Source organism: Natrinema versiforme JCM 10478, from assembly GCF_000337195.1.
GTDB lineage: Archaea > Halobacteriota > Halobacteria > Halobacteriales > Natrialbaceae > Natrinema > Natrinema versiforme.
The window spans coordinates 111,768-225,544 of sequence record NZ_AOID01000026.1 but is presented as its reverse complement, the minus strand read 5'-3'; the positions used below and the strand labels follow the sequence as shown (position 1 = coordinate 225,544).

Below are 113,777 nucleotides of genomic sequence, written 5' to 3'. Positions count from 1 at the left end.
CCGATCGGGAAGGCGTTCTCGGTGATGGACCAGATCATCGCCGAGACCGTCAAGGGGATCTCGGAGACGATCACCCAACCGTCCCTGATCAATCTGGACTACGCGGACATGTCCACGATCATGAATCAGGGCGGCGTCGCGGTGATGCTCGTCGGCGAGACCCAAGACAAGAACAAGACCGACGAGGTCGTCAAGGACGCAATGAACCACCCGCTGCTCGATGTTGACTATCGCGGCGCGAGCGGCGGACTCGTCCACATCACCGGCGGCCCCGACCTCACGCTCAAAGAGGCCGAGGGCATCGCCGACAACATCACCGAGCGCCTCGAGGCCTCGGCGAACGTCATCTGGGGCGCGCGGATCCAGGAGAGCTACAAGGGCAAGGTGCGGGTCATGGCGATCATGACCGGCGTCCAGAGCGCGCAGGTGCTCGGCCCGACGACCCAGAAGCAGGCCGACAAGTCCCGTCAGAGCATCGAGGGCGTGAGCGAGGCCGACTTCGACGCGAGCAAGAACGTCGAAACCGGCGGCTCCGGCTTCGGCGCACAGAGCGACGGCGGCCGCGAGGAAGTCGAACAACAGAACGGCGTCGACGTCATCCGGTAATCGACGATCGACCGACCGCGGCACGGACACACCACCGACACACCACCTTCGTGCCCGCTCGGTTTCGTCGGTCGCGGTTTCTCGCAGTTCAATTCTTCCGAGACCAATCACTCGTCACAGCGCGGTCCGTCTCGAGCGACCGCCAATCTACCGGCCTGACTGGGTGGCGTCGCTACGTCTGAGACAGTCGTTTACAGCCGTATACAACCGTGTGACGAGATGTGTGTCGGACACAGCGAACCCGAGAGAAAGGGTTTCATCGACCTATTCATTGAGGAGACAGTATATCGCTCGAACCCGTCTTGAAGCCCGTCGCGCTTCTCGTCGGCGCGTGTCTGCTGCTTCTGGGGTTCATCGCGATGGGACCGATCGGCTGGCTGGTGGTCGGAACGTTGCTCGCCGTCGGTGTCATACAGGTCCACCGCAAACGAGCGAGGGAGACCGACCGAACGCACACCGAGACTGGGTACTGTCCCGACTGCGGCGCGACGATCGAACTCGAGAGTGCCAGCGGTGACGGCGAGGGCGGAGACCGTGTGGTCCCATCGGTTCGGTACTGTCCGAACTGCGGCGAGTCGATCGACTCCGAGGGAGACACTGAGAACGCTGCCGACTCGAGCGCCCCTGGTCAGACCGGCACGACGAACTGTGCTGCCTGCGGTGCGCCGAACGAGCCGGACCGAACGACGTGCAAACACTGCGACGCGGCGCTCTCGTGACGGTCGTCAGGCCAGCGACTCGAGCAGCGAGCACTTCCGACAGACCTCTCGAGTGGTCGTCGAACCGCACTCGACGCACTCCTGCAGGTCGGCACCGTCGTCGCCGGCGTACTTTTCGGCCGCGATATCGGCCAGTTCCTCGTAGCCCGAGAGGATCGAGTGGCGAGTGCCGGGGTGGTTCTCCTCGAGGTCGTAGAGGAGCTGCTGGATCTCGCCGCGGTAGGCCTCGCTGGCGTGGGGACACTCGGTGATGTGTGCGGGGAGGTCGTTGATGTGGGCATATAGCGCGATCTCTTTTTCCGGAACGTCCCGCAGCGGCTTCGCGCGCGGGACGAACTCGTCCTGTTCCTCGCGGTCCGACAGCGAGCCGAGGCTGGCGTCGAAGTGTTTCGCCATCTGTTCGACATCGCCCTCGAGGATGTTCATGAGCGCGGTCTGGGCCTCGTCGTCTAAGTTGTGGCCCGTAAGCAGGAGATCGGCCTCGAGTTCGTCGGCATACTCCGAGAGCAGGTCCCGGCGGAAGACGCCACAGTACGCACAGGGAGCCATGTTTTCGGGGTCGTCCTCGACCACGTCGTCCATTCGAACGCCGAATTCGTCTTCGTAACTGACGAGTTCGTGGCGGATATCAAGGTCCTCGCTGAGTTCGACGCAGGCGTCGACCGATTTGTCGCGGTAGCCCTCGATCCCCTCGTGAATCGTCAGCCCGACGAGTTCGATGCGGGGGTCCTCGGCGAACGTGTCGTGGAGGACCTGCGTGAGGACGACGCTGTCCTTGCCGCCGGAGAGCCCGATCACCCACGTCTGGGGGTTCTCGGGGGTCGCGTCGTGGGGGACGAGATCGTCCCGTCGGACCCGACGGCGCACCCGCTTTTCGACCGACTCGCGGAAGTGGTCCTCACAAAGGTGTGCCCCGGAGTAGGCGGCGTGCATGACCGCCTCCTGATCGCAGCGGTTACAGTCCATTAGGGGTCCGTTGTCGGTCGCCGCCAATCACGGTTTCGTCTGGCGGAGACGACGGACCGATCTGACTCAGACCGGCACCGCCGAGCGCTCTTCGACGGCGTCGGACCCGTCCTCGAGTGCCTCGAGCAGGAGGTCGACGTACCGCTCGCGACTGCGGGAGGAGAACAGTTCGTGGCCGCCGTTGTAGAGGACGACGTGTTCGGCGGGGACCCGTTCGCCGATCGGGCGGAGGCCGACAACGGGATCGCGCAGCGAGCAGAAGACGACGGCGTCGTGGTCGATCGTCAGCAGTTCGTCCTGTGCGCGGCGGGTTTCCCGGACGAAGGCCGGCGAGACCCACGACGGGGTCGTCTCGATCTGATGGTCGGTCGCTCTTTCGCCCAGCGCCTCCCGATCGATGTCGATCGGCAGACACGGGAACGTCGTCGGGAGCTTCGACACTGCGGCTAACACCGGCTCCGGGAACCCCTCGCCGTACCCCCACCACGGACTCAGGTAGACGTGGTTGTCCGCGCCGTCGAGGGCCTGTGCCACGAGCGCGCCCGCGCTGTGGCCCAGCAGTTGGTAGCCCTCGAGGTCGCGGACGTACTCGGCGACCGGCTCAAGCCAGTCGGCTTTGAAATCGTCGATGTTCGTGGGGAGCTCGAAGGCATGGACCCGGTAGTCGGCCTCGGTCAACTGCCCGATGAGCCAGCTGACATTCTCGTGGGTCCAGCGGTTGCCCCAGCCCATGACGAAGACGAGTTCCGCGTCGCCGTCCTCGTTGAAGATCCGATGTCGCATAGGCTTGCGTTCACCGGGAACGGGTAAAAAACCTGATCTCTCGACAACCCGATCGAGACTCCGTCCGGGCCGGCACTGAGAAACGGCTTTGCGCGTCGACACCTAAGGACGATCCATGACTGGCTTTGACCGCAGTGACGCGGTCGATCGCCTCGAGCGATTCGTCGACACCGTCGAGGACGATCGGATGCCGGTGCCCGTCCGCGAAGTCTGGGCCCTCGGCGACATCGCGCTCGGCCTCGACCCCGTCGAGCGACTGGACATCTACGTGACCAAGGACGTGCTACTGCGCGACGACAGCGAGCCGGCGGCCGCGAGCACCGACGGAACCGAGTCGGATACACGGGACCCGAACGCCCGGTTCCGGGAGTCCCACGGCATCGAGGGCGTCGGGAAATCGGTGCGGGACGACTGGGCCCGCGAACACCCGGACTACCTTCGCGCCAACGCGAACGGCCACGCCGCGCCCGAGCAGTGTCTCGCCGCACACCTCCTCGGGGACGACGAACCGATCCACCTCGAGGTCTGTAACGCCTCCTTCGAGGATAACGTCACGCAGCGACTGCGCGGCGCGCAACTCCGCGAGGATTACACCCAGTTGCTCGATCCGCGCGGGGTCTGTCTGTGGGCCGACGGCACCAGAAGCGACGACGCGTTCCGGAAGCTCCGGGAGAGTGACCTAGCGCTGCCGACGCTGTCGGCCGCCCTCGAGATGCTCGGCATGGACGACGACGAGGCCGACGCGGCGGCTCGAGAACTCCACTCGTGGCGCGAGCGACAGGACGGCGTGACGGTTCGCGGCGACGTCGTCTGAGCGGTCGACCGGCTCACGGGTTCCCGGCGTCCTGTAGATCCGCGACTATCGCACGAACGCGCTCGAGGCGCTCCACGGTCGTCTCGCGGTCGATGTGGACGACGCCGCTCTGTCGGTCGTAGTCGACCAACCCCGCGTCGTCCAGTTTCGGCAGGTGGACGTGGCGCAGTTCCGTCTCGACGCGTTCCCGATCGGGGCCGGTCGAATCCGCCTCCGGCGCTCGTGTGACGACGTGGTCGACGAGGTCCTCGTGTGCGACGCGGTCGCCGTCCGTCCGCATCGCGTATCGACAGACGGACCGCCGACGCGGGTCGCTCAACGCGGCAAACCACAGATCTATTGACTGTCGCTCTCCGTCCCCGCCCCTGTCCGCGTGCCGATCGGTCATTACTACTCAATGCACGGATCGATCGGAAAGGTCCGGGGCGGAAGTATTCACGCCCTTTATCCGTCACTGGCCCGCCGTGCCTGTCGGAGCCGAAACCGAGAAATCACGCCGAAGCCAACCGGCGGTACTCGCCACTATGCTACTCGCTACGCTGCTGATCGAATATCCTATTCTCCGCGAAACGCTGTCTCGCGCACCAGACGTGACGGTCACGTGGGAGCAGTCCGATCTGACGGAAGACGGCGACCACCAACTGCTCGTCTGGGTCGACGGCGACGAGTTCGCGGCGTTCGACGCCGGCCTCGAGGTCGATCCGACCGTTACCGCTCCCGTCCGCGTGGTCGAGTTCGGCGACCGCCGCCTCTACCAACTCGAGTTGACGCCTGACGGGCACCGAGCGAGCGTGTACCCGCTCGTGGTCGAAGAGGGCGGCGTCTTACAGGAGGTGACCGCGACGAGCGAGGGGTGGCGCTTTCGCGTCGCCTTTCCCGACGACGAGGCCCTCGAGCGGTTTTACGCCTTCTTCACGGACCACGATCTGGAGGTCGAACTGCGGAAGCTGTACGAGAAAGGACGGAGCGTCGACGAGCCGGGGGCGCGTTCGGAGTTCGGCGTGACGGAGTACCAGCGCGAAGCGCTCGTCGCCGCCGTCGACGCCGGCTACCTCGACATTCCACGGTCGTGCTCGCTCGCGGAACTCGGCGACCGGCTCGAGATCTCGCCGAACGCGACCTCGGAACGGTTTCGCCGCGGCGTGAAAACACTCATCGAGAGCACGGTCTATCCCGCCGATCAGTCGCCGTAGACTGGCCGCGAGTGACTGCGGTACGGTCGGCTCGCCGCGTATCGCCGCTGGCTGACCGGCCGCGGTGACGCGGGCTCCGGTTACTCGTTCTCGGCGATGTCGACGGTCGAGATTGGCTGCGGAGTGTCTGGGACCAGCCACGCGGGGACGACTCGCGTGAGAATGACCATCCCGGTCAGTTCCACCAGCGTCTGCGTGACGACGACCGCCGGTGCCAGCTCGTAACCCGCCGGGAGCGCCAGCGCTAGCGGGAGCACGACCAGCGAGTTCCGCGTCACGGACGTAAAGACGAGCGCGCGGCTCTCGCCGGTATTCAGTCGGAGAAGGCCGGCCGCCACCCGACCCACTAAGGGCATGACGACCAGAAACGCGACGTAGACCGGGACGACCGCCGCGATCCGCCCGATCGAGTCCTGAACGCGAGGCAATTGCGAGGCGATCACGACCAGCAGGGTCGCGCCCATCATCGGGACGGGAAGCCACCCCATCGCCGCCTGCCACCGGCGTCCGGTCGCCGACCGCGTCGCTCCCTGTTCGGTGAGCCACGCGAGCGTCAGTGGCAGCGCGATGAGCAGGAGAAACGCCTCGAGGAACGGTTCCGGATCGACGGCGGCGGCGATCCGACTCCCCATGAACAGCCAGAGGTAGCCCGGGAGGAGAAGCAACTGGAGGACCAACAACGCCGGCGTCGCGGCGGTGAGCTGTTCGGCGTCGCCGTCGGCGAGGTCGGTAAACGGGATGACGTAGTCGATACAGGGCGTTAGCAACACCATGAACGCGCCGACGAGGAGAACGGGTTCCTGCGGGAGAACCCGAGTGAGCCCGTAAACGACGATCGGAACGACGAGGAAGTTCAGCCCGAGTGCGCCGGCCATGAACCGGCCGTTCGTAAACGCCGCGCGGAACCGACCGAAGGGAATCTCGAGGAAGGTCACGTACAGGAGCACCGCCAGAACGGGGGTGATGAGCCGCTCGAAGGCCGGCGCGGCCGCCGGCCGCGCCAGACCGATACCGACGGCGAGCAGGACCGAGACCGCGTAAACGGCGATCTGATGGCGCTGGACCCACTCTTTAGAAGGCATCATCGGACGTTGGTGCGAGACCCGTAAATGGGGCGCGGTCTCTCAGCACCACCAGCCGTGGGCGAGCGTCGAAACGGCGACCTCAGGCAATGTCGCGCCGGCGGAACCAGAGTTGGGCCGCGATCAGGAGGGCAACAGTCATGGCGACGAGGACGCCCGCACCGACGAGGTCGTAGCTCCCCTCGAGCAGGACCGCGTTCGGATCGTAGTACCGCATCGGGGCGATCGCGCCGACGGGTTCGGCGTCGGTGCCGGTCAGGAGCGACTCGGAGAGAAAGAGCGCGAACGTGACGCCGAGCGCGACCCGCTGGGCGATCGCCGCGCGGTCGAAAACGACGGACGCGAGCAAGCCGATTCCCGCACAGGCGAAGAGGTAGGGAATCGAGAGGAGGTGGACCGCGAGCACGTCCGTCGCGGCGAGGGGGTGGTCGATCAGTCGCGCGCCGACGTAGACGACGATCGGCGGCAGGACGTTCGCGCCGACGATCGGGACCGCCATCGCGGCGAATCGCTCGCCGACCAGCCGCCTCCGGGAGATCGGCATCGCCAGCAGCACGTCCATCCGTCGGCGGTCGACGTCGTCGGCGATCGTTCCCGCCGTAGCGTAGGCCAGATACAGCCCCAGCAGGATGATCCACCCGAACGTGTAGAGTTCGAACGAGAGGAACCCGCCCAGACTCGCCATCGTCTGGACACCCATCACCTGCAGAATCGGCTCGGGATAGGCCGCCAGCAGTTGCTCCAGATCGACCTCGGCCTCGAACGAGGGATAGACCCAGATGACCATCGCGGCTAGCAGTGAGAGCCCGATCGAGAGATAGAGACTGCCACGGACCCGATGCCGGCCATCGTACCGCGTCAGTTCAAACATCGTCGTCACCACCGTCGTCCGTCGCAGTGGCACCGGCGGCCACGCGGTCACCTCCGTCCGATCCATCGGCCGCGCCGTCGCCGCCGTAGAAGCGCATGAACACGTCCTCGAGCGGGGCTTCCTCGATCGAGAGATCGAGCAGTTGGTAGGACCGAAGCACCTCGAGCAGCGCGTTGACGTCGCCGGTGAACGTGAACACGTGCTCGGTCCCGCCGCTCGAGGCGCTCTCGGAATCGGTCTCGAGGTCGTGGACGCCGTCGATCTCGAGGGACTGCACCGGGATCGACTCCGCGGCGTGCAACCGGACGAGTTTGCCGCTCCTGTCCAGCAGGGATTCGACCGGTTCGACCGTGACCAGCCGTCCGTTCCGGATGATGCCGACGCGATCGCACAGCTTTCGCACCTCGCTCAGGATGTGCGAGGAGAAAAACACGGTCAGCCCGCGCTCCCGTTCGGCCCGGAGAAACTCCGTGAATCGCTGCTGGAGCAACGGATCCAGTCCGCTGGTGGGCTCGTCGAGGATCACCAGCTCGGGATCGTGCATGAACGTCGTCACGAGCCCCAATTTCTGGACGTTCCCCCGCGAATACGCCCGTATTTCGCGGTCCAGCGGCGGATCGAACAGCTCGAGCAGTTCGGCGCTTCGCTCGTCGCCCTTGATCGAGCCGTGCAGGTCGAGGATTTCCTGCCCGGTCGCCGTCTCGTCGAACGCCGGGCTGTCCGGAAGGTAGCCGATTCGGCGCTTGGCCTCGAGTAGTTGCTCCTCGTCGGTCACGTCGCGGCCCAGCAGCCGCGCCGAGCCGGCGGTCGGCGAGATGAACCCGAGCACTGTTCTGATCGTCGTCGTCTTGCCAGCGCCGTTCGGGCCGAGGTAGCCGAAGATCTCGCCGCGCTCGACGTCGAACGTGACGCCGTCGTTGGCGACTCCCTCCCCGTAGTCCTTCGTGAGCCCCTCGAGTTCGATCGCGGCCATACGTGCTATTGGAGACGTGACATCATTGCTGTGGGGGTCCGACGGGGTAGAGTGGGGTCCTGACAGCCCGTATGACCAAAATCATTTATTACAGGACGTGGCCCGGGGACGTATGAGCGAGATACTGGCACGAACCCTCGGCGGAAAGCCCGTCGTCGGAATCGACGGCACTGACTTCGGCACGCTCTCTACAGTCACGATGGACCCCGACTCCGGTGCGCTCCGTGACCTCGTCGTCGATGCTCGCGGACAGACTTCGGCAGCGGACGTCCCTCGAGGCGGCGACGATGGCCGGCTCCAGATCCCCGTCAGCCGCGTCGAGGCCGTAAACGATCAAATCGTCGTTCAGGCCGCCGAGTGAACGCGTGCGGCGGGCGAGCGTGGACCGTCACGCTTGCCCGACGGTCACGAAGAACGGAACCGCCTCCTCGCGGCGGTACTCCCCCGATTCCATCTGGTCGATGACGGTCCGCCCCATCTCCCGCCACGACCCGCGGAGGTCGTCGTACTCCGCCTCGGTCAACGCCCCCGAGAGCATCGTCTCGCGGTCGTCGGCCAACCCCGCCCCGGTTGCCTTGCGGCGGGCCGCGACCAGCGCCGGCTCGCCGTAGGGCGGCTCGACCGTCCGAACGTGGTCGTACCGGCGCGTGTCACACACTTCGAGTCCCGCTTCCTCGAACGCCTCGCGGGCGTCGGCCCCGAGTGACACGTCCGTCTGCACGCCGTCGAGGTAGGCCCGCCGCGCCCGCCGCTCGAGGTCGTCTTCAGTGTCGACGCTCGAATCGACCTCGACGGCGGCGTTGTCGGGTTCGACGGCCGCGACGAGATCGCTCGAGACACGTGCGAACTCGGCCAGCGCCGCTGCGGGCTCGGGCAGATTGATCAATAGAGCCTGACAGACGACGAGGTCGAACGCGTCGTCGGGGAACGGCAACTGAACGGCGTCGCCGGCGACGACCGGCACGTGCTCGCTCGCGGCCGCGAGCAGGTCGGCATCGGCGTCGCAGCCGATCACCTCGCCCGGCGACTCCGCCGCGAGGACGCGACTCAGCTCGCCGGTGCCACAGCCCACGTCGAGAGTCCGGTCGCGGGACTCGAGGGCGAGCGGCTCGAGGGCCACCCGGGAATCGGCCCACATTCCCTCTCGGGTCCGGCTCAGGTAGGATTCGGAGAACTCGCGCACGGGCCGTCCTACGGCGATGTCGAGTAAAAACGGGTCGGTTTCTCGAGCGCTCGAGACGGGTTACTCGTCCCGCAGTTCTCGGACCTTCTCGATGTTCCACGCGAAGCCGCGGCCGTCCTCGGTCGGCGTCTCGAGGGCGAAGGGCAGCTCACGCAGATCGGGGTGGTTCACGATCGCTTGCATGCCGTCCTCGCCGATGTAGCCCTCGCCGACGTGGGCGTGTTCGTCCTTGTGGGTACCCACGTCGTGTTTCGAGTCGTTGAGGTGGATGTACTCGAGGTACTCCAGTCCGACCTCGTCGTCGAACCGGCCGACGGTCTCGTCGACCGCCTCGGGCGTCGTGAGGTCGTTGCCCGCGACGAGCGTATGGGCGGTGTCGATACAGATGCCGATATCCGTCTCGGTGCGGTCGATGATCCCCGCGAGGTGTTCGAACTCGCCGCCGAGTTTCGTTCCGCTACCCGCGTCGGACTCGATGAGAATCGTCACGTCCTCGGGGACCTCGAGGTCATCGATGACGCTCGCGGCGTTGTCGAGGCCGCCCTCGACGCCCGCGCCGGTGTGGGCCCCGAGGTGGACGTTGACGTACGGAATCCCGAGTCGGTCGGCGGCGTCGAGTTCCGCCTGCATGCTCTCCATGGACTTCCGGCGGAGGTCGTCTTTCGGCGTACAGAGATTGACGAGATACGACGAGTGGATGACCCACGGACCCTCAAGCTCTTCGTCGGTCTCCTCTCGGAAGCCCGCGGCGGCCTCGTCGCCGATTTCGGGCTGTTGCCAGACCTGCGGCGAAGTGGTGAAGATCTGCCCGCAGTTGCCGCCGAAGGCGAGTTGGCGGTGGACCGCGTTGCGGAGATCGTCGTACGGCGGGGTTTCCTCGTCGGACGAGACGCGCGAACCGGAGATCGAAACGTGTGCACCGACCTTCATGGCCACTCGTCAGTACCGGTTCGTGATAGGTACTTCGGAGCGAATCGGCTGGAGAGGGTGGTTTTCGAGCGAGCACGAGACGGCGACCGATCGCAGAAAGTCACTGCGTCTCGGTTTCGATCACCTCCCGATTCCGAACCCACCCGTCGGCACCGAACTTTCGGTCGGCGAGGTCCCGTGCGGCCTCGAGTTCGTCGTCCTCCCACGTCGATTCCGCGGCGTCACACCAGTCCCGTAATGAATTCCCGATCGCCGCGACCGCGTCGTCCCGATCGATACCCGCCTCGTCGCGGATGCTCGTCACTCGGTCGGTGAAGGTCGATTCCTCGAGTTCAGTGTCGAACACGCCGACGTGTTTCCGGGGCTCGAGGGCGTAACTGATCGAGCCGTGCTGGATGACCACGTCGCGCTGGCGGTATTGGGCGTTCCCGCTGATCTTTTTCGCCTCGTCATCCGCGTCCACCGGTGCGACGATGTCGTGTGCCGGGTTGATATCCCGCAGATAGCACGAGGGCTGGTAGATGGCGTCCTGTTCGGCCGACGCGAAGGCGGCGTCGACGCCCATTCGGTCGAAGGCCTCGAGAATCGGCTCGCAGAACAGTTCGTAACAGTCCATCAGGTTCCCCGGGACCTCGCCGGCGGGAGCCACGATCGTATAGGAGATGTCGGCGAACCGGTCGTGATAGATGCCACCGCCGCCGGTCTGTCGGCGGGTGACGTCGATCCCCTCCCGCTCGCAGAACCCCCAGTCGACGGTCTCGGCGTCCTGTCGATACCCCAGCGAGAGCGTACTCGGCTCCCACGAGTAGGTTCGAACCGTTCGAATCCCGTTCTCGAGGGCCGTCCGCGCCGCGATCTCCTCGAGGGCCATCTGCGTCGCTCCGTCGCGGGGCTCGTCCCGGATCAGCCGCCAGTCCCGTTCGGCCAGTGCCGTCATACGAGACGCCACGCGGACGAGGTGGAAAGTGATTCCGACGATGGGGGACGTTTCGTATAGCACTATCAGATTTACGGACGACCAAATACCCACGAAACTCGACTCGAGCCGGCCCCACTACCATGTGCTGGTCGTGAATTCGGAATCCAGCCCGCCGAACGGCACCGACACTACCGGTGGCCGCTCGTCACGCCGTTTTTACGTACCCGCCGGCTACCCCCTCCTATGGTGCGAAACGTCGCCGGGTTGCTCCCGGAACTCGAGGACGAGGACTTCTATCTCCTCTCGGGGGTCGAACAGGGGATGCGGTTCTCCGAGTGGGTCCAGCGGGAGAAGCTCCCGAAGTTCGCCAATCTGACCGAGGAGGAAGTCGACTATCGGCTCGAGCGCTGTCTCAAGCGCGGGTTAGTCGAGAAGAAGACGATCCAGTACGAGGGCTATACGCTGCAGTTCGAGGGCTACGACGTCCTCGCGTTGCGGGCGCTCGTCGAACAGGATACGATCTCCGAGTTCGGCTCGCCGCTGGGCGTCGGCAAGGAAAGCGACGTCTACGAGGTCAAGTCGTACAAACCGCTCGCGCTGAAATATCACCGCGAGGGGTATACGAACTTCCGGAAGATCCACAAAGAGCGGGATTACACATCCGAGAACGATCACGTGTCGTGGATGTACACCGCCCGGAAGGCCGCCGAGCGCGAACACGATATCTTGGAGGAGCTCTACCCCGACGTGGCGGTCCCCCAGCCGATCGGCCAGAACCGCCACGCCATCGTCATGGAGAAGATGGACGGCGTCGAGCTGTCCCAAACCCGACTCGAGGACGAGCAGGTACTCGGCGTCCTCGAGTTGCTGCTGAATGAAATGTCGCGCGCGTACGCGAAGGGGTACGTCCACGCCGACATGAGCGAGTACAACGTTTTCGTCAACGAAGACGGTGTCAAAGTCTTCGACTGGCCCCAAGCCGTGCCGACGGACCACGAGAACGCAGCGGAGTTCCTGCGGCGCGATCTGACGAATATCGTGGGCTATTTCCGCCGAAAGTACCCCCAGCACGTGCCCGACGAACTCGCAAGCGACGATATTGCCGACGCCATCGAGGACGAATCCTTCGAATCGATCGAGACCCACCTGTAGGCCTCTTTGCGGATCGGAGACAACGGGTGACGTTCGAACGGCCTCGATTCTCTCTGTTTCTCGGTTTCCCGGCTCGAGTACCGCTTGTGATCGCTCGAGAGCGACGCGCTCGCGACTCGTTCGCTGATTCGGTCAACGCGCCGTCTGCGCCAACATAAATCAAATATCGCGATATCAAATCAGAGGGAGCGCTGCACGCTCGAGAACTGACTCACCGTGGCACAGCAACCGATCCGTCTCCCACGTCAGCGCTTCCAGCGCTTACTCCGTCCGGCAACGATGTCCACGCCCGGGCTGTAGTAGTAGATCGGGTCCGTGTCGGGTAGTCGAAATCCGTTCGCGGTAAGTAGCGTGTTCGTTTCGACGTCGGCGGTTGCCGGGTAGAGCGTCCACGGCTCGTGGTCGACCTCGGTGTATCGCAGCGAACCGTCGGGTGCCTCGGTGTAGAATCGATATCGCTCGAGGAGGAACCGAGCCAGCGGGTCGTCCGTCGCCGTGAACGGCTCCCCCGCAGGGCCGTACGTGGCGTCGTAGGCCGCGGGTCGCGCGCCGGGATGGCGTCGCCGACTCGAGAAGTCCACGCAGCCGTCCTCGGTTCGGGCGAGCGAAATCCGCGCGTAGTAGTACGGGAGGTGCTGGAAGCAACGCGCGCCGATCACGCTCGCTACTCCCGCCGCATCGAGGCTGAAGAAGTAGACCCCCGGCTCGCCGTCGCAGGTGACGTACGTCCGGAGGTTGAGTTCGGGCAGCGGGACGCCCAGCCGCGAGGGGAACCCTCGCGGGCGAAGCGCGACGTTGGTAAAGGGGACGACCGAGAGCCACCCGAAGCCGTCGTGTTCGTCGACGGCGAGTCGGTCGGGGAGGTGTGCATCGAGCAGGTCCGCATCGACCGGCCAGTTCTCGAACAGCAAGTTCCGCCACCCCATTTCCAGCGGGAGTACCATACGGCCCTATTGTTCACTCGGCTGATACCCGTTTCCGTTCCGCGGTTCGTGAACTGGTAAGACTCCTCGGTGGGGCTCGAGTGCTTTCACAGTGGTCAGTCACCGGATGACAGATTGGGCGGAAAGGACTGCGAGCGGACCGCGAGATCAGGGGTCGCTCGAGGCCGGAAACCTAGATCTCGCCCATGTTCTCCTGTTTTCGCATCAGGTAGAGGAAGTACGGGCCGCCGATGAGACCGGTGATGATTCCGACGGGGAGCTGGACGGGGTTCAGCGCGAGGCGCGCGCCCACGTCAGCGCCGACCAGCAACGCGGGGCCGACGAACAGACAGCCGACGAGGAGCCGCTTCGTGTCTCCGCCGACGATGTTCCGAACCATGTGGGGCACGATCAGCCCGACGAAGCTGACGAGGCCGGCGACGGCGATCGCGGCGGCCGTCGACAGGATCGCGATGCCGGCGACGAGAAACCGGACTCGCTCGACGGACATCCCAAGCGATCGGGCGGTCTTCTCCCCCAGCAGGAGGATATCGAGCTGTCGCGTGACGGCAAGCGCCAACACGAGCGCGAGGATCGTAAACGGAAGCGCGATGCGGACCTGTTCCCAGTCGGTTCCCAGCAGCGACCCCGACAGCCACGTCTGGGCCGCCATCGCGATCCCCAGATCGTCGATGAAGAAGAACAGGGCGCGCTGGACGGAGCCGAACACGGAGCCGACGATGACGCCGGCGAGGACGAGCCGGATCGGGCTGGTCCCGTTCTTCCACGCGATAGCGTAGACGAGGAGGAAAGCGAAGGCCCCACCGGCGGCCGCGAGCACCGGGAGCCACGACACCAGCCCCGAGAACATCGTCAGGGTCAGCAAGACGACGAGTCCAGCGCCGTCGCTGATGCCGAGGATGTAGGGACTGGCGAGTTCGTTTCGAGTGACAATCTGGAATATCGCACCCGAAATCGCGAGGTTCGCACCGACCAGGATCCCCACGAGGATCCGTGGCAGACGGATATTCCAGACGATGAGTTGCTGGGCCGTGAGCCAGTCCGGGATCTCACCGCCGAGGAGGAACGCCCGCCAGACTCCGACGTGAAAGATCACCTGCGGATCGAACACGGTCCGCCACGCCTCGCTCAGCGTCAGCGGGTACGCGCCGAAGCTCACCTGCAGGAGCGTCGCAGCGAGGAGCACGCCGAGGCTACCGAGGATCAACGAGACCAGTCTCGAATCGACCCACGAGACGGCCCAGTCGTCCGTCTCTGCCCCCTTCTCTCGAGTCGCCGAGGAGCCCGCCATCGCCCGGCTAGAACTCCCCGTTGATGAGATCCGCAAGCTCCTCTCGGTCGAAGAGCCGTTCGTCCTCGGGCACGTCGCTGACCGCGCCCGGCCACTCGCCGAACCGGTCCGGGAAGACCTGCTTTGCGAGCGCCTCCGTCGAATAGAGGTCGACGATCGGTCCCATGTACTGGCCGCCGGTTCGGACGACGTTCCCGTTCTGGACCGCGCTCAGCTTCTGTCCGTTCGTATCGTTCTCGAACGGTTCGACGACCGTCGAGACGAACTCCTCGTGGGTGAGCGACGTGAGGCCGCCGACAGCGCCGATGTAGTCGGGATCGACGTCGAGGAGTTCCTCGTAGCCGATCGGCCCGTCGGGGACGCGGCCCTCGAAGTCGTCTCGGAGCCCGAGTTCCCGGTAGGTTCTGGTGTTGTTCGCGGCCGCATTGATCTCGGCGATGCGGAACTCCCCGGAGTCGGGGTTGACCCCGCGCCAAATTGCGGCGACCGACGGCCGCTCGTCCTCGGGCGGCAGGTTCTGCTGAATGCCTTCGATGAAGTCGTCGTAAAAGGACTGCCACGCCTCGAACTGCGCTTGGCGCTGGAAAATCGCCGCGGCTTTCTCAAACGCGCCGTAGAGGTCGTAGGCCGGTTCCTCGCCGCCAGTGAGCGAATCCGACTGGAAGCGGATCGTCGTCCCGAGGAACGGTCCGGCGGCGTCCTCGATCTCCGCGATATCGTCGTCGCTCCAGTTGGCGTAGAACTTCAGTGCCTGCGGATCGATGAGGTGAACGTCGACGTCCGCGGTGTAGAAGTTCTCCTTGTCGTAGCCCTCCTCGGCGTCGCCCGCGAGCAGCGTGACCGCGTCCTGATCGAGGGAGACATCGGGCAGCAGGTCGTAGTACTTCAGCGGCGCGCGGTCGAAACTCGCGACCGCGTCGGGTTCGATTCCGAACGCCATCCCGATGTCGAGCCAGACGCTCGGAATGGCCGCATAGGTCTCCGGTATCGACTCGAACGTGTAGCTGCCGTTCGGTTCGACTGTCACGGTGTATGGATCGACGGCCGCGTTCTCGGACTCGTCTGCATCGGTAGTCGGATCCCCAGTACACCCTGCAACCGTCGCCGCGACGAGGCTCGCGCCGCTCGCGAGCACCGTCCGTCTCTGTGGCATGTTTTTAGGCATGCCTAAGAATACCTTAGTGATTTCCCGCGTTCGATGTTACACGCCGTGTTACGCGTAACGTAGTGTGTACCACGGGAACGAAAAGACGCGAGACGGACGCGTCCACTGGTGTAATTCGATCAGCGAAAGAACGACAACGGCGGCGAGAACGAGAAGCGAGACGACGAGACGGTGAGATGGCGTACAGCGGCCGGAGCGACGACACCGACGCGTCTCAGGCGTGGGAATCGACCGGTTCGACACCGGAGCGATACTGCTCGAGCGGCACTGCCGCGGTTCGTTTCTCGCGGAACAGGGCCTCGGCCCAGTCGACGACGGCGGGATGCGTGCTCTCGACGACGCGGAACCCGCCGTTCTCGTCGGTGACCGAGAGGAAGACTCGCTCGCCGTCGATGATGTCGACGTTACAGGGGAATCGCTCGTCGGCGCTGTAGTACACCGGCCGCGCGCTCTCGGCCTCGATCGCCCGCCACCGGTCGACGAGGTCCGGGTCCTCCACGTTGACCGCGGTCGCGTCCCTGTCGAAGACGACCTCGGCCTCGGCGGCGTCCCCGGCGCGGACCGACTCGGCGTGGGTGTACATCGGCAGACTCGCAAAGGAACTGACGGCCGCTCGGACGGTTGTGGCGCGGCCGACGGCGTTCGCGATGACCCGCATTCCGGACAGGGGATCGGCGCTGTCGGTCGCGACGGTATCGCAGTCGGCCAGACAGCGGAGTTCGAAGCCGAACCACTCGGTCGGGAGCGCGTCGAGCACCTCGGGACAGCGCTGTCCGACGGTGATCGTCTCGAGCAGTCGCTCGAAGTCGTCGTACACGGCTGCGCCCGTGTCCGTGATCGCGTACCGGTCGTCGGCGTGATCGCGTTCGATCCAGCCGCGGTCGGTCAGGTCGCCGAGGATCCGGCTGAGCGTGACACGCGTCACGTCGGTCCCCGATAGCAGAGTCTCACGTGTCCGCGGTCCGCTCGAGAGGAGTTCCAACACGCGAACTCTGTGCGCTGATCGCGCGAGAAACGCCGCTCCCTCGATGGCATCGGCCATCGGCTCGTCCCCCACCTGCTGTAGTGCTCCCGCACTTGCGTTCTCGCTCGTCATCGTCACTTGGTATCGGCCCTTGTTTAGGCTGGCCTAAAGTGTGTCGTTTGCTTCGGAGACGGTCAGGGCTCTCGAGGGATGGTCGCCTTGAACACGATCGTTCCCGTAGCCACAAACATGGTTGGGAATGCCACACATAGACTCGACGGCGTCGGCGTCTGGGGCGGTGGTATCACCGGTGGACTGATCGCCGGAATCGCCATGGGACTAGTCCTCCACCTCGGCGGCAACCAGATCGAGTTGTTGGGCGGACTCGCAGCGGAGCCCGGGACGGCGGTCGGCGTCGGCTGGGCGATCCACCTGCTGATCAGTATCGCGTTCGGACTGCTGTTCGCCGCCCTGGCCTCGCGGCGGGCGGTCCAGCAACTGGTGGGCGAGTTCAGCGACTACGTCGTCCTGGGGCTCGTCTTCGGTGCGGTCCTCGGGCTCTTCGCCGGCGGCGTCCTGTTCCCGCTGGCGATGGAGGGGGCCGGCGTGGCGGCGTTACCGCTGCCGTTCCTCCCGATCGCGGGACCCGCGGCGGAACTGGTCAGCGCGCTCTTGTTCGGTCTCGGCCACCTCGTCTACGGGCTGGTCCTGGGGTCCGTCTTCGCGACGATCAACGGAGTGACGCCCGGCAGCGTGCGCGATTTTGTCGCGGTGCGGTGACCAGCAGTCAGCCGCGGTCGAGCGACCCCATCGGGAACAGCTAGCACGGCGTCTCACGGAGTTCGAAGCCCTTATACTCGAGAGTTGGGAAGGGTGAGTAGACTCGCTGGTTCGCGGGCATCAGCGGGCACCTGTACGGCACCGCCGCCACAGGTCGGGATGTGATCCGCGGGGCTCGGCCCCGGTCGGGATTGAACCAGCAAACGCCCGCGGAGAATACAATGGCAGAAAGCTTCTATTCCCACATCAAGGACGCATGGAAGGACCCCGACGACGGCAAGCTCGGGGAACTGCAGTGGCAGCGAAAGCAGGAGTGGCGCGACCAGGGTGCGATCGTGCGGATCGATCGCCCGACGCGTCTCGACAAGGCACGCGAACTCGGCTACAAGGCCAAGCAGGGCATCGTCGTGACCCGGGTCTCGGTCCGGAAAGGGACCGCCCGGAAGCAGCGACACAAAGCCGGTCGGCGCTCGAAGCGCCAGGGTGTCAACCGCATCGGGCGGCGCAAGAACATCCAGCGCATCGGTGAGGAGCGCGTCTCCCGAAAGTACCCCAACATGCGGGTGCTCAACAGTTACTGGGTCGGAGAAGACGGCTCGCAGAAGTGGTTCGAAGCGATCCTCGTCGACCCGAACCACCCCGCGATCGAGAACGACGACGACCTCAACTGGATCTGCGACGACGACCACACGAACCGTGCGTTCCGTGGTCTCACCAACGCCGGCAAGGCAAACCGCGGTCTGAACAACCGCGGCAAGGGCGCGGAGAAGGTCCGACCGTCCAACAACGGCGGCCAGGGCCGCGCGAAGTAACGCGGGTCACCGCGACCGGATTTCACGCCGATTTTCTGCGGGCCGACTCGAGGCAGAGCGACTGCGCCGCGAGTTACCGAAGCGCCGCGGCCGACGTCGACCCGCCCCCGACGCGCTATCGCCGAGACGGGCACTAAGTGTGCGAGCGTGGTACCGTCCGTATGCCACGCTCCGAGGTCGCCACGTTCTCGGTCGATCGCGTCGAGATACTCGACGAAGACGGCCGCGTCGACGAGTCCCTCGAGCCCGATATCGACGACGAGCGGCTGCTCGAGTGGTATCGGACGATGAAGCGGTCGCGGCGACTCGACCGACGGATCATCGCGCTCCAGCGGCGGGGTGAACTGGGGACGTTCGCGCCCGCAACTGGACAGGAGGCCGCACAGGTCGGCAGCACCGCGGCCCTGAGCGAGACCGACTGGACGGTCCCCGCGTTCCGCGAGCATCCCTCGGCGCTGGCCCGCGGCGGTTCCGCACAGCCGATCATCGAGTACGCGATGGGCCTCGAGGAGGGCGGTGAGCCGCCCGCGGACGTGCCGATCATGCCGCCGTCGATCGCCGTCGGAACCCAGCCGCTCCACGCTGCGGGGATCGGCTGGGCGGAGTCGATGAACGACACCGAATCCGTCGCGCTTACCTACTTCGGGGACGGCGCGACCAGCGAGGGCGAGGTGTACGAGGCGATGAATCTGGCCGGCGTCTACGAGGCCCAGACGGTCTTTTTCTGCCAGAACAACCAGTACGCGATCTCGACGCCGCTCGAGAAACAGACCCGGGCGGCGACGCTCGCCCAGAAGGCCGTCGCCGCGGGCATCGAGCCGATTCAGGTCGACGGCAACGATATTCTCGGCGTCTACGCGGTCACGAAGGAGGCCAAAGAGCGCGCTCGCCGCGGCGTTCCGACGCTGATCGAGGCGACCACGTACCGGCGGGAGATGCACACCACCGCGGACGATCCCTCCGTCTACCGCACGACCGAGGAAGAAGAAGAGTGGGAGCCGCTGGACCCGATCTTGCGGTTCGAGCGCTACCTCCGCGAGCGCGGCGTGCTCGACGACGAGACGATCGACTCGATCGAGGCCGGGATCGAAACCGATCTCGAGGCGGCCCTCGAGCGCGCCCGGGAGACCGAGGCGAACGCCGACCCAGTCGACATGTTCGATACCGCGTACGCGGAGCGACCGCCCTATCTCGAGCGCCAGCGCGAGGCGTTCGTCGCGGACGAGGGGTATACGGTCGCACCCGCGACGGGGAGTCAGCGCAGCGACGGCGGGTCCTCGACGGCCGACGTGGATGCCGGCGACGCGGACGGGTCCGGCAGTGCCGACGACCTCACCGACGCGGACCTCGAGAGTGCCGACCGGCTGAACATGGTCGAGGCGATCCGGGAGACCCTGCACGCCGAACTCGAGCGGGACGACGATGTGCTCGTCTACGGGCAGGACGTCGGCGTCGACGGCGGCGTCTTCCGGGCGACACAGGGACTCCTCGACGCCTTCCCGGGACGGGTCCACGACGCGCCAGTCGCGGAGGCGGGCATCGTCGGCCTCGGCGTCGGACTCTCGGCGGCGGGGTATCGGCCGGTCGCCGAGATCCAGTTCGCCGGGTTCACCTTTCAGGCGTTCGACCAGATCCACCAGCACCTCTCGCGGATGCGCGCTCGATCGCGCGGCGAAATTACCTGCCCGATGGTGATCCGCGCCCCCTACGGGCTCGGTGTCTCGGCCCTCGAGCACCACTCCGAGAGCTACGAGGCGGGCTACGCCCACATTCCCGGGCTGAAAGTCGCAATTCCCTCGACCGCCCGAGATGCGGCCGGGCTGCTCCGATCGGCCGTGCGGAGCCCCGATCCGGTCCTCTTCCTCGAGCCGATGATGCTCTACCGGGCGGCCCGCCGACCGGTCCCCGAGGAGACGGTCGTCCCACTAGGCGAGGCGCGCGTGGTTGACTCGGGGACCGACGCCACCGTCGTCGCGTGGGGCGCGATGGTCCCCGAGGTCGAGGACGCGGTCGACGATCTCGCGGCCGATATCGAGGTGATCGACCTGCGGACGATCAGCCCGATGGACACCGAGACCGTCCTCGAGTCGGTCCGGAAGACCGGCCGGTGTGTCGTCGTCCACGAGGCCCCGCGAACGGGCGGGTTCGCCGGCGAAATCGCGGCTCGCATCTCGGACGAGGCGGTCTGGTACATCGAAGCACCCATCGAGCGGGTGACTGGGTACGACGTTCCCGTTCCCCTCCCGGCCCGCGAGGACGCCTATCGGCCGGACCGGAACCGGATTCGGGCGGCGATCGAGCGGGTGCTCGCCGCGTAGCTCCCGCCGGCTCGGAGTCGGAGGTGGACTTATTTCATCGGCCAGTGAAGTGGTGTGTATGGCACGACACGTTCTCGTCGCGGTCGACGACTCGAAACAGTCGACCGAGGCGCTCGAGTTCGCATGTACGGAGTATCCGGAGGCGACGATCACCGCGATCTACGCCCTCGATCCGGGCGAGTTCTACGCGGTCAGCGGCGTCGAGGGAACCGCGATGGCCAACTACGACGAGATACAGGGCCGCCACGAGGAGCGGGCCGAGGAGATCCTCGAGACGGCGCGCGAACAGGCGGCCGAACACGGCGTCGACCTCGAGACGGAACACGTCGTCGGCGGCGTCTCGCGGTCGATCGTCGATTATGCCGCCGAGAACGGCGTCGACCACATCGTCGTCGGCAGCCACGGGCGGACGGGCGCGAGCCGGATCCTGCTGGGCAGCGTCGCGGAGACGATCGCCCGCCGCTCGCCGGTTCCGGTGACGATCGTTCGGTAGACGGCCGGTCGCCGGCGGCGACGCAATCGCCGTGGCCCAGTTCGATTATACGCTCGCGTTTTTTGGAGACGGAAAAACAGAACAGCAGTCGCTGGGCGGTCGAGTGACGCGCCGCGGAAAAACGGAGCCGAAATCGATCAGACCGAGACGGTCCGGCCTTCCCGTTCGCTCTCGGGCGGGCGGACGTCGAGGTCGGCTTTCAGGGCCTCGATCGCCTCCTCGGGATCGGTCTCGGAGTCGAAGACCCGATCGAATCCCATCTCCCGGAACGTCTTCCGGGTCTGCTCGAAGTCGTCCTGTCCGACGGCGAGGTTGCCGCCGATATAGGTCGTGACCTCGAGGTCGGAGTCGGCGATCCGCTGGTGGAAGCCCTCGCAGTCCTGTTTGGCGTGTCCGTAGAGCGATGAGACGAGTACAGCCTCGGCGTCGTTGGCGGACGCGGCTTCGACGAACTCCTCCTGGGAGCTCTGGACCCCCAGGTTGACGACGTCGAATCCGGCTGCCTCCAGCGCCTGTTCGAGGATGGTGATCCCGACGACGTGTGCGTCGGACCCGATCACGCCGAGGATGACTGTCTCAGTCATGTGCGTACCACCACAAACCGCGGGGAGCACCATAAACCTAATGATTAATAATTTGGTAATGGTTCACACGGTTTCCGTCCTGCGAATATATGACGAATTTTGGCGTCTACGGCGGTCGATAAACACCTGTTTACTCTCGGTGAGAATCGTCAGTCGGACGTTTCGTCGGAGGAGATGGCTCGAGTCGAACGGGCAGCCGATCAGACGCTCGTGAGTGCGCCGACCGGTGCGTCGGTGTGGTCGCGGGCGCGTCGGATGCCGTCCTCGCCGGCCGCGATGAGGGCGAAGACCCCGGCGACGTCGGCCTCGGCGGTGTGAGCGATGTCGAGGAGGAGTTCCTGGGTCTCGCCCGAACGGATGAGGTCGTCGACGACGAGGACCGATTCGCCGGGATCGATCGCGGAGGCAGGCAGATAGTAGGTGAGTTCGATCCCCGACTGCAGGCGCTGGCGGGCCTCGATGAACTCCTCGACGGCGGTCTCCTTGCTCTTTTTCGCGTAGGCACAGCGGACGCCGTAGTAGCTCGCGAGCGCGGCCGCGAGCGTGATTCCGTCCGTCGCGGCGGTGAGGACGACGTCCGGCCGGTCGAAGTCGAACCCGTTCGCTACCACCGGCGCGGCCAGGTCGAGGAAGGGCTGGTCGAAGACCGTCGCGCTGTTGTCGACATAGCCCTCGTCGTCGACGCGGATCCGCGCCTCGAGTTCCTCGCTCAACGCCGCCCGGCCGAGGTCGTCGACGACCTCGCGGGCGCGCTCGGTTCCGGGCAGGACGTGCCCGTTGACATACCGGTTGAGATCGCCCGCCGGAAGCCCCGTCGTTTCGGCGAGTTCGTCGTAGGTCCGCGTCTCCTTTAACATCCGCAACACGTCGACGGCCCGTAGCTGGAGGGCCGCCTTCTCGGCTCTGTTCATACTAGTATGCACGATTCCGCAACTATGGGTATTACGATCGGATTCGAATCCGGAATCAGCACGAACGTGGCTCGCTCGAGCGAGCCAGCGGTACGCGCCTCGTTAGCCGGTGGGTGCGTCGCGCTCGCCGGTCGTCCCTTCCCGCCCGTAGCGACGGACCAATCGACGCATGACCCGCGCCTGTGCCTTCTGGAGGAGCGTCGCGGCCGTACTCGAGGCACAACCCAGCCGTTCGGCAACGGCCTCGACGCCCGCCTCGCGGGGGACCTCGTAGTAGCCGGCGGCGACGGCGGCTTCGACCGCCTCGAGTTGGCGGTCGGTCAGGTCGCCAGTCAGCGGCGCGTGCCGGCGGTCGTACTCCCCGATCGCGCGAACGGTAACGTCGATCTCGTCGGGGAGCCCCGCGAGCATCGCCCGCAGGTCGTCGCCGGCGCCGACGATCGTCATGTAGAACGCGGCCTCGGAATCGTAGATCACGGGCGGCACGATGACGAGATCGAGCGCGGCGAACGAGTCCCGCCAGCGGACGTCCTCCTCGCGGGTCTCCTGACAGATGTAGACGTAGAACGAGTCGTTGTCGATCGGCGTCAGGTCGTACCAGCGGACCGAATCGACGGCCTCGATGGCGTCGATGTACGCCTCCCGGTCGGCCTCGGCGTAGAACAGTTCGTACTCGCAGTCGCCGACGGGCCCGAGGATATTCCACGCACGCAGTTCCTCGTAGCGGACCGCATCTCCGTCGCGGATGAACCGCTGCATGGGATGGAGCATCCAGTCGGGCTGGCGGAGCCGGACATCGAGGTACTTCATCGGCGGTGAGTCGAAGACTAAGCCGATCGCATATAAATACCCTAGTGTGTCCGTGAGAAGCGACAGATCAATCGCCGGCTGAGAGAGACGTATGACGACGCTCGATCCGTTCCGTCCGCCGATGGTCGGTCCACGACACCTGCGACTGCTCGAGTCACCGTCGCAGACGGCGGTGATGCACCGATGACCGCTGTGCTGACGAGTGCCGTGTTCGCCGCGGGCGTCGGCCTCGCACTCGCGAACCTCACGGGAATCGTCGCCAGCGCGCTGGGCCTGCTCGAGTACTGGCCACCGGGCGAACGGGACTGGACCTACTACGCCCACTGGGGGATCTCGCACTCGCTCAACGCCGTCGTTCTCGCGCTCACCTATCTCAGTTGGAACGGCCTCGGCCTGCCGCGGGGCCCGTCGCTGGCTGCGGGTGCCGTGCTGTTCGTGGCCGGCTACGCCGTCGCCATCGCGGCCGGGCTGGACCTCGGCGTCGAGGAGACGAAGGGGCTCGCGGGCGACCTGCGAACCGGCGGCTGGTACCGCTACTCGCGGAATCCCCAGTACGTCGGCTACATCGTCGCGACGGTGGGGTTCGCGCTGGTGGCGAACTCCGCGCCCGTGGCCGTCGTCTGCGCGATCTACCTCGGCTGGTGGCTCTCGTTACCGTTCGCCGAGGAGCCGTGGTTGCGCGAGCGGTACGGCGAGGAGTACGAGCGCTACGTCGAACGGGTCCCGCGGTTCGTCGGGGTACGAACGATTCGTGCAATCGTCGCCGAACCAGAAAATCGGTCGGTCGCCGGCGACTGAGGGGCGACGTCAGTCCTGCAGGAAGTCCGGCTGGGTCCGCTGTTCCTCGATTTCGCTCTCGAGGTGCGCGCGGAACTCGTCGATTTCGACGTCGTACTCCTGATCTTCGAAGCGGTCCCGGACGGAGATGTTGCCGTCGTCCTCCTCGTTGTCGCCGACGATGATCTGGTACGGCACGCGGTCGTCGTGGGCCGCGCGGATCTTCCGCTCGAGGGTGGAGTCGCGACCGTCGACCTCGACACGGAAGTCGTCGAACTCGTTTGCTACGCGGTGGGCGTAGCCGAGGTTATCGTCGGAGATCGGCAGCACGCGGACCTGTTCGGGCGCGAGCCAGAGCGGGAACCGGCCCTCGTAGTGCTCGATGAGCATCATGAAGAACCGCTCGTAGCTGCCGTAGAGCGCGCGGTGGATCATGACCGGGCGGTGTTCCTCGTTGTCCTCGCCGACGTAGTTCAGGTCGAACCGCTCGGGCATGTTGAAGTCCAGCTGTACGGTGGGGCCGTCCCACGAGCGGCCGATGGCGTCCTCGAACGCGAAGTCGATCTTCGGGCCGTAGAACGCGCCGTCACCTTCCTCGACCTCGTAGTCGTGGGCGCGGTTCTCGAGGACGTTCTCGAGTTGCTCCTCGGCGCGGTCCCAGATCTCGTCGGAGCCGACCGACTTCTCGGGCCGGGTGGCAAGCGCCATCTCGTACTCGAGGTCGAACGTCTCGAGGACGTCGGTGATCATGTCCATGATCTCCTCGACCTCCTGTCGGATCTGGTCGGGCCGGATGAACAGGTGGCCGTCGTCGATCGTGAAGGCCCAGACTCGCGAGAGCCCGGAGAGTTCGCCGCGTTGCTCTTTGCGGTAGACCTTGCCGTTCTCGGCGTAGCGGATCGGGAGGTCCCGATAGCTCCACGAGTGGTCCTGGAAGATGGCGGCGTGGCCGGGACAGTTCATTGGCTTCAGGCCGAACTCGTCGTCGCCGACGTCGAAGATGAACATGTCGTCCTGATAGTTCTCGTAGTGGCCCGACCGGTGCCAGAGGTCCGTCTTGAAGACGTGGGGCGTCTCGACGTAGTCGTAGCCCGCGTCCTCGTTGAGGTCTTTGACGAAGTCCTCGAGTTCCGAGAGGACGGTCTTCCCGGAGGGGTGATACAGCGGCAGTCCGGGCCCGGTCACGTCCTGAATCGAGAAGAGGTCCATCTCGTTGCCGATCCGGCGGTGATCGCGCTTCTCGGCCTCCTGCTTGCGCTCTAAGAACGCCTCGAGGTCGCTCTCGTCTTCGAAGGCGGTCCCGTAGATCCGGGTCTGCATCGTGTTCTCCTCGTCGCCGCGCCAGTAGGCCCCCGCGATCTCGAGCAGTTCGATCGCGCCGATTTCGCCCGTCGAGTCGACGTGCGGGCCGGCACAGAGGTCCTCCCACTCGCCTTGCGTGTAGAACGTGACGGTGTCGTTGTCCTCGGCGAACTCCTCGAGCAGTTCGAGTTTGTACGGCTCATCGGCGAGGCGCTCCTCGGCCTCGTCGATCGAGACGACTTCGCGCTCGATGTCGTAGTCCGCCTCGATGATCGCCTCCATCTCGTCCTCGAGGTCGGCGAGGTCCTCCTCGTCGACGTCGAGGTCGTCGAAGTCGTAGTAGAAGCCCTCGTCCGTCGGCGGGCCGATCGCGAGTTTGACCGCGTCCTCGTCGAACAGCCGTTCGACCGCCTGTGCGAGACAGTGCGCCGCCGAGTGGCGCATGACCTCGAGGTACTCCTCGCTGCCGTCGGTGATGATCTCGAGTTCGGCACCGTCGTAGACCGGCTCCTCCTTGGCGACGAGGTCGCCGTCGAGTTTGCCGGCGACGGTGTCGCTTCCGAGGCCGGGCCCGATCTCGTAGGCGCAGTCCTCGACGGTGGCGTCGGCATCGACCGCGAGTTCCGAACCGTCGGGCAGTACGACCGCTATTCCGTCCTGTGAGTCTGATTCTGACATTGGTTGTGTAGGTGTGACGTGGGTGGTGCTGGAGACGCCGCTGATCGGTGTCTGCGACGAGACGGGGGTAGGTAGGTGTTAGAAGCGGGCAAACGCCCGTGTAAAGCGGAGTGGCGATCCCGACGTGGGTTTGCGATCCGCTTCATCGATTTCGGCGTTACCTACCGCCATAGGACCCGCTACCCGTGGGTGGCGAATAAAGATTGCGACTCGAACACCAGGAGATGTCACCGTCGGGCGGGTCTCGCGGGACCGACCGGTAGCGACGCCGTCAGCGACGGGCCGGCACACTGATCTTCGCCGGCGGGCCGAGGTCCCGACGACCGGCGATGAACTCGAGCAGGGGACGGAGTTCGTCGAACCGCGGGCCGGTGGTCACGAGGTCGTCCGCGGGCCGCCACTCGACGAAGCCGTAGTCGTCGAGTTCCGGGAGGTGAACGTGGCGTTGCCGGAGCAGCGCCTCGTCCGTCCCCGGGATCGGGTGGGAACCCGAGAGTCGCTCGGCGAGCAGGCCCTCGTTGGCGTCGGCGATCTCGCTGTCGGGCCGGGTCAGCGCCGGCACGCGTTTGCGGTCGCGGTCGAGCAACTCGACCAGCAACCGCCGTCGGTAGCCGTCCGCGAGCGCGTCGAACGCGTCGTCGACGGTCGTCTCACTGGTTTCGATCGGGTCGACGGTATTGCTCATGGGAGAACCCCTCTCCACCGAGATACGTCGCCGCTCTCCTTAAACCAGCGACATTTTCACGGCTCACTGCTGTTTTGAGGAAGCGAGTGACAGTGTCTCACTTGTTCTTGAGCAGGTCGCTCGCGGTCACCAGCGACTCCATCTCGATACCCACGTCCTCGACGTTCTCGCGGCCGCCCTCCTCGCGGTCGACGACGACCAGCGCGCGCTCGACGGTCGCGCCCGCCTCCCGGAGGGCCTCGACGGCCTCGACCAGACTCGTCCCCGTCGTCACGATGTCCTCGACGACGACGACCTCCTCGCCGTCCTCGAGTCGGCCCTCGATCAGGTTGCCGGTGCCGTACTCCTTGCGCTGTTTGCGCGCGATGACGTAGGGGACGCCGGCCGCGACGCTCGTCGCGGCGGCCAGTGGCACCCCACCCAGCGCGACGCCGCCGAGTTTGTCGTCGCCTGCGAGGCGGTCGGCGAAGGCCGCCGAGATGGCCTCGAGGCAGTCCGGATCGGTCTCGAAGAGGTACTTGTCGACGTAGTACTCGCTGGTGCCGCCGTGGGAGAGTTCGAACTCGCCGAACTGGACGGCGTCGGCGTCGCGGAGGGCGTCGATGAGTGCCTGATTCGTCATTGCTCGAGAGAGCGCACCGAACCGAAATAAGCGGTGTGGAACGGGACCGACGAAAACGGCGCGCTCAAATCATATCCGCGGGAGCGGATCCGCCTGCACCTGACAGCGACTCGGAGGGGATCGCCCGACTGCGGCGCGCCGGAAGCGTGCCGGTACGGGTACCTTTTTTGTCCGGACGACGAGTCTGTGTCACAATGACATCGAAGCGCGCGGCGGAGCCCCACCCCGACGTACAGGCGTTTCTCGAGCTCTACGACTCGCTCGACGCGCCGGCGTTCAGCGAAAGCACGCCCGAAGAGGCGCGGCGGAATCTCGAGGAGATGCGCGCGACCGACGATCCCGACATCGAACTCGCGAGCGTCGAGGACCACACCATCGACGGGCCACACGGCGACCTCGCGATCCGGCGCTACGACCCCGGCACCGAGGGCGCGGACCGGCCCGTGATCTTGTACGTCCACGGCGGCGGTTGGGTCATCGGGAGCGTCGACACCCACGACGGCGTCTGTCGGAAGTTGGCGGCCGAGTCGGGTTATCCCGTCGTCAGCGTCGACTACGGGCTCGCGCCGGAGCACCCCTTCCCGGAGGGACTCGAGGACTGTTATGCCGCCCTCGAGTGGGTCGCGGAGAGCGCCGACGAGCGACGCGCGTCTCCGGACGAGATCGTCGTGGCCGGCGACAGCGCGGGCGGCAGTCTCGCGGCGGGGCTGTCGCTGCTCGTTCGGGATCGGGGCGGTCCGGACATCGCGTATCAGTTGCTGATCTACCCTAGCGCCGGCGATGCGACCGTGACCGAGGCCTACGAACGGAACAAGGAGGGGTACTTCCTCACGGCGGACGACATGGCGTGGTTCCGCAGCCACTACTTCGAGAGCGAGATCGACATGGGCAACGTCTACGCCTTCCCCCTGCTCGCGGACGACCTCTCGGGGCTGCCGCCTGCGACGGTCATCACCGCCGGCTTCGACCCGCTGCGCGACGTCGGCGCGGACTACGCCGACCGGCTTGCGGACGCGGGCGTTCCCGTCGAGTACCACAACTACGATGACATGATCCACGGCTTCTTCAGCATGATTTCCGATCCCGTGAATCTGGATCGGGCCCACGAAGCCCACGACGCCGCCGTTTCGGATCTGCACGCGGCGCTCGAGTAGCGACGAGACAAGACGATATCACCACGCGCCGGTCCCCGCGAAGGTTCAGAACGGGAGCGGTCGGCTCGAGCGGCGGGCTACCACGGCTCGTTTTTCAGTCCGAGCTTGTATGCGATCATGTTCGTCGTCACGTGGAGGATCGGCGTGAGAACCACGACGACGAGGATGACCTCGAGCGTGAACCACTCGCGGAACCACTCGAAGTCGAGCAGGGCGACCAGCGGGAGCGAGACGACGACGAAGTCCAACTGATCGAGGCCGGGGAACATCGCGCCGCGCTGGCGGCCGGTGCGTCGCTTGAGGAAGGACGCGAGGATGTCGCCGAGCATTGCGCCGCCGGCGAGTCCGAGCGCGGCGAGCGGGGTGAACTCCGGAACGGCGAATCCGAGCGCGCTGCCGACGCCGTCGGCGAGGACCGTCAACACGGCCGCGAGTGCAAGGCCCGCCGTGATACCCATCGCCGTGCCGCGCCACGTCTTACCGTCGCCGAGAACGCGCTTCGCGCCCCACGTCCGCCCGCCGTCGATCGGCCGGCCGCCGCCGGCCAGCACCGCGGCGTTGTTCGGGACGTAGGCAGGCAACATCGCCCAGAACGCGATCACGATAGTCTCGAGTACTGCCATATTCGCCGGGACGAACCCGCGTGTCTTAACCGGCGGTGGTTCGGTCGAGCAGTTTCGCGGTACTCGAGTCGGATCGCCACTGACCGGGCAGAGGGACGCTGCCGGCCGTTCTCGAGGCTGATGGTACCATCATACACAGTATCTGTATCCAATATACACGAAAAGTTTTTAGCACTCCTGGTCGATGCTCGTCGTAGACACCCTGTTACCATGCCACGAGAGCATATCTTCGACGAGGCCGAGTACGAGCGGCGGGTCGCTCGGACGAAAGAGCGGTTGCGCGAGGAGGACCTCGACGCGATCGTCGTCGCCGATCCGGCGAACATGAACTACCTCACAGGGTACGACGGCTGGTCGTTCTACGTCCATCAGGCCGTGGTCGTCACGCCAGACCGGGACGAACCCGTCTGGATCGGCCGCGACATGGACGGCGGCGGCGCGCGGGCGACGACCCACCTCGGCGACGACAGCATTCGCGCCTACAGCGACGACCACGTCCACTCGCCCCACGACCTCCACCCGATGGACTACGTCGCGGGCGTCCTCGAGGAACTCGAGGTCGAAGACGGCCGGATCGGCCTCGAGATGGACGCCGCCTACTTCACCGCGAAGTCCTACACGCGCCTGCAGGAGAACCTTCCCGAGGCCGAGTTCGAGGACGCGACGCTGCTGGTCGGCTGGGTCCGGATCAAGAAGTCCGAGCAGGAACTCGAGTACATGCGCGAGGCCGCTCGGATCTCGGAGAACGCGATGCGGGCGGGCCTCGACGTCATCGAGGAAGGCGTTCCGGAGTACGAGGCCGCGGCCGCGATCTACGAGCAACTGATCACGGGCACCGAGGAGTACGGCGGCGACTACCCCTCGATCGTTCCGCTGATGCCCTCGGGCGACCACACCGGCACGCCGCATCTCACGTGGACCGACCGCGAGTTCGAGGACGGCGATCCGGTCATCATCGAACTCTCGGGCTGTCGCCATCGGTATCACTCCCCGCTCGCTCGCACGACGTTCGTCGGCGACCCGCCCGCGGAACTCCAGGAGACCGCCGATATCGTCGTCGAGGGGCTCGAGGCGGCGCTCGACGCCGCCGAACCCGGCGTTACCTGCGAGTCGGTCGAGGAAGCGTGGCGCGAGACCATCGCCCAGTACGGCCTCGAGAAGGAGGACCGAATCGGCTACTCGATGGGACTGGGCTACCCGCCGGACTGGGGCGAGCACACCGCGAGCATCCGGCCCGGCGACCAGACGGTCCTCGAGGAGGACATGACGTTCCACATGATTCCGGGCATCTGGACGGACGAGATCGGCATGGAGATCAGCGAGACGTTCCACGTCACCGGTAGCGGCGCGGAGACGCTGGCCGACTTCCCGCGGGAGCTGTTCACGACGTAACGCGGCCTACCCCGACCATGGTATGGCTCAGATACTAGCGTCTGGAACCCGACTATCACACGATGACCACACCACCATCCACAACGGAGAGCGAACCGGCGGACGAGCCCGACTCCGCGCTGGTCACCGCCCGCCGCCAGTTGGAACGAGCCGCGACCCACGTCGACGTCGACCCCGGCGTCGTCGAGCGCCTGAAACACCCGACGCGGGTCCAGCAGGTGTCGGTCCCCCTCGAGCGCGACGACGGTGCGGTCGAGGTCTTCACCGGCTATCGGGCCCAACACGACGACGTGCGCGGCCCCTACAAGGGCGGCCTGCGCTACCACCCCGAGGTCAGCGCCGAGGAATGTACCGGGCTCTCGATGTGGATGACCTGGAAGTGCGCCGTGATGGATTTGCCCTTCGGCGGCGGGAAAGGCGGCATCGCCGTCGATCCCAAGTCGCTGACCGACGACGAGACCGAGCGGCTCACCCGCCGGTTCGCCGAGGAACTGCGCGACGCGGTCGGGCCGAAAAAAGACGTTCCCGCACCGGACATGGGGACCGACGCCCAGACGATGGCGTGGTTCATGGACGCCTACTCGATGCAACAGGGCGAGACGATTCCCGGCGTCGTCACCGGGAAACCGCCGGTCATCGGCGGCTCCTACGGCCGCGAGGAAGCTCCCGGCCGGTCGACCGCCATCGTCACGCGGGAGGCCGTCAAGTACTACGACCGCGAACTCTCCGAGACGACCGTCGCCGTCCAAGGGTTCGGCAGCGTCGGCGCGAACGCCGCTCGCCTGCTCGAGGAGTGGGGCGCAACCGTCGTTGCTGTCTCGGACGTTAACGGCGCGATCTACGACTCCGAGGGAATCGATGTCGAGGAGATTCCCGCCCACGACGAGGAGCCCGAAGCGGTCACCCGCTTTGCGTCCGAGATCGCCGACGCGGACAGCGTCGAACAGCTCTCGAACGAGGACCTCCTCGAGTTAGACATCGACGTGCTCATTCCGGCCGCGGTCGGCAACGTCATCACGGCGGACAACGCCGACGCGATCGCGGCCGATATCGTCGTCGAAGGCGCGAACGGCCCGACCACCTTCGCCGCCGACACCATCCTCGAGGAGCGGGACGTGCAGGTGATTCCGGACATCCTCGCGAACGCGGGCGGGGTCACCGTCTCCTACTTCGAGTGGCTGCAGGACATCAACCGCCGTCAGTGGTCCCTCGAGCGGGTCAACGAGGAACTCGAGGAGCACATGCTCGAAGCGTGGGACGCCGTTCAAGCGCAGGTCGACGCCGAGGGGCTGACGTGGCGCGACGCCGCCTACGTGGTGGCGCTGTCCCGGATCGCGGAGGCCAAGGAGACGCGCGGGCTCTGGCCCTGATCGAACCCGACCGCCGGCGATTCGGACGGCGTCGACACGGCTGATCGTCGCTGGGGATTCGACTCGAGTCGACGTGGGCGATCGACGTCGATCGCGACCGGGAGAAGGGAAGGGCTCATGTCCCACCGGTCGCATGCTTCGAGTATGGCGTCGTGGAAGCGGGTGTTCGCGAGCGGGCTCATCCTCATCGGGCCGATACTCGTTACGCTGTACGTCGTCTACCGGGCCTACGCGATCGTGACCGGCGTCACGCCGACGCTCGTGCTCGACGAAACGGCGTTGAGCGGCCTGATCGCCCACGAACCGACCCGCATTCGCGTCGTCAGCGTCCTCCGGCTGATCGCCTCTCTGAGCTTCTTTTTCCTCGTGACCGTCGCGATTGGCGTCTTGACCCGAACGACGATCGGGGATCTCTTCGCGCGGAGCGTCGACGGGTTCGCGAACCGCGTCCCGGGGCTGCGCGTCGTCTACAACGCGTCGAAGGTCGCCGCCGAAACCACGCTCGGCGAGGAGCAGGCGCTGCAGGAACCGGTCAGGGTCGAAAGCTGGGACGGCGTCGAGATGACGGCGTTCAAGACCGGCCAGACGACCACCGACGGCCGGGTCGTGCTCTTCATTCCGACGGCACCGAACGTCACCTCCGGCTTCGTCGTCGAGGCCGAGGCGAGCCGCGTCACCGAAACCGATGATTCCGTCGAGGAAGCGCTCGCACGGATGCTAAGCGGCGGGTTCGGCGATACCAAACGCCCGGACGGAACGAGCCCGACCGTGCCCTTCGACACGTCTGACGACCGATCGGAAGAGACTGGGTGACAGTCCCGTCACAGGAGGAAAACAGGGCCGCTCGAGAGCCCCGCGTGGGACACATTACGGCCCGCCTGCCGCCTCACTCTCGAGTCGAGTCGGGCCGATAGACGGCGTTCTCGAGGTCGCCGCCGGTCTCGAGGGCGTCGACGTTGCCCGCGACGATGTCGGCCAGTCGGTCCCAGTGTTTCGGCGTGTGACCGCCGGTGTGGGGCGTTAGCAGACAGTTCTCGAGGTCCCACAGGGGATGGTCGGCGGGCAGGGGTTCGGGATCGGTAACGTCGAGGGCGGCCCCGCGGATGCCCTCGAACTGCAGCGCCGAGACGAGCGCGTCGGTGTCGATAATCCCGCCGCGGGCCGCGTTGACGACGACCGCGTTCGGCGGGAGCGTCGCCAGTTCCTCCTCGCCGACCAGCCCGCGAGTCAGATCGTTGAGCGGGCACGCGAGCACGACGTAGTCGCTCCGGGAGAAGGCCTCGTGGACATCGTCCTCGCCGAAGCCGAGCACCTCGTCGGTCGGGCCGCCCTTCTCAGGGGTGTACCGGATCCCGATCGTCTCGACCTCGAACCCCTCGAGTCGCTGGATGACCGCCTGTCCGATCGAGCCGAGGCCGACGACCGTGACGGTGCTGTCGGTGAACTCGAACGACTGGAAGTGTCGCCACTCGCCGTTTTCCTTGCGCCGCCAGCCCTCGTGGAGCCGGCGCGCGAAGACGAGCATGTTGGCGATCGTCTGCTCGGCGATGCCGGGCGCGTGGATGCCGCCCGCGTTCGTCACTGCGACCCCGTGGTCCGCGAGGGCGTCCATCGGCACGTGGTCGGTGCCGGCGAAGGTACACGCGAACAGCTCGAGCCGATCGGCCCGCTCGAGGAGGCTCTCGTCGATCGAGATCCCGGTCACGACCCGCGCCTGCGGGACCAGTTCGCGTTCTTCCTTCGGCGTCCGCGCGAGCGCGACGGTGTGGTCGGGCAGTCGCTCGCGGAGCCGTTCGGCGTACGATTCCATCGATAACCCCTCCGTCCCCTCTCTCAGAACGACGACGTCTGGATTCGTGCTCATGTCGGTGATGCGTTACCGGACGATTGTCAGCCGCTAACTTATCCTTTTGTGTATCCGTCGTAAACATAGATTGTGTATAATTAAGGCCCTGGGGCGCGACAGTGACTCGCATGACCGAGCCGATTCAGGACCGACTCGTGACGGTTCGTCGCAGCTTTCACCGCCACCCCGAGCCGGCGTGGCGCGAGTTCCTCACGACGGCCCAGCTCGTCGAGGAGATCCGGGCCATCGGCGTCGACGAACTCGCCGTCGGTCCGGACGCCTACGACCCCGCGGATCGGATGGCCGTCCCCGACGCGGACCTCGAGCCGTGGCTCGAGCGGGCCCGCGAGCGCGGCGCGGACGAGGAGGTACTCGAGCGGATGACCGGCGGCAATACGGGTGCCGTCGCGGTCCTCGAGCGCGGCGAGGGGCCGTCGATCGGGCTGCGCGTGGACATCGACGGGCTGTTCATCGAGGAATCGACCGACGCGGACCACGACCCCGCCGCCGAGGGATTTCGCTCCGAGATCGACGGCACGATGCACGCCTGCGGCCACGACGCCCACATGACGTGGGGGCTGGCCGTCCTCGAGGCCATCGCCGAGAGCGACTTCGCGGGTCGGTTCGTGGTCTTCTTCCAACCCGCCGAGGAGACCGGCGGCGGCGGGTGTCCGATGGCGAAAAGCGAGTTCGCGGACGGACTGGACTACCTGCTCGCGATCCACGTCGGTCTCGATCACCCGACCGGCGAGGTCGTAGCCGGGATCGAGAAGCCGCTCGCCATGTGTCACGTCGACGTGACCATCGAGGGAACCTCTGCGCACGCGGGCAAGGCCCCGAACGAGGGGGCAAACGCCATGCACGCGATGGGTGCCGGGATCGTCAACGCCTACGGCATCCCCCGGCACAGCGACGGGATGACCCGCGTCAACGTCGGGAAAGCCGAGGCCGGCACCGCGAGCAACGTCATCGCCGAGCGTGCCCACATGGAGGCCGAGGCCCGCGGCGAGACCACCGAGCTGATGGAGTACGTGAAGCGCCGCCTCGAGCGCACGATGCGATCGGCGGCGAAGATGCACGGCTGTCGGGCCGACGTCGACGTGGTCAGCGAGTCGCCCCGAGCCGACAGCGACCCCGAACTGCAGGCGCTGGTGGGCGAGGTCGCGGGCGAGGTCGACGGGATCGACCGCGTGCTGCCGGCCGCCGACTTCGGCGCGAGCGAGGACGCGACGTTCCTGATGGAGCGAGTCCAGAACGAGGGCGGGCTGGCGACCTACCTGATCGTCGGCACCGACCACCCGACGAGCCACCACACGCCCACCTTCGACGTGGACGAGCGCAGTCTCGAGCACGGCGTCGACGTACTGGTCGAGACGATCCGGGAACTCGAGGCGCGCCACCCAGTACCCCACGTCGCGGACTCCGATGGGGACACGGCAGAGGTTGCGGAGGGCGGGGAATGAGCGAGGCTCGCGTCACGCTCGCTGACATCGAGGCGGCACGAGAGCGCATCGCGGACGTCGTCCACCGCACGCCGCTCGACACCTCGCGGACGTTCGCCGACATGAGCGGCGCGGCTTCGGTCGGACTCAAACTCGAGAACGTCCAGCGGACGGGCTCGTTCAAGATCCGCGGCGCGTACAACGAGATGGCACAGCTTTCCGACGCCGAACGCGAGGCGGGGGTCATCTCCTCGAGTGCGGGCAACCACGCCCAAGGCGTGGCGCTGGCCGGCGACCTGCTCGACATCGAGACGACGATCGTGGTGCCGGAGGTAACCCCGGCCGCGAAGATCGAGGCCACCCGGGGCTACGGGGCCGAGGTGGTCGTCGAGGGCGACATCTACGAGCGCTCCTACGAGTACGCCCTCGAGCGGGCCGCCGAAACCGGCGAGACGTTCGTCCACCCCTTCGACGACGAGGCCATCGTGGCGGGACAGGGCACGATCGGGCTCGAACTGCTCGAGCAGTACCCCGAGATCGAGACCGTCCTCGTGGCGATCGGCGGCGGCGGGCTCATCTCGGGGATCGGCACGGTGTGCAAAGCCGCCGAGCGCGACGTTCGCGTGGTCGGCGTCCAGCCCGAGGGCGCGGCCCACGCGAAACCCTCGCTCGAGGCCGGCGAGATCAGGGAGTTCGCCGACGTCGACACCGTCGCGGAGGGGATCGCGGACACCCGGATGCTCGAGACGACCTTCGAAATCGCCCGCGAGGTTGTCGACGACGTGGTGAGCGTGAGCGATCGCGAGATCGCCGCCGCGGTGACCCTGCTCGCAGAACGCGCGAAGACGGTTGCCGAGGGGGCTGGGGCCGCGCCGCTGGCCGCGGCGCTGTCGGACGAGATCGACCTCGCGGGCGACCACGTCGGCGTCGTGATCTCCGGCGGCAACGTCAACCTCACCGACCACGCCGAACTCGCCCGAACCGGCCTCCACGAACTCGAGCGCTACGCCGACGCCAGACTCGCCGTCGAGGGCTGGCCGACGACGGTCGGCGACGTGGTCGAAACCGTCGAAGCCGAAGGGGCTGAACTCGACGTGCTCGAGCGCGCTCGTCGGGCCGCGGTCGATCACCCGAACCGAGTCCCCGTGACGATCGGGCTCGAGGGAAGCGGCCCCGAGCACCTCGCGGGCGTGCTCGAGGCACTGGATGCGCTCGAGGGGATTGCGGTCGTGGAACGGTCGCTCGAGTAACTGACGGCCGTATTCCGGTCGTCAGGCGAACGGAACCGGCCGGCGATCAAATGGATGTCAGCGAAGCGTTTTTTACATCACACAGACAATTTCGGGTGTGAATCGGACACGCATCTATTACGTCTCACAGATGATCGTCGGTTGCGGCCTGGCCCTGATCGCGGTTTCGAACATCGTCTCCGGTGATTCCGACGGATTCGTGCTCTCGATAAGTTCGGCGTTGATGATCGTCGGCGGTATCGGGATCCTTCTCGGGAACGGCTATCACGTTCTCAACGGGGACACCGACCGCATCGATATCGGTCCCGTGAGCTTCTGGCTCTCGATAGTCGGCGCGGTACTCATCCTGCTCGCAGGAGTCGTGTCGCTCGCGATCTGAGACGGGTCGGCCTTCGCTTTTCGGCTGGCCCGGTACCAGCCGTCAGCCCCGCGAGGGCGGAGCCGAAAGCCGATCGTTCGACGCCGGTCGTCAGGCGACTTTCGCGCTCGGGCCGACGGCCTCGATCGCCTCGAGGAAGATTCCGATCCCGAGTTCGATCTCGCGTTCGGTCGAGTCGAGCGGCGGGAGCAGCCGGATGGTCTGCTTCCCGCAGCCGAGGGTGAGCAGGCCGCGCTCGAGAGCCGCCTCGACGACGGCGCTCCGCCGTTCGGGGGTGTCGAATTCGACGGCGAGCATCAGTCCCTTCCCGCGGATATCCTCGACGTGGTCGGGCGCGTCGTCGCGCAGGAGTTCCTTTGCCTGCTCGCCGCGGCGGGTCGCGTTGTCGAGCAGGTCGTGTTCCTGAATCGCCTCGAGCGTGAACGCACCCATCATCGAACCGAGCAGATCGCCGCCGCCGAAGGTTGACCCCAGCCGGTTCTTCTCGCTGGGGAAGACTTCGGAGCGGGAGATGGTCGCGCCGACCCGCAGGGCCTTCGCGCTGGCGATGACATCGGGTTCGATCGGGTAGTGATCGGACGCCCAGACCTCGCCGGTGCGGCCGACCCCGGACTGGATCTCGTCGACGACCAGCGGGATGTCGTACTCGTCGGTGACGGCCGCGACCTCCCCCATGAACGTCTCGCTAGGGAACCGGTAGCCGCCGACGCCCTGAATCGGCTCGAGCGTGAGGAAGGCGATCTCGTCGGGGTTGACGTGGCCGCCCTCCGGCGAGAGCATGTTCCGGAGCTGCGAGCCGCCGCCCGCAAAGAAGCCGCAGTCGCAACTACCGGCGTCACAGCCCCGGTCGGCGCAGAACGGGACCGTCTCGATCCCGCTAATCTCGGGGTAGTGGCGCGTGTAGACCTCCTTGGATTTCGTCAGGGAGAGGGTTCCGAGGGTGCGGCCGTGGAAGCTGCCGCCGAAGGCGACGCCGTACTTCGACGGTGCGCGGTAGTCGTGGGTGATCTTCATCGCGTTCTCCATGGCCTCCGCGCCGGAGTTCGAGAGGAAGACGGTGTCCATCCCGTACTGACTCGAGACCTCGGTCAGTTTCTTCATCAGGTGACTCGAGCCGGGCACGTCGGACTCCTCGGGGGTGGGGCCGGCACCGAAGTACATGTCTTGGCCCGCAATCTTCATCGGTTCGACGAGGTCGAACTCGCGGACCTTGTCGAGGACCTTCGCGTTGTTGTAGCCGAGCGGTGCCGCGCCGATGTGACAGGTGAAATCGAGGAGAACGTTCCCGTCGACGTCGGTGACGAAGGGGCCGTCGGCCTCGCGGGTCACGTCCCAGACGAACTCGTGGGAGTACTCGCTGGGCGCGGAGTACTCTTGGTGGAAGTCGACCCACTGCTGGGCGTTCGGCCCCGGAAGCGCGTCCGCGTCGGGCTCCGCCGTGTCCCTATCCATACACAGTTTATGTGTACCTCGTACATTAAAACTTGTTATAGATTGGCGAGGGGGACGATCGGTCGTTCGCAGAACGCAGACAGCATGACGGCCGACGCGGCTCGTCGGCCGGGGTGGTGGCTTGGCTGGGAAATCGGTACAAGAACCCGTCTCAGTCGTCGTCCGATTCGACGGGGCCGCCGGGACCGGGCGATTCCGGTTCGGGTTCGGTTTTCGCACTCGAGCCGACGAGGACGGTTTCGTCCTGTAGTAGCACCCGGCCGTAGCTCGAGCTGAAGTCCGTGATCAGCGAGAGCATCGCCGCGAAACAGACGAAGGCGAAGGGTGCGCCGGTGATGATGACAGCGTTCTGGAGCGCGCTCGTGCCGCCTTCGCCGCCGATGATCATGAGGATCGCCGCGGTCATCCCGAGGACGACGCCCCAGAAGACCCGATTAATGGTCGAGGGACTCGCCTTCCCGCCGGTCGTCATCATGGAGACGGCGAGCGTCGACGAGTCCGCCGACGTGATGAAGAACGTCGTCACGAGGATCATAAAGGCGACCATGAACACGGTTCCGAAGGGGAAGGCTTCGAAGAGGATGAAGCCCGAGACCTCCGGCGTGCTGTTGGCGATCACGCTGCTGAAGTCGGCCGTTCCGTTGTGGTGGTATCGCAGCGCGGTGCCGCCGACGAACGTGAACCACGGGATGGTCGCGGCCGAAGTCGCGCCAATCCCGGTGAAGGCGACTTCGCGAACGGTCCGGCCCTTGGAGATCCGGGCGATGAACAGGCCGGCGAACGGGGACCACGAGAGCGCCCACGCCCAGTAGAAGACGGTCCAGGAGTTCATCCATCCCGTGCCGCCGTCGGAGCCGGCTCCGGTGTAGAGGCTCATGGACGTGAAGTCGGCGATCATGCCGCCCATCGCCTGCGAACCCAGCAGGAGCAAGAACAGCGTCGGTCCCAGAATGAACGTCGCGAGCATGAGCACGACGAACAGGATCATGTTGAAGTTCGACAGCCGGCGGATCCCCCTGTCGACGCCAAGCACCATCGAGATCGTAAACAGGAGCGTCATCGTGGTCACGACGATGAGGATGCCGACGTTCCCCAGAGCGATATCCCACTGGTAGTTGAGACCGGCGATGAACTGGCTCCCGATGAAGCCGAGCGACGTGGCCACGCCGCCGATCGTCGCGAAGACGGCGAGGATGTCGACGACCTTCGCGGCCGGACCGTCGAGGTTCTCCTTGCCGAGAATCGGCGTCAGGGCCGAGGAGACCCGCAGCGGGACGTCGTCGTAGTTGTACGCGAAGTAGCTGATCGCGAGCCCCATGATCGTGAACACGGCCAGTTGCGGCAGCGCCCAGTGGAACAAGGTCTGCTGGATCGCGATCGGGATCGCCTCGGCCGTTCCGCCCTCGACGCCGAACAGCGGCGACGGGGAATCGTAGTAGAACAGCGCCTCGGTCGGACCCCAGAAGACGACGCCCGCCGCGAAGCCGGCCGAGTACAACATCGCGAAGTACGACAGGAAACTGTACTCCGGATCCGAGTCCCCCATCTTGATCTTCCCCCACGGCCCGACGATCAGGAACAACAGGAAGAGGACGATCAGGAAGACGATCACCAGCAGCGCCCAGTTCAGGTACGTGACAACCCAGTCGTAGACGGTCCCGATTGTCTCAGTGACGAGCGTCTCGTTGATGAAGAACGCCGCGATCACGCCGACGGTCAGCAACGCACCGAACGCGAAGACGACCAGATCGAGTTCCTCGAGGAACTCGTCGACCATTCCCTTCTCGGCGTCGCTCATCCCGTCTCACCTCCGGAAAGCGCACGACAGCGGGCTGGTTGTGCGTGGCTCCACCTACCGTTCGCCATGCTGCGTGATGGCATACCGCTACCATTGACGGCGTATACAATAAGTGTTTCTCACCTCGCGAAAATATCCACAGTTTCCGTGTATCAGACGGATATGCAGAAGACAGCCGTATTTCCATCCGTTGTGTTCATTTGTTTCGGAGAACGGAGTAGTATCGAACACACTGTCAATAGTTGTGTTCGGATAGCGTTTTCAGTAACTAGTAGGATAAACGGTAACTGAGCAGCGGCGGCTCGAGCGGTACGGACAACGGACGATGAGAGCCACGCTCGGCAGCCGGCGTCGGCGGACCGAAAACGAAATTCGATAGCTGGCGTGTCCGGGCTATCGATTCGTCAGTTCTTGGAACGTCGCCTCGCGGGCCTCGGCGCTCTCGGTCACCCGTTCGGCGAACTCGTCGACGCGGTCTTTGATCTCCTCGCCGGTGTCTTCCGGCGAGAAGTCGTCGGACATCGTCAGCAATCGGACGAACGCGCGGAGTTCCTCGTCGGTGAGTTTGGCGAACTCCTCGTTTTCCAGTTTTTCGACGACCTCGTCGACATCGATCTGGCCGACCGGGTCGACGTTGAACTCGACGTTGACCATGCGGTAGTTCGAGCCGGCGAGTCGCTGTTCGGCCTTGCCGACGCCCTCCGAGAGCATCTCTTTGAACGGGGTGTGATACCCCATCGTGCCGAGGTGGAGGAAGGCGAGCATGTCGGTGATCCCCTGCGTGTAGGCGTCGCGGTCCTCGTCGTCGGGATCGAAGACCGTCTCCCGGTCGCGTTCCTCCATGTACTCGAAGAGAATGCTGAAATCGAGAATCGCGTTCCGGACCCGGCGTCGGATCCGGTTTCGCTTCTGTTTTTTCGAGTGGTCGGTGTAGTCCGTCTTCCGGCCGAGCAGGAAGTCACGGTCGGAGGGCGTAAGAATTCCGCGGGGTCGATCCGAGTCCGCCGCCGGTTGCAGTGACTCCGGCACGTCGTCCTGACTCATATCGGATACACGGATAGCTCGCGAATTAACGTTTCCCATCCGTCGAACGTGATCACAGACGAACAGTTCGACGAACCGGACCGTTCCGCTACGGTCGACGGCGGGAGAGTTCGACGGCCGTCTCGGTCAGCAGCCCCACGCCGATCTCGAGACTCGATTCGTCGATATCGAACGTCGGGGTGTGGTGACTCGTCGGATGATCGGTGCCGATGAGGACGTACGAGGCGAGGCCGCCGTCCGCTTGGACCCGCTCCATCAGGTAGGTCACGTCCTCGCTCACGCCGAACTCCTCGCTCGGAACGACGCGGTCGACCCCCTCGACCTCCCACGCGACGTTCCCCACGAGGTCCCGCAGGGCGGGATGGCTGTCGACCCGGGGCGATTCGCTGATCACCCGCGGCGTCACGTCGCAGTCGTGCATCTCGGCGGCGGCGTACAGCACTCGCTCGAGTTCCGTGCGCGTGTATTCCATCAGCGAGGTGGTCTCGCCGCGGACCTCTGCCTCGATGGAAACCTCCTCGGCGATGACGTTGCTCGCGGTGCCGCCCTCGATGCGGCCGACGTTGATGCGGGTCATCCCGTCGCTGTGCCGGGGGATGCCGTAGGCGTTCTGGATCGCGGTCGCCGCCGCCTGCATGGCGTTTGCCCCCTCGTTCGGGGCCTTGCCCGCGTGGGCGCTCGCGCCCTCGAACGTCGCGGTCAGGTGGGCCATCGCCAGCGGTTTCTCGATGCCGGCGACGATCTCGCCCGTGGGATGGTCCAGCCCGATGTGGAGCGCGAGGAGGTAGTCGACGGTGTCGAGGTAGCCGCTCTCGGCCATCGCCTTCCCGCCGCCGGAGATCTCCTCGGCGGGCTGGAAGAAGACCGTTACCGTCCCGTCGAAGTCGCTCTCCTTGATCCGCTCGAGCGTGCCGAGGGCCATCGCGACGTGGGCGTCGTGGCCGCAGGCGTGCATGTAGCCGTCGTGTTCGGAGCGAAAGCCCTCCGCGGCCGGCCGGTGGTCGCGCTCGTCGGACTCGCGCATCGAGATCGCGTCGAGGTCGACGCGCAGTCCGAGACAGGGGCCCTCCCCCTGCTCGAGCACCGCGATAACCCCAGTGTGGCCGTCGGCGGTGCGCTCGAGGATATCCGATCTGACTCCAGCCTCGCGGGCGCGCTCGAGCCACGGCTCGAGTTCCGACTCGGGCGGAACGGCCATGCGCTCGTCGGTCGCCAAGGCCTCGCGGCCGACGGCGATCTCGTCGACGCCGATCCGCTCGAGTTCCTCGACCACCCGGGCCGTCGTCCGGAACTCGCGCCAGCCGGGTTCGGGGTGGCGGTGGAACGCACGCCGGAGATCGCTCAGTCTGTTTCGCACGTCAGAGGACATTCTTGCCGGTTCTACGCGCGGGAGCTACTTAATCGTAGTCAATAATCGTACACCGATTACGCAGTATCGATAGCGATCGTCACGGATCGAGTCGGATTGGTCACAGTTTCCGTGCCCCAGACCGCAATCGTTGGACTCGCTGCGGCCGGCGGTGGTTCGGTTATAGTAGCTCTTGAAACGATTTACACACCGATCGCAACGCTGTCCAGCGATTGGGTGTGCATTGACTTTCAAGAGCTACTATAGCCCAGAGACGCCGTCGCGTCGAGTTCCACGCGGACGTCTTCGGGGAGCCGCGAGACTTCCACGCAGACTCGAGCCGGCGGGTCCGCGCCGAACCGCGCGCCGTAGGCCTCGTTGACCTGTTCGTAGTCCTCGAGATCGGTCAGGTAAACGGTGACTTTGACCACGTCCTCGAGGCCGTCGCCGCCGGCTTCCTCGACGACGGCGGCGATGTTGTCGAGTACCCGGTCGGTCTGGGCCTCGATGTCGCCCTCGACGACCGCGCCCGTTTCGGGATCGACGGGGCCGTAGCCGGAGACGTACAGCGTGTCACCGGCGCGGACGCCCTGCGAGTAGGGGTTGTCGGTGCTCGGTGCGTCGTCGGTTGCAATCGAGTCGATATCGGACATGGACTCTCGGCTCGAGTCTCAGGCGGCTCGTTTCGCTTCGGCGGTCACACTTTCGATCGCTTCGACGACGACGTCGAGCGCCGTCTCGGCCAGTTCGTGGGTCAACACCAGCGGCGGCAGGAACCGGAGCACGTTGCCGTGGCGGCCGGCCGTCCAGACGAGGACGCCGCGCTCGAAGCAGTACTGCTGGACGGCGTCGACGAGGTCGCCGTCGGGCTTGCCGTCGGCGTCGACGAACTCCGCACCGATGAAGAGACCCTTGCCGCGGATATCGGCCAGACGATCGTTGCCGTCGGCGGCTTCGCGGAGCCGCCCCTGGATGTACTCGCCGAGGTCGCGGGCGTGGGCGAGTAGGTCGTGGTCCTGAATGTACTCGATGGCGCGGGTGCCGGCTCGCATGCCGACGACGTGGCCGCGGTAGGTGCCGGCGTGGTCGCCCGGCCCCCACGTGTCGAGGTCCTCGTGATACATCGTGGCCGAGAGCGGGAAGCCGACGCCGCCCAGCGCCTTCGCGCTCGTCATCGCGTCGGGGGCGACCCCGTCCCAGTCGCTGGCCCACCACTGGCCGGTGCGGCCGAGGCCGCTCTGAATCTCGTCGAAGACGAGCGTCACGTCGTTGTCGTCGGCGATGTCTCGCAGTCCCTGCAGGAACCCTTTCGGCGGCGTGACGATGCCGCCTTCGCCCTGAATTGGTTCGACGATGATGCCGGCCGGGTTCGCCAGCCCACCGTAGGGATCTTCGACGATGGCCTGGACCTCCTCGAGCGCGTGATCGACCGCTTCCTCGGGGGTCTTGTCCTGTCGGAACGGGTGCGGATACGGCGCGTGGACGACATCGGAGAGCAGCGGCGTGTACTCCCCCTTGAACTTCTTGTTCGACGTGACGCTCATCGCGCCGGAGGTCGCGCCGTGGTAGCCGCCCCGGAACGCGATCAGGCCGTCGCCGCCCGTGTTGTACTTGGAGAGTTTGATCGACGCCTCGATGGCGTCGCTGCCGGTCGGGCCGCCGAAGACGACCTTGTTCTGGCCCTGCAGGCCGTCGGGGGCGATCTCGTCGAGTTTCTCGATCAACTCGAGGCGCGCTTCGGTCGGGAAGTCGACCGTGTGAACGAACTTGTCGGCCTGCTCGTGGACCGCCTCGAGCACGTAGGGGTTCGAGTGGCCGACATTGAGCACGCCGATGCCCGCAAAGAGGTCGATGTAGGTGTTGCCGTCGGCGTCCCGGACCGTCGCGCCCTTGCCCTCCTCGAAGGCGATCGGGATGTCGTCGGGGTAGGCGACCGCGCTGCTGTCGATCTCGCGCTGTTTCTCGAGCAGGGCCCGCGTGTTCGGGCCGGGCACGTCGTCGACGGTCGGTGCGTCCGCGAAGTGGAGTTCGTCTATCGGCGGTCCTGCCGTCATACGTATGGGAAGGCGGAACACTCATAAATAACTTGTCCACAGTAATCATGCAGGCTGTATACAGTTATTGGGTACAGAGTGCGCCGCGAACGACAGGCCGAACGAGGGCTCGCTCGCGGGACTGTACCCGTTGCCCGGGGTCCGGTTCCGATTCCGGATCCGAACGAGAAGGGGACCCATTCTCAGTGATCGTCAATAGCATGCCATGTGAATACGGATCCAGCAGTCTAATCAGGGAGTTTATCACCGTCACCGACACAAGTCGGACTCAATGAACGCCCGAAATAACGCGTGCGGTCCGCCACGACGGTCGCGGTCGAACGCGGCGAGCCGACGGGGTCCGAAAACCAGACGGCGCGGGACGGGCGGGTGGGGTGTATCCGTATGAGCGCCGACGAGGAACTCGCGAAGGACCTCGGACTCCTCTCGGCGATCGCGATCGGTATCGGGACCATGATCGGGGCCGGCATCTTCGTGCTGCCGGGCACCGCGGTTGCTCGAGCGGGGCCGCTCGCGGCGCTTACCTTCGTCATCGGCGGCGTCACCGCCCTGTTCACGGCGCTGTCGGCCTCCGAACTGGGGACGGCGATGCCGAAATCCGGTGGGGCATATTTCTACATTAACCGCGCGCTCGGCCCGCTGTTCGGGTCGATCAGCGGCTGGGCGAACTGGCTCGGGCTGGCCTTTGCCTCCGCGTTCTACATGTACGGCTTCGGCGAGTACGTCAACCAGCTCGTGGGCGCGCCGGCGATCGGGTTGGGACCCGTCACGATCTCGGCCGCCCAGACAATCGGCCTCGTCGGCGCGGCGCTCTTTATCGCGATCAACTACATGGGTGCCAAGGAGACCGGCGGCCTCCAGATCGGGATCGTGCTCACGCTGCTCGCGATCCTCGGCGTGTTCACCATCGTCGGGCTCTTGAACGCCGACCTCGAGTCGCTGCGACCGCTTGCACCCGAGGGGACGACCGGCGAGGTGCTGCCGGTCACTGCCATCGTCTTCGTCTCCTACCTCGGCTTCGTCCAGATCACCTCCGTCGCCGAGGAGATCAAGAACCCCGGCCGGAACCTCCCGCTGGCGGTCATCGGCTCGGTCGTCATCGTCACGGTCGTCTACGCCTTGTTCCTCCTCGTCCTGTTGGCGGCGGTGCCCAACGAGTTGGTAGCGAACAACGACACGGCGGTCGTCGAGGCCGCCGAGTTGCTCTTCGGCCAGTACAGCGTCTTCGGGTTCAGTCTCGGCGCGCTCGGCTGGGGACTGTTACTGCTCGGCGGGCTGCTGGCGACAGCCTCGAGCGCGAACGCGTCGATCCTTTCGTCGTCCCGGATCAACTTCGCGATGGGCCGGGAGAAGATTATCTCGCCGTCGGTCAACGAGATCCACCCCCGCTTTGGCACGCCGTACAAATCGATTCTGATCACCGGGGGGCTCATCGTCGCCTTCCTCCTCTTTGGCAACCTCGAGATCCTGTCGACGGCCGGCTCCGTGTTGCACCTGATCGTCTACGGCCTGTTGAATATCGCGCTGATCGTCATGCGAGAGGCCGAGCCCGCCGACTACGATCCCGATTTCGAGGTGCCGCTGTACCCGTTCGTCCCGATCATCGGGACGATCTCGTCGTTCGCGCTGATCGCGTACATCGAACCGCTCGTCATCGCGCTCTCGGCGGGACTCGTCGTCTTTGCGGCGATGTGGTACCTGCTGTACGCCCGCCAGCGCGTCGAGAGCGCCGGCGTGTTCGTCGGCTGGATCCTCGACCGCTCCGAAGAGATGCCCGACGCCGCGGTGGCTGCGGCCGATTCGGTCCGCCCCGACGCCGCCAGAGAACCCGCCGCGAGCGCGAACGGCGGCGACTTCCGCGTGATGGTCCCCCTCTCGAACCCCCGAACCGAGCGGGACCTCATCACGCTCGCCGGAGCCATCGCGAAACAACGCGGCGGCACGGTCCACGCCGTCCACATCGTGCAAGTGCCCGACCAGACGCCGCTCGGGCGGGCAGAGGAAAACGGCCGTCTCGACGCCGAGTCCCAGAAGCTGCTCGAGCAGGCCCGGACCGACGCCGAGACGTTCGGCGCGCCGGTCGAGACCCACACCGTCCTCTCGCATCGCTCGTTCGAGGAGATCTTCGACGCCGCCCGCTCGTTCGAGGCCGATCAGGTCGTCATGGGCTGGGGGCCGACCGCACACGGCCGCGCCGAGTCCCGCATCGACGAGCTGACCCACGACCTGCCCTGTGACTTCCTCGTGTTGAACGAGCGAGGGTTCGAGCCCGACCGCATCCTCGTCCCGACCGCGGGCGGCCCTGACTCGGAGCTCAGCGCCGAGATCGCCGGGTTGCTCCGCGACGAGTTCGACTCGCAGGTGACGCTGTTGCACGTCCTCACCGACGGCGAGTCCGCCGAGGAGGGCGAGCAGTTCCTCGAGGAGTGGGCAGCCGAGAACGACCTCGCCGACGCCGAACTCCGACTCGAGGACGGCGACGTCGAGCCGGCCATCGCCGAGGCCGCCACGGACGCGTCGCTGGTCGTCATCGGCGCGACCGGGGAAGGGCTGCTCTCGCGGGTCGTCCGCGGCTCGCTGGTCTTAGACGTGCTCGAGGACATCGAGTGTTCGGTGTTGCTTGCCGAACGGGCCCGCGAACGGAGCATGCGCGAACGGCTGCTGGGAACCGAAGAAGAGTAGCTCCCGCTGCGTTTTCGGGAGAGAGCCGGACCGCTCGAGAAACGGAGGAACAGCCTTACGCGTGGCGGTCATGTTCCCTGATATGATCCCGCCCATCGCGAACCGGTTCGTCGCGGGGGACTCTCCTGCCACAGCGCTCGAGCACGTCCGCGGGTTGAACGAGCGCGACGTAAAGGCCATCGTCAACCTGCTCGGAGAGCACTACGATGACCGCGAGCCTGTCGAATCTGACGCCGCCGAATACCGGCGGCTCGTGGACGACATCGCGGGCTCGAGGCTCGAGGCCTGCATCTCGGTGAAACCCTCGCAACTGGGACTGGACCTCGGCGAGGACGTGTTTCGGAGCGAACTGGCCGACATCGTCGACGCTGCGGCCGACCACGGCGTCTTCGTCTGGATCGATATGGAAGACCACACGACGACCGACGCGACCCTCGATGCGTTCGAGGAGATGGCCCGCGAACACGGAGGCGGCGTCGGTCTCTGCCTGCAGGCCAATCTCAGACGGACTCGAGCGGACGCGAAACGGCTCGCCGACGTTCCCGGCAAGGTCCGCTTCGTCAAGGGAGCCTACGATCCGCCGGCCGACGTGGCCTACACCGATGGGGCGCGGATCGATCAGGAGTATCGAGACCTGCTCGAGTACGCGTTCGACCACTACGAGGGCGGCATCGCGGTGGGGAGCCACGATCCGGCGATGATCGAGCGCGCGACGGCGCTCCACGAGCGATACGGGACCGACTTCGAGATTCAGATGCTCATGGGCGTGCGCGAGGAGACTCAATACGAGTTGGCCGAAGAGTACGAGGTCTGGCAGTACGTCCCCTACGGCGACCGCTGGATGTCCTACTTCTACCGGCGAGTCATGGAACGGCGGGAGAACCTCCGGTTCGCGCTTCGGGCCGTGTTGAGCAGTTGAGAACGCGGCCTCGAGTACGTCTCGAGACGGGCGAAATCCGCGGCGACGGAAGCGGGTCGGATCGCCCCCTCGGGCTCGGATCCAGTGCCCGCCGCGAGGGATCAAAGGATAGTATAAAGGCAGACGGCTCCATCGTGGTGGACATATGACGACGACGCTCGGAACGGCGAGCGCGTCTCCCGGCGAGATCGAGACGGGGCGTCTCGAGGTCGGTGAGACGCGAGATGGCAGCCCGTTCGGACTGCCAGTCGCCGTAGTGAACGGGGCAGATTCCGGCAAAACGCTTTACATGCAGGCGGCCAGTGACGGCGACGAACTCAACGGTGTCGGCGTCATCCAGCGCGTCGTGCCGCGACTCGATCCCGCGGAGATTTCGGGGACGATTCTCATCGTCGGGATCGTCAACTACCACGCGTTTCAGGTCGCCGAACACCGCAATCCGATCGACGACACGAAGATGAACAGGGCCTATCCGGGCAACGAGGGCGGCACCTCGACCGAGCGGATCGCAGCCGCGACGTTCGATGCCGCGACCCGGGCGGACCTGATCCTCGACCTCCACCAGGGATCGACCAGCCGGATGCTCGATGAGGTCCGGGTCCGCTGTGGCAAACGCCACCGGCACCACGACCAGTGTCTCGAGCTGGCGAAGGCCTTCGGTTGTGGCTACGTGCTCGACCAGAAGGGACCCGACGGCCAACTGGCCCGCGCGGCCCCCGACGACGGCATTCCGACCGTCGATCCCGAACTCGGCGGGGCCGTCGGCTGGGACGAGGAGAGCATCCGCAAGGGCGTCGAGGGCGTGTTCAACGTGCTCCGGTACTACAACTTCCTCGAGGGAGCCCAGCCCCTCGAGACCCAGACTCGTGCCAGAGGGTTCGAGCAGTACGGCGCTCCCGCCGGCGGACTCGTCACGCTCCGGAAAGAGCTCGGCGACCGCGTTCGACCGGGCGAGACGCTGTTCGAGGTGACGACACCATTTGGCGAACCGAAAGCCGAGGTGACCGCGGACAACGACGGCATTTTCTGGCGAGCGCGGCGGCTCCCGCAGGTCGCGACCGGCGAGTACATCTGTTCGGTCGGGACCGACATCGGAGAGTACTGAGATGGCTGCCGACCTCACCTGTCCCGACTGCGGGGCCGTCTACGAGGCCGGCCCGGACGAACCGTGGCGCTGTACCTGCGGGCACGCGTTGGAGTTCACCGAACGGCCGCATCCGCAGGGCGATCCGCTCCCGCTGCACAGCCTCGACACCAGCGAGGGGCTCTGGACGTTCTTCGAGTTCCTCCCGATCGAACAGCACGTCACCTTCCACGAGGGCTTTACGCCGATGGTCGACGCCCCCGACTGGGACGCCGAGTTCAAACTCGAGTACGTCTTCCCGACGGGGTCGTTCAAGGACCGCGGCGCGACGACGACCCTCTCGCGGGCCGTCGAACTCGGCGTCGAGAAAGTCGTCGAGGACTCCTCGGGCAACGCGGGCGCATCCATCGCGACCTACGCGGCTCGAGCGGGGCTGGACGCGGACATCTACGTCCCGGCGGACGTCAAACAGTCGAAGCTGATGGCGATCCAGCGGGCCGACGCCCGGCCGGTCCGCGTCGAGGGAACGCGAGAAGACGTGACCGCGGCCTGTCTCGAGGCCGTCGAAGGCGACGCGACTGGCGACGGGACGGCGGCCGACGGCGGCGCGCCGTCGCAAGCGGGCGAGGGCTGGTACGCCAGCCACGCGTGGAACCCCGCGTTCTACGCCGGGACGATGACGTTCGCCTTCGAGGTGGCCGCCCAACAGGGGTGGACCGTGCCCGATGCCGTCGTCCTCCCGATCGGCCACGGAACGCTCTTTTTGGGCGCGTATCGGGGCTTCTCGCTGCTGAACGAGGCTGGGATCGTCGACGGAATGCCCCGCCTCCTCGGGGCGCAGGCGGCCGGCTACGCCCCCATCGTCGCCGCGCTCGGCGGCGACACCACCGACGCCGAGGGCGAGCGCACCGACATCGCCGACGGCATCCAGATCACCGAACCCGCCCGCGGCACCGAGATTCTCGAGGCGATCGCAGAAACCGACGGCGACGCGATCGCGCTCGGCTCGGACCCGATCGAGACCGCGTTAGACCGACTCCACCGCGGCGGGTTCTACGTCGAGCCCACCTGTGCGGTCGCGCCGGCGGCCCTCGATCAGTACCGCGAGGACGGCGTCATCGCCGACGACGACGATGTCGTCGTCCCGCTGACCGGCAGCGGACTGAAAACCCTCTAACCATGGTCAGCCGACCACCGACGTTCTGTCCCGACTGTGGCACCCGCCTCGAGTCGACACCGATCGATGCCCGCGAGCGAATGCGCTGTCCGAACTGCGAGGCGGTCGTCTGGCACAACCCGGTCCCCTGTGCCGGCGTCGCGGTGGTCGACGCCAGCGGCCCCGAGCCCGCCGTGCTCTGTGTCGAACGCGGCGTCCCGCCGGGCGTCGGCGAGTGGACGATCCCCGGCGGCCACATCGAGACCGGTGAGGAGCCGGCGACGGCGGCCGCCCGCGAACTCCGAGAGGAGACCGGCGTCGCCGTCGATCCCGCCGACCTCGAGATCCTGAGCGCGTCGGCGATGCCGCCTCGAGAGGGCAAACACGTCGTGACGGTCCACTACGTGGCCGCCCGCGCCGACGCCGAGGGCGACCCGGTCGCGGGGAGCGACGCGACGGACACCCGTTTCTGGACGCCGCGCGAGTTCGACGCCTCCGAGGAGACGTTCCGGCCGATTCACGAGGAACGGTTCCGCGAGGCCGCCGCGCTGTTCGAGTAGGCCCCGCCGCCGACGGCTCCCGGACAACGGGACACGGCGGAATCAGGGAATTCATTAGCGGCCCGGCCCAGGTCCGGACAATGAGTATACCGTCGTTCGCCATCGGGATCGCCGGCGGCACGGGTGCCGGGAAGACGACGGTCGCACGCACGGTCGCGGAGACCGTCGGCGAGGCCGTCACGCGGATCCCGCTCGACAACTACTACGAGGACCTCTCGTATCTGGCCTTCGAGGAGCGCGAGCAGATCAACTACGACCACCCCGACGCCTTCGAGTGGGACCTGCTCCGGGAGCAACTCGACGCGCTGTTGACCGGCCAATCGATCGAGATGCCCCAGTACGACTTCGAACTGCACAACCGCACCGACGACCGCGTCACCGTCGAACCCTCGGAGATCATCGTCCTCGAGGGGATTCTCTCCCTCTATGACGAGGAAATCCGCGAGATGCTCGACCTGCGGGTGTACGTGATGACCGACGCGGACGTCCGCATCCTGCGCCGGATCGAACGCGACGTCATCGAGCGCGGTCGCGACCTCGAGGGCGTCATGGATCAGTACCTCGGGACGGTCAAACCGATGCACGAGCAGTTCGTCGCCCCGACAAAGAAACAGGCCGACGTGATCATTCCAGAGGGTGCAAATCGGATGGCACTCGATCTCCTGATCGAGAAGGTCCAGGCCGAATTGCCGGCCGACCCGGAGGGGTCCGACGGCTCGGACCGCGAACTGTCGTTCGACGGACAGGCGATCAACTGACCGCCGCAACCGAAACCCGACATTCCTTTACTCGAGCCCTGAATACGGGCGGGTATGTTCCTCTCCCTGCGCGCAGAGGTCGAGGACGCCCTCGAGGGGGCGCTCTCGGCGCGTGACTTCCCGACCGACGATCTCGGAATCGAAGAACCACCGGAGGGCGTCGAGAGCGTCCTCGCCTCGAGCGTCGCCTTCCGACTCGCCAGTGAGGCCGGCGCACCGCCGCCGCAAGTCGCCGGACAGCTCGCCGAGGAGCTCGACGCCGGCGAACTGACGTACGTGTCCGAGATTCGGACGCAGGGCCCCTATCTGAACTTCCTGCCGAGCGACGCGTACTTCGCCGAGACGCTGGGCGACGCGACCGACGAGGGCCACGGCCACCTGGCCGACCGCGACACCAGCGTCGTCGTCGAGCACACGAGCGCGAACCCGACGGGGCCAGTCCACGTCGGCCGCGCCCGGAACCCGATCATCGGCGACGCCGTCGCCACCCTGCTCGATTTCGCCGGCTACGACGTCGACCGCCACTACTACGTCAACGACGCCGGCCGGCAGATGGCCGTCTTCACGTGGGCCTACGAGACCTTCGACGAGGCGGACCTCGAGAGCGAACCCGAGCGCGACCGCAAGGAGTACGACCTCGTGCGCTACTACCGCAAGGGCAACGCCTACCTCGAGAACGCGCCGGAAGCCGAGGTCGAGGCCGCCGAAGCCGAGATCGAGTCGATCATGCAGGGGCTCGAGGCGGGCGACGACGAGGCCTACGAGCGGGTCAGCGAGGTCGTCGACCAGGTGCTGGGCGGGATGACGGAGTGTCTCGAGCGCCTGCCCGCCGAGTTCGACGAGTTCGTCAAGGAGACGCGGTTCATGCGCAACGGCGACACCGACGACCTCGTCGATCGGCTGCAAGAGCTCGACGAATCGATCTACGAGGAAGACGCGTGGCAACTCGAACTCGACGAGTACGGGATCGACAAGAACCTCGTCNGTTCATGCGCAACGGCGACACCGACGACCTCGTCGATCGGCTGCAAGAGCTCGACGAATCGATCTACGAGGAAGACGCGTGGCAACTCGAACTCGACGAGTACGGGATCGACAAGAACCTCGTCTTCCTCCGATCGGATGGGACCTCGCTCTATGCGACCCGTGACCTGGCCCACCACGAGTGGAAGTTCGACAACTACGACCGCGCGGTGACGGTTCTCGGCGAGGACCACAAGCTGCAAGCGAAGCAGGTCCGGACGACCCTGGAGTTGCTGGACAACGACACCGACGGGCTCCGGCAGGTGCTGTACTCCTACGTGAACCTCCCCGAGGGGAAGATGAGCACGCGCCGCGGGACCGGCGTGGATCTAGACGACCTGTTAGACGAGGCGATCGACCGCGCCCGCGACGAGGTCGAGGACCGACTGGACGACCGCATCCGCGACGACGAGCTAGACGAGGACGACATCGAGCGCATCGCCCATCAGGTCGGAATCGGCGCGGTCCGCTACGACATCGTCTCCAAGCAGCCGACGAAAGCGATCACCTTCGAGTGGGACCGCGCACTCGACTTCGAGGCCCAGTCCGCACCCTACGTCCAGTACGTCCACGCGCGCTGCTGTGGCATCTTAGAAGAGGCGGGGATCGACCCCGAGACCGGAATGGGCGACGTCGAGACCGCCGTCGACGCCGACCTGCTCGCAACCGAGGCCGAGCGAGACCTCCTCGAGACGATTGCGCGGTTCCCGGCGGTCGTCGACGAGGCGGCCGACGACCTCGAGCCCCACCAGATCGCGACCTACACGCGCGAGTTCGCCGATCGGTTCAACGGCTTCTACCGGGAGTGTCCGGTGCTTGCAGACGACGTCGATCCGGAGGTCCGCGAGGCACGGCTGGCGCTGGTCGCGGCCTCGAAACACGCGGTCGCGAACGCCCTGTCGATTCTGGGCGTGGCCGCGCCCCGGTCGATGTGAGCAGCTGCTGATTGCGCCCGCCGTCCCTGTCCCTTGTCCCTACTGCCCTGCTGACACCGTCCGCCGACACCCGCCACTCGACACCCGTGGCTCTCGTCTCGAGTCGAAAGAACAACACCGGTCGGCGCGACCGAACCGCGACGGACTACGTGTCGTCGGACGTCTCGAGGACGGTCTCGACGAACTCGTCTTCGCTCATCTCGTCGTTGATGTACGCGAGCGCCCACTGGACGTCGACGTAGAACGACATCACCTTCGCGCCGTCGGACTCGAGGACCCACGTGACGCTGTTGACCTCGGCCGCGAACTTCTCGGAGTCGGTGATCGCCGCAGCGATCGTCTCGCCGAGGGATTGGAGTTCCGTCCGCAGCGTCTCGGGGTCCGTCGTGGTCGTCGTCGCGACGACGTCGACCGTGTCGTCGTCCTTGTTGACGTCTTTGATCGACAGCTTGTCGCTGTCGACGTTCAGTTTGTCGCGGTCGAGCCCGGGAATCTCGGTTTTGTCGTCGGTCTCGTCGCTCCCGTCGTCGCCGTCGTTGAGAGATTCGTCGTCATCGTTCGAGTCGGAGTCGTCGCCGGTCTCGTCACTGGAACAACCCGCGAGCACGGTTGCGAGCGCTGCGCCACTGCCGAGGAGGATCTTTCGTCGCTCCATGGGCGACCCATCGAGAACCGCCATGATTAGTAATCAGTTCGTTACCGTTTCTGTCCTCGAGACCGACTCCTTCGGCCGGTCGGGCGCGTCGACGCCTGATCGGAAACGACCGGCAAACGGTCGAAAACGAGCGGGCTCCGACACCGGGTCGCCTCACGCCCAATCAGACGTTCGGACGCCGTTGACAGTCACGAGCGGGTGGTAATCACTGCATTCGAACGAAACGAGCGGGGCCGGGCGACGACCCGACGGCGGAAGGGGGTCCATACCGACCGGTTTCGGGACCGGTCGATACTCGAAGCGAACCGAGGTTAGGAGTCCGACTCGGCTTCCGTAATCGCACTCGAGACATCGTCGTGTGCCGCTTCCCGACCGTCGGCGTCGTCGGCCGAGCCGGTCGCACTCGAGTCGGCGGTCGCGGTCGCCCGTTTCGGCGCAGAGCCGTCGTCCGCGTCGCTGTCCTCGCTCTCGTCGCTTCCCGACGGAATCGGGACATCGACGCCGGTCAGGTCCGCCGCGAGTCGGCGATAGGCGGCCGAGGCGGGGCCGTCGGGTTCGAAGACGACCAGCGGCGTCCCGGCGTAGACGCTGTCGCGGGCCGCTGGGTCCTCGGGGATCGTGCCGAGCAGCGGCACCTCGAGGCGATCGGCGATCTCCTCATGGGAGATATCGCCATCCGGGCGGGTCCGGGTCAGGACGAGGCCGGCGACCGAGCCGCCGGACCGGTCGGTCAACTCGAGGGTCTTCGTCGAGTCGTGGACGGCGGCGGGTTCAGGCGTCGAGACGAGGATAACGGCGTCGGCGAGACCCAGCGGAAGGACGGTCTCGTGGCTGATCCCCGCGCCGACGTCGAGAAAGACGTAGTCGAACTGGGACCGCAGTTCGTCGACGGCCTCGCGCAGCCCCTCGGGGGACGTTTCGGCATATTCGTCGAGGCTGGTGCCGCTGGGGACGGCGACGATATTATCCGCCAGTCGGTAGGTGGCGTCGTCGATCGATGCATCTCCGGCTAACACGTCGTATAGGGTGGTCGAGTCAGGGCTGAGGCTGACGAACCCGGCGAGGTTCGCCATGCCGAGGTCGGCGTCGACGATCGCGACGCGCTCGCCGGCCTCTGCGAGGGCCGTACCGAGGTTGACCGTCGTCGTCGTCTTCCCGACGCCGCCTTTCCCGCTCGCGATAGCGTAGACCGTCTCGTGAGACATACTTGAGTACTGTCCGGACCCTAGAACGGGAACACCTTAAATCGTCACCTCACCTCCCGAGTCGTGGCGAGGGGCCGACAGATCCGCGAGACGGCGGGAGTGCGACCGACGACTCGCCGGCGACAGGAGCGGAAGCGTCGCGGATCGGCGGTCGACCCCGTACCGACGGGGACTCGTCCCACGTCGACAGGTGTGTCAAAGGATTCTTACCCACAGCCCCGTTTTATACGGGTAATGAGCCAGGAGGGCGAGCAGGAGCAATCCGACCGGAAAAAGTACGAGTTCCGGAAGGTCATCGAGGATCTCAAGGACTACGACGGCTCCGGAACGCAGCTCGTGACGATCTACATTCCAGACGATAGACAGATCAGTGACGTCGTCCAACACGTCACGCAGGAACACAGCGAAGCGGCCAACATCAAGTCCAAACAGACCCGAACGGCCGTCCAAGACGCGCTGACGAGTATCAAAGACCGGCTGCGGTACTACGACACCTATCCGCCGGACAACGGCATCGTCCTCTTTTCCGGTGCCGTCGACTCCGGCGGCGGCCGCACCGACATGGTCACGAAAGTCCTCGAGAGCCCGCCCCAGCCCATCGAGTCGTTCCGCTATCACTGCGACTCCGACTTCCTGACCGAGCCCCTAGAGGAGATGCTCGCCGACAAGGGCCTCTACGGCCTGATCGTCCTCGATCGCCGCGAGGCCAACGTCGGCTGGCTGAAGGGCAAGCGCATCGAACCGGTCAAGTCCGCCTCCTCGCTGGTCCCCGGCAAGCAGCGAAAAGGTGGCCAGTCCGCCCAGCGATTCGCCCGCCTGCGCCTCGAGGCCATCGATAACTTCTATCAGGAGGTCGCGGGGATGGCAAACGACCTGTTCGTTCCCCGCCGCCACGAACTCGACGGCATCCTCGTCGGCGGTCCCTCGCCGACCAAAGACGAGTTCCTCGACGGCGACTACCTCCACCACGAACTGCAGGACACCGTCCTGGGCAAGTTCGACGTCGCCTACACCGACGAGTCCGGCCTGAAAGACCTCGTCGACAACGCCGAAGACGCGCTGGCCGACGCCGAGGTGATGAAGGACAAGAAGGTGATGGAGGAGTTCTTCGAGGAACTCAACGCCGGCGATCTGGCGACCTACGGCTTCGAGCAGACCCGTCGGAACCTCATGATGGGATCGGTCGACCGACTGCTCATCAGCGAGGACCTCCGGAAGGACGTCATCACCTACGACTGTCCCGACTGCGGAACCACCGAGCGCGAGGTCGTCGACCGCCGGAAGTCGACGCCGACACACTCCTGTACCGAGTGTGGCACCGAGGTCGAGGCCACGGACGAGGACCGCGAGGACGCCATCGACCACCTGATCGACATCGCCGAACAGCGCGGCACCGAGACCAAGTTCATCTCGACGGACTTCGAGAAGGGCGAACAGCTCCTCAATGCCTTCGGCGGCTTTGCCGGCCTCCTGCGGTACTCGACTGGCGTCTAAGGATTCCGTTCCTCGAGTCGAGACTCCGTCTGATCCGACAGCCAGATCGGTTGAGAAGGGCATGATTTCTCCGTGATGCCACGATAGCAAGCCGCACCATTTCGTCTCCCGTTCGAACGCACTCTCACGTTCGCAGCAGCGTCATCTGAGCGCGAAACGCAACTACTTACCAACTAGTCGCTGAATCACCGCCCATGGCCATCTCGAGCCGACACGTACTCGTCACGGGCGGAGCCGGCTTCATCGGCTCGCATCTCACCGACCGCTTACTCGCCGACGGCGCGGCCGTCACCGTCGTCGACGACTGCTCGAACGGCGACCGCGGCCGCGTCCCCGACGATGCAAACTTCCTCGAGGCAGACCTCACCGACCCCGACGCGCTCAAGGGCCACCTCGACGATATCGACCTCGTCGTCCACCTCGCGGCGTCGAAGCACGTCGACACCGACCGTCCGCACGGCCAGTTCGACGACAACACGCGGATGACCCGAAACATCCTCGAGGCGATGGCCGACGCCGGTGTCACGGACATCGCCTACACCTCCTCGTCGACGGTCTACGGCGAGGCCCCGCGGCCGACACCGGAGGACTACGCCCCGCTCGAGCCGATCAGCGCCTACGGCGCGAGCAAGTTAGCCGACGAGGGGCTGCTCTCGGCACGGGCCCACAGTCACGAGCTGACGGTCTGGAACTTCCGATTCGCGAACGTGGTCGGCCCGCGGCTTCGCGGAGCGGTGATTCCGGATTTCATCGAGAAGTTGCAGGACGACTCCGAGCACCTGACCATCCTCGGCGACGGGCGACAGGAAAAATCCTACCTCCACGTCGAGGACTGTCTCGATGCCATGTTACACGTCATCGAGCACGCCGACGACGCGATGAACACCTACAACCTCGGCACTCGCACGACGACCTCGGTCGACCGGATCGCGACCATCGTCGCCGAGGAACTGGGCGTCGACCCCGAGCGGGAGTACACCGGCGGCGAGCGCGGCTGGACCGGCGACGTCCCGAAGATGCGCCTCTCGATCGAGAAGCTCTCGGCGCTTGGCTGGGAGCCCGAGCGCTCGAGCGACGAGGCGGTCCGCCAGTCGACGCGAGAGATCATCGACGAACTGCGCTGAGCGAGGAAATCACACACCGATAGTAGCCACTGAAAATCACTGCACACCCGATCGCTGGACGACGTTGCGATCAGTGTGTAACTTGTTTCAGCGGCTACTATATTCCAGCGGAACTATCCACGAGAGCGAGCGTCGAGCCCGTCCAGTCGCGTTTTAGGTGGGCTTAAATATCTGGGCTCGAGAGGAATCGGACATGAACGACAGGGGCGGGGAATCGGAGTCGGACGCAGGCGACGGGTCCGAAGACGGCGGGTTCGCCGGGGCCCTGACCCACCGTCGACTGACGGTCCTGGGGACGATACTCGTCCTCGGCGGCCTGTTCGTTGCCCTTCGAGAGGTCGATCTCCGGACCGTCGCGGCCGAGATCTCGAGCGCCGAGCCTCGATTGCTCGCGCTCGCAGTCGCCGTGTACGCCGTCTCGTGGCCCGTCCGAGGCCGCCGGTACGGTGACGTGCTGGCTGCGGTCGGTCACCGCAGCGGGACGGCGTTTCTCACGTCGGCGATCTTCGTGAGCCAGACGGCAAACCTCGTCATTCCGGCGCGGGCCGGCGACGCAGTCCGCGCGTACGCGGTGAACACGCATCGTGCTGTCCCCTACACCGCGGGCTTCGCGTCGCTGGCCGTCGAGCGGCTGTTCGATCTGGCGACGATCGCCGCACTTGCGGGGCTCGCGATCGCGTGGCTCACGCTGGGCGGCGGGACCGGCCCACTCGGCGTCGTCGCGGCGACCGGCGGTGCGCGAACCGCTCTCGTCGCCGCGGCGGCGGTGAGTACGGCGACCGTCGGCGTCGGCCTCGTCGTGGTAACGTCGGCGCGAGCGGATCACGGGCTCGGCGCGTGGCTTCGGGGGCGGATCGCAGGTCGGCCACGACTCGAGGGACTGCTCGAGGCCGCGCTCCGGTTCGCGGACGACGTACAGCTCGTCGCTCGGCAGCCGCGAGAGCTGGCGACCATCGGTGTGGGTAGTCTGGCCGTGTGGGTACTCGACGTGCTCACCGCGGTCCTCGTCCTCGCGGCGCTTGGCAGCGGGCTCGCGGTCGGCCCGCTCGTGGCCGTCGGCACGCTTGCGGTGAGCGTGGGGAACCTCGCGAAGGTGCTTCCGTTATCCCAGGGCGGTGTCGGGCTCTACGAGGCCGCGTTCACCGCACTCGTCGTCGGACTCACCCCCGTCGGCGCGAGTACGGCACTGGCCGCGGCGATCGTCGACCACGCGTTGAAAAACGGCGTCACGCTGGTCGGCGGTGCCGTTTCGGTCGCCGCGTTGGGAATCTCGGTTTCGGACGCCGTGGAGTCGGAGCCGACGACTGCGACGGGGGAGACCGATAGTTTTTTAGGCAAGCCTAAAAGATAGCGGTACAATGAGTCAGGATATCTGTGTCGTCGTACCGACAATCCGGGAATACGAGTGTCTGCGCTCGTACTTCGGGAACGCTCGCGACCACGGCTTCGACCTCTCGCGGCTGCACGTCGTCCTCGTCACCGAGGACTTCTGTGAGACCGACGAGATGGAAGCGATGCTCGAGGACGAGGGCGTCTCGGGCGAGGTCTTCGACGGGAGCCGACGCGAGGAGTGGTACGCCGAGCACGACGTCGCCGAGTACGGCCACGTCGTCCCGGCGGCGAGCCACGCCGAGACGAGCTTCGGCCTCCTCTACATGTGGGCCCACGACGAGTTCGACTACGGCTTTTTCATCGACGACGATACGCTCCCCCACGAGGATCAGGACTTCTTCGGCACACACATGGAGAATATCGCCTACGAGGGCGAGATCGAGACCGTCTCCTCGGACGAGCAGTGGGTCAACGTCCTCTACCAGAACGCCGACGTTCACGGCCTCTATCCGCGTGGCTACCCCTACTCGGCGATGAACGAGACGGTCGAGACCGGGACGACCGAGATCGGCGGCGGCGAGGTCGTGGCCTCACAGGGACTGTGGACCAACGTCCCCGATCTCGACGCCGTCCGCATTCTGATGGACGGCGACCTCGAGGGTCAGGCCCAGACGCGGACCTCGAGCGACGACTTCGGCGACGATTTCGTCGCCGCGCGAGGCAACTACCTCACCGTCTGCTCGATGAACCTGGCCTTCCGCCGCGAAGTGATCCCGGCGTTCTACCAACTCCCAATGGACGACAACGAGTGGGCGGTCGGCCGGTTCGACGACATCTGGTCGGGCGTCTTCCTCAAACGGGCCTGCGACGTGCTCGACAAGCGGATCTACAACGGTGCGCCCCTCTGCGAGCATAACAAGGCCCCCCGAAGTACCTTCGACGATCTGAACAACGAGGTCCCAGGGCTGGAACTCAACGAACACCTCTGGCGAATCATCGACGACGTCGGCGGCGACGCGGACGACTACGCCGATGTCTTCGAGGCGATGGCCGACGAACTCGCCGAGGGCGACTGGGAGGAGTACAACAACGGCGCGTTCTTCAACTACGTCGGCGAGCACATGCGCGACTGGCTCGACTGTCTGTCGGCCCTCGAGCGGACGGCACCCGTCGCGGGGAATCGACGCCTATAAGTATATTTAGGGCAGCCTAAATCACATGACGGAACAACGCGATTTCACGGGCCGACGGGCGTTTCTCGCCGGATCGGCCGGACTCGGTATGGCCAGCCTCGCCGGATGTGCAGGGCTGATAGGCGGCGACGAGGAAGAGGAGGAGAACGTCTTCAACCAGATCGGGTCGGGGCGGTCAGGCCGCGGCCAGCCCGGCGGGACGCCGATGGCGGACCTGCCGGCCCTCGAGGGCGAACTCCATATCTACTCCGGGCGAAACGAGTTCCTCGTCGGCACGCTCATCAGCAGTCTCGAGGACGAGTACGACGACTTCGAGGTCGTCGGCCCTCGATACAACGACTCGTCGGATCTCGCGAACCAGATCGCCGAAGAGGGGTCGGGGACGGACGCGGACGTCTTCTTTACGGTCGACTCCGCCGCGCTCGGCGAGGTCGCGAGCGAGGGGCTGTCGAAGAGCCTCTCGGACGACGTCCTCGAGATGGTCCCCCAGGAGTTCCGGACCGACCAGTGGGTCGGGACCTCCGGCCGCGTTCGAACGATCCCGTACAACAGTGAGGCGTTCGACGAGAGCGAAATGCCCACGAGCATCGCCGACTACACCGATTTCGAGGGAGACCTCGGCTGGGCACCCACCTACGGCTCCTGCCAGTCGTTCGTCACCGCGATGCGGCTGCTCGAGGGCGAAGAGACGACTCGCGAGTGGCTGCAAGCCGTCGTCGACAACGGCATTACCGCGTACAATGACGAGCTGGCCGTCTGTCAGGCCGTCGCGGACGGCGAAATCGACGCGGGCTTTACGAACCACTACTACATCCAGCGCGTCCTCGACGGGTCACCGGACGCGCCGATCGAGACGGTGTTCACCGAGGGCGACGCCGGTGCGACGTTCGACGTGGCGGGAGCGACCGTCATCGAGAACACGGACGTCCCCGATCTGGCGGAGAACTTCGTCCGCCATCTGCTCTCGGCCGAAGTCCAGGAGTACTTCGCGGTCGAGACGTTCGAATACCCGCTGATCGAGGAGGGCGAACCCGTCGGCGAACTGCCGCCGACCAACGAACTGAACGTCCCCGATCTCGACCCGTCGGAGCTGTCCGACCTCCAGCCGACGCTGGATCTCATGCGCAGTATCGACGGCATCAACGTCTAAGCGGTCACCCTCTTCTCGTGCTCAGCGATCTACGCTCCCGATTGCCGACCGGCCCCGACGGGATCCGCCGCGTCCATCTGGCCGCGTTCATCGTCGTCTGTCTCGCCGCCGTCGCGGTCTGGACGCTCGCGACCGAGCTCTTTCCCTACCACTCGAGCAACGACGACGAGGGGGTCTACCTCCTGCAGGCGGCGCTGTTACTCGAGGGACAGCTCACGCTGCGGGCCGGCGAACTCGCCGATGCGTTCCGGCCGTGGTTTTTCATACAGGACGGCGGCCGACTCTACTCGAAGTACTCGCCGGTCATCCCCGCGATGTACGCGGTTTCGATGGCGCTGTTCGGCGAGCCGCGGGTGACGCTCGTCGCCGTCGCGGTGGGCAACACCGCGCTGGTCTATATCCTCGGGGCGATGGTGTTCGACCGCTGGATCGGCGTCGTCGCCGCGGCCGTTTTCGCCGCTGCCCCGATGACGTTGCTGACGTCGTCGGTGTTCCTCCCGTACGCGCCGACGACGCTCTTGAACCTCCTCTTCGCGGTGTGGTATCTCCGCGGCGTCCGCGGGGGACGACTCCGCAACGCGGTCCCGGCCGGTGGGGCGATCGGACTGGCCTTTTTCGCGCGGCCGTACACGGCCGTCCTGTTCGCCGCGCCGTTCATCTGTCACGCGGGCTGGTCGGTGCTCCGCTCGGTTCGGGACCGCTGGTGGGAACGGGGATTCAGGCCGCTTCCGGACCCCGTTCGACGGAACGCCGCGACCGCCGGGGTCGGACTGGCGTTCGTCGGGCTGACGCTCGCGTACAACGCTCGCGTCACGGGCTCTCCGCTCACCTTTCCCTACGCCGCGTTCGCCCCGCTCGACGGACCCGGCTTTGGCCACCGCGAACTCCTCGATCACTCGCTCGAGTACACGCCGGCCGTCGCGCTCGAGGCGAACGCCGCCGCGCTCTGGTACTTCGTCACCCGCTGGTTCACCGCCGGGCTGCTCGGAACGGCCGCCGCGCTGGGCGGACTTGCCCTCGCGCTGTGGCGGTGGCTTCCCGTCCCCGCCTCGGAGGGGACGAGCGACTGGGGGAGCGACCGAACCGCGGGCCTGCTGCTGGCCGGGCTCTTCGTCTCTGTCACGCTCGGGAATTTCGCGTTCTGGGGCAACTACAACGTCCACGCCGGGATGGCCGACCCGACGACCGGGCTCCTCTCGAAGTTCGGGCCGTTCTATCACTTCGACCTGCTCGTCCCGCTCTCGATCTTCGCCGGGTTCGGCGTCGTCGTCGGCGCTCGGCGCTGTCGCGACGCCGCAGTCCGAAGCCGGATCGCGACCGTCGCCTCGCCGCGAACGGCTCAAGCCGTCGTCCTCGCCGTCCTGCTCGCGAGCGCCCTCGTCGCCGGGGCGGGGAACGCCGCCCTCCTCTCGGACCCGGTCGAGCGCAACGCCGTCCACACCGAGCGCTTCGAGTCAGCCTACGAGCCGGTCGAAGAGCGGGACCTCGAGAACGCGCTGGTCTTCCTGCCGGCACCCTATGGCCAGTGGCAGAACCATCCCTTCCAGGCGCTCCGGAACGACGGCGGCCTGGACGGGGAGGTGGTCTACGCGCTCGAGGGCTCCCCGGAACGTGATTTCGCCGTCCTCGACGCCTATCCGAATCGGAGCCACTACCGGTACAGCTATCAGGGCGAGTGGACGGCCACACCCGACGACGAGATCGTCGCCCAGCTCGAACCGCTTTCGGTCCGCTCGGGCGACCGGCTCGAGGGAACCACTACCGTCGGAATCGCCGATCGAGTGGACCGGGTTCGGGTCCGCCTCGAGAACGACGGCGAGGTCGCCGACTACACCGTCGCCGATCCCGACAGCGAGCTAGCCGTCAGGTGGACCCTCGAGCGCGACGCCGCGAACGGAAGCGACGCGGAAGCGAACGCGACCGCCCGCCGCGGGACCGTTCGACTGACCCGATCGCCGAGCGAGAGCGTATCGTTCGACGGGACCGACGAGATCGTGTTGACGATCACGCAGGTCCAGCCGGAGGGGGCGACGTACACCTATCGGCAGGAGACGACCGTCCGGGCGACCGAGGGCGGCGTCGAGGCGATCTGGCCGCCGGAGCGACGCGGCTGTCGGCTCGCCACCGATTGCGGGACCGAGGGGACCTACCTCCCCGACCGGCCGGAGACCCACAGCCGGTGGGAGCAGTTCGACACGCGACTCGAGCCCGCAGCGGCGTCTCGAGAGTGAGACCGTCCGGCAGCGATCGGCGGACTCGATAGAGAAGTGAAACGGGTCGGTGGCGGCTCTCCGTTTTCAGACGGACTGCTGTACGTCAGTTCCGGCGCGACCGCGAACTGTCCCGCGGTTTCCGGTAGATCGGTACACCAGATCCTATCAGTCGTCTCGCGACTGCGTCGGTCGATGTGGCAGCTCTCGGAGGCGCTCCTCGAGCGAGACTTTGACGATCGAGCGCGCGATCTCGAGGCCGCCTTGCAGCGGATCGAGTTTCGTCTGGCCGGCGCGCTCGCGGTACTCGATGGGGTGTTCCCGAACGTCGTAGCCCCGCATCAGCGGTCGGATCAGGAGTTCGGCCGAGAGGCCGGTGTTCTCGGTCCATTCGATCGACTCGACCACGTCGCGGCGGTAGGCCCGCATGCCGGTGGTCGTGTCGTGGACGCGAGTGCCCAGCAGGACGCTCGCGACCGCCGCGAAGACCTGATTACCGAAGCGATTGAACCCGGGCATCGCGTCCGCTCCGTGGTAGAGCCGATCGCCGCTGACGACGTCGTGGCCGTCGTTGATCAGCGCGAGGAATTCGGGCAGTTGCTCCATCGGGTAAGTATCGTCGCAGTCGGTCGTGACGACGATCGGCCGATCGGGCGCTAAGATCGCCGCGCGGACGGCGACGCCGTACCCCTGTGGTTGCTGTTCGATGACCGTCGCGCCGTGTTCGCGGGCGATCTCGGGCGTGCGGTCCGAGGAGCCGTCGACGCAGACGACCTCCGCCTTCCCGTCGGTGACTTCCTCGATATCAGAGAGGACCGTCCCGATTGCTTCCTCCTCGTTGTACGTTCCCATGACGACGCTGACGTCGTCGAAGGTGTACTGTTCGCCCGTCTCGTCGGCCCTCTCCGTCGTCTCGGTCTGCTCTCCGCTACTCATTGGCGGTACTCTCTGCCCACCGTATTTATGCTTTTAGGTTTGCCTAAAAACGTGCGTCGGCAGTTACAGGTTTTTGAGAACGTGATCCGCGGCTTTCAGTGCGAGCGCCGCGATCGTCAGCGTCGGGTTCATCGCTCCCGCGGTCGGGAAGACGCTGCTTGAGGCGATCCAGCAGTTCTCGAGGTCGTGGGTCCGTAAATCCGGACCGACGACGCTCTCGGTCGGATCGGTGCCCATCCGGGTCGTCCCCATGTGGTGGTTGGTCGGAACGGTGTTTCCGGGGCCCTCTTGCCAGTGAATCTCGGCACCCAGTTCCTCGAAGACGGCCGCTTGGATCTCGGTGGCTCGCTCGATCGTCCGCTCGGCTCGGTCGCCGACGGTCCAGTGAACGTCAGGGACGGGATTGCCGCGGTCGTCGGTCCGGTCGGGGTCGAGCCCGACGTAGCTGTCCTCGCGTGGCAGCTGTTCGATTAGCGCGCCCAGTGCGATGTGGGTGCCGTAGTCGCCGCGGATTCGCTCGAGTAAGTCGTCGCCCCAGTCGTCGCCGGTCAGCGCCATGCCGACCGGCGAGGGCCCAGCGAAGTTGAAGAACTCGAGTTTGAAGGGGGCGTACTCCGCGTCGGCGTCGTCGTAGAACTGGTGGGACTCGCTGGTGTGGAACCCGACGTGGTTCTGCCGGGTCGGTTCGTCGAGAACGCCGAAGGTCCCGGCGAAGCTGTGTTCCATGAAGAACTGCCCGACGCGGCCACTCGAGTTCGCGAGCCCGTCGGGGTAGTGACTCGAGTCCGACAGGAGCAGCAAGCGGGGCGTCTCGACGCCACCGCAGGCGACGACGAACGCGTCGGCTTCCTGTCGATGCGTCTCGTCGTCGGGCGTCGCGTAGACGGCCGCCGAAATCGACTCCGCGTCGTGCTCGAGGCGCTGGACCGGCGCGCGATCGATCACGGTCGCGCCCTTACCCTCGGCGCGCTCGACGTGGACGGTCGCGTCATACTTCGCGCCGGAGGGACAGACCGGCCGGCAGGTCCCGTAGCCGACGCAGGCGCTGCGACCGTCGTAGCCCTCGGAGTTACGCGCGTTGGGCACGGAGTGCATCGCGATCTCGAGTTCGTCGCAGGCCTCGGCGAACAGGCCGTCGCTGTAGGAGGGCGGAAACGCCGGCATCGGATGGGGGTCCTCGCGGGGCGGCGCGAACGGGTTGTCGGCGGCACCGGCGACCCCCAATTCTCGCTCCGCCTCGGCGTAGTACGGGCGGAGGTCCGCGTAGTCGATCGGCCAGTCCACACCGACCCCGCGGACGCTCCGGGAGTTGAAATCGGCCTCGTGGAGGCGCATCACCATCCCCTGCCAGTGCAGCGTCGAGCCGCCGACACCCTTGACGCGGGCGCGGTTCAACGGATAGTGCCGGTCGCCCGACGCCGAGTAGGCGTCGCGCTCCGGATCGCCGTCCCAGACGTCGGGGCGGTCGTACGACGGTCTGAGGGCCCGTTCCTGTCTGGCGAGCCGATCGGCCGGATCGAACCGCGGCCCGGCCTCGAGGATCACGACCTCGCGGCCGGCCTCGGCAAGCCGATCCGCGACGATCCCGCCTGCGGGCCCCGCACCGATCACACAGACATCGGCGTCGTCGACCGGCGTGCGGTCGGCGTCCCCGTCAGTGACTGGCCGCGCCGATTCGGCGGGCGGGCGACTCCCGCTCACGCGCTCGGACCCCGTTGATAACTCTCGAGCCCGCCCGGATGACCGATCGGGTTCTCGATGCCGGCCAGCTCACTGCCCGTCGGCGAGGTGTACAGCGCCAACAGGAGTTCGTTGACGACGTAGTACCGCGTCCGCTCCGCCGCCGTCCCGTCAGGGTCCGCCGCGGCGGTGTCCGCCCCGATCTCGCGCAGACACCGATCCCGGTCGTCCGGGGACAGCGCCGGGAAGCCGTCGCCGTACCACCCCCGGGCGGCCTCGTTCAGTTCCGCGACCACGGCATCCAGCTTCGCCGCGTGCGATCGGGTTTCGAGGCGGCCGTCGAGAAAGGTCTCGACGAACGGTTCGACGCCGGTGACCGCGCTGGGATAGACGGTCTCGGCGGTCGCGACCAGCGTCCGGCGAATCCGCTCCGTATCGATATCGGCCGCCCGGTCGCCGGACCCGTCGGGGCCCGATCCAGTCGGGGCCGCACAGCCCGCCAGCGTCCCGCCGCCGAGCGCAGCCAGTGCGGCGACCGCGTCTCGCCTTGTCAGCTCCATACGGAGGGATTAGGCAAACCTAAACCTTATACCCATTGGAACGAGAAGAACGGGTACCAGCCGAATCAGCCGCGGCGGAGACCGCTGCCGACCGACGATGACCACGGGCGGTCGCCGTCTCCGAGCGCGTCAGAACGGTCGGGCAGAATCGCCAATTATTCCGTCGTGCTCGCCCGACGATCACAAGACAGCAGTCACGCCGACTACCCAGTGGCACACTCGAGGACATACTGATGAAATCGCTCCGCTCAGGACGACGGGAAACGACCGACGGACCACCGCTCGGACTGGTGTTCCTGTCCGGTGTGATCGCCGCGAGTATGCTGCTCCCGCTCACGTATCTCCTGTTCGAGGCGACGACCGTCGACACGGCTCGTCTCTGGGAGATGCTCGTCCGACCGCAGACGGCCACCATCGTGACGAACAGCCTCCTACTCATGGCCGGCGTCGCGGTGCTGTCGGCGCTGATCGGCGTTCCGCTCGCGTGGCTCACCGTCCAGACGGACCTGCCTTTCCGCCGGTTCTGGGCCGTCGTCGTCGCCCTGCCGCTGGTCGTCCCGAGCTACATCGGCGCGTTCGCCTTCGTCTCCGCCTTCGGTCCGCAAGGCGAGTTCCAGTCCATCCTCGAGCCGCTGGGCATCGAGCAGTTACCGGAGATCTACGGCCTCCCCGGTGCGACGCTCGTCATCACGCTCTATACCTATCCGTACGTCTACCTGACGGTGCGGGCCGCGCTGCTCTCCTTCGATACGACGCTCCTCGACGCCGCCCGAACCCTGAACCACGATACGTGGACCGCCTTTCGCCGGGTGACGCTCCCGCAGGTCCGCCCGGCCGTCGTCGCCGGCGGCCTGCTCGCAGCGCTGTACGCCGTCTCCGACTTCGGAACGCCAGCGATCATGCAACTGCCCGTCTTCACCCAGCAAATATTCCTCGAATACCGCTCGTTCGGCCGCGACTACGCGGCCTTCCTCTCCTTGCAGTTGCTTGCGGTCGTCCTCGTCGTCCTCGTCCTCGAGTGGTGGGCCCGTCCCGAGCGGACGGTGTCGGGCGACGGCTCCGAGGGCTCGAGCGGCCCCGTCGTCGAACTCGGGCGGTGGCGCTGGCCGGCGACGCTGTTGCCCGCGGGCGTGACGGGAATCGCACTGCTCGTCCCGCTGTGGATCCTCGGGCTCTGGCTCGTGACCGCCGATCCGGACGCGCGGCCGTCGCTGGCGTTCGAACTCGAGTACGCCGTCAACTCCATCATGGTCGCCGGCGCGGCCGCGCTCGTGGCCGTGGTCGTCGCCCTGCCGGTCGCGTACGTCGCGGCCAGACACGACTCGCGGCTGTCGACCGTCTTCGAGCGGGCGACCTACGTCGGCTTTGCCGTGCCGGGCATCGTCCTCGGACTGGCGCTGGTCTCCTTTGCGACGAGCTACGAGACCATCCGCCAAACGTACAATCTGACCGCCTTCCCGGCGCTCTACCAGACGATTCCGTTGCTCGTGTTCGCCTACGTCGTCCGGTTCATGCCCCAGGCGGTCGGCTCGATCCGGACCACGACGCTACAGGTCGATACGAAACTGGTCGAGGCCGCCCACACCCTGGGCGAGACGCCACTTCGCACGTTCCGGAAGGTGACACTGCCACTCATCGCCCCGGGCGTGACCGCCGGTGCCGCGCTGGTCTTCCTGACGACGATGAAGGAACTGCCGGCGACCTTGCTCCTTCGGCCGACCGGGTTCGAGACCCTCGTCACGATCATCTGGAAAGCACAGGGCGAGGCGTTCTTCCAGTACGCCGTCATCCCCGCCTTGCTGTTGCTCGTCGTCTCCGGACTGTCACTGCTCGTGCTCCTCACGCAAGGCGGTCGCGAAGGGCTCTGAATCGTCTCGAGCGGTCACGACGGACGGACCACTCACTCGTTTGCGGTCGCGCTTAGAGCGGCTCGACCAGCGACGGCTCGTCGGTCGCGGGATCGTTCACCGCCGTCGAGACCGGATACGCCTCCATCCCGTCTACCGGCCGCGGCTCGAGGGCCTCGCGGCCGGCGTCACCTGAGAGCCAGCGCTCCTCGGCGTCGGGCTCGAGGATCACCGCCATCCGGTGGTGCAGCTCCGAGACGAGCTCGTTCGGCTCGGTCGTCACGATGGTGAAGGTCTCGAGCGGCCCGCTTTCGGTCTCGTCGTCGACGCCACCGCCGAAGGCGTCGAGACCCGTCTGGGTCGTCTCGGGTTCCCAGCGCTCCCAGAGGCCGGCCATCGCGAACACCCGATCGTCCTCGAATCCGACTCGATAGGGCTGTTTTCCGGCGTCGGTCTCGACCCACTCGTAGAACCCATCGGCCGGAACGAGACACCGCCTGCGCTCGTAGGCCTCCCGAAAGCTCGGCTTCTCGTCGACGGACTCCGCCCGCGCGTTGATCAGCCCGCCGCTATCGTCGTCGGCCCACGACGGCACTAACCCCCACTCGAGTCGCCGGAACGAGTCGGGGTCGTCGTTCGTAATCACCGGAAGCTCCTGTCCGGGAGCCATGTTGTAGCGAGGGGCGAACTCGCGCTCCCGGAACTGGGCGTCGAACCGCGCCTCGAGGCCCTCCTGCTCGACGGTGAGCGTATAGCGACCGCACATACCGTCCCCTCGGGCCGCCGAGTAAAGGAGTGTTCCGTCTCGGTCGCCTTTCTCGAGCACCCGGCCAAACTAACCGAACCCACCGTCAGTATGCGGCCCTTACGACGACTTGAGCAGCGGGTACGGGCCCCGTTACGATATCCGATCCCGGTGGAGTCGAGAGCGGGGTCATCGTGAACGACCGATACGAAATGGTGGTGTGTCAGAGCGGTCAGCTGGAACTCAGAGACCCGGATGACCCCGACTGCTGGATCGCGACCGACTCCCCTGTCGAACTCGAACGGTAACGCGCTCCATCCGTACCCCTACCCTTTCATCGATGTACTCTCGCTCGAGAGAGCCGTTGCTCGCGATGTTGTTTGCAACAGAAACGCCAGGACAGGGATTTGAGCCACGGTCGGACGTGCTCGCTCGTTACACTCGCTGTGCGCGACCTCCCTGATTCAAATCCCTTCTTTGGATATCTGTCGCTCACGATGTTGTTCGCGGCAGAATATACCGTCACTGTAACGGTTACACGCATTCGCCGCGCAGTCGCGGCGAATGCGTTCACTGACTTACAATGACGGTATACGCCAGGACAGGGATTTGAACCCTGAATCCCAAAGGGAACACGCTTTCCAGGCGTGCGCCTTACCATTCGGCCATCCTGGCTCAGGTCATCCTAACCGGGTCCGTCGTTTAACCCTTACGAGATACGTTTACTCCGTCCGGCGATCGGCCGCCCACGCGGCGAGCCGTGGCTCGAGCACGTACGCCCCGATCCCCGCGACAATCCCGACGACCAGTCCGAGCCCCAGCGCACCCGTGATGGGCAGGAGCGGTGTCGCGAGCAGGGCGTAGCTCTGGACGAGCACCAGCACGGACAAGAGCCCGACAAGCCCCCACAGGGCGGCGGATTTCACCCGCGGACTGATCCCCATCCGCCCGGCCGGATAGCCGCTCACGGCGGGCTACGCCTCGTCCTCGAGGGACGCGATCGCTTCGATCTCGACGGCGACGCCCTTGGGCAGCGCCGATACCTCGACGGCGCTACGGGCCGGTGGCTGGTCGTCGAAGTAGTCGGCGTAGGCCTCGTTCATCGCGTCGAAGTCGTTGATATCCTCGAGGAAGACGCTCACCTTGAGGATGTCTTCGGCGCTCGCGCCGGCCTCGTCGAGGACGGCGTCGAGGTTGTACAGCGCCTGCTCGGTCTGGTTCTCGATAGGGTCGTCGTCGAGCAGGTTGCCGTCGGCGGTCATCGGGATCTGGCCGGCAGTGAACAGCAGCGAGTCGTTTCCGGCGGCCTGACTGTACGCGCCGACCGCAGCGGGCGCGTCGTCGGTTTCGATGATTCGTTTCATACCTCGAGGATGTGTCCGGGCGCGCTTAAAGCCTCGAGGTCCGGATCGCTTGGTGACGGCCGGGCGACCAGTAGCCGCTCGGGACCCGCAGCGGTGACGGCACCGCGAGTCGGTCGACGACAGCCGATCCGAGCCGCGAGTCGATCGATGGCAGCACCGAATCCGGCGAATCGGACGCCTCAGGCCAGTACGTCGACTTCGTACCCCGCGTCCCGGAGCGCCGCAAGGAAGCTATCGACGTGGTCGGGACCGCGCATCTCGAGTTCGATCTCGACCTCCGTATCGCTCATCTCGACGTCGCGGGAGGTCCGGTCGTGGTGGATCGCGTAGATGTTCGCCCGGTGTTCGGTGAAGATGTCCAGCAGGTCCTCGAGCGCGCCGGGTCGGTCCTTCAGTACGGTCCGGATCTTCAGGTAGCGGCCGGTCTCGACGAGGCCGCGGACGATGACGTTGGTGAGCGTGTTCAGGTCGATGTTGCCGCCACAGAGCGCGGGAACAATGGTCTCGTCCTCGTCGTAGTCGAACTTCTCGAAGAGGACCGCCGCGAGGGGAACCGCGCCCGCGCCCTCGACGAGGGTCTTCGAGCGCTCGAGCAGGTAGACCAGCGCGACGGCGATTTCGGGATCGGAGACAGTGACGACCTCGTCGACGTACTCCTGAATGTAGGGGAAGGTCCGCTCGCCGACGCTACGAGTGGCGATGCCGTCCGCGATGGTGTCGACGCCGTCGAGTGAGATCCGCTCGCCTTTCTCGAGGGATTTCGCAGCGCTCGAGGCCCCGTCGGCCTGGACGCCGATCACTCGCGTGTCGGGTTTTTGCTCCTTGATCGCGGTCGCGATGCCGCTGATGAGCCCGCCGCCGCCGATCGGGACGACGACAGTGTCGACCTCGGGACAGTCCTCGAGGATCTCGAGGCCGATCGTGCCCTGCCCGGCCATGACGTACTCGTCGTCGAAGGCGTGGACGTAGGTGTGCCCCTCCTCGCGCTCGATCTCGTGGGCGCGCTCGGCGGCCTCGTTGTAGTCCCTGCCGGAGAGGACGACCTCCGCGCCGTAGCTCTTGGTCGCCTTGACCTTCGAGATGGGCGCGTGCTCGGGCATGACGATCTTCGAGTCCACGCCCGACCGCGTGGCCGCGAGCGCGACCCCCTGAGCGTGGTTGCCCGCGCTCGCGGTGACGACGCCGGCGTCTTTCTGAGCCTCCGAGAGCGTCGCGATCCGGTTCGTCGCCCCGCGGATCTTGAACGCGCCCGTCCGCTGGAAGGTCTCCAGTTTCAGGCGGACGTCGGCTCCGGTCATCGCCGAATAGGTATGCGAGTGCTCGAGCGGCGTGTGCCGAGACGTCTCTCGGACTCGTTCGTGCGCCTCGAGAATATCGTCGAGTTCCAGCATACGACCGTCTACTCGGCGTGCAGTGTAAGGATTACTGTCGGAGGCGGGAGAGCCTATCGCCGGGCCCGCACCGTCGTCCGACAGCGATGTGCTGTCAAACCTGGACAGCACGACAGGGAATACAGGGAATGCACGGCGTGTGACGTGCAACTTGAGAAGGGGACCCTGACCATATAAATCTCATGCACCCGCGGTGGAAGTGAAACCGCAAGAGTGCGCCGGGGTGATCGCGGCGTCAGACGGAAGACAGACAGGCGTCATTCGGGTTTGCGGACCACCAGATCGGCACGCGAAACGACCGATTGGACCCGCTCGCGGAACGGGCCGTCACCGGGCCACGTCGCGTCGACGCCGAGCCGATCAGGGTCGCCGACGTACACCCAGCATCGGTCGTCGTTCCGGTCCCGGTTCGCGGCTGCCTGTCGGTCGTCATCCTGCCCCACTATTGGCACCGCGACTCGGGCGTAGAGTCCGTCCGCGATTCCCTCGTACCGGTCGAGTCGCTCGAGCCCCGCGTCATCGACCGCGAGTACTCGCCCGTCGACGCTGCCGCCGGGTACGAGCGTCGGATACCGGCCGTCGACGCGGTGGCATCCCTCGAGGGTCGCGCGGCCGACGACCGCGTCCGCCGCGCTCGCGGCGTCCGTCTCGAGGACGCTTCGAACGCGGTCCGGATCGGTCAGCGTGCCGTAGACGAAGACATCCACGAGTGGGCGTTCGGGCTCGAGGGGCTTGCACGTACCGCCGCCGACGGCGGAGCGGATCGGCGGAATCGCTGGTGACACACCGTCGTGAAGCCAGTCCGGCGGCCCATCTCGAGAACGAGGGCAGAGCGTCTTGGATCGACGCCGTCGTTCACCGCGAATTACACAAAACACTTATACAACTGCTCGGATCGGTGGAGTATGAACCGCGAGTCCCTCCTCGCCGTCGCGGCGCTCGCGGTCGTTCTCGGAGCGCTCACGACCCTCGCCGTCGCCGGTGCGGTCTCCGATCCCGGCGAATCCGAGACGGCCGCCGAAATCGAGCGCGCCGGCCAGGTCTCCCTGACCGAACTGACGATCAGCGCCGGCGAGATCACCGGCGGGACGGCGACCCTCGCCCTCGATACGCACCTCGAGCACCGCGGCGGTCCCGTCGCGAACGTCACGATCGTCCACCGGGCAACCGACACCGAGACCGGCCTCGTCGAGGCGACGACCGACCGCGAGGTCGGCCGGCTCGCGGACGAGTCCGAGCGCGTCGTCTCGAGTACGGTCGCCGTCCCCCGCGAGAGCAGCTACGAGATCGAGACGCTGGTCTACCGGGACGGCAACCGAACCGAGTCGACGAGCCACACCGTCGAGGGCGTGGGGTCGTTGACCCCCGGGTACGCCGACACCGCCGTCGAGTTCCACCGGTTCGGCGGCGACGGCGGCGGTCCCGCGGACGCGCCGTCGATCAGCTACTCGATCGAGTCGACGACCGACTCGACGGCAACGCTCGCGGTCGAGAGCTACCTCACGAACACGGGCGACGCCCCCGAGTCCGACCTCGAACTGGAACTCGTCGCCCGTCAGTCGGGCTCGAACGTCGTCGCCGACGCCGCGACCGTCGACCTGTCGACGATCGATCCCGGCAAGACCGCGTCGCCGACGGCCGAACTCACGGTTCCTGACGAGTACGACTACTACCTCGATGCGAGGCTCTGGCGGGACGGCACGATCGTCGGCACCGATCGGTCGGTCGCCAACCTCGGCCCGGGCGCGCTGTCGGTCAACGAGACGACGGCGGACAGCGGACTCGAGGTGAGCGACTTCGCCGGCGGCACCGCAACGAGCGACGACGGGTACGGGGGCTCCGATGACACTGGCAGCGCCGAGGACGCAAGCGAGGACGGGACGCCCGGCTTCGGTCTCGCCGTCACCGCGGCCGCCGTTCTCGCGACCATCGCACTCGCACGGAGGTTCCAATGACCGACACACCGACGAAGACCGACGCACAGATCGAGGCACCGGCGGACGACCAGCACCGCGACACCGACGACGCGTCCGCTGTCCCCGAATCGGACGGCGGGCTCGACCCCCGTTCCGAAACGATCCGGCGGTATCTCGTCTGGGGCGGGCTCGCGGTCTGTTCGGTGGTGGCGGTCGTCGCGCTGATCCGCTTCTACGGCAGCGTGACCGACGCCATCGATCTCTGGATCGACCCGAAATACCAGCCGCTGACACACGCCGCGTTCAACCTCACCGTCCTGCTGACCTCGTTGATCGGCGTCTCCGCGCTGGTCCGAGAACTGAGCGGTCGAGAGTAACGAAAACGACTCCGGTGCGGATACGATCGGGCAGGTGGGGACGATCGAGCGGGCCGAGTGATTCGCGGTTCCTATCGCTCTTCGAGCGGAACGAACTCCTGATCCTGCGGGCCGGTGTAGCGGGCGCGCGGGCGGATGAGGCGGTTGTCGTCCTGGTACTCGAGGACGTGGGCGATCCAGCCGCCGGCGCGGCTCATGGCAAAGATGGGCGTGTACATGTCGATCGGGATGCCGAGCTGGTAGTAGACCGAGCCGGAGTAGAAGTCGACGTTCGGAGCGATCCCCTTCTCGACGAGGCCCTTCTCCTCGGTGAGGAACTGCTCGATGGTGGTGGTGTAGTTGTACCACTTGTCCTCGCCGTTCTCGGCGAGTTCCTTGCTACGCTCCTGGAGGATCTTCGCGCGGGGGTCCTTGACGTTGTAGACGCGGTGGCCGAAGCCGGGGATGCGCCGTCCCTCGGCGGTGGCTTGTTCGACCCACTCGCGGTGGTCGAGGTCGCTCTCGTCGATTTCGATGAGGACTTCCATGACGTCCTGATTCGCGCCGCCGTGGAGCGGCCCCGAGAGGGCGCTGATGCCGCCGGTCACGGCGCTGTAGATGTCGGCCATCGTCGAGCCGATGACCATCGAGGTAAACGTCGAGGCGTTCAGCCCGTGGTCCGCGTGCAGGATAAGCGCCTGATCGAACGTCTCGGCGGCGATGTCGTCGGGCTCCTCGCCGGTCAGCATGTAGAGGAAATTCGCGGCGAGACCCAGATCCGGGTGGGGATCGACGGGCTCCTCACCGAGGCGGTAGCGCTCGAAGGCCGCGAGCGCGGTCGGGATCTTGGCCGTGATCCGACGGCCCTTCCGCAGCGTCGCGTCGAGGTCCTCGGGATCGGCGTCGGCTTCGGGTTCGTAGGCGGAGAACATCGAGACCGCAGTCCGGAGCGCGGCCATGGGACGTTCGTCGGCCGCGGCGAGTTTTTCCATCGTCTCGAGGACGTCGTCGTCGACCTCGCGCTCGTCCATCAGGGCCTCGGTGAACGGCTCGAGTTCGGCTTCGGTCGGGAGGTGACCGTTCCAGAGCAGGTAGAGCACTTCCTCGTAGCTCGCACCGCGAGCGAGATCCTCGATCGTGTAGCCGCGATAGATCAGTCGACCGGCATCACCGTCGATCGAACTGAGCTCCGATTCGGCAACCAACACACCCTCGAGCCCTTTCTTGAGGTCGTCAGACATGGTCAAGGATTTCGGACGCCAATGGAAAAGTATTATCGTTTGTCCGGTGCCGTCGATCGGTACCCCGGATGTCCGCATTTTGCCGGTTTTACGACTACAGACGAATGCTAGTCTCGTGATCAAACGAACAGATAGTCAGTCGATGGCCGGGAGGATTACTATAATTGTCTTTCGTGAAGAGTTGGGCGAGCGGCCGTCGCGAGTTTCGCCGGCGAAAACCCGATGACAAGTGCGGGACGGCAACGTGGAGCACGATTGCTGAACCTCGAGCAAAGCGTCACGGCGTCACTCTTTTTGAACCCCTTTGCAAAGGGTCACCGAGTGATGGATCGGTCGTACTGGAAGACGGTGTCGCTCGTCACGATCTGGCAGATTTCCGCGAGCATCTGTTATTATGCGATCTTCGCCGCGACGCCCTTTTTCCGGGACGCGTTCGGGCTCTCGCGGTTCTCGGTCGGCCTCGTGGTCACGACGCTTACCCTCGGCTACGCCGTCTTCCTGTTGCCCCTCGGCGCGCTGACGGACCGCTTCGGCGAGCGACTGACGCTGACGCTCGGTCTCATCGGGCTCGCGACGGGCACGCTCCTCGTCGCGGGCGCTCCGACGTACGCGCTGTTGCTCGCGGCAGTGTTCGTGTTGGGATCGGCGTACGGGACCGCGATTCCCGGGACGAACAAAGCCGTCTTCGACAACATCGACCCGGGTCGCCAGAACCTCGCGATGGGCATCAAACAGGTCGGCGTCACCGGTGGGAGCGGCATCAGCGCGCTCCTGATCACCGGTCTCGCGGGAGCGTTCGTCTGGCAAACCGGCTTTTTCGTCGCCGCGAGCGTCGGCGTGATCGTCGCCGTCGCCTTCTATCTAAGCTACTCGAGCGACAGCGACGGCGGCGTCGCCGACTATCCCGACTTCCGCGCGCTGCTCTCGAACCGGCCGTACCTCGTGTTGATGACCGCCGGGCTCTTCCTCGGCGCGGCCCTGTTCACGACGACCGGCTACACCGTCCTCTACGTCGAGGAGTCGATCGGCGCGTCCGTCGGCTTCGGCGGCGTCGTCCTCGCGCTCGTCCAACTGTTCGGCAGCGTCGGCCGCGTGTTGACCGGCTGGCTGAGCGACGTGCTCCCCGGCGAGCCCCGCGTCACGATCGGACTGTTGCTCGTCGTCCAGTCGCTTGGCAGCGCCGTCATGTTCGTCGTCGTCGCGTCGACGAGCACCGAATTCGGTGCCGCGGTCGCGTTCGCCGTGCTCGGCTTCTTCGTGCTCGGCTACACGGGCGTCTACTACTCCGTCATGGCGACGCTCGTCACCGCCGACGAGATGGGGGGCGCGACCGCCGGCGGCCAACTCGCGCTCACCAGCGGCGCGCTCGTCGCGCCGCCCGCGTTCGGCTATCTCGCCGACACGGTCGGCTACCGCACCTCGTGGCTCTTTCTGGCCGCCGTCGTGACGGTCGCGGCCGTGCTCCTCGTCCAGGTCGTCCGAACGCCGCCGGCCGTCGAGAACCCCGCCGTGACCGACGCCGCCGAAAAGTAGTTCCGCGAGTCCCACGACGCCACGTTCGTCGCCTTACTCGAGTTCTTCGACGAGTTCGACGACGTAGCCGTTCGGATCCTCGACGAACGCGACGCGGACGCCGATCTCGTCCATCGTCGTCGGCTCCGTCTCGACCGGCGGGTCCTCGCGCTCGACCAGTCGCTCGACGGTCTCGTCGGTGCTGTCGACGCCGACCGCGACGTGGGCCATCGACCCCGAGTCGATGTCGGTCTCGCCGTCGGGGTCGTACTTGAACTGGAACTCGCCGTGCTCGCCGCCGATGTAGACGTTTTCGACGCCGTCGTCGCCGGTGAACGACCAGTTCTCTTCCAGTCCGAGCCCGTCGATGTAGAACTCGCGTGTTCGGTCGATGTCCGATACCCACAGCGCGGTGTGAATGATATCCATGGTATCGTGGATGATGCCCCCAGTCAAAGGGTTACTGACATTCGTCGGCGGCACACTCAGGCGGTGGGAACTGCCAGTACGACTTTCATAACACGGCACCGAGGATCGGACATGTATCACGTCCTCATTCCGGTCGACACCGACGAGGAGCGCGTGACCGCACAGATCGAGACCCTGCGCTCGCTGCCGGCCGATCCCGACGACCTGTCGGTGACGGTCCTGCACGTCCTCGAGGAGATCGACACCATGCCCGACGAGGGCGGCGCGACGTTCATCGACGATCTCAACGAATCGCTGCCCGAGATCCGGGACGTGCCCGACACCGTGTCGCTGGTCGAAGACCGACTCGAGGGCGACGGTATCGAGGTCGACCGCGCGGAGTTGGTCGGCGACGCCGCCGGCGGAATCGGGCAGGTCGCGTCGGATATCGACGCCGACGCGATTCTACTGGGCGGCCGGAAGCGGTCCCCGGTCGGGAAAGCGCTCTTCGGCAGCGTCAGCCAGCAGGTCATCATCGACGCCGACCGGCCGGTCATCATCGCCGACTGACGCCGCGAAAGAGCAGACGGCTCGAGAACGGGCGCGGCGACGCGACTACGGTTCTTCCTCGAGGATCGCGTCCATCAGTTTCGTCTGGGCCGCCGCCAGATGCTCGGTGAACGTCGATCGGGCGACGCCCAGTTCCTCGGCCACATCGGTCGCGTTCGCGCCCTTGGGGTAGTCGAAGTAGCCCATCTCGTGGGCCGTCTCGAGGATTTCTTGCTGTCTGGTGGTGAGCACGTCGCGATCGACGACGACCGGATCGGCCGAGACGTCCTCGTGGTCCTGCGTGAGTTCCTCGACGATGACGCCGTCGAAGTACGCCCGCAGTTCGTCGACGATATCGGCGATCTCGGCCAACTCGAACGTTCGAAAGGAGAGGAGCAACGAGCCGTTCTGGGCGCGGACCGACGAAATCGGCGTGCCCGTTCCCTCGATGATCTCGCAGGCGCAGTCTGCGCCGCTGTCGCGTTCGAACCGATAGATCGCCTCGCGCTCGTTCGACTGGACCGGCGTCAGTTCGACGCCGTGGTCCCCCTCGACCGCGGCGTCGGCGGCGACGCCGAACTCCTCGACGACCGTCCCCTCGGGCGTCGCCTGCGACGACCGAGAGACGGAGTCGACCGGTTCGTCGGCGGACGCGGAGACGTCGGCCACCGGACAGTCCGCCGGTTCGTGGACGACGACCGTTGCACGAAAGCCCGTCATATCCAGCTATACGCGACCATCCGGGATAACCGACGCCGGAATTCCCGCCGGGTGAAAATTCCTCGCACGGACCGACCGTCCCCGTTAGCACCACTCCTCGTACTGGTGGACGCGGGCCGGGTTCAGCGGCTCCGGCTCGCGGTCGGTCCCGTCGTAGGCCTCCCGGTGGTGCTCGTAGGTGATCCCGATGCTCCCCTCCCGGTCGAACGCCCGCGGGAGGATCGATTCCGCGCGCCGCCGGTTCCACTCGGCCAACCCCTCGAGCGCGTCCGGGCTGTCGATCGCGGTCGTCTCGAGGGCAGACGCGGCTCGGTTCCACGCCGATTCGCCGGCCTCGGTCCGCACGACGGCGGTCGTGGACCCGTCCGGGCTGCCGACGCTGCCGACGCTGATATCGGCCGCCTCGCCGACGAAGTCGGCACACTCGTCGCAGCCCCGCAGTCCCGCCGCGTCGAACGCGTCGACGTCCGCCTCGAGCAGCGCGTCGCCGTCGGCGTCGACGGCGCGGAGCGTCCCGTCGCTGATATCGAGCCCGTCGACCGCCTCGGGGTCGACGTCGAAGGACTCGAGGCGGGCGAGCAGCCGGTCGTGCTCGAAGCTGCGGGTACACATCAGCGCGACCGTGAGCGCGATCGGATCGGCCGGCTCGTGGTCGTAGCGATCGAGCGCGGTCGCGCCCTGAACCATACAGGGGGTGCCGACGAGCGCGAGGTCGGGGTCGTCGGTCTCGAGGTCCGCTTCCGCGAGCAGCTCGTCGATTTTCCCCAGCCCCATCGTCTGATTGTAGATGCTGCCGCCGGCTTCGAGCAAGTCCTCGCGGGAGGTCGCCAGCACGGCCTCGCCGCGCAGCGGTTCGTCCTCGCGCTCGCGGGCGACGACCGCGCCGTCCAGTTCGCCCGCTTCGATGAGTTCCGCGAGCAGAGCCGTCACGACGCCGCCGTCCTGTCCCGCCTCGGCGGCCGTATCGTCCGCTCGCGCCGCGTAGGTGGCCGGCTGCTCGAGGCCGCGTTCCTCCCGGGTCAGCTCGAGGTGGCGCTCGTAGCGCAGGCCGCTGCGGGGACAGAAGTCCCAACAGCGCGAACAGCCGGTACACATCTTGACGAGGGTGGGTCGGCCCTCGTCCTCGTCGATGCCGATGGAGTCGGAGGGACAGGCGGCGACACAGGAGGCACACTGGATACAGCGATCGGCCTCGATGACGGCCTCGTCCAGGTCGCGGAACCAGATCTTGCCCGGCGCTTCGGCGGCGTCGCGGTCCTGTTCGCGCGGGTCCTCGCCGACGCCCTTGACGCCCTCCCGCGGGACGCCCGGCTTCGGTACGTTCGTCGCCTTCGAGGGGTCCGTTCCAGACATCTAGCTCACCTCTGTGCCGATCGCGGGCGCGTCGCGCGCCGGCCGTTCCGTGATGATCTCGCGCAGGTCCGCATTCGACGTGTGGCGGGTCCACTCGGTGAAGGACTCGCCGGCCTCGCTGTCGGCGTCGTAGGCGCACATTGTGGCCTTGACGACCGCGGGCACGTCGTCGATCGGGATCTTCCCGACGAGCCAGTCGATGAACTCGTCGTTGCCCAAATCGCCGCCGAGTCCGAGGTCGGCCGCTCGTCCGGAGTCGTAGTCGTCGCGGTAGACCTCGCCGCGCAGTCCGAAGTCGCCCAACTGTGGCTGGGCGCAGGAGGCCGAACAGCCCGACATGTGGACGCGGATCGCCTCGTGGTCGTCAGCGATCCCGGCTTCCTCGGCCCAGTCGTCTAGCTCGCGGGCCCACCTGATCGCGCGATTTTTCGTCTCGATGATCCCGTAGTTACAGAACTCCCGACCGGTGCAGGTGACGATCCCGCGCGTGAACGGCCCCGGATCGGGGCTGTACCGCTCGAGCAGCGGTTCCTCGAGCAGCGCCGCAAGGTCGTCGTTGGCCAGGTGGGGCACGAGGATGTTCTGGTTGGGGGTCAGGCGGACCTCGCCGTCGCCGAGGTCGTTGGCCAGTTCGGACAGCTCGGCGAATTCGTCACCGCCCATCCGACCCGTCGGGACGTTCAGCCCGACGTAGGAGCGGCCGTCGGCCTGCTCGTGGACGCCGACGTGGTCGCCCCGGTAGTCCATCGTCAGGGTCTCGTCGGGTTCCTCGAACGCGAAATCGGCGTAGGACTCGAGTTCCTCGCGGAACTTCTCGGGGCCGAACTCGGCGACGAGGAAGCGCAGCCGGTTGACCGCGGTGTCGAGGTAGCTCCCGTGGTCGATAAAGAGGTCGGCCAGAGCGGCGACGAGGTCGTCGACCTGCTCGGGTTCGACGAAGAGATCGATGTCGCTGGCGACGCGGGGACCGTCCGAGAGGCCGCCGCCGACCCGCGCGACGAACCCCTCGCGGCCGTCCTTGCGGGCCGGCGTCAACCCGAGGTCCTGAATCCCCGACCGGGCGCAGTCCTCGCAACAGCCGGTGACGCTGACCTTAAACTTCCGGGGCAGATTGGCGTAGTGGCGGTCACCGAGGAACCGCTGGCTGACCCGCTCGACGACCGGTTCGATGTCGACGGTTTCGTCGGGATCGAGTCCGGCCGCGGGACAGCCGACTACGTTGCGAACGGAGTTCCCGCAGGCCTGCATCGTCGAGAGCCCGACCGCGTCGTAGCGGTCCCAGATCTCGGCGATGTCCGCGATTTCGATCCAGTGCATCTGGATATCCTGCCGGGTCGTGGCGTCGAGGTAGCCGTCGCCGAAAACCGGGTTCTGCTCGGGACCGCCGTATTCTGCGGGTGCGCGGGCGAACTCGTTGGCGACCTCGCCGATCGTGCGGGCCTGTTCGGCCGTGAGTCTCCCGCCCGGAGCCCGCGTCCGGAGCATGAAATAGCCCCGCTGCTTCTGGTGGTAGAGCCCGATCAGCTTCAGGCGACCGAGCACGTCCTCCCCGAGGTCGTCGACCATGGCCTCGAAGCCGCCGTTGGCGGCGTAGTGGCGGACCTGTGCCTGCAGTTCGACCGGATCCCACTCGGGGGCCTCGGCACGCACCCAGTCGGTCAGGCTCCCCTCGTAGAATTCGACTGCCTCGTAGCCCAGATGGCGGAGTGTGACGAAGGTATGACTGAGCCGTCTGGCCGTGTTACAGTAGAGGACGATCCGCTCGTCTCGCGTGATTCCCCGCTCGGCGAGCAGGTCCTCGAGCGCGTCCTCGCCCCGGAGTCGGCCGTCCGCGAGGAGGTCCGTCCACTCGAGGTGGACGGCCCCCGGAATCCGGGACTGCTCGTACTCGGCGGCGGTGCGGGTGTCGACGACGACCGCGTCGCCCTCGACCGCGGCTTCGACGCCCTCGCGGTCGATGAGCGGCGCGTCGTCCCGCAGCGTGGCCTCGTAGTCGGTCGGCGCGGGACTGGGACTGGCGGTCGCATGCGAGCGGTCGGCGTCCGCGAGCCACGCGTCCAGCCCGCCGTCTACCAGGAACAGCGAGCCCTCGTGGCCGTAGACGGCGGCGGTGAGCAGGAACCGAGCCGCGAGCGGGCCGCCGTCGTCCCCATACGCGACGAGGTCGTCCGTGCGGTCGATGCCGGCCTCGGACAGCAGCGTTGCGAACTCCCCGGGAGCCGGGAGTTCCCCGTCAGCGACGCTGCTCGGGTCCCGAAATCGATCGGCCGGGACGGAAACCGCACCCGGAATATGCCCCAGTTCCTCGTACTCCCGTTCCTCGCGGACGTCGACGACGGTGACCAAGTCCGACTCGAGACGGGCCTCGAGTCGCGACGGCGAGATGATACTGAAAGCTGCACTCACGGATGATCACCCGTGTGCCGGCGGCCCCGCTTCCCGTCCGCCACACACTCGAGCGAGACCGGACCCGACCGGACATATCGGTCATTCGACACAGTTGCGCTCATGCTGTACCCGGCGATAGCGCTCGAGCCCCCTTTCAAATACGCGTACGGGTAAGCGGTACCGCGGCTCCCGAACGACGGCAGTAGGCCACCGTCGTTACTGACAGCTTCATTACCCTTCGTACGCACCGCCTTTATTCGCCCCACGAAACCGAACGCGGCGCTCGGCGGTTCTCCCTCGAGAGGTGCCCTTGGCCGGGATCGTCACGAACCGCGGCAATTATATCCGATTCAGGCCCTCACCGCGGACGGGTCGACGGTCGTGGTACCACGACCCTCGGAAGCCTTATCCCCCGATCGACCCTACGTATGTTTGTAATGGCGAAAGGAAGCGTTGATTTCTTCAACGACACAGGCGGCTACGGTTTCATTGAGACGGACGACGCGGACGACGACGTTTTCTTCCACATGGAAGATGTTGGCGGTCCGGATCTCGAAGAAGGCACAGACATCGAATTCGATATCGAACAGGCCCCCAAGGGCCCGCGCGCGACGAACGTCACGCGAACGTAATCTCGAATTCAACGCGTCGCTTTCGGCGGCGCGAGACGACTGAGTTATTTTATTGCGATCGAACGGGAAGCGGTAGCGACGTACCAGTTCGGGTCGCCACAGACGAGTCAAGAATAGTGATTGCTGAATGCGAACGGCGATTCGGTATCTGCCCGTCCGATGACTCCCGCTATGCCTTCTGGCCCAGCTTTTCTCGGCTGATGTGGATGCCGGTCGGCGTGATGATCATCTGATCCTCGCCTTTCCGGACGATGTCGCCGTTGACTTCCTGGGCGACCTGCCGCAGTTCGTCGACGATGTGTTCGACGGTGCTGTCCTCGGTCCGGAGGCGCGTGATATCCGCGATGACGATGTCGCCGTCGTAGACGGCGTCTTTGATGTCGATCGCGTCGGCCTGTCCGCTGACCTCCGCGATGTGTACCTGCATCGTCGCCTCTGCGGACCCGTCGGAGACGTCCTCGAGGTTCAGTTCGGCGTAGTCCTCGACGGTTCTGGACTGGTTGCCGCCGAGAATTTTGCTCATGAGTCCCATTGGCGGTATCCACCGCCGCCGCCAGTATAGTTCTTACGTCAGACACGGTCCCGTCTACGAGACCGTTCGGCCGACCGACGGCTCGAGCGACGCCGGATTCCGCGGTCGAGTGTCGATTCGACCCGTCTCGAGAGTCGCCGGTCCGTGGGCCCGCCGATCGGCCGGTGGTTTTTAATTCCATACCGTTGGCGCGCAAACGATGACGTTCAGTATCTGCGTTCGCGAGGAGTACGAAACCGAGGACGGCGACCGCCACCGCCGGTTCGGTGTCGCGGTCACGACGCGGCTGCCGGGCGTCGGGACGCTCTGTCCGTTCGTCAGCGAACACGGGGCGGTCGCCACGCAGAGTCTGGTCAACGTCGACCTCGGCGCGCGCGCGGGATCGAGTACATCGACGACGGGCTCGCAGTCGACGACGTGCTCGAGGCGCTGCTCAACGCCGACGAGGGCGCGCCCCAGCGGCAGTTACACGGCGTCGACGGCGAGTCGACGTTCGCCTTCTCGGGCGAGGAGTGCGTCGCCGAGTACGGCCATCGCGAGGGCGACCACTACACCGTCGCGGGCAACATGCTGACCGGCGAAGCCGTCCTCGAGACGGTCGCCGAGGCCTACGAGGCAAACGCCGTCCACGACACGACGGACCCCGCGACCGGGCCGGCCGCCGTCACGGAAAACGTCGATACCGACCCGCTCGCAAAGCGGTTGATCGACGCGCTGGCGGCCGGCGACCTCGAGGGCGGAGACAAACGCGAGGAGTTGTCGGTCCAGAGCGTGGCGGTGGTCGTCGAGACGACGGAATCACACACCGTCGAGCCGCCGTACAACGACCTGCGCCTCGATGCGACCGAGACGCCGATCGCGGACGTACGGGAGACCTACGACCTCGCCGAGCAGGGCTACAGGGACATGCTCGCGCAGTACGAAGGCGCGTTCGAGGCGGATTCGCTGGACACCGCGGAGTGACCCCGTGACTCAGTCGCCCGCAGTGAGTTCCTGTCCCTCGGTCGCCTCCAGACGCAGCGGTTCGTCGCGCCACTCGATCTCGAGGCGGTGACGCGGGAGGTACGGAGCTAACGTGTGGGCCGAAAGCAGGCCGCGGTAGACGCCGTCGTCGACGACGGGGAGGTGTTTGACGCCGTTCGTTCGCATCGTTTCGGCGGCGTCGGCGATCGTCGCGGTCGGCGACACCGTCGTCACCGGCGCGGACATGATCGCTCGCGTCGCCGGACGATCGTCCGTTTCCGCGACCAGTGCGACGAGATCCGACTCGGTGACGATGCCGACGACCGACTCGTCCTCGAGGACGGGGAGCGCGGAGACCGTCGGCCGGCGGAGGGACTGAGCCGCCACCTTCGCGGGCGTTTCGGGAGTGATCGTCGGCGGCGAGCGGAGGTCGACGGCTTCGACTGTCGTCTCGATCATGGTTGGGCAGTGATAACATGAACCAATATATAACACTAGTGGACAACCGTCTATTAGGTGCTAGAATTGCTAGTAGATAGTGGCATGGAACTATATATACCGCGACATTCAAAGGTGAAAGGAGGTATTTTCACCAATACTCAAAATCAGACCGTTGCCGCCGGGTGACTTACCCGGTGAATTCGTAGAGGTCGTCGCCGACGTGGTGCAGGGAGTCGACGACTTTCCCCTCGTTGCCGGCCATCTCCGCGCCGTCGACGCGGGCGCGGCCGACCGCGAGCACCTTGCCGTGGGATTCCTCGGCGATGACGACCAGATCGTCCGGCGAGATGTCCTCGGTCGCGTCGGTGATCCCCGGACGCATCACGTCGGCACCGTCGCTGACAAACGAGATCGCCCCTGCGTCGACAGTGACCAGCCGTTTTTCGGGCTCGTAGGCGTTCGCTCCGCGGACGGTCAGAAAGAGGTCGTCGCCGAATTCCGCGACCTGCGGTTCGCCGTCGATGAGAACCACTTCCCAATCGGTGTCCTCGAACTCGACGCGCTCGTAGGCGTCACCGTCGGGCGAGACGCCCAGTTGCTCCGCGAGCGTCTCCTCGAGATCCGACACCGCGTCGCTGCGGAGGTGATGTCGAGACTTGACCTGCATGATCGGGCAAACGAGCGGTCCGGAGATAAAAGGCCCGTTCCGGAGAGCGCGTCGGGTCCCGGTTTGCCTGACCGTCAGACTGCGAGCAACGTGTGCCAATCGCTAAGTAGGACCGCGCCGTCGGGCCGCCTATGTGGCCCTCTCGGAACCGGACGGAGACGGTCACCTGTCTCGCCTGTGGCATCGAGCGAGCGCGCGACGAGGCCCGGGAGTACGACAAGCACGGCGACCGCTGGGATCGCGAAGACAAGACCTTCGAATACCTCTGTAAGGCCTGTCACAGCGACCTCTGTCACCACCCGCGCGGCGAACTCGAGGACCTGCTGGTCGACCTCGAGGCCGGCCGGCTGGATCGGGACGCGTTTCTCGCGAGCTATCTCTCGGCGGTCGAGGAGCGGTACGGCCCGCTCGAGGAGGAATCGTAAGCACTGCCGGGACGGCGCTACTGCGTGTCGACGGCGTCCGCCACGAGCGCCGCTTCCGCTTTCCGCAGTAGTTCGCCGGCCGTACTGCCGGCACAGCCCAGTTCGGCGGCGACGTCGGCGACCGAGCCGGACCGCGGAACGTCGTAGTAGCCGACGGCGACGGCGGCCTCGAGCGCGCCTCGCTGGCGGTCGGTGAGTGCAGTCGCCGACGCCCGGCGGTCGAACTCGCGGACGCGTTCGATCGTTCCGTCTGCCAGGTCGGTCAACTCGTCGTAGAAGCCGGTCAGTGCATCGGGTCGGCCGACGGCCTCGAAGGCCACCGCGCCGGTGTCGCGAAACGTGACCGGCGGCAGGAACACGATCCGTGCATCCTCGACGAGCGTGAGGATCGTCTCCTCGAACTCGTAGGCCGTCTGGTGGACGAACGCATACGTCCCGTCGTCGCGCTCGACGAACTCGGTCGCGGTGACGCTCTCGACGGCAGCCAACAGATCGGCGGTCGCGGCGGGCCCGCCGTCACACCACAACAGCGTCGTCACGGTCCCCATCGGCCCCCACATCAGGAGTTCCACTCGCGACACGCCGTCCGTCGTAACGAGTCGCCGGTGGAGGGGGTGTGCGACCCCGTCCGGAAACGTCACGCTGAACGAAACGCGCCTCACCATCGACCGGTGTCGCCGAGGGGTATTAAAAGGCCGCATGGATCCGGGAGAAGTCACTCGGGAACCGACCGAGAATACTCGGTCGATGACACTGTCGCGATCGGATGCGCCGGCCGAGGACGACGACCGCGAGGCGGATCCACCGACGATCGTTACGGGAGCCGACGGGAGGCGAGTCGCGTACGCCGACTACGGCGACCCCGACGGGACGCCGGTCGTCGTCCTCCACGGCACGCCCGGCTCGCGGCGCTTCGGTGCCCTGCTCGACGATCCGGCGCGGGAAGCGGGCGTTCGCCTGCTCGCCCCGGACCGGCCGGGATACGGCCAGTCGTCGCCCGTTTCCGACCGGGACATCGCCGACACCGGCGCGACCGTCGCCGCGGTCCTCGAGGCGGAGGACATCGCTCGGGCCGGGATCGTCGCGTTTTCCGGCGGCGGACCCCACGCGCTCGCGCTCGCGGCGACGCGGGGCGACCTCGTCGACGAAATCGATATCGTCTCCGGCGCGCCGCCGCCGTCGCTCGCGGCCGATCTCCCCGCCGTCCAGCGCCTGCTCGGCTCGCTCGCGCGGCGGATCCCCCGTCTGCTGAGTGGGTTACTCGGCGTCCAGACGCGACTCGTCGCGCGAACGCCGCCCGCGGTCGTCCTCTCGCAGTACGCGACGGCGGCCGAGCGCACCGAGATCACGCCGGCGATGGCGGAGCGCGTTCGGCGCGACTTCCTCGAGGGGGTCGGGACACAGCGGGACGGGTTCGTCACCGAGACGCGGCTGGTAACGACGGAGTGGGGGTTCTCGCCGTCGGACGTCGATCACACGGTCCGGCTCTGGCACGGCGACGCCGACGCGAACGCGCCCCTTCGAGGTGCCCGGCATCTTCGGGATCGGGTCCCCGACGCCGAACTGACCGTTCTCGAGGACGCCGGCCATCTGACCGCGCTGTCTCGCAGTCGGTCGCGGATCGTTCGGTCCCAGCGGTAAGCGAGCACACCGGACCGAGACCGGGTCAGGCGTCCCACCGACGGCAGCTTCGGACTGGGGCCGATCCCGACACGACTTTCACTCTTACGTGCGTAGCCCTCGCCATGAGTGACGACGCACAGGCCGAGGCCGGAACGGTGGAAGGCCAGGGTCCAGTCGAAGTCTCGGAGGATCTCGCGCGCCATCTCGAGAACAAGCGCGAGGAGCTGTTCGAGAAGTTCGAGCTCCGCGACGAGTTCCCGCCGGAGGTCTTGGAGGAAGCCGAAGCCCGAACGGAGGGCGTGACGGCCGAAATCGAAGACGAGATCGACGAGCGACAGGATCTGCGGGAGCTGACGACGTGGACGACGGACCCGATCGACGCTCAGGACTTCGACGACGCGCTCTCGATCGAAGAGCGCGACGACGAGTACGTCCTCTGGGTCCACATCGCCGACGTGACCCACTACGTCAACCCGGAGACGGCGATGTGGGACGAGGCCGTCGAGCGCGGGAACACGGTCTATCTCCCCGGCTACACGGTCCACATGCTGCCGCCGGTACTGGCCGAAACGGTCTGCTCGCTGGTCCCCAACGAGGACCGGCTGGCCCACACTGTCGAGATGCACCTCGACAAGGAGAACCTGACCTACGAGACCATCGAGATCTACAAGTCGGTCATCGAGTCCGACGAGCGGCTCACCTACGCCGAGGCCGAAAGCCGGCTCGAGGAGCCCGACGCCGACCTCCACGAGGAGAACGCGCTGGTCTACGATCTCGCAGAGCAGATGCACGAACAGCGCAAGGAAGACGGCTCGCTCGTCCTGAACCCGGCCCGCGACCGCGCTCACACCATCATCGAGGAGTGCATGCTGAAGGCCAACAAGGCCGTCACGCACGAACTCATGTGGAATCGCGGCGTCTCGGCCATGTACCGGGTCCACCCCCAGCCCAGCCCCGACGAGTGGTCCGAAGCGCTGCGAGAGATCCAGGACCTCGACGGCGTCTCGATCCCCGGCAGCACGTGGGACGACCCGCGAAAGGCCGTCAACGCGACGCTCGAGGACGCGCCCGAGCGCCAACTGGACAAGATCCAGTGGGCGGTGATGAAGGTCATGCCGCGAGCGCGGTACATGAACGATCCCTTCGGCGGCCACCACGCGCTGAACTTCGAGATCTACGGCCACTTCACGAGCCCCATCCGCCGGCTCTCGGACCTGATCAACCACTGGATCGTCTACCAGAACGACGTGCCGGAGAACCTCGTCGAACTCTGCGATCGCGCCAGCGATAAGCAGAAAGACGCCGAGCAGTGCGAGCGCGAGTACAAGACCTTCCTCCAGGAGGTCGGCCTCGATCCGGCGGCGGTCAACAACCGCGGGATCGAAGTCGTCGACGACAGCGAGGCCGAGCGAACGCTGTGAGTGAGGCCTCGAGCGATCGAACGGCGACGAAGCGAGCCGGGAGCGACAGCGAGGCCGACAAAACGCTGTAGCGGTCTCTTCTCCGTATTACAGCAGGCAGCCTACTCACGGACTAGTCGAAAAGCCGCTTCTCGTAGACGTGCTCCTCGAGGCCCGCCGCCAGATCGGACGAGCGGGTCCTGATGCGGTCGAAGCCCCGCGATTCGTAGAACGAGACGCCGACCTCGTTGGCGGCGAGGACGCCCAGTCGCAGTCGATCGAACCCCGCCGAGAGTTCGGTCTCGAGGCCCTCGAGCAGCGCGGTTCCGGTCCCCTCGTTCCACCTCTCGGGTCGCACGTAGAGGCGCGCGAGAAAGGCGACCGAGGAGTCCTCCGGCCACGGGACGGCGTGGACGAAGCCACAGGAGTCGCTGTCGGCCCCCACACCGGCCGTCGGCGAGTTCTCGGCGACGAGGAAAGCGGCGTCGTCGCGGCCGCTCGCCTCCGTGATCGACGACTCGAGGTCACCGATCGCGTACCACTCGTCGACGACCTCGTCGACCGTCTCGGGGCCGAGCACGTCGTCGTAGGCGGCGTGCCAGCTCTGGCGGGCGACCTCGTGGACGGCCCAGACATCGTCGACCGTCGCCCGGCGAACGTCTCGAGTCACACGGAACGTAGCACAGCGCCCGTCAAAAAGCAGCGGCCGACCGCCATCGATCCGGGACGGTCGCGCCGCGATGGATGCGCGCCGCCGTCGTCCGCTGCTACAGCGCCAGATCCGGTGAATCGGTATCGCCGACACAGTCCTGTCGGACCTCGAGTTCGGAACAGGCGTCTCTGAACAGTCCGTCGAGAAGAACGGCAGAAGCCTGCAGTACGTTACCGTCGGACTCGAGCGCCGACGCCGGTCAACAGGGCGAGTGCCGCAGCGCCGGCACCGAAGCCGGACACGCTGTCGTCGCTGCCGTCGGTCGTCTCGTTCTCGGCGGATCCGTCGGCGCTCTCTTCGTCAGTACTCCCCTCGTCATCGGATTCGATTTCGGACCCGTCGCTCTCGTCCGTGCTCTCGTCCTGTGCGGACGCGCCGTCGATCGTCGCCGTTCGCTCGGAGAAGTGGTTGACCGCGACGTAGACGGTCGCCTGTCCCTCGGCCTGTGTATCCTGTGCGACCATATACCGGGACTCGTCGCTCCCGATCGCGCCCTCGAGGTCGCTCTTCGAGGACGCTTCAACCGCGGCCTCGCCGTCGACGGTCACCGAGAGGTTCTCGAGGCTCCCGACGGCCTCCTCGGAGACGGTGGTCAGCACGACGGTCCCCTCGTGGGTCGTCCGATCGATCGTCATCTCGACGGTCCCGTTGGCGGTCGTCGCTGCCTCGGCGGACGTCTCCTGTCCGTAGGTGACGGCGTCGGATACCGTCTCGCCGTCGCGGTGGTCGGCCGTGACCTCGACCGCGGCGTTGCCCTCGGTGATCAGCGATTCCTCGTAGCTCGCTTGTTCGTCGCGTTCGCCCTCGTCGTAGGAGCGGAACGCGAGCGTCGCGTTCTCGCCGAGGTCGGCCGTCACGTTCCCGTCGGCGACGGTCACCTCGCCGTCACCGACGACGAGGAACGCGCCCTCGCGGTCGCCCGTTTCGACCACGACGCGGTCGCCGTCCTCGCGGGCCTCGGCGCTCGCCCCGAGGTCGGCTTCGACGTACTGGGCCTCGTCGCCGCTCTCGACGACGAGCGTGCCGTGCTGATTGTCGTGAGCCGACAGCGTCGCGCCGCTGTCGGCCTGTATCTCGGCGCTGGCCTGCGTCTGCGTCGCGAGCGACAGCCCCGCGCCGCTCAGGTCCGTCGCGGCCTCGAGGCCGGTGCTCGCGTCGAGTCCAGCATCGGCGTCGGCCTCGCTCTGGGACTGGACAGCAACCGACGAAAAGGCTTGTTCGCCGTCGACGCTGTAGTTCGCGATCGCATCGCCCTGGACGTCGAACGCGACGTGAGCCCCCGCGTAGGCGTCGCTCTGGGTAGTCGTACTCGATCCTGTCGCAGTCGTCGTTGTCGTTGCACCGGCGGCCGCGGCCATCGTCACGGCGCTCGTGGCCACGAGCAGTGCAACCACCAGTGTGGCTCCGCGATTCATTACGAGCCGTGGCTTTCGACGCCCACATAAAACGACTTCTGGCAAATCCGTCCAATCGTCCGCGGGTAGCCGGTAACTCGAGTCGGGATTGCGAGACGCGGTCCGCGCCATCCACGTCGGCGGTCGTCCGCACCCGTTGCAAAACGAGGCGTCTGCAGCCGCTCGCCCGTATTCGGCGAGCTATCGCGAGATGTCTTCGCCCTGTTCCTTGACGATCGTCTCGACTTCGTCCGCGGTGACGAGCGCCGCGTCGCCGGGGATCGTCCGCTTGAGCGCCGCTGTCGCCGCGGCGTACTCGAGGGCAGTGGGAACGTCGTCGCCGTCGAGCCGGCGGGCGATGAACGCGCCGGTGAAGGCGTCGCCGGTCCCGATCGGGTCGACGGTGTCGGTCTCGTAGGCGTCGTGGTCGTGGACGACGTTGTCGTGCCAGCCGACCGCGCCCTCCGCGCCGCGGGTGACGACGACGGTCGTGAAATCGTACTGCGAGCCGAGTTTGTGCGCGAGCTGGCGCGGGTCGCCCTCGAACCCGAGGACGGTCCGGGCGTCGCGGGCGGCGATCACGAGGATGTCGATGCCCGGGAACAGCTTCGTCAGCGTCTCTTTTGCCTCGTCGGGCGACCAGAGCTTGCGCCGGTAGTTGAAGTCGAACGCGGTCGACGTCCCGCCTTTCCGGGCCGCTTTGAGCAGGTTGAGCGTCGTATCACGGAGCGTCGAGGAGAGCGCGGGCGTGATGCCGGTCGTAAAGAAGACCTTCGCGTCCTGAATCCGGTCGATATCGAACTCGCGGGCCTCCGCCGTCGAAATGGCGGTGTCGTCCCGGTCGTAGATCACGTTCGTCCCGCGGGGTTTGCCCGCGTGCTCGAGGTAGTAGGTTCCCTGTCGGCCGCGGTGGCTCCAGACGGGGTCGGCTTCGATGCCGTGTCTGCGGACTTCGCCGACGACGCGCCGTCCCAGCGCCGTCTCGGGGACCTTCGAGGTCCACGTCGCGGACGCACCCAGCCGGTTCGCCGCGATGGCGACGTTGCTCTCGGCCCCGGCGGCCCGGACCTCGAACGTGTCCGCGTTCTCGATGCGTTCGTTCCCCGGCGGCGACAGCCGGAGCATCGTCTCGCCGAACGTGACGATATCGGTCTCGCTCACGGTGCTTCCCCCCGAACAGATCGACAGCGAACGGCAGTATCTCCGTCAGCCATACTCGAGGCGACGGTCGGCGATGCTATAAGTTGTGGCGGTTATCGATGACAGCCCGCTCGAGCGGGGACGTCTCACTGCCGCGCCCTCTCGGGGACTCGCACAGACGGGTGCCGAACCGACCGAAAGGCTATAGCATCGCTGTTCTAACACGTTCATAGATGGTGTCGGCAGACGGGCTCAAGACATGGTTTGACTACCAACTCCTCTTCCTGGGGCTCGCTATCGCGTTTGTCTGCGTCATCACCGCGAGCAGCCAACTCGTGGCGTATCTGGGGACGCTTCCACTCACGGACTCGAACATCGAGCCCACAGACCCGACGTTCGCGCTCACGGTCGCGGGAGGCGGTCTCTTCGTGATTGTCCTCCTGATCGTGCTAACAGGACTGCTGAACCGAAACCGGCAGTAATCCCAGAAGCGACGGACTACTGACCCCCGTCCAGCGGCGACGCGACCGATACCACCGCCGTCTCAACCTCCCGCTCGAGGTCGATTTTCGCTCCAAACTCCTCGAGCAGCGCACACCGCGTCTCGACGTGGTCGGTCACGGCGGGAATTCGTACCTGGCCGCCGGCGAGCGCGAGAAAGCCGAGCAACTGGTCGGCCATGTGCCGATCGACCGGGGCTGCCCCCTCGAGAAAGCGATTCGCGGCGTCCGCGGCGTCTTCGCCGACCCGCTCGGCGGGCTTGCCGCGCTCGCCGAGGGCAGCGAATCCGGCGACGCCGGTCCCGTGATCGACGCGGAGCACCAGCGCGGAGCCGGGCGAAGGACTCGCTGCCGTCGTCTCGCACCGTTCCGTCAGTTCGAGATCGGACGCCGAGTCCAACCGCTCGAGCGCGCCTGCGGCCTGCCGAGAGGCGACGTCGCGGTCGGCCAGCGATTCCGATTCGGTGGTGTAGAGTCGGAGCCCCTCGAGCGGCCCGCGTTCGGTGAGTTCGATCGGCTCGAGACTTGAGGGCGCGATCCGAAGCGTCACGGTCCCGCCGCCGTCGGGATAGAACCCGCGGCGGTCGACCTCGCAGGCGGCCTCGACGCCGAACCGGCGGACCAGCGGGAGTGTGACGTAGCGGAGGTAGTCCAGCGGCGGCGACCACGCCACGTCCGTCCCGCCGGTGACCGTCACCGAGAGCGGGGACTCGAGGATCGTCGCCAGCGGCAGAAGGGCGTTGCACAGCAACGTCGTGCTGCCAGCGGTCCCGATATCGACGGTGTAGCTGCCGCCCTCGAGTCGGCCGCCGGGTCCGTCCGCTGGTCGGCCGCCCGCGTCGTCGGGCTCGAGGCCCGGATCGAACTCGATCGTCTCCGATCCGAGTTCGTCGCCCGAGACATCGGCGTCGCAGAGTGCGGCCATCGTCTCGAGGACCGCCAGATGCTGGTGGCGGAGCCCGGGCGTCGATCGGTCGCCGCGGACGTGCTCGAGCCGAACCGGCTCGTTCTCGAGGACCGACAGCGCGAGCGCGGTCCGGACGAACTGGCCGCCGGCGCTCGAGCCGTCGAGTTCGCGCGGGGTCGTCATGTGCGGGGGTTCTGCCTCGAGTCACCTACCACTGCCGACGCCGGGTCGCGTCGGTGCTGTGTCTCTGATCACACACCCTCGAGGCGACCCTATCCGCCGTGTCCGGGATAGTCCCGCTCGAACCGATCCTCGATCTCGCGCTCGTCGAACCGGACGACCACCGGTCGGCCGTGCGGACAGGAATAAGGGTTCTCGCAGTCGTCTAACGCCGACAGCAGGTCGATCACTGACCCCTCCGTCAGCGACGTGTTCCCCGTGATCGACGGATAACAGGCCAGGTCGCCGAGGAACTCGTCGGCCAGCGCGTCGACCGTCTCCGCGCCCGCCTCGCGGTCGCCCTCGACGAACGAAGTGAGCACGTCCCGCAGGCGCTCTGGCTCGAGGGTCTCCGCGAACACCGCGGGCACGGTCGTCACGGCGACCGTTCGGTCGTCGACCCGATCGGCGTAGAAGCCGAGCCGGGAGAGCGCCTCGCTGTAGTGTTCGAAGGCTTCCGCTTCGGCCGCGGTCAACTCGAGTTCGACGGGTTCGGCGAGGGCCTGTGCGGTCGGGTCGTCCGCGACGGCCTCTTGCAGGCGTTCGTAGTTGACCCGCTCGTCGGCGGCGTGCTGGTCGATCAGGACGAGGCCGTCGGGCGTCTCACAGACCAGATAGGTATCGCGGAGCTGTCCGAGGACCCGAAGCGACGGCAGCGAGTCGAACTCGGTTTCCTCGCCCGTCGCGGGCTCGCCGGTCAGCGTCCGCTGTTCGGTGGCGGCCGCGAACTTGCGCTCGGGGTCGCGGTCCCGATCTGCCGCGGAGCCGGATTCGGGGTTCGAGTCGGTCCGACTCGAGTCTGCCTCCGTCTCGGTCGAATTGGGTGTCGCGCTCCCGGCCCCGTCAGCGTTCATCTCCGTCGCAGTCGTCGATCCCCGATCCGCGTCGCTCGAGGCGGATTGCGGGCTCGAGGATCGGGTGCTGTCGGCGGTCTCCGAACCGCCCGCGGTGGCAGCAGTGTCCGAGTCGCTCGCGTGACCGGCGGTCGAATCCGTCCCGCTCGAGTCGGTCGCTGTATCCGTCCCCAGATTTGCGGATTCGCTCGTCGCCGGTTCGTCGTTCGCTTCGGCGGTCGATTCCCCGGTCGGTGAGTGGGCTTCGGTTTCGGCTCCGGACTCGAGCGTCGTGGCCTCGCCGGCGGGCGAATCCGTCCCGCTCTCGGCTGCGCGTCGATCACCGGGATCGACTCGTGCCTCGCCGGGTGCCGAGCGGCCTCGCGGTGCCCGAGATCGGAGCAGTCCGTGCTCGAGCAGCGCGCTCTCGACCGCGGCGTCGACCTGCCGGCGGACCGCGTCGTCGTCGTCGAACCGCACCTCCCGCTTTCTGGGGTGGACGTTCACGTCGACCGCGTCGCCGGGGACTTCGAGGAAGAGCGTGACGAACGGGTAGCGGTCGCCGCCCAGTTGCGTGCCGTAGGCACCCATAATCCCCTCGCGGACGGCGTCGGCCGTGACGGCGCGGCCGTTGACGTAGGTCGCGAGGTAGTCCCGGCTCGAGCGGTTCGTTTCGGGGTGGGAGACGAGCCCCGAGACGGACTCGAGGGGGCCGGGCGGGAGTTCGTCGCCGCTGGCCTCGACGGGGATCATCGCCGAGGCGACGTCGCGGCCGTAGACCGACAGCACGGCGGCCTGCAGGTCGCCCTGTCCCGTCGTCGAGAACACCTCGCGGCCGTCGTGGGTCAGCGTGACGGCCACGTCCGGGTTCGCGAGCGCGTAGCGGGTGACGACGCGGTTGACGTGGGCGAACTCCGTCGCGGTCGTCTTGAGGAACTTCCGGCGAGCGGGCGTGTTGTAGAAGAGATCCTCGATCTCGACGGTGGTCCCCGCCGGACAGCCCGTCGGCTCGACGCTGGTCACCTCGCCGCCCTCGTAGACGAGTTCGGTGCCCGCGCCCTCGGTCTCGCGGGGTCGCGAGCGGATCGTCATTCGCGAGACCGAGCCGATGGTGTGTAAGGCCTCGCCCCGGAATCCGAGCGTCGCGACGCCGGACTCGAGGTCCTCGAGGCCATCGATCTTGCTCGTCGTGTGCTCGCGAACGGCCGCCCGGAGGTCGGCCTCGTTCATCCCGCGGCCGTCGTCGGCGACGCGGATCAGTTCGGTACCGCCCTCTTCGACGGTGACGTCGACGCTGTCCGCGTCGGCGTCGAGGCTGTTCTCGACGAGTTCCTTGACCGCGCTGGCGGGTCGCTCGACGACCTCGCCGGCGGCGATGCGGGCGACGGTGTCCTCGTCTAGCCGTCGGATACCGGTGTCGTCCTGTGGGTGTGTGCTCTCGTCGCTCATGATGAGTCGATGGGTCGGCGTCGGGGCTCGGCTCCGACACCCGATGTGCTGAATAGCCGTACAGAAGGCGACTGGTTAGGTCTTACGTCCCGCTTGACTCTCACTCACGTCCGGAGGCGGGCTTGCACGATCCCGTCGTCAGTCCTCGAGACCCAGATCCTGCGACATCGAGTTGCCGGCCCGCGGAACGCCCTTCGCCGTCACCGTCTCGCCGTTCATGAAGGAGGCGGCGGGGCTCGAGAGGAACTGAACCACGTCGGCGATCTCCTCCGCGTGGCCGATGCGGCGGTCGGTCTCCTCGCGGGGCGGCATGTCCTCGCTGTCGATGCCGAGCGTCTCGGCGACGCCGGGGGTCTGGATCAGCCCGGGTGCGACGCAGTTGACGCGGATGCCGTCCTCGGCCCACTCGACGGCAAGCGTCTCGGTCAGCCGGATGATCGCCGCCTTCGACGCGCCGTAGTGGCTCTCGCCTGGAGCCGCGTGCTGACCGTTCACGCTCGAGAGGTTGATGATAACGCCGCCCGACCCCTCGCGCATGACCTCGCCGGCGAGTTGCGTGCAGTGGACCGTGCTGTTCAGGTTGAGGTCGACGATGGTCTTCCAGCCGTTCGCGGAGATGTCCTCGAACGGCGCGACGAACTCCCCACCGGCGTTGTTCACGAGGATATCGATGTCGCCGAACTCGTCGACCGTCTCGTCGACCAGGTTCTGGACCTGCTCGCGCTCGCGGACGTTGCATTCGACGGCGATCGCATCGCCCGCGTCCGGGTCGTCGGCGATCCCCTCGGCGACCGGGCCGACCCGATCCATCGAACGCGAACAGATCGCCACGTCCGCACCGCTCGCCGCGAGCGTCTCCGCGATCGCCTGCCCGATTCCCTGGCTCGCACCGGTGACGACCGCGGTCTGCCCCGCGACGTCGAAGTCTGCTTCGTGCATCGTGCTAACGAGCAACCCAGCGTTTCAAAACGCTTCCGATGGCTCTCGGATAGCGTCGCTGTCGCCGTCGATCAGCGCCAGTCGAGCCGTCGTCTTCGGCGTCGGCGGTTCCGATGGCGAGTGCCAGCGCCGCGCTTTTGCTGACCGGAGCCGTCCCGACGGTATGGATCTGCGGCGGCTCCAGTCCGTCGCTCGAGACGTCGTCGCGGTGGTTCGCGAGTGCGATGTCGCGTTCATGGCGGGCAGCATCGCCCATGCCGCGTTTCTCTCCTTGCTGCCGCTGTTGCTCTTACTGTTGATCGTCGTCGGCGCGGTGGGAAACGAGTACATGACCGAGCGCCTCGTCGCGCTGGCCCGCGATCACCTGAGCCCCGCCGGTCAGGGGCTGGTCTACGAGGCGCTGACCCATGCGTCCCAGCGCGCCGGTGCGTCGCTCATCGGGATCGCCTCGCTGCTCTGGGGCATGGTCCGGATCGTTCGGGGGTTGAACACCGCGTTCGACGAACTGTACGGCGAGAGCGACGAATCGCTCCGCGAGGCGGTCGTCGACGGCCTCGTCGTCTTCGTCGTCATCGCGGTCGCCACCGTGGGGACGAGCCTCGCGACGGCGACGCTGGCGACGATCGATCACCCCGTCATCGTGGCGCTGACCCCGATCGCCCTGTTCTGCGGGCTCGTCGTCGCGTTCTTCCCCGTCTACTACGTCTTCCCCGATGTGGACGTGTCAGTGCGCGAGGCCCTTCCGGGGACCGTCATCGCCGCCGCGGGCTGGGTCGTCCTCGAGGCGCTGTTCGGGATCTACGCGGACCTGGTCAACACCGTCGGGACATACGACACGTTCGGTGCGGTCATCTTGCTCGTCGTCTGGCTCTACGGCACCGCGTTCGTCCTGCTGGTCGGTGCCGCGGTCAACGTGGTGATCGGAGACAAGAGAACCGAAAGCAGTGCCGACGAGAGCGACGGACGGGAATCGGCGGGTTCGGTCCGCGCGTAGGGTCGCTCACCCCGCCGTCGACTGCCGATTCTTCACCGGAAAGACGGTGTGGTAACCCGTCACTCAGATGGGGGAGTGTCCTCGAGTCGCTCCTGGAGCTGCTGAACTTTCGAGACGAGTTCGATCGGCGGCGTCGTGTTCACGTCGAGCGATTCGAGGTCCTCGAGGACGGCTTCGGTCTCGGGATCGATCGACGCGTCCGCGGCGTCGGCCTCCGCCGGACCGCCATCGGTCGTCGCCGTCTGCGTTCGCGCCTGCGATTCGCGCTCGCCCTGTGTCTGCATCGTCCCGCTTCCCAGATCGAAGACCGCCTGTACCGGCTCGCTCGCGGTCCCGCCCTTGGCCTCGATGGCCTTCTCCTCGCGCAGGCGCTCCAAAACGTCTCTCGAGCGGTCGACGACCGGGTCCGGAACCCCCGCGAGGTCGGCGACGTGGATCCCGTAGGACCGGTCGGTTGGCCCGTCTCGGACCGTCCGGAGGAAGGTTACCTCGCCGTCGCGCTCGTCCGCGGCGACGTGGACGTTGGCGACGCGGGGGAGATTCTCCGCCAGCCCGGTCAGTTCGTGGTAGTGAGTCGCGAAGAGGGTCTTCGCCTGCACCTCGTTGTGTAGATACTCCGTCGCCGCCCAGGCGATCGAGATCCCGTCGTAGGTCGCGGTCCCGCGGCCGACCTCGTCTAAGATGACCAGCGACTCCTCGGTCGCGGTGTGGAGGATGTTCGAGAGTTCGCTCATCTCGACCATGAACGTCGAGCGGCCCTGCGCGAGTTCGTCCAGCGCGCCGACGCGGGTGAAGATGCCGTCGACGAGGCCGATCTCGGCCTCCTTCGCCGGGACGAAACTCCCGACCTGTGCGAGCAAGACGATACAAGCGACCTGCCGCATGTACGTCGATTTGCCAGACATGTTTGGGCCGGTGACGACGAGGAAGCCACGGTCCTCGTCTGCGCGCCCGCTGGCGCGTTCTTGGTCGGCGGCTCCGGCCGCCGACCCCATCCGCACGTCGTTCGGGACGAATTCGGTCGTCTGCTCGACGACCGGGTGACGGCCCTGCTCGAGGGTGAGCCGATCGCCGCGGTCCAGGTCCGGTTTGACCCACCGGTTCTCGGCCGCGTGGGTCGCCAGACTCGCAAGCGCGTCGACCGTTGCCAGCGCTCGCCCGACATCTTGCAGCAGTTCGGCCCGTGCGGCAACCTCGTCGCGGAGTTCTTCGAAGAGTTCGTACTCGAGTTCGCCGCGCCGTTCCTCGAGCCGCAGGATCTCGCGTTCTTTCTCCTCGAGTTCGTCGGTGGTGAACCGCTTGGAGTTTTTAAGGGTCTTGATCTCCTCGTAGTGGTCGGGAACGCCGTCGGCGGCGGACTTGCCGACCTGGATGTAGTAGCCGTCGGTCTTGTTCCGGTCGACGGTGACGTGAGAGAGGCCGTACTGTCCCTTCTCGCGCTCGGCGAGGGTGTCGAGCCACTGCTTGAGTTCCTCGTGGCGCTCGATCACCTCGTCGAGGTCGTCGTCGTACCCCCGCTGGAGGAGTTCCCCCTGGGTCACCGTCGAGGGCGGTTCCTCGGCGATGGCCGCCGCGAGGGTCTCCCGAAGGTCGCTCGCGGCGTCCCGATCCGGCCGGTCGACGATCTCCGAGAGCGGCGAGTCGGCCAGATCCGCGTTCGATGCGATGCTATCGGCCAGTTCGGGCAGGACCGCCAGCGTATCCTGGACCGCGAGCAGATCCCGCGCGTCCGCGCTGCCGTGGGTCGCCTTCGAGGCCAGCCGGGCCAGATCGTAGGCCTCGCCGAGGGCATCCTGTAACTCGTCGCGAGCGAGTGCCGCCGTCGAGAGCGCGGCGACGGACTCCTGTCGCCGCTCGAGGGTCTCGAGCGAGCGCCGCGGGCGCTGGAGCCACTCCTTCAACAGGCGGCCGCCGGCGCTGGTCTCGGTGTGATCGATCGTCGCGAATAGCGAGCCATCGCGCTCGCCCTGCATGGTCTCGGTGAGCTCGAGGTTGCGCTGGGTGGTCGCGTCGAGCGTGACGTGGTCGTCACCGTGGTGGGCCTGAATGCGGGTCATCGAGGCGAGGACGCCCGCACCGGTTTCCTCGACGTAGGAGAGGATCGCACCGGCCGCGGCGATCGTCGGCTCGCCGACCGACAGCCGATCGACGGTCTCCGCGCCGAACTGCTCGCTGACCCCGTGTTTCGCCCGCTTGGGCGCGAAGGCCTCGGTCTCGTGGAGCGTGAGCGTCGCGCCGATACGATCGCGGACCTGATTCAGTAGGTCGTCGTCCGCCCGAACGTCGGGGCCAGGCAGCACTTCGACCGGGTCGAACCGGTACAACTCCGTCAGCGCGTTGTCGGCGTCGTCGGCCGCCGCCACGAGGAAGCGGCCGGTCGTCACGTCCGCGAAGGCGAGCCCGTAGGCGTCGTCACCGCCGTCGACGACCGCCGCGAGGTACTGGGCGTCGGCGTCGCTGGTCTCGAGCAGGGTGCCGGGTGTCACGACGCGGACGATCTCGCGGGCGTGGCCGGAATCGGTCTCGTACTGGTCGGCGACGGCGACGCGGTAGCCGCGCTCGACTAAGGCCTTGAGGTAGGGTGTCAGGTCGTCGACCGGCACGCCGGCCATGGGGTACGACGAGCCGTGGGAGGACTTCTGGGAGACTTTGAGATCGAGTTCCTCGCTGACGGTCTCGGCGTCCTCGCCGAAGAATTCGTAGAAGTCGCCACACTGCATCGCCAGTAGTTCGGCGTCGGTTCCCTCCTTCAGCGAGAAGAACTCCCCGACGATACCCGTCGCCTCGGTCATATCCGGTGACTGTCCCTCCACCGCAAAAACCCTGCGGGATCCGCGGTGGACGTGGTCGCTCGGCGACGAGAGCCGTCGCTCAGCGGGAGCGGTCGGTCGGAGAACGTCGGCCGGGAGCCGACGTCGAATCAGTTCGGCGCTGTGGTAGGTGGTGGAGGATCGGAATCGAGGGGGAGGGGTCGACGGTTGAACGATGTCCGATCCGTGGCGAGCGGGGCGATGATGTCTCGGATGTCAGACGGGTCGGATTGGCAACGACCGAATCCGCCCCGCCTCGCCACGTGTGTTCCGTGGCTCCCCGTGCCTATACTTATTGTCTCGTTGAACCGGTTTCAGCGGCGGAAATCGGATCGATTCGGTCTAGCGGGCAGAGCGAGCGAACGGGGCACTCCGAGTCCGAGTCAGTACAACGGTCCGCCCAGCGGCACGTCCTCGTCGGGCGAGACCAACACGGGATACCCCTCCTCGCCGGGGACGCCGACGGTCAGCGCCTCGGATTTGAAGCCGGCGATCCGTACCGAGCCGAGATCGGTCGCACACAGCACCTGCCGCCCCTCGAGGTCGGCGGCGTCGTAGTGGTAGTCGAGTTGCGCGGCCGACTGAATCTCCTCGTCGCCGAGGTCGATCCAGAGCTTGGTCATCTCCGGCTTCTCCGCTTCGGGGAACGGTTCGGCGTCGATCACTTCGCCGACTTCGATAGTCACGTCGAACGGACTCTCGACCATGCGCCGGAATAGCGTCCCCACCGAAAATTAGGTATCGGTTCTCGCGTGTCAGCCGCCGCGTGTCCGGTACCAGACCCGGGCACCGACCGGCGACTCGTCGGCCTCGAGGTCGAGTCTGCGGAGGACGAGATCGCGGATCGCGACCGTCACGACGAGTTCGATCGCGTCGCCGTCCTCGGTCGTTACCTCGAAGACCGCGTGGCCGTCCCGCCGAGCGACGGCGTCGATCGTCCCGACGGACCACCGCTCGAGGTCGTGGGTCGGCTTGCGCGCGTGAATCCTGTCGTGGGCCATACCGGACCGAACGGGTGCCGAGGGGGTGAATCTGGCGGGGATGCGGGTCCGGACGACGCCGGTCGGGTGCGAGGCGGAGGCGGGTCAGTAATCCCCGAGGACGCCGAGGCGTCTCGCCCGGCGGGTCGCGTACTGGAAGACGGCGTAGCCGGCCGCGAAGTAGCCCACGGCGACCGCGAGCAGGACGGCGAGCTCCGCCGGCGGGAACTCCCAGAGCCGGACGCCGTCGATCATCGTCCGCTGGAGGAGCGCGCTGCCCTGCGCGAGCGGGAGCCACCGGAGCCAGCCGAGGTCGAAGGCTGGCGCGGAGATCAACACGATGAAGCCGAACTGGAGCAGGTTGAGCCAGTTGCCGATCTGCTTGTAGAGGACGGTCACCCCGCCCGCGGCCAGCCCGAGGCCCAACACCGAGACGATGCTGAGCGTCGCGACGACGACGGTCGTCACGAAGTTCAGCTCGAGGCCCGTTCCGGTGATGACGAGCATCACCGCGAGCAACACCGCGGAGGTGAGAAACGACCGGACGATCTTGGCGACCCCTTTCAACAGGACAACGGGGGCGAACCCGAACGGCGACATGACGTGGCGCTCGAGGGTTCCCCACTGGACCTCGCTCCCGATGTCGTTCGATATCGAGGAGTACGCGCCCACCGAGAGCGACCACAGGAAGTAGCCGACGATGATCCCTTCGATGGAGTCGGTCAGCGCCTGCCCGGCGATCGCTCGGCCGCCGTAGAACAACAGCCCGAAGAAGAACACCGAGATGACGAGCCCGCCGATGGCGTTTGCGGGATACCGGACGAACAGCAGGTACTCCCGGTAGAGAACGGCCCGCGCGAGGTGATAGTAGCCGGCCGGCCGCGGCGTCCCGGTCGCGTCGGGTCGACCGGCGCTCATCGGTCACCCCTGTCGCCCTGATCGCCGGCCGTCAGATCGACGAAGACATCCTCGAGGTCGGGCTCGACGGTCCGAACGCGCTCGAGGGTCACGTCGGCGTCGCGGAGCATCGCCAACAGGTCGTAGAGGCCGTCGCTGTCGGTCACGACCTCGATCCGATGGCCGGGGTCGCGTCGATCGGCCTCGATCGCGTCGAAGCGCCGCCGGAGCCGCGAGACGAGCGCGGCGTCGATGTCGGCGCTCGTGATCCGAACGCAGTGGCGGTCCGTGTCGGAAAGCAAGGCGTCGACGGTGTCGTCCGCGACGATTGCCCCGTCGGACATGATCAGGACGCGGTCACAGACCGTCTCGACGACGTCCATATCGTGGCTACTGAGGACGACGGTGAGGTCCTCCTCCGCGGCGAGGCGTCGCAGTTCCCGCTGGAGCGTCCGGGAGCTCTCGACATCCAGTCCCAGCGTGGGCTCGTCGAGGAAGACGACTTCCGCGCCGCCGGCGAGGACGCTCGCCAGCGATACCTTCTGTTTCATCCCGCGGGAGAGGTCCCGGACCGGCACGTCCGCCTTCGCCTCGAGGTCGAGTTGTGCCAGGAGCCGGTCGTGGCGGTCGCGGACCGAGTTCGGATCGACGCCGCTGATCGTGGCGAAATAGCGGAGGTTCTCCCGGACGGTCAGCCGCCAGTAGTCGTTTCGCGCCCCTTCCAGCATCGCGTCGACGGCGCTATAGGCCGCTCGAGGCCGCTCCTCGAGGTCGATACCGCGGATCCGAACGGTGCCCGCGTCCGGCACGACCATGCCGAGGATCGACTTGATGAGCGTCGTCTTGCCGGCCCCGTTCGGCCCCAGCAGGCCCACGATCGAACCGGTCTCGATGTCGACGCTCACGTCGTCGACGGCGGTGACCGCCGCGTCGCCCTCGCCGAACCGCTTTGACAGTCCGGTGACGGAGATGGCGATATCGCGGTCGTCCGTCGCTGCTGTCTCGCTGCTAGCTGGGCGCGTGACGGCGGCCGTACGCTCCATACTGCGGTCCCGATCGAACCCGACCGCGGCGTCGCTCGAGTCCGCAGTGCCCTCTTCGCTGAACGCGGTCACGGCGTCAGTCACGCTCGCCGCCCCGGCGTTTTCTCGCGCAGTCACAGTACTATTTTAAGTGGCCGAGCTACAAAAACGCGCGGTCGCTCCGGCGGCGAACCGGCCTCGAGTCAGCCGGCGAGCGCGTCGGCCACCAGCGACAGGCTCTCGTCGCCATCGTCGGCCGCGTTCGGCACCGCGAGCATGACCTCCTCGATCCCGACCGCGGCGTAGTCCGCGAGCCGGTCGCGGACCTCGGCCGGGGTCCCGGTGGGGGCCGTCTCGAGGTAGCCCGAGAGGAAGAACTCGCGGGGCTCGCTCGGGCCATCGGGCAGGAACTCGGAGCGAAAGGCCTCGCGCTTGTCCGCGGCTGCCTCGGTCGTCTCGCCGACGAAGACGAACAGTTCGGCGGATTTGCGGATCTCGTCGTACCGGGCCTCGCTCTCGCAATGGTCGCGTAATACGTCGAGCTTGTCGGTGAAGCCCTCGGGCTCGAGCGTGCCGTAGTTCCAGCCGTCCGCCAGTTCCGCGGTGTACCGCAGCGTGAACGCCTCGCCCCCGCCGCCGATCCAGATCGGCGGGTGGGGCTCCTGAACTGGCTGGGGTTCGCAGAAAGCGTTTTCGAGGTCGACCTCGAGGTTCTCGCCCTCGTGGCTGTACGTTTCGTTGGTCCAGAGCCCCTGCAGGATTTCGACGGTCTCGGCGAGTCGGCGGAGCCGTTCGGCCGGCGGTTCCCGAAACTCGTAGCCGAAGCGGTCGTACTCGTCCGCGTACCAGCCGCCGCCCAGTCCCAACTCGAGCCGTCCCTCACTTACCCGGTCGACCGTCGCGGCCATCTTCGCGAGCAGCGCCGGCTGGCGGTAGGACTGGCTCGTGACGAGCGTGCCGAGCCGAATCCGGTCGGTGGCCTCGGCGATCGCGCTCAGGGTCGTCCAGCACTCGTGGGTGGCTCGCCGCGGGTCGCCGATCCACGACTGGAAGTGGTCCTCGAGCCAGACTGCGTCGTAACCGAGCGATTCGGCCTCGAGGGCGGTGTCCCGCACCGTGTCGATCTCGGTGCCGTACTGCGGGAGGATGACGCCGACATCGAGGTCGCCCGCGTCGCGTTTGGGGACGCTCATTCGGTCACCTCCCGATCGAGTGCCAGCGCCCGCTCCGCGAGCGTTTCGGGGCCCTCGGCGACGAGTTTGACGAGCGCCTCCTTCCCGACTTCGCCGCGGTCGACGACGGCCGCGGGTGGCTCGTCGCGGTCCGCAAATGCCTGCCGGGCCCCCCAGCCCATCGTACTCCCCTCCGTGTCCGCGACGGCGTCGGGCTGTTCCCCGCGGTCGTACTCCGCGACCGGCCACTCGAGGGCCTCGAGCGCCGCCTCGACATCCGCGTCGAACCGGCAGTTGACCGCGAATCGGAGGTCGGGGACGAACTCCCGCGCCGAGAGGAGAAAGCGGGCGACGTGACTCGAGGCACCGAACCGGACCCCGCGGTTGGGCTGTATTCCGGAGAGCGTCCGCGTGATCCGGCCCTCGACGGCGGCGGTCTCGGCGACGGATTCAGCGTAGGGCGTCGCGCCGACGACGTTCATGCCGACCTCGGGAACGAGCGCCGCGGCGTCGGCGTCGACGAACCGGTCGACGACGGCTTGCACTTCCTCGGCGGTCAGCTCTCGAGCGGCCTCGTTTCGCAGCGGGGCCATGTGGTTGACCGCGCCGTGGCCCTCGCCCACGTCGTAGTAGTACCGCACCGCGCGGGCGAGGAAGTCGGTCGCCCCTTCGACGGCGGTCTCGAGCGGTTCGCCCGTCGCCAGTCGGGCTGCGATCGCGGCGGCGAGGGCGCAACCGGAGCCGTGAGTCGCATCGGTATCGATACGGGGGTGTTCGAACGCCCGGGTGGTGCCGTCGGTGACGAGCACGTCTTGGACCCGCTCGCCGGGGACGTGACCGCCCTTGACGAGGACCGCGTCGACGCCGGTCTCGAGGATCGCCTCGCCGGCCTTGCGGGCGCTTTCCTCGTCTGTCACCGCGATATCGGTCAGCACCTCGGCCTCGTCGGCGTTCGGCGTCACCAGCGTCGCCGCGCCGAGTAAGTCCTCGTAGGCGCGCTCGGCCTCTGGCTCTAACAGGCGGTCGCCGGAGGTCGCGACCATCACGGGGTCGACTACCAGCGGGAAGTCGAATTCGCGGGCTCGGTTCGCGACGGTTTCGATGACTTCGGTCGTCGCGAGCATCCCTGTCTTCGCTGCGCCGACCGCGAAGTCGTCGGTGACGGCCGCGAACTGGGCCTCGACCTCCTCGATCGGGAGGACAAAAGAGGATTCGACGCCGCGGGTGTTCTGGGCGGTGACGGCGGTGATCGCCGACGTGCCGAAGACGCCGTGGGCGGCCATCGTCGCGAGGTCGGCCTGAATTCCCGCGCCGCCGCCGGAATCGCTGCCGGCGATCGTCAGCGCGACCGGCCGGCGCTCGGGTGCTGGTGTTCTCATGGTGAACCGTATTCCCCGGTTATACTAAGCGATGATGGTCAGCGCTGGTGAGAGTCGTCGTCCGTTCCGGTGACCGGCGGACGGAACCGCAAGAGCGCGTGCGAGAGGTGTGCGCGGGCTCGAGCCTCGACTCGAGCCGAAACGAATCAAAACGAGCGACGACCGGTTACGAATCGGAATCGGCGGCCGCGTCGGCGGCCAACGCGGCGTAGGCGTCCCACGACGGATCGACGGACGGGTGCTCGAGTCGCTCCCCGTCGACGACTACCTCGCTCCCGCCGTCTCCGGCGGCCTCGACGCGGCCGATGTCGGCGACCGGCGTGTCTCGGTCCGCGAGCGCCGCGCGCACGTCGTCGACGCCGGTGGGGTCGACGGCGAGCACCAGCGAGCCGCAACTGGTCGCTGCCCACGGATCGATGTCGAGGTGGGCACAGACCTCGCGGACGCCGGGGCGCATCGGGACGGCCGCGCGGTCGATCACGAACCGAGCGCCCGCGCCGTCGGCCATCTCGTTGCACGCGCCGGCGAGGCCGCCTTCGGTCACGTCGTGCATCGCCGTCACCGGGCCCGCCGCGGCCGCCGTGAGGGCGTCGCGGACGGAGAACACCTCCTCGAGGCGGTCCTGTCCGGCCGCGATCACGTCGTCTGGGAGGTCGAGCCGGTCGCCGAAGAGGGTAGTCAGGAGGCCGACCGACTCGACGGCCGGGCCGTTCGTCAGGAGGAGTCGATCGCCGGGGCGGGCACCGTCGGGCCGGACGATGTCGTCGTGGTCGCCGACGCCCATCGCGGTCGCAGCGCCGACCCACGGGTGCGAGACATCGGAGTAGCGGGCCGTATGTCCCGTCACGACGGCGACGCCGAGGTCGGCACACTCCGCGTGAATCGTCTTCCAGACCGTCGCGAACTCGTCATCGGTCAGCCCCTCGGGAAGGGTAAAACAGATCGAGAGGTGCGACGGGGCGACGCCGCTGACGGCCACGTCCGCGAGGACGAGATCGAGGGCGAACCGCGCCGCCCGCTCGAGGCCGATCGCGGGGAGGATCGAGAGCGGATCGGTGGCGGTGACCAGCGCCTGCCCGCCGATATCGAGGACGCCGAAATCGACGCCATGGGTCGGGCCGACGGCGACGTCGTCGCGGTCGGCACCGAGGTTCGGTGCGACGTGGCGATCGAAGAACGCGCGATCGATTTTTCCGAGGTCGCTCACGGGTGACCGATTCCGGTCAGCCGTCTTATCGGTAGTGATTCGTCGCCGCGAGCTCCCAAACGCGGGTGGCAAACGGGGACTCGAGACGGCCGCTTTGCGGCCCTAATCGGGCGAACACGTGCGGTAACGGTAGTGTTACCAAATAGTGAAGCAAGTGTGATTATCACGATCCCGTGTCGGTCTAGAGTACTTATGGAACCGGGCACAGGCGAGGCGACGGAGAGCGGCCGTCGGGGGACGGGCGAACGGGGGATGGCATGCACGGAATAATTCTGAAGACGCTACAGGCGTTCGTCATCGACACCTACGGCGAGGACGCGTGGCTCGCGGTCCAAGACGAAGCCGACATCGAGGAGAAGGTCTACGTCCCCGTCACCGTCTATCCGGATGGCGACGTCTACGAGATCGCCCGCACCGCCGGCGAACTCACCGACCAGAGCCCGCGGACGATTCTGACCCAGTACGGCAAGTGGGTCGTCCCAGCGCTGCTCGAGACCTACGATCTCCACATCGACGACGAGTGGGAGGGATTAGAGCTCATCGCGAACATTCAGCAGTTCCACACGTCGCTGCGGACGCGGGACATGACGACGCTGACGACGCCGCGGATCCGCTCCGAACGACTCGACGAGAACCGGGTGCGGATCACCTACGACTCGGACCGGAAGCTGTGTGACGTCGCCCGCGGGGCGATCCAGGGCGTCGCCGAGCGCTTCGACGAGGAACTGGTCGCCGAGGAACAGACCTGTATGCACGAGGGAGACGACGCCTGCCAGTTCGAGATTCGCCGACGGACGGCTCCCCGATCGGGAGCCGCGGCGGACTCGAGGTCGGAGGCGGAAGCCGACGCCGAGCAGCAGTCCGGATTCGAATTCGAGACCGACGCCGAATCCGAATCAACGGCCGACGCGCCTCGCGGGGGAACCGATGACTGACGCCGGGGCCGCCGCGGACGCGGACGGCGCGTCGCCGCTGCCGTCGGCGATCCAGTCCGAGCGACCGCTCGGCTTCGGGATCGCGATCGGGCTCGTGGGACTGGTCGCCGTCGCGGTCACCGCAGTCGCGCTCGGCGGTCCGACGACGGCGCTCATCGGCGTCGGCGTCGCCGGTGTCGTCGTCACGGTCGGAACCGCGGCCGCGATCGCCGCCGCCTCGGACGCCCGCACTGCACCGCGCCAGCGCGACGATCTCCGCGAGGCCATCGCCGACGTGACCGAGCGAGCGGTCCGCCTCGAGGACGGCGCATACGACACTGCCTTCGAGACCGACCGGGACGACGAACTCGCGGGACTCGAGAGGGCACTCGCCGGAGTCCGGGATCAGTTGGCGGCGGGCGAACACACGGATCGCTCGCTGGACGAACTCGAGAGCACGGTCGCGGCCCACGCCGAGACGACGCGGACGGTCGCGGCGGGCGATCTCACGCGGCGGTTCGACCGGCCCGGCACCCACGACGCGCTCGACGAACTGGCGGACAACTCCAATACCATGCTCGCGGAGTTCGAGGACACCTTCGGGACGCTGAAGTCGTTCTCCGGCGAGGTCGTCACCTACAGCCGCGAACTCAAGACCAGCATGGAAACGGTCCAACGGGAGGGCGAGCGCACGAGCGAGGCACTCACCGAGGTCGTCTCCGACAACGAGACCCAAAACGACCAACTGCGGACCGTCGCGGCCGAGATGCAGTCGTTCTCGACGACGATCGAGGAGATCGCCGCGACGGCCTCCGAGGTCGCCGACACCGCCGATCGGACCGCCCGAGCCGGCCACGAGGGGAGCCGGGCAGCCGACGACGCGATCGAGGGAATGGACGTGATCGATACCGAAACCGAACGGACCCTCGAGGAGATCGAGGCCCTCGAGGCCGAGGCCGAACGGATCGACGAACTCGTCGAGTCGATCAGCGACATCGCCGAACAGACGAACATGCTGGCACTCAACGCCAACATCGAGGCGACGCGGACCGGCGACGGTGGCGGCGACGGGTTCGGCGCGGTCGCCGACGAGATCCAGAACCTCTCCGAAGAGGTCTACGACTCCGTCCAGGCCGTCGAGGAGCGACTCGAGGGGCTCAAAGAGCGCGCGATATCGGCGGCCGACGAGGTCCGGACCAGCCGCGACCGCATCGAGGACAGCGTCGCCGACGTCGAGGCGGCGGCTACCTCCCTCGAACGGATCGCCGAACTCGCCGAGCAGACGAACGACGGGGTCCAAGAGATTTCGGCGGCGACCGAAGAGCAGGCCTCGGCGACCGAGGAGGTCGTCGTCCTTGTCGAGTCCGCCGCCCAAACGAGCGAGAAGACGGCAGACACCTCCGCGAGGGCGGCTCGGCGGGCATCGGCCCAAGCCGAGGCTCTCTCACACGTCGCTCGCAGCGCGACCGTCCTCACCGAGCAGGCCGGCGAGTTGAACGCCCAACTCGAGCGCTACGTCACCGAGAGCGGCTACGATCTCCCCGAGGCCCGAACCGCCGACGACGTCGATCCGGAAGCGGTGTCGACCGGCGGTTCGGGGGCGGAGACGATCGGCGACGGCGGCTCCGTAACGCGATAACTGTCGCTGCGGGCCGGTTTCATCGTCACTCTGGGCCTGTCACGCAACCTGGTGTCCGACAGCCCGAAACCGATTTCACTAGCTTCTAACCGAGATCGAAACGCCAATAGATTACAGACAAGAGTGAAGACCATCGCGGAATTATCGGGGATAGATGGCGTACTCGTTCCGGTCACCGACGGATTCCGACCTCGAGTTCTCCCCGAGCGAACTCACGGGTGCGCTAGGTGATTCGGTTACGGTGTTGCCGCTTCTGGTCGCGCTGGCCGCGACGACGAGCGTCTCGCTGCCCCATGTACTGGTCGGCTTCGGCGTCTTCCAGATCGTCTGGGGGCTGTACTACGGGATGCCCCTCTCCGTCGAGCCGATGAAGGCGCTTGTCGGGCTGGCGATCGTCGGCACACTCTCCTACGCCGAACTCGCCGCCGCGGGGCTGCTCGCCGGCGGCGTCTTGCTCGTCGTCGGTCGCCTCGGACTCGTCGGCCGACTCGAGCGGGTCGTCGGCGAGCCGGTCATCCGCGGGGTGCAACTCGCCGTGGCCCTGCTCTTGCTCGAGGCGGCGGTCGACCTCTCGCTCGGCAACCTCCCGATGGCGGCGGGCGGGCTGGCCGTCGTCGGCCTGCTGGCGCTCGTCGGCTACCGGCAGGCGAGCGTGCTCGTCGTGCTCGGACTCGGCGGGGTCGCGGCCGTCGCGACGGCCGGCGTCCCGACACCGGTCGTCCCCGACCTCGCGGTCTTTCCCGCCGGCTCGCCGTCGCTCAGCGCCGCCGCGCTCGAGGGGACCGTCGCCCAGTTGGGGATGACGGTCGGGAACGCGGCGATCGCGACCGCCCTGCTCTGTGGCGACCTCTACGATCGGGACGTGTCGCCGGACGACCTCTCGCAGAGCATGGGCGTCACCTGCCTCGCGGCGATCCCGCTCGGCGGGGTACCGATGTGTCACGGCAGCGGCGGCCTCGCCGGGAAGTACGCCTTCGGCGCGCGAACCGGCGGCGCGAACGTCCTGCTGGGGATCGGCTACCTCGCGCTCGCGCTGGTCGCCGCTGGTGCCGTGCTCGCGGCCTTCCCGACGGCGATTCTGGGCGTGTTGCTCGTCGTCGTGGCGCTCGAACTCGGCCGCGCCGCGTTCGCGCCCGTCGACGACCGTCGCTCGCTCGCGGTCGTCGCGGCGGTCGGGGTCGTCGGCCTCGCAGGCAACGTCGGCGTCGCCTTCGGCCTCGGAACCGTCGCGTTCTGGCTCCTGTCGCGGTCCTCTCGCGGAGTGTGATCGAGTCCCCGTCGCCCGCGCGAGCCGGACGGCCTTTTACCCCGGCGTTCCAACGGCCGCCAATGAGCGCGAGTTGGGGCGATCTCTTCGACCGCGGGGCAGCGTACGACGGCGACCGCGAGCGAATCCGAACCGAACTCGAGTCGATCCGGGAGGACGAGGATGCCTGAGCGAGATGAACCGAACCCCGCCCGCGTCGTCGCGGACGCCGACGTGCTCGCGGCGGATCTCCTCGTGGGTGGCGACGCGCGCGAGGCGTTGGACCACGTTCGCCGCCACTCGTGGGTCGAACTGATCGCGAGCGACCCGCTGCTCGAGGACACGGAGCGACTCGTGACGAGCCTCGCCGACGCCGATCTCGCCGCCGACCACCGGGAGCGACTCGAGGCCGAGCGCGTCGCGGTCGACCAACCCGAGGGCGACCATCCCGCGCTGGCCTCGGCCTATCGGGGCGAGGCGGCGCACCTGCTTTCCTACGACGAGCGACTGCGGTCGGCGAAAGCCGGGCTGACCCTGCAACCGCACGTGTCAGTCAGCGTCCGCCCGCCGGACGCGTTCGCGACCCTGTTCGACCCCGAGAGCCTGTACGCGGTCGTCGAGGACGACGAGTACCCGGGTCCGGACCGGGACCCGCGAGCGTAGCGGTCGAGACGCCTGTCCGCGGGCAAACGGCTGACACCGCCACCCGCGAGCGAGCCGGTTGAGGACCGGTTGCAGCGCCGATCTGCAGACCCAGTCGGCTGGCGACACTCTTATGAGACGCGATCCCCGAGTGGTGAGGGGTTATGAACGATCTTCGCACGGGATTGAGCTACGGTGACGTGCTCCTCGTCCCGAACCGCTCGCCCGTCGACAGCCGCAGCGACGTTGACCTCTCGACGCCGTTCACGCCGGACCTCGAGTTGGACACGCCGGTCGTCTCCGCCGCGATGGACACCGTCACGGAGGCCGAACTGGCGATCGAACTCTCTCGGGCCGGCGGCCTCGGCGTCTTGCACCGGTTCCTCACGGCCGACGAACAGTCGACTCAGGTCGCGGAAGTCAAAGCCGCCGACGAGCAGGTCGCCGCCGCGGTGGGGATCAACGAGGACTACGTCGACCGCAGCGCCGCGCTCGTCGAGGCCGGCGTCGACGCGCTCGTGGTCGACGTGGCCCACGGCCACCTCGAGCGAACGCTCGAGGCCGTCGAACGGCTCCGGGAAGAGTTCCCGTCGACGGACCTCGTCGCCGGCAACGTCGCGACGCCGGAGGGGGTCAGGGATCTGGCGGCCGCCGGCGCGGACTGCGTGAAAGTCGGTATCGGTCCCGGTTCCCACTGTACCACGCGGAAGGTCGCCGGTGCCGGCGTTCCGCAGTTGACCGCCGTCGACGACTGCGCGACGGCGGCCGAGGAGCTGGACGTGACGATCTGTGCCGACGGCGGGATCCGCACGTCGGGCGACGCGGCGAAGGCGCTGATGGCGGGTGCTGACACGGTGATGCTCGGCAGTCTCCTCGCCGGTACCGAGGAAGCGCCCGGTGCAGTCGTCGAAGTCGACGGCAATCGATACAAGCGCTCGCGGGGCATGGCGACCACGACTGCCGCCGAGAACCGCGACGACAAAGACGCCGATGTCCGCGCCGACGAGGGCGTCGAGGCGCTGACGCCGTACAAGGGGCCGGTCGCCGACGTCGTCGGCGAGTTCTGTGCCGGCATCCAGTCCGGCCTCTCCTACTGCGGCGGACACACCATCCCCGACGCGCGCCGAAAAGCCGAGTTCATCCGCGTCGCTCCGAGCGCGAAAGAGCGCGAGGG

Annotated in this window: 106 protein-coding genes, 1 tRNA gene and 4 pseudogenes (2 of these 111 cut by a window edge); 50 read left to right on the top strand and 61 right to left on the bottom strand. The window is 66.8% G+C overall.

Annotated features, from left to right (window positions below; translation table 11 throughout):
- On the top strand, positions 1–606 hold the 3' portion of the coding sequence (gene ftsZ, locus C489_RS08840) for a cell division protein FtsZ (RefSeq protein ID WP_006430871.1). 582 nt of this gene lie to the left of the window's left edge; only the last 606 of its 1,188 coding nucleotides appear in the window; its start codon lies off the left edge, out of view; it ends in the stop codon at positions 604–606.
- A 302-nt stretch (positions 607–908) separates the two neighbouring features.
- A complete protein-coding gene (locus C489_RS08835; protein ID WP_006430870.1) occupies positions 909–1,325 on the top strand; it encodes a hypothetical protein in 417 nt (138 codons plus the stop codon).
- Between the two features lie 6 nt (positions 1,326–1,331).
- Here C489_RS08835 and ncsA read toward each other — a convergent pair whose 3' ends face one another.
- Positions 1,332–2,291: a tRNA 2-thiolation protein NcsA gene (gene ncsA / locus C489_RS08830; RefSeq protein ID WP_006430869.1), complete on the bottom strand. Its 960-nt coding sequence runs from the start codon at positions 2,289–2,291 to the stop codon at positions 1,332–1,334.
- Between the two features lie 66 nt (positions 2,292–2,357).
- Complete coding sequence (locus tag C489_RS08825) at positions 2,358–3,074, bottom strand: alpha/beta fold hydrolase (protein ID WP_006430868.1); 717 nt, start codon at positions 3,072–3,074, stop codon at positions 2,358–2,360.
- 115 nt (positions 3,075–3,189) lie between these two features.
- On the opposite strand from C489_RS08825, the gene C489_RS08820 reads away from it, so the two are divergent.
- Positions 3,190–3,888, top strand: a complete 699-nt coding sequence (locus C489_RS08820) for a DUF7095 family protein (protein ID WP_006430867.1) — start codon at positions 3,190–3,192, stop codon at positions 3,886–3,888.
- Between the two features lie 13 nt (positions 3,889–3,901).
- Here C489_RS08820 and C489_RS08815 read toward each other — a convergent pair whose 3' ends face one another.
- The gene (locus tag C489_RS08815) at positions 3,902–4,276 is read right to left on the bottom strand and encodes a DUF7344 domain-containing protein (protein WP_049890720.1); all 375 of its coding nucleotides are present in this window, start codon (positions 4,274–4,276) and stop codon (positions 3,902–3,904) included.
- A 136-nt stretch (positions 4,277–4,412) separates the two neighbouring features.
- Between C489_RS08815 and C489_RS08810 the strand changes: the two genes are divergently transcribed.
- Entirely contained in the window at positions 4,413–5,081 is a 669-nt protein-coding gene (locus C489_RS08810) for a helix-turn-helix domain-containing protein (RefSeq protein WP_006430865.1), read from the top strand.
- An 80-nt stretch (positions 5,082–5,161) separates the two neighbouring features.
- Here the strand turns inward: C489_RS08810 and C489_RS08805 are convergent, their stop codons facing one another.
- The 3 genes from C489_RS08805 to C489_RS08795 form a co-directional block, all read right to left on the bottom strand.
- The gene (locus C489_RS08805) at positions 5,162–6,163 is read right to left on the bottom strand and encodes an arsenic resistance protein (protein ID WP_049890735.1); all 1,002 of its coding nucleotides are present in this window, start codon (positions 6,161–6,163) and stop codon (positions 5,162–5,164) included.
- An 82-nt stretch (positions 6,164–6,245) separates the two neighbouring features.
- Positions 6,246–7,034, bottom strand: a complete 789-nt coding sequence (locus tag C489_RS08800) for an ABC transporter permease subunit (protein WP_049890733.1) — start codon at positions 7,032–7,034, stop codon at positions 6,246–6,248.
- Complete coding sequence (locus tag C489_RS08795; protein WP_006430862.1) at positions 7,027–8,007, bottom strand: ABC transporter ATP-binding protein; 981 nt, start codon at positions 8,005–8,007, stop codon at positions 7,027–7,029. Before C489_RS08795 ends, C489_RS08800 begins: the two co-directional genes overlap by 8 nt.
- 112 nt (positions 8,008–8,119) lie before the next feature.
- Between C489_RS08795 and C489_RS08790 the strand changes: the two genes are divergently transcribed.
- Positions 8,120–8,368 (top strand): PRC-barrel domain-containing protein, encoded by a 249-nt coding sequence (locus tag C489_RS08790; protein WP_006430861.1) that lies wholly within the window; start codon positions 8,120–8,122, stop codon positions 8,366–8,368.
- A 27-nt stretch (positions 8,369–8,395) separates the two neighbouring features.
- Here the strand turns inward: C489_RS08790 and C489_RS08785 are convergent, their stop codons facing one another.
- The 3 genes from C489_RS08785 to C489_RS08775 form a co-directional block, all read right to left on the bottom strand.
- Positions 8,396–9,190 carry a class I SAM-dependent methyltransferase gene (locus tag C489_RS08785; protein WP_006430860.1) on the bottom strand — a complete coding sequence of 265 codons (795 nt, stop codon included), beginning with the start codon at positions 9,188–9,190 and terminating at the stop codon, positions 8,396–8,398.
- Between the two features lie 60 nt (positions 9,191–9,250).
- On the bottom strand, positions 9,251–10,120 hold the full coding sequence (locus tag C489_RS08780; protein ID WP_006430859.1) for a deoxyribonuclease IV: 870 nt from the start codon (positions 10,118–10,120) through the stop codon (positions 9,251–9,253).
- Positions 10,121–10,220: 100 nt separating this feature from the next.
- Positions 10,221–11,057, bottom strand: a complete 837-nt coding sequence (locus C489_RS08775) for a lipoate--protein ligase family protein (RefSeq protein ID WP_006430858.1) — start codon at positions 11,055–11,057, stop codon at positions 10,221–10,223.
- 225 nt (positions 11,058–11,282) lie between these two features.
- Here C489_RS08775 and C489_RS08770 point away from each other — a divergent pair, with 225 nt between their 5' ends.
- A complete protein-coding gene (locus C489_RS08770; protein WP_006430857.1) occupies positions 11,283–12,191 on the top strand; it encodes a serine/threonine-protein kinase RIO2 in 909 nt (302 codons plus the stop codon).
- A gap of 245 nt (positions 12,192–12,436) precedes the next feature.
- Here C489_RS08770 and C489_RS08765 read toward each other — a convergent pair whose 3' ends face one another.
- The 4 genes from C489_RS08765 to C489_RS08750 form a co-directional block, all read right to left on the bottom strand.
- Complete coding sequence (locus tag C489_RS08765) at positions 12,437–13,135, bottom strand: YqjF family protein (RefSeq protein WP_006430856.1); 699 nt, start codon at positions 13,133–13,135, stop codon at positions 12,437–12,439.
- 172 nt (positions 13,136–13,307) lie between these two features.
- Entirely contained in the window at positions 13,308–14,426 is a 1,119-nt protein-coding gene (locus C489_RS08760; RefSeq protein ID WP_006430855.1) for a FecCD family ABC transporter permease, read from the bottom strand.
- Positions 14,427–14,433: 7 nt separating this feature from the next.
- The gene (locus C489_RS08755) at positions 14,434–15,579 is read right to left on the bottom strand and encodes an ABC transporter substrate-binding protein (protein WP_049890731.1); all 1,146 of its coding nucleotides are present in this window, start codon (positions 15,577–15,579) and stop codon (positions 14,434–14,436) included.
- Between the two features lie 226 nt (positions 15,580–15,805).
- Positions 15,806–16,687, bottom strand: coding sequence for a helix-turn-helix transcriptional regulator (locus C489_RS08750; RefSeq protein WP_006430853.1), 882 nt, complete (start codon positions 16,685–16,687; stop codon positions 15,806–15,808).
- Positions 16,688–16,804: 117 nt separating this feature from the next.
- On the opposite strand from C489_RS08750, the gene C489_RS08745 reads away from it, so the two are divergent.
- The 5 genes and pseudogenes from C489_RS08745 to C489_RS08730 all read left to right on the top strand — a co-directional run bounded on the left by C489_RS08745 (position 16,805) and on the right by C489_RS08730 (position 20,958).
- Complete coding sequence (locus tag C489_RS08745) at positions 16,805–17,335, top strand: hypothetical protein (protein ID WP_049890719.1); 531 nt, start codon at positions 16,805–16,807, stop codon at positions 17,333–17,335.
- 221 nt (positions 17,336–17,556) lie between these two features.
- Positions 17,557–18,147 carry a 50S ribosomal protein L15e gene (locus C489_RS08740; protein WP_006430851.1) on the top strand — a complete coding sequence of 197 codons (591 nt, stop codon included), beginning with the start codon at positions 17,557–17,559 and terminating at the stop codon, positions 18,145–18,147.
- Between the two features lie 161 nt (positions 18,148–18,308).
- Positions 18,309–19,346 (top strand): annotated as a pseudogene (gene pdhA, locus C489_RS23035) (pyruvate dehydrogenase (acetyl-transferring) E1 component subunit alpha); the annotation flags it as partial.
- Positions 19,347–19,517: 171 nt separating this feature from the next.
- The gene (locus C489_RS23030) at positions 19,518–20,465 is read left to right on the top strand and encodes an alpha-ketoacid dehydrogenase subunit beta (protein ID WP_239642046.1); all 948 of its coding nucleotides are present in this window, start codon (positions 19,518–19,520) and stop codon (positions 20,463–20,465) included.
- A gap of 58 nt (positions 20,466–20,523) precedes the next feature.
- Complete coding sequence (locus C489_RS08730) at positions 20,524–20,958, top strand: universal stress protein (protein ID WP_006430849.1); 435 nt, start codon at positions 20,524–20,526, stop codon at positions 20,956–20,958.
- Positions 20,959–21,095: 137 nt separating this feature from the next.
- On the opposite strand, the gene glmS is transcribed toward C489_RS08730, so the two are convergent.
- The 3 genes from glmS to C489_RS08715 form a co-directional block, all read right to left on the bottom strand.
- Positions 21,096–21,542, bottom strand: a complete 447-nt coding sequence (gene glmS, locus C489_RS08725; protein WP_006430848.1) for a methylaspartate mutase subunit S — start codon at positions 21,540–21,542, stop codon at positions 21,096–21,098.
- A 200-nt stretch (positions 21,543–21,742) separates the two neighbouring features.
- The gene (locus C489_RS08720; RefSeq protein WP_006430847.1) at positions 21,743–22,453 is read right to left on the bottom strand and encodes a phosphoribosyltransferase family protein; all 711 of its coding nucleotides are present in this window, start codon (positions 22,451–22,453) and stop codon (positions 21,743–21,745) included.
- Between the two features lie 102 nt (positions 22,454–22,555).
- A complete protein-coding gene (locus C489_RS08715; RefSeq protein ID WP_006430846.1) occupies positions 22,556–23,263 on the bottom strand; it encodes a helix-turn-helix domain-containing protein in 708 nt (235 codons plus the stop codon).
- Between the two features lie 183 nt (positions 23,264–23,446).
- Between C489_RS08715 and C489_RS08710 the strand changes: the two genes are divergently transcribed.
- A complete protein-coding gene (locus C489_RS08710; RefSeq protein WP_006430845.1) occupies positions 23,447–24,061 on the top strand; it encodes a methyltransferase family protein in 615 nt (204 codons plus the stop codon).
- Between the two features lie 9 nt (positions 24,062–24,070).
- Here C489_RS08710 and thrS read toward each other — a convergent pair whose 3' ends face one another.
- From thrS to pyrE, 3 genes are all read right to left on the bottom strand, one after another.
- The gene (gene thrS / locus C489_RS08705) at positions 24,071–26,020 is read right to left on the bottom strand and encodes a threonine--tRNA ligase (RefSeq protein WP_006430844.1); all 1,950 of its coding nucleotides are present in this window, start codon (positions 26,018–26,020) and stop codon (positions 24,071–24,073) included.
- A gap of 271 nt (positions 26,021–26,291) precedes the next feature.
- Positions 26,292–26,705, bottom strand: coding sequence for a hypothetical protein (locus C489_RS08700; RefSeq protein ID WP_006430843.1), 414 nt, complete (start codon positions 26,703–26,705; stop codon positions 26,292–26,294).
- 97 nt (positions 26,706–26,802) lie between these two features.
- The gene (pyrE, locus tag C489_RS08695) at positions 26,803–27,327 is read right to left on the bottom strand and encodes an orotate phosphoribosyltransferase (RefSeq protein WP_006430842.1); all 525 of its coding nucleotides are present in this window, start codon (positions 27,325–27,327) and stop codon (positions 26,803–26,805) included.
- 194 nt (positions 27,328–27,521) lie between these two features.
- Here pyrE and C489_RS08690 point away from each other — a divergent pair, with 194 nt between their 5' ends.
- The gene (locus tag C489_RS08690) at positions 27,522–28,481 is read left to right on the top strand and encodes an alpha/beta hydrolase (RefSeq protein ID WP_006430841.1); all 960 of its coding nucleotides are present in this window, start codon (positions 27,522–27,524) and stop codon (positions 28,479–28,481) included.
- A 77-nt stretch (positions 28,482–28,558) separates the two neighbouring features.
- On the opposite strand, the gene C489_RS08685 is transcribed toward C489_RS08690, so the two are convergent.
- Positions 28,559–29,104: a CDP-2,3-bis-(O-geranylgeranyl)-sn-glycerol synthase gene (locus C489_RS08685; RefSeq protein ID WP_006430840.1), complete on the bottom strand. Its 546-nt coding sequence runs from the start codon at positions 29,102–29,104 to the stop codon at positions 28,559–28,561.
- A 210-nt stretch (positions 29,105–29,314) separates the two neighbouring features.
- Between C489_RS08685 and C489_RS08680 the strand changes: the two genes are divergently transcribed.
- From C489_RS08680 to C489_RS08670, 3 genes are all read left to right on the top strand, one after another.
- A complete protein-coding gene (locus C489_RS08680) occupies positions 29,315–30,496 on the top strand; it encodes a M24 family metallopeptidase (RefSeq protein WP_006430839.1) in 1,182 nt (393 codons plus the stop codon).
- 62 nt (positions 30,497–30,558) lie between these two features.
- Positions 30,559–31,866: a glutamate dehydrogenase GdhB gene (gene gdhB / locus C489_RS08675; RefSeq protein ID WP_006430838.1), complete on the top strand. Its 1,308-nt coding sequence runs from the start codon at positions 30,559–30,561 to the stop codon at positions 31,864–31,866.
- A gap of 144 nt (positions 31,867–32,010) precedes the next feature.
- On the top strand, positions 32,011–32,679 hold the full coding sequence (locus tag C489_RS08670) for a DUF502 domain-containing protein (protein WP_006430837.1): 669 nt from the start codon (positions 32,011–32,013) through the stop codon (positions 32,677–32,679).
- Positions 32,680–32,752: 73 nt separating this feature from the next.
- On the opposite strand, the gene C489_RS08665 is transcribed toward C489_RS08670, so the two are convergent.
- On the bottom strand, positions 32,753–33,730 hold the full coding sequence (locus C489_RS08665; protein ID WP_006430836.1) for an NAD(P)-dependent oxidoreductase: 978 nt from the start codon (positions 33,728–33,730) through the stop codon (positions 32,753–32,755).
- 110 nt (positions 33,731–33,840) lie between these two features.
- Between C489_RS08665 and C489_RS08660 the strand changes: the two genes are divergently transcribed.
- The 3 genes from C489_RS08660 (at position 33,841) to C489_RS08650 (ending at position 36,783) form a co-directional block, all read left to right on the top strand.
- On the top strand, positions 33,841–35,175 hold the full coding sequence (locus C489_RS08660) for an amidohydrolase (RefSeq protein WP_006430835.1): 1,335 nt from the start codon (positions 33,841–33,843) through the stop codon (positions 35,173–35,175).
- Entirely contained in the window at positions 35,172–36,404 is a 1,233-nt protein-coding gene (gene ilvA, locus C489_RS08655) for a threonine ammonia-lyase (RefSeq protein ID WP_006430834.1), read from the top strand. Before C489_RS08660 ends, ilvA (C489_RS08655) begins: the two co-directional genes overlap by 4 nt.
- 97 nt (positions 36,405–36,501) lie before the next feature.
- Entirely contained in the window at positions 36,502–36,783 is a 282-nt protein-coding gene (locus C489_RS08650) for a hypothetical protein (RefSeq protein ID WP_152423130.1), read from the top strand.
- A 90-nt stretch (positions 36,784–36,873) separates the two neighbouring features.
- Here the strand turns inward: C489_RS08650 and C489_RS08645 are convergent, their stop codons facing one another.
- The 6 genes from C489_RS08645 to C489_RS08620 form a co-directional block, all read right to left on the bottom strand.
- Complete coding sequence (locus C489_RS08645; RefSeq protein ID WP_006430832.1) at positions 36,874–38,235, bottom strand: aminotransferase class III-fold pyridoxal phosphate-dependent enzyme; 1,362 nt, start codon at positions 38,233–38,235, stop codon at positions 36,874–36,876.
- A 151-nt stretch (positions 38,236–38,386) separates the two neighbouring features.
- A complete protein-coding gene (locus tag C489_RS08640) occupies positions 38,387–40,033 on the bottom strand; it encodes a BCCT family transporter (RefSeq protein ID WP_006430831.1) in 1,647 nt (548 codons plus the stop codon).
- A gap of 393 nt (positions 40,034–40,426) precedes the next feature.
- Entirely contained in the window at positions 40,427–41,077 is a 651-nt protein-coding gene (locus C489_RS08635) for a hypothetical protein (RefSeq protein ID WP_006430830.1), read from the bottom strand.
- 88 nt (positions 41,078–41,165) lie between these two features.
- Positions 41,166–42,446 carry an amidohydrolase gene (locus C489_RS08630; RefSeq protein WP_006430829.1) on the bottom strand — a complete coding sequence of 427 codons (1,281 nt, stop codon included), beginning with the start codon at positions 42,444–42,446 and terminating at the stop codon, positions 41,166–41,168.
- Between the two features lie 230 nt (positions 42,447–42,676).
- A complete protein-coding gene (locus C489_RS08625) occupies positions 42,677–43,078 on the bottom strand; it encodes a Rid family detoxifying hydrolase (RefSeq protein ID WP_006430828.1) in 402 nt (133 codons plus the stop codon).
- A gap of 18 nt (positions 43,079–43,096) precedes the next feature.
- Complete coding sequence (locus tag C489_RS08620) at positions 43,097–44,479, bottom strand: aspartate aminotransferase family protein (protein WP_006430827.1); 1,383 nt, start codon at positions 44,477–44,479, stop codon at positions 43,097–43,099.
- 384 nt (positions 44,480–44,863) lie between these two features.
- Here C489_RS08620 and C489_RS08615 point away from each other — a divergent pair, with 384 nt between their 5' ends.
- The 8 genes and pseudogenes from C489_RS08615 to argS (C489_RS08580) all read left to right on the top strand — a co-directional run.
- A complete protein-coding gene (locus tag C489_RS08615) occupies positions 44,864–47,161 on the top strand; it encodes an amino acid permease (RefSeq protein WP_049890730.1) in 2,298 nt (765 codons plus the stop codon).
- A gap of 82 nt (positions 47,162–47,243) precedes the next feature.
- The gene (locus tag C489_RS08610; RefSeq protein ID WP_006430825.1) at positions 47,244–48,080 is read left to right on the top strand and encodes a proline dehydrogenase family protein; all 837 of its coding nucleotides are present in this window, start codon (positions 47,244–47,246) and stop codon (positions 48,078–48,080) included.
- 145 nt (positions 48,081–48,225) lie between these two features.
- Complete coding sequence (locus C489_RS08605) at positions 48,226–49,185, top strand: succinylglutamate desuccinylase/aspartoacylase family protein (protein WP_006430824.1); 960 nt, start codon at positions 48,226–48,228, stop codon at positions 49,183–49,185.
- Position 49,186: 1 nt separating this feature from the next.
- A complete protein-coding gene (locus C489_RS08600; protein WP_006430823.1) occupies positions 49,187–50,341 on the top strand; it encodes a threonine synthase in 1,155 nt (384 codons plus the stop codon).
- Positions 50,342–50,343: 2 nt separating this feature from the next.
- Positions 50,344–50,880, top strand: a complete 537-nt coding sequence (locus C489_RS08595; protein WP_006430822.1) for an NUDIX domain-containing protein — start codon at positions 50,344–50,346, stop codon at positions 50,878–50,880.
- 80 nt (positions 50,881–50,960) lie between these two features.
- Complete coding sequence (gene udk, locus C489_RS08590; RefSeq protein WP_006430821.1) at positions 50,961–51,638, top strand: uridine kinase; 678 nt, start codon at positions 50,961–50,963, stop codon at positions 51,636–51,638.
- A 54-nt stretch (positions 51,639–51,692) separates the two neighbouring features.
- Positions 51,693–52,610, top strand: a pseudogene (gene argS / locus C489_RS08585) (arginine--tRNA ligase domain-containing protein); the annotation flags it as partial.
- A 14-nt stretch (positions 52,611–52,624) separates the two neighbouring features.
- Positions 52,625–53,596, top strand: a pseudogene (gene argS / locus C489_RS08580) (arginine--tRNA ligase); the annotation flags it as partial.
- A 145-nt stretch (positions 53,597–53,741) separates the two neighbouring features.
- Here the strand turns inward: argS (C489_RS08580) and C489_RS08575 are convergent.
- Positions 53,742–54,251: a hypothetical protein gene (locus tag C489_RS08575; RefSeq protein WP_006430820.1), complete on the bottom strand. Its 510-nt coding sequence runs from the start codon at positions 54,249–54,251 to the stop codon at positions 53,742–53,744.
- A 311-nt stretch (positions 54,252–54,562) separates the two neighbouring features.
- Positions 54,563–55,456 carry a cell division ATPase MinD gene (minD, locus tag C489_RS08570; RefSeq protein WP_006430819.1) on the bottom strand — a complete coding sequence of 298 codons (894 nt, stop codon included), beginning with the start codon at positions 55,454–55,456 and terminating at the stop codon, positions 54,563–54,565.
- A 234-nt stretch (positions 55,457–55,690) separates the two neighbouring features.
- Here minD and prf1 point away from each other — a divergent pair, with 234 nt between their 5' ends.
- The 6 genes from prf1 (at position 55,691) to C489_RS08540 (ending at position 63,980) form a co-directional block, all read left to right on the top strand.
- On the top strand, positions 55,691–56,950 hold the full coding sequence (gene prf1, locus C489_RS08565; RefSeq protein WP_006430818.1) for a peptide chain release factor aRF-1: 1,260 nt from the start codon (positions 55,691–55,693) through the stop codon (positions 56,948–56,950).
- A gap of 194 nt (positions 56,951–57,144) precedes the next feature.
- Positions 57,145–58,074: an NAD-dependent epimerase/dehydratase family protein gene (locus C489_RS08560; RefSeq protein ID WP_006430817.1), complete on the top strand. Its 930-nt coding sequence runs from the start codon at positions 57,145–57,147 to the stop codon at positions 58,072–58,074.
- 193 nt (positions 58,075–58,267) lie between these two features.
- On the top strand, positions 58,268–59,425 hold the full coding sequence (locus tag C489_RS08555; RefSeq protein ID WP_006430816.1) for a lysylphosphatidylglycerol synthase transmembrane domain-containing protein: 1,158 nt from the start codon (positions 58,268–58,270) through the stop codon (positions 59,423–59,425).
- Between the two features lie 7 nt (positions 59,426–59,432).
- On the top strand, positions 59,433–60,599 hold the full coding sequence (locus C489_RS08550; protein WP_006430815.1) for an alpha-1,4-glucan-protein synthase: 1,167 nt from the start codon (positions 59,433–59,435) through the stop codon (positions 60,597–60,599).
- 25 nt (positions 60,600–60,624) lie between these two features.
- Complete coding sequence (locus C489_RS08545; protein ID WP_006430814.1) at positions 60,625–61,749, top strand: extracellular solute-binding protein; 1,125 nt, start codon at positions 60,625–60,627, stop codon at positions 61,747–61,749.
- A gap of 17 nt (positions 61,750–61,766) precedes the next feature.
- Positions 61,767–63,980: an ArnT family glycosyltransferase gene (locus C489_RS08540; protein WP_049890714.1), complete on the top strand. Its 2,214-nt coding sequence runs from the start codon at positions 61,767–61,769 to the stop codon at positions 63,978–63,980.
- A 147-nt stretch (positions 63,981–64,127) separates the two neighbouring features.
- Here C489_RS08540 and C489_RS08535 read toward each other — a convergent pair whose 3' ends face one another.
- The 3 genes from C489_RS08535 to C489_RS08525 all read right to left on the bottom strand — a co-directional run bounded on the left by C489_RS08535 (position 64,128) and on the right by C489_RS08525 (position 67,135).
- A complete protein-coding gene (locus C489_RS08535; protein WP_006430812.1) occupies positions 64,128–64,895 on the bottom strand; it encodes a dolichyl-phosphate hexose transferase in 768 nt (255 codons plus the stop codon).
- Between the two features lie 63 nt (positions 64,896–64,958).
- A complete protein-coding gene (locus C489_RS08530; RefSeq protein ID WP_006430811.1) occupies positions 64,959–66,596 on the bottom strand; it encodes a GMC family oxidoreductase in 1,638 nt (545 codons plus the stop codon).
- Entirely contained in the window at positions 66,593–67,135 is a 543-nt protein-coding gene (locus C489_RS08525) for a gluconate 2-dehydrogenase subunit 3 family protein (RefSeq protein WP_006430810.1), read from the bottom strand. The genes C489_RS08530 and C489_RS08525 overlap by 4 nt, the downstream gene beginning before the upstream one ends.
- Positions 67,136–67,368: 233 nt before the next feature.
- On the opposite strand from C489_RS08525, the gene C489_RS08520 reads away from it, so the two are divergent.
- On the top strand, positions 67,369–69,003 hold the full coding sequence (locus tag C489_RS08520; RefSeq protein WP_006430809.1) for an ABC transporter permease: 1,635 nt from the start codon (positions 67,369–67,371) through the stop codon (positions 69,001–69,003).
- 52 nt (positions 69,004–69,055) lie between these two features.
- Here C489_RS08520 and C489_RS08515 read toward each other — a convergent pair whose 3' ends face one another.
- The 6 genes from C489_RS08515 to C489_RS08490 all read right to left on the bottom strand — a co-directional run bounded on the left by C489_RS08515 (position 69,056) and on the right by C489_RS08490 (position 73,189).
- The gene (locus tag C489_RS08515; RefSeq protein WP_049890728.1) at positions 69,056–69,748 is read right to left on the bottom strand and encodes an SOS response-associated peptidase; all 693 of its coding nucleotides are present in this window, start codon (positions 69,746–69,748) and stop codon (positions 69,056–69,058) included.
- A 573-nt stretch (positions 69,749–70,321) separates the two neighbouring features.
- Positions 70,322–70,402 (bottom strand) — tRNA-Ser (locus tag C489_RS08510).
- 47 nt (positions 70,403–70,449) lie between these two features.
- Complete coding sequence (locus C489_RS08505; protein ID WP_006430806.1) at positions 70,450–70,695, bottom strand: hypothetical protein; 246 nt, start codon at positions 70,693–70,695, stop codon at positions 70,450–70,452.
- A 6-nt stretch (positions 70,696–70,701) separates the two neighbouring features.
- Positions 70,702–71,091, bottom strand: coding sequence for a Rid family detoxifying hydrolase (locus C489_RS08500; protein WP_006430805.1), 390 nt, complete (start codon positions 71,089–71,091; stop codon positions 70,702–70,704).
- Positions 71,092–71,270: 179 nt separating this feature from the next.
- A complete protein-coding gene (gene ilvA / locus C489_RS08495) occupies positions 71,271–72,482 on the bottom strand; it encodes a threonine ammonia-lyase (RefSeq protein ID WP_006430804.1) in 1,212 nt (403 codons plus the stop codon).
- 257 nt (positions 72,483–72,739) lie between these two features.
- Positions 72,740–73,189, bottom strand: a complete 450-nt coding sequence (locus C489_RS08490) for a gamma-glutamylcyclotransferase family protein (RefSeq protein ID WP_006430803.1) — start codon at positions 73,187–73,189, stop codon at positions 72,740–72,742.
- Positions 73,190–73,387: 198 nt separating this feature from the next.
- Between C489_RS08490 and C489_RS08485 the strand changes: the two genes are divergently transcribed.
- Both C489_RS08485 and C489_RS08480 read left to right on the top strand, forming a co-directional pair.
- The gene (locus tag C489_RS08485) at positions 73,388–74,437 is read left to right on the top strand and encodes a DUF7490 domain-containing protein (RefSeq protein WP_006430801.1); all 1,050 of its coding nucleotides are present in this window, start codon (positions 73,388–73,390) and stop codon (positions 74,435–74,437) included.
- Positions 74,434–74,775, top strand: a complete 342-nt coding sequence (locus tag C489_RS08480) for a hypothetical protein (protein WP_006430800.1) — start codon at positions 74,434–74,436, stop codon at positions 74,773–74,775. Before C489_RS08485 ends, C489_RS08480 begins: the two co-directional genes overlap by 4 nt.
- A 71-nt stretch (positions 74,776–74,846) precedes the next feature.
- Here the strand turns inward: C489_RS08480 and citZ are convergent, their stop codons facing one another.
- The gene (citZ, locus tag C489_RS08475; protein ID WP_006430799.1) at positions 74,847–75,995 is read right to left on the bottom strand and encodes a citrate synthase; all 1,149 of its coding nucleotides are present in this window, start codon (positions 75,993–75,995) and stop codon (positions 74,847–74,849) included.
- Between the two features lie 324 nt (positions 75,996–76,319).
- Here citZ and C489_RS08470 point away from each other — a divergent pair, with 324 nt between their 5' ends.
- The gene (locus C489_RS08470; protein ID WP_006430798.1) at positions 76,320–77,528 is read left to right on the top strand and encodes an MFS transporter; all 1,209 of its coding nucleotides are present in this window, start codon (positions 76,320–76,322) and stop codon (positions 77,526–77,528) included.
- A 33-nt stretch (positions 77,529–77,561) separates the two neighbouring features.
- On the opposite strand, the gene C489_RS08465 is transcribed toward C489_RS08470, so the two are convergent.
- The gene (locus tag C489_RS08465; protein WP_006430797.1) at positions 77,562–77,936 is read right to left on the bottom strand and encodes a VOC family protein; all 375 of its coding nucleotides are present in this window, start codon (positions 77,934–77,936) and stop codon (positions 77,562–77,564) included.
- Positions 77,937–78,047: 111 nt separating this feature from the next.
- Between C489_RS08465 and C489_RS08460 the strand changes: the two genes are divergently transcribed.
- Positions 78,048–78,485 (top strand): universal stress protein, encoded by a 438-nt coding sequence (locus tag C489_RS08460; RefSeq protein ID WP_006430796.1) that lies wholly within the window; start codon positions 78,048–78,050, stop codon positions 78,483–78,485.
- A gap of 45 nt (positions 78,486–78,530) precedes the next feature.
- Here the strand turns inward: C489_RS08460 and C489_RS08455 are convergent, their stop codons facing one another.
- The 3 genes from C489_RS08455 to C489_RS08445 all read right to left on the bottom strand — a co-directional run bounded on the left by C489_RS08455 (position 78,531) and on the right by C489_RS08445 (position 82,943).
- Positions 78,531–79,184, bottom strand: a complete 654-nt coding sequence (locus tag C489_RS08455) for a helix-turn-helix domain-containing protein (RefSeq protein WP_006430795.1) — start codon at positions 79,182–79,184, stop codon at positions 78,531–78,533.
- Positions 79,185–79,268: 84 nt separating this feature from the next.
- Entirely contained in the window at positions 79,269–80,537 is a 1,269-nt protein-coding gene (locus tag C489_RS08450; RefSeq protein ID WP_006430794.1) for a Coenzyme F420 hydrogenase/dehydrogenase, beta subunit C-terminal domain, read from the bottom strand.
- On the bottom strand, positions 80,538–82,943 hold the full coding sequence (locus C489_RS08445) for a rhodanese-like domain-containing protein (protein ID WP_193364776.1): 2,406 nt from the start codon (positions 82,941–82,943) through the stop codon (positions 80,538–80,540).
- A 419-nt stretch (positions 82,944–83,362) separates the two neighbouring features.
- Between C489_RS08445 and C489_RS08440 the strand changes: the two genes are divergently transcribed.
- Complete coding sequence (locus C489_RS08440) at positions 83,363–83,557, top strand: cold-shock protein (RefSeq protein WP_006185778.1); 195 nt, start codon at positions 83,363–83,365, stop codon at positions 83,555–83,557.
- Positions 83,558–83,726: 169 nt separating this feature from the next.
- Here C489_RS08440 and C489_RS08435 read toward each other — a convergent pair whose 3' ends face one another.
- Positions 83,727–84,089 (bottom strand): cell division protein SepF, encoded by a 363-nt coding sequence (locus C489_RS08435; RefSeq protein ID WP_006430792.1) that lies wholly within the window; start codon positions 84,087–84,089, stop codon positions 83,727–83,729.
- A gap of 199 nt (positions 84,090–84,288) precedes the next feature.
- Between C489_RS08435 and C489_RS08430 the strand changes: the two are divergent.
- Positions 84,289–85,052: pseudogene (locus C489_RS08430) on the top strand (DUF1028 domain-containing protein).
- 9 nt (positions 85,053–85,061) lie between these two features.
- Here the strand turns inward: C489_RS08430 and C489_RS08425 are convergent.
- On the bottom strand, positions 85,062–85,511 hold the full coding sequence (locus C489_RS08425) for a CBS domain-containing protein (protein WP_006430790.1): 450 nt from the start codon (positions 85,509–85,511) through the stop codon (positions 85,062–85,064).
- Between the two features lie 169 nt (positions 85,512–85,680).
- Entirely contained in the window at positions 85,681–86,160 is a 480-nt protein-coding gene (locus tag C489_RS08420) for an RNA-binding protein (protein WP_006430789.1), read from the bottom strand.
- Between the two features lie 131 nt (positions 86,161–86,291).
- Between C489_RS08420 and C489_RS08415 the strand changes: the two genes are divergently transcribed.
- Entirely contained in the window at positions 86,292–86,585 is a 294-nt protein-coding gene (locus C489_RS08415) for a DUF7562 family protein (RefSeq protein WP_006430788.1), read from the top strand.
- A 17-nt stretch (positions 86,586–86,602) separates the two neighbouring features.
- Here the strand turns inward: C489_RS08415 and C489_RS08410 are convergent, their stop codons facing one another.
- A complete protein-coding gene (locus C489_RS08410) occupies positions 86,603–87,250 on the bottom strand; it encodes a helix-turn-helix domain-containing protein (RefSeq protein WP_006430787.1) in 648 nt (215 codons plus the stop codon).
- Between the two features lie 82 nt (positions 87,251–87,332).
- Here C489_RS08410 and C489_RS08405 point away from each other — a divergent pair, with 82 nt between their 5' ends.
- Together C489_RS08405 and C489_RS08400 are read left to right on the top strand one after the other, a co-directional pair.
- Positions 87,333–88,226, top strand: a complete 894-nt coding sequence (locus tag C489_RS08405) for an alpha/beta fold hydrolase (RefSeq protein WP_239642043.1) — start codon at positions 87,333–87,335, stop codon at positions 88,224–88,226.
- Positions 88,227–88,330: 104 nt separating this feature from the next.
- On the top strand, positions 88,331–89,629 hold the full coding sequence (locus tag C489_RS08400; RefSeq protein WP_006430785.1) for an RNB domain-containing ribonuclease: 1,299 nt from the start codon (positions 88,331–88,333) through the stop codon (positions 89,627–89,629).
- Positions 89,630–89,741: 112 nt separating this feature from the next.
- On the opposite strand, the gene C489_RS08395 is transcribed toward C489_RS08400, so the two are convergent.
- From C489_RS08395 to kdgK1, 3 genes are all read right to left on the bottom strand, one after another.
- The gene (locus C489_RS08395; RefSeq protein WP_006430784.1) at positions 89,742–90,278 is read right to left on the bottom strand and encodes a GNAT family N-acetyltransferase; all 537 of its coding nucleotides are present in this window, start codon (positions 90,276–90,278) and stop codon (positions 89,742–89,744) included.
- Positions 90,279–90,490: 212 nt separating this feature from the next.
- The gene (locus C489_RS08390; RefSeq protein WP_006430783.1) at positions 90,491–91,735 is read right to left on the bottom strand and encodes a putative sodium/potassium/calcium exchanger; all 1,245 of its coding nucleotides are present in this window, start codon (positions 91,733–91,735) and stop codon (positions 90,491–90,493) included.
- A gap of 180 nt (positions 91,736–91,915) precedes the next feature.
- Entirely contained in the window at positions 91,916–92,875 is a 960-nt protein-coding gene (gene kdgK1 / locus C489_RS08385) for a bifunctional 2-dehydro-3-deoxygluconokinase/2-dehydro-3-deoxygalactonokinase (RefSeq protein ID WP_006430782.1), read from the bottom strand.
- 212 nt (positions 92,876–93,087) lie between these two features.
- On the opposite strand from kdgK1, the gene C489_RS08380 reads away from it, so the two are divergent.
- Complete coding sequence (locus C489_RS08380) at positions 93,088–93,336, top strand: hypothetical protein (RefSeq protein ID WP_006430781.1); 249 nt, start codon at positions 93,088–93,090, stop codon at positions 93,334–93,336.
- Positions 93,337–93,352: 16 nt separating this feature from the next.
- Here C489_RS08380 and rtcA read toward each other — a convergent pair whose 3' ends face one another.
- From rtcA to C489_RS08365, 3 genes are all read right to left on the bottom strand, one after another.
- The gene (gene rtcA, locus C489_RS08375) at positions 93,353–94,444 is read right to left on the bottom strand and encodes an RNA 3'-terminal phosphate cyclase (protein ID WP_006430780.1); all 1,092 of its coding nucleotides are present in this window, start codon (positions 94,442–94,444) and stop codon (positions 93,353–93,355) included.
- Positions 94,445–94,533: 89 nt separating this feature from the next.
- Positions 94,534–96,762 (bottom strand): DNA mismatch repair endonuclease MutL, encoded by a 2,229-nt coding sequence (gene mutL / locus C489_RS08370; RefSeq protein WP_006430779.1) that lies wholly within the window; start codon positions 96,760–96,762, stop codon positions 94,534–94,536.
- A 138-nt stretch (positions 96,763–96,900) separates the two neighbouring features.
- A complete protein-coding gene (locus tag C489_RS08365) occupies positions 96,901–97,701 on the bottom strand; it encodes an SDR family NAD(P)-dependent oxidoreductase (protein WP_006430778.1) in 801 nt (266 codons plus the stop codon).
- 163 nt (positions 97,702–97,864) lie between these two features.
- On the opposite strand from C489_RS08365, the gene C489_RS08360 reads away from it, so the two are divergent.
- A complete protein-coding gene (locus tag C489_RS08360; RefSeq protein ID WP_049890706.1) occupies positions 97,865–98,695 on the top strand; it encodes a YihY/virulence factor BrkB family protein in 831 nt (276 codons plus the stop codon).
- 59 nt (positions 98,696–98,754) lie between these two features.
- Here the strand turns inward: C489_RS08360 and mutS are convergent, their stop codons facing one another.
- The 8 genes from mutS to C489_RS08320 form a co-directional block, all read right to left on the bottom strand.
- Entirely contained in the window at positions 98,755–101,487 is a 2,733-nt protein-coding gene (gene mutS, locus C489_RS08355; protein WP_006430775.1) for a DNA mismatch repair protein MutS, read from the bottom strand.
- A 401-nt stretch (positions 101,488–101,888) separates the two neighbouring features.
- Entirely contained in the window at positions 101,889–102,212 is a 324-nt protein-coding gene (locus tag C489_RS08350) for a tRNA-binding protein (protein WP_006430774.1), read from the bottom strand.
- 48 nt (positions 102,213–102,260) lie between these two features.
- Positions 102,261–102,506, bottom strand: a complete 246-nt coding sequence (locus C489_RS08345; RefSeq protein ID WP_006430773.1) for a DUF7861 family protein — start codon at positions 102,504–102,506, stop codon at positions 102,261–102,263.
- A gap of 84 nt (positions 102,507–102,590) precedes the next feature.
- Positions 102,591–103,403, bottom strand: a complete 813-nt coding sequence (locus C489_RS08340; protein WP_006430772.1) for an ABC transporter permease — start codon at positions 103,401–103,403, stop codon at positions 102,591–102,593.
- Complete coding sequence (locus tag C489_RS08335; protein ID WP_006430771.1) at positions 103,400–104,542, bottom strand: ABC transporter ATP-binding protein; 1,143 nt, start codon at positions 104,540–104,542, stop codon at positions 103,400–103,402. Before C489_RS08335 ends, C489_RS08340 begins: the two co-directional genes overlap by 4 nt.
- Before the next feature lie 65 nt (positions 104,543–104,607).
- On the bottom strand, positions 104,608–105,597 hold the full coding sequence (locus C489_RS08330) for an LLM class flavin-dependent oxidoreductase (RefSeq protein ID WP_006430770.1): 990 nt from the start codon (positions 105,595–105,597) through the stop codon (positions 104,608–104,610).
- Positions 105,594–106,955, bottom strand: a complete 1,362-nt coding sequence (gene thiD / locus C489_RS08325; RefSeq protein ID WP_006430769.1) for a bifunctional hydroxymethylpyrimidine kinase/phosphomethylpyrimidine kinase — start codon at positions 106,953–106,955, stop codon at positions 105,594–105,596. Before thiD ends, C489_RS08330 begins: the two co-directional genes overlap by 4 nt.
- 166 nt (positions 106,956–107,121) lie before the next feature.
- Positions 107,122–108,162, bottom strand: coding sequence for an AIR synthase family protein (locus tag C489_RS08320; protein ID WP_006430768.1), 1,041 nt, complete (start codon positions 108,160–108,162; stop codon positions 107,122–107,124).
- Between the two features lie 257 nt (positions 108,163–108,419).
- Here C489_RS08320 and C489_RS08315 point away from each other — a divergent pair, with 257 nt between their 5' ends.
- The 5 genes from C489_RS08315 to C489_RS08295 form a co-directional block, all read left to right on the top strand.
- Positions 108,420–109,097 carry a heme NO-binding domain-containing protein gene (locus C489_RS08315; RefSeq protein WP_006430767.1) on the top strand — a complete coding sequence of 226 codons (678 nt, stop codon included), beginning with the start codon at positions 108,420–108,422 and terminating at the stop codon, positions 109,095–109,097.
- A complete protein-coding gene (locus C489_RS08310; RefSeq protein ID WP_006430766.1) occupies positions 109,090–110,715 on the top strand; it encodes a methyl-accepting chemotaxis protein in 1,626 nt (541 codons plus the stop codon). Before C489_RS08315 ends, C489_RS08310 begins: the two co-directional genes overlap by 8 nt.
- Positions 110,716–110,869: 154 nt before the next feature.
- Positions 110,870–111,982 carry a putative sulfate/molybdate transporter gene (locus C489_RS08305; RefSeq protein ID WP_006430765.1) on the top strand — a complete coding sequence of 371 codons (1,113 nt, stop codon included), beginning with the start codon at positions 110,870–110,872 and terminating at the stop codon, positions 111,980–111,982.
- Positions 111,983–112,144: 162 nt separating this feature from the next.
- The gene (locus C489_RS08300) at positions 112,145–112,624 is read left to right on the top strand and encodes a DUF7384 family protein (protein WP_006430763.1); all 480 of its coding nucleotides are present in this window, start codon (positions 112,145–112,147) and stop codon (positions 112,622–112,624) included.
- Positions 112,625–112,767: 143 nt separating this feature from the next.
- On the top strand, positions 112,768–113,777 hold the 5' portion of the coding sequence (locus tag C489_RS08295) for a guanosine monophosphate reductase (protein ID WP_006430762.1). Its footprint extends 118 nt past the window's final position; the window shows 1,010 of its 1,128 coding nt (coding positions 1–1,010); the start codon lies at positions 112,768–112,770; its stop codon lies beyond the right edge, outside the window.

Bases quoted from the DNA above. Each gene is read 5' to 3' on its own strand.
- ncsA (WP_006430869.1), bottom strand. From the start codon at position 2,291: ATGGACTGTAACCGCTGCGATCAGGAGGCGGTCATGCACGCCGCCTAC.
- C489_RS08825 (WP_006430868.1), bottom strand. From the start codon at position 3,074: ATGCGACATCGGATCTTCAACGAGGACGGCGACGCGGAACTCGTCTTC.
- C489_RS08820 (WP_006430867.1), top strand. From the start codon at position 3,190: ATGACTGGCTTTGACCGCAGTGACGCGGTCGATCGCCTCGAGCGATTC.
- C489_RS08815 (WP_049890720.1), bottom strand. From the start codon at position 4,276: ATGACCGATCGGCACGCGGACAGGGGCGGGGACGGAGAGCGACAGTCA.
- C489_RS08810 (WP_006430865.1), top strand. From the start codon at position 4,413: ATGCTACTCGCTACGCTGCTGATCGAATATCCTATTCTCCGCGAAACG.
- C489_RS08805 (WP_049890735.1), bottom strand. From the start codon at position 6,163: ATGCCTTCTAAAGAGTGGGTCCAGCGCCATCAGATCGCCGTTTACGCG.
- C489_RS08800 (WP_049890733.1), bottom strand. From the start codon at position 7,034: ATGTTTGAACTGACGCGGTACGATGGCCGGCATCGGGTCCGTGGCAGT.
- C489_RS08795 (WP_006430862.1), bottom strand. From the start codon at position 8,007: ATGGCCGCGATCGAACTCGAGGGGCTCACGAAGGACTACGGGGAGGGA.
- C489_RS08790 (WP_006430861.1), top strand. From the start codon at position 8,120: ATGAGCGAGATACTGGCACGAACCCTCGGCGGAAAGCCCGTCGTCGGA.
- C489_RS08780 (WP_006430859.1), bottom strand. From the start codon at position 10,120: ATGAAGGTCGGTGCACACGTTTCGATCTCCGGTTCGCGCGTCTCGTCC.
- C489_RS08775 (WP_006430858.1), bottom strand. From the start codon at position 11,057: ATGACGGCACTGGCCGAACGGGACTGGCGGCTGATCCGGGACGAGCCC.
- C489_RS08770 (WP_006430857.1), top strand. From the start codon at position 11,283: ATGGTGCGAAACGTCGCCGGGTTGCTCCCGGAACTCGAGGACGAGGAC.
- C489_RS08765 (WP_006430856.1), bottom strand. From the start codon at position 13,135: ATGGTACTCCCGCTGGAAATGGGGTGGCGGAACTTGCTGTTCGAGAAC.
- C489_RS08760 (WP_006430855.1), bottom strand. From the start codon at position 14,426: ATGGCGGGCTCCTCGGCGACTCGAGAGAAGGGGGCAGAGACGGACGAC.
- C489_RS08755 (WP_049890731.1), bottom strand. From the start codon at position 15,579: ATGCCACAGAGACGGACGGTGCTCGCGAGCGGCGCGAGCCTCGTCGCG.
- C489_RS08750 (WP_006430853.1), bottom strand. From the start codon at position 16,687: ATGACGAGCGAGAACGCAAGTGCGGGAGCACTACAGCAGGTGGGGGAC.
- C489_RS08745 (WP_049890719.1), top strand. From the start codon at position 16,805: ATGGTTGGGAATGCCACACATAGACTCGACGGCGTCGGCGTCTGGGGC.
- C489_RS08740 (WP_006430851.1), top strand. From the start codon at position 17,557: ATGGCAGAAAGCTTCTATTCCCACATCAAGGACGCATGGAAGGACCCC.
- C489_RS23030 (WP_239642046.1), top strand. From the start codon at position 19,518: ATGGTCGAGGCGATCCGGGAGACCCTGCACGCCGAACTCGAGCGGGAC.
- C489_RS08730 (WP_006430849.1), top strand. From the start codon at position 20,524: ATGGCACGACACGTTCTCGTCGCGGTCGACGACTCGAAACAGTCGACC.
- glmS (WP_006430848.1), bottom strand. From the start codon at position 21,542: ATGACTGAGACAGTCATCCTCGGCGTGATCGGGTCCGACGCACACGTC.
- C489_RS08720 (WP_006430847.1), bottom strand. From the start codon at position 22,453: ATGAACAGAGCCGAGAAGGCGGCCCTCCAGCTACGGGCCGTCGACGTG.
- C489_RS08715 (WP_006430846.1), bottom strand. From the start codon at position 23,263: ATGAAGTACCTCGATGTCCGGCTCCGCCAGCCCGACTGGATGCTCCAT.
- C489_RS08710 (WP_006430845.1), top strand. From the start codon at position 23,447: ATGACCGCTGTGCTGACGAGTGCCGTGTTCGCCGCGGGCGTCGGCCTC.
- thrS (WP_006430844.1), bottom strand. From the start codon at position 26,020: ATGTCAGAATCAGACTCACAGGACGGAATAGCGGTCGTACTGCCCGAC.
- C489_RS08700 (WP_006430843.1), bottom strand. From the start codon at position 26,705: ATGAGCAATACCGTCGACCCGATCGAAACCAGTGAGACGACCGTCGAC.
- pyrE (WP_006430842.1), bottom strand. From the start codon at position 27,327: ATGACGAATCAGGCACTCATCGACGCCCTCCGCGACGCCGACGCCGTC.
- C489_RS08690 (WP_006430841.1), top strand. From the start codon at position 27,522: ATGACATCGAAGCGCGCGGCGGAGCCCCACCCCGACGTACAGGCGTTT.
- C489_RS08685 (WP_006430840.1), bottom strand. From the start codon at position 29,104: ATGGCAGTACTCGAGACTATCGTGATCGCGTTCTGGGCGATGTTGCCT.
- C489_RS08680 (WP_006430839.1), top strand. From the start codon at position 29,315: ATGCCACGAGAGCATATCTTCGACGAGGCCGAGTACGAGCGGCGGGTC.
- gdhB (WP_006430838.1), top strand. From the start codon at position 30,559: ATGACCACACCACCATCCACAACGGAGAGCGAACCGGCGGACGAGCCC.
- C489_RS08670 (WP_006430837.1), top strand. From the start codon at position 32,011: ATGGCGTCGTGGAAGCGGGTGTTCGCGAGCGGGCTCATCCTCATCGGG.
- C489_RS08665 (WP_006430836.1), bottom strand. From the start codon at position 33,730: ATGAGCACGAATCCAGACGTCGTCGTTCTGAGAGAGGGGACGGAGGGG.
- C489_RS08660 (WP_006430835.1), top strand. From the start codon at position 33,841: ATGACCGAGCCGATTCAGGACCGACTCGTGACGGTTCGTCGCAGCTTT.
- ilvA (WP_006430834.1), top strand. From the start codon at position 35,172: ATGAGCGAGGCTCGCGTCACGCTCGCTGACATCGAGGCGGCACGAGAG.
- C489_RS08645 (WP_006430832.1), bottom strand. From the start codon at position 38,235: ATGGATAGGGACACGGCGGAGCCCGACGCGGACGCGCTTCCGGGGCCG.
- C489_RS08640 (WP_006430831.1), bottom strand. From the start codon at position 40,033: ATGAGCGACGCCGAGAAGGGAATGGTCGACGAGTTCCTCGAGGAACTC.
- C489_RS08635 (WP_006430830.1), bottom strand. From the start codon at position 41,077: ATGAGTCAGGACGACGTGCCGGAGTCACTGCAACCGGCGGCGGACTCG.
- C489_RS08630 (WP_006430829.1), bottom strand. From the start codon at position 42,446: ATGTCCTCTGACGTGCGAAACAGACTGAGCGATCTCCGGCGTGCGTTC.
- C489_RS08625 (WP_006430828.1), bottom strand. From the start codon at position 43,078: ATGTCCGATATCGACTCGATTGCAACCGACGACGCACCGAGCACCGAC.
- C489_RS08620 (WP_006430827.1), bottom strand. From the start codon at position 44,479: ATGACGGCAGGACCGCCGATAGACGAACTCCACTTCGCGGACGCACCG.
- C489_RS08615 (WP_049890730.1), top strand. From the start codon at position 44,864: ATGAGCGCCGACGAGGAACTCGCGAAGGACCTCGGACTCCTCTCGGCG.
- C489_RS08610 (WP_006430825.1), top strand. From the start codon at position 47,244: ATGATCCCGCCCATCGCGAACCGGTTCGTCGCGGGGGACTCTCCTGCC.
- C489_RS08605 (WP_006430824.1), top strand. From the start codon at position 48,226: ATGACGACGACGCTCGGAACGGCGAGCGCGTCTCCCGGCGAGATCGAG.
- C489_RS08600 (WP_006430823.1), top strand. From the start codon at position 49,187: ATGGCTGCCGACCTCACCTGTCCCGACTGCGGGGCCGTCTACGAGGCC.
- C489_RS08595 (WP_006430822.1), top strand. From the start codon at position 50,344: ATGGTCAGCCGACCACCGACGTTCTGTCCCGACTGTGGCACCCGCCTC.
- udk (WP_006430821.1), top strand. From the start codon at position 50,961: ATGAGTATACCGTCGTTCGCCATCGGGATCGCCGGCGGCACGGGTGCC.
- C489_RS08575 (WP_006430820.1), bottom strand. From the start codon at position 54,251: ATGGAGCGACGAAAGATCCTCCTCGGCAGTGGCGCAGCGCTCGCAACC.
- minD (WP_006430819.1), bottom strand. From the start codon at position 55,456: ATGTCTCACGAGACGGTCTACGCTATCGCGAGCGGGAAAGGCGGCGTC.
- prf1 (WP_006430818.1), top strand. From the start codon at position 55,691: ATGAGCCAGGAGGGCGAGCAGGAGCAATCCGACCGGAAAAAGTACGAG.
- C489_RS08560 (WP_006430817.1), top strand. From the start codon at position 57,145: ATGGCCATCTCGAGCCGACACGTACTCGTCACGGGCGGAGCCGGCTTC.
- C489_RS08555 (WP_006430816.1), top strand. From the start codon at position 58,268: ATGAACGACAGGGGCGGGGAATCGGAGTCGGACGCAGGCGACGGGTCC.
- C489_RS08550 (WP_006430815.1), top strand. From the start codon at position 59,433: ATGAGTCAGGATATCTGTGTCGTCGTACCGACAATCCGGGAATACGAG.
- C489_RS08545 (WP_006430814.1), top strand. From the start codon at position 60,625: ATGACGGAACAACGCGATTTCACGGGCCGACGGGCGTTTCTCGCCGGA.
- C489_RS08535 (WP_006430812.1), bottom strand. From the start codon at position 64,895: ATGAGTAGCGGAGAGCAGACCGAGACGACGGAGAGGGCCGACGAGACG.
- C489_RS08525 (WP_006430810.1), bottom strand. From the start codon at position 67,135: ATGGAGCTGACAAGGCGAGACGCGGTCGCCGCACTGGCTGCGCTCGGC.
- C489_RS08520 (WP_006430809.1), top strand. From the start codon at position 67,369: ATGAAATCGCTCCGCTCAGGACGACGGGAAACGACCGACGGACCACCG.
- C489_RS08515 (WP_049890728.1), bottom strand. From the start codon at position 69,748: ATGTGCGGTCGCTATACGCTCACCGTCGAGCAGGAGGGCCTCGAGGCG.
- C489_RS08500 (WP_006430805.1), bottom strand. From the start codon at position 71,091: ATGAAACGAATCATCGAAACCGACGACGCGCCCGCTGCGGTCGGCGCG.
- ilvA (WP_006430804.1), bottom strand. From the start codon at position 72,482: ATGCTGGAACTCGACGATATTCTCGAGGCGCACGAACGAGTCCGAGAG.
- C489_RS08485 (WP_006430801.1), top strand. From the start codon at position 73,388: ATGAACCGCGAGTCCCTCCTCGCCGTCGCGGCGCTCGCGGTCGTTCTC.
- C489_RS08480 (WP_006430800.1), top strand. From the start codon at position 74,434: ATGACCGACACACCGACGAAGACCGACGCACAGATCGAGGCACCGGCG.
- citZ (WP_006430799.1), bottom strand. From the start codon at position 75,995: ATGTCTGACGACCTCAAGAAAGGGCTCGAGGGTGTGTTGGTTGCCGAA.
- C489_RS08470 (WP_006430798.1), top strand. From the start codon at position 76,320: ATGGATCGGTCGTACTGGAAGACGGTGTCGCTCGTCACGATCTGGCAG.
- C489_RS08465 (WP_006430797.1), bottom strand. From the start codon at position 77,936: ATGGATATCATTCACACCGCGCTGTGGGTATCGGACATCGACCGAACA.
- C489_RS08460 (WP_006430796.1), top strand. From the start codon at position 78,048: ATGTATCACGTCCTCATTCCGGTCGACACCGACGAGGAGCGCGTGACC.
- C489_RS08455 (WP_006430795.1), bottom strand. From the start codon at position 79,184: ATGACGGGCTTTCGTGCAACGGTCGTCGTCCACGAACCGGCGGACTGT.
- C489_RS08450 (WP_006430794.1), bottom strand. From the start codon at position 80,537: ATGTCTGGAACGGACCCCTCGAAGGCGACGAACGTACCGAAGCCGGGC.
- C489_RS08440 (WP_006185778.1), top strand. From the start codon at position 83,363: ATGGCGAAAGGAAGCGTTGATTTCTTCAACGACACAGGCGGCTACGGT.
- C489_RS08435 (WP_006430792.1), bottom strand. From the start codon at position 84,089: ATGGGACTCATGAGCAAAATTCTCGGCGGCAACCAGTCCAGAACCGTC.
- C489_RS08425 (WP_006430790.1), bottom strand. From the start codon at position 85,511: ATGATCGAGACGACAGTCGAAGCCGTCGACCTCCGCTCGCCGCCGACG.
- C489_RS08420 (WP_006430789.1), bottom strand. From the start codon at position 86,160: ATGCAGGTCAAGTCTCGACATCACCTCCGCAGCGACGCGGTGTCGGAT.
- C489_RS08415 (WP_006430788.1), top strand. From the start codon at position 86,292: ATGTGGCCCTCTCGGAACCGGACGGAGACGGTCACCTGTCTCGCCTGT.
- C489_RS08410 (WP_006430787.1), bottom strand. From the start codon at position 87,250: ATGGTGAGGCGCGTTTCGTTCAGCGTGACGTTTCCGGACGGGGTCGCA.
- C489_RS08405 (WP_239642043.1), top strand. From the start codon at position 87,333: ATGACACTGTCGCGATCGGATGCGCCGGCCGAGGACGACGACCGCGAG.
- C489_RS08400 (WP_006430785.1), top strand. From the start codon at position 88,331: ATGAGTGACGACGCACAGGCCGAGGCCGGAACGGTGGAAGGCCAGGGT.
- C489_RS08390 (WP_006430783.1), bottom strand. From the start codon at position 91,735: ATGAATCGCGGAGCCACACTGGTGGTTGCACTGCTCGTGGCCACGAGC.
- C489_RS08380 (WP_006430781.1), top strand. From the start codon at position 93,088: ATGGTGTCGGCAGACGGGCTCAAGACATGGTTTGACTACCAACTCCTC.
- rtcA (WP_006430780.1), bottom strand. From the start codon at position 94,444: ATGACGACCCCGCGCGAACTCGACGGCTCGAGCGCCGGCGGCCAGTTC.
- mutL (WP_006430779.1), bottom strand. From the start codon at position 96,762: ATGAGCGACGAGAGCACACACCCACAGGACGACACCGGTATCCGACGG.
- C489_RS08365 (WP_006430778.1), bottom strand. From the start codon at position 97,701: ATGCACGAAGCAGACTTCGACGTCGCGGGGCAGACCGCGGTCGTCACC.
- C489_RS08360 (WP_049890706.1), top strand. From the start codon at position 97,865: ATGGATCTGCGGCGGCTCCAGTCCGTCGCTCGAGACGTCGTCGCGGTG.
- mutS (WP_006430775.1), bottom strand. From the start codon at position 101,487: ATGACCGAGGCGACGGGTATCGTCGGGGAGTTCTTCTCGCTGAAGGAG.
- C489_RS08350 (WP_006430774.1), bottom strand. From the start codon at position 102,212: ATGGTCGAGAGTCCGTTCGACGTGACTATCGAAGTCGGCGAAGTGATC.
- C489_RS08345 (WP_006430773.1), bottom strand. From the start codon at position 102,506: ATGGCCCACGACAGGATTCACGCGCGCAAGCCGACCCACGACCTCGAG.
- C489_RS08340 (WP_006430772.1), bottom strand. From the start codon at position 103,403: ATGAGCGCCGGTCGACCCGACGCGACCGGGACGCCGCGGCCGGCCGGC.
- C489_RS08330 (WP_006430770.1), bottom strand. From the start codon at position 105,597: ATGAGCGTCCCCAAACGCGACGCGGGCGACCTCGATGTCGGCGTCATC.
- thiD (WP_006430769.1), bottom strand. From the start codon at position 106,955: ATGAGAACACCAGCACCCGAGCGCCGGCCGGTCGCGCTGACGATCGCC.
- C489_RS08315 (WP_006430767.1), top strand. From the start codon at position 108,420: ATGCACGGAATAATTCTGAAGACGCTACAGGCGTTCGTCATCGACACC.
- C489_RS08310 (WP_006430766.1), top strand. From the start codon at position 109,090: ATGACTGACGCCGGGGCCGCCGCGGACGCGGACGGCGCGTCGCCGCTG.
- C489_RS08305 (WP_006430765.1), top strand. From the start codon at position 110,870: ATGGCGTACTCGTTCCGGTCACCGACGGATTCCGACCTCGAGTTCTCC.
- C489_RS08300 (WP_006430763.1), top strand. From the start codon at position 112,145: ATGCCTGAGCGAGATGAACCGAACCCCGCCCGCGTCGTCGCGGACGCC.